At 70.3% G+C, this 114,388-nt stretch carries 104 protein-coding genes and 1 tRNA gene (2 of these 105 running past the window's edge); 60 read left to right on the forward strand and 45 right to left on the reverse strand.

What is annotated here, in order from left to right:
* Both HNR30_RS25815 and HNR30_RS25820 read right to left on the reverse strand, forming a co-directional pair.
* A protein-coding gene (locus HNR30_RS25815) for an MFS transporter (RefSeq protein ID WP_220133986.1) crosses the window boundary here: on the reverse strand, positions 1-440 show its 5' portion. It extends 796 nt beyond the left edge of the window; 440 of the gene's 1,236 nt are visible here — the first part of the coding sequence; it begins with the start codon at positions 438-440; its stop codon lies beyond the left edge, outside the window.
* 51 nt (positions 441-491) lie between these two features.
* Positions 492-1,745, reverse strand: a complete 1,254-nt coding sequence (locus HNR30_RS25820; RefSeq protein ID WP_181612591.1) for a YbfB/YjiJ family MFS transporter — start codon at positions 1,743-1,745, stop codon at positions 492-494.
* A gap of 119 nt (positions 1,746-1,864) precedes the next feature.
* Between HNR30_RS25820 and HNR30_RS25825 the strand changes: the two genes are divergently transcribed.
* Genes HNR30_RS25825 through HNR30_RS25835 form a run of 3 tightly spaced genes read left to right on the forward strand, consistent with a single transcriptional unit; the run spans position 1,865 to position 3,231 of the window.
* Positions 1,865-2,335 (forward strand): DUF5946 family protein, encoded by a 471-nt coding sequence (locus HNR30_RS25825; protein ID WP_181612592.1) that lies wholly within the window; start codon positions 1,865-1,867, stop codon positions 2,333-2,335.
* 51 nt (positions 2,336-2,386) lie between these two features.
* On the forward strand, positions 2,387-2,752 hold the full coding sequence (locus HNR30_RS25830; protein WP_181612593.1) for an ArsR/SmtB family transcription factor: 366 nt from the start codon (positions 2,387-2,389) through the stop codon (positions 2,750-2,752).
* Positions 2,749-3,231, forward strand: a complete 483-nt coding sequence (locus tag HNR30_RS25835) for an SRPBCC family protein (RefSeq protein WP_181612594.1) — start codon at positions 2,749-2,751, stop codon at positions 3,229-3,231. The genes HNR30_RS25830 and HNR30_RS25835 overlap by 4 nt, the downstream gene beginning before the upstream one ends.
* Before the next feature lie 122 nt (positions 3,232-3,353).
* Here HNR30_RS25835 and HNR30_RS25840 read toward each other — a convergent pair whose 3' ends face one another.
* Positions 3,354-4,169, reverse strand: coding sequence for an SAM-dependent methyltransferase (locus HNR30_RS25840; protein WP_181612595.1), 816 nt, complete (start codon positions 4,167-4,169; stop codon positions 3,354-3,356).
* Between the two features lie 261 nt (positions 4,170-4,430).
* On the opposite strand from HNR30_RS25840, the gene HNR30_RS25845 reads away from it, so the two are divergent.
* The 10 genes from HNR30_RS25845 (at position 4,431) to HNR30_RS25890 (ending at position 19,286) form a co-directional block, all read left to right on the forward strand.
* Positions 4,431-6,362 (forward strand): beta-galactosidase, encoded by a 1,932-nt coding sequence (locus tag HNR30_RS25845; protein ID WP_312894641.1) that lies wholly within the window; start codon positions 4,431-4,433, stop codon positions 6,360-6,362.
* Positions 6,359-7,018, forward strand: a complete 660-nt coding sequence (locus HNR30_RS25850) for a DUF1961 family protein (RefSeq protein WP_181612597.1) — start codon at positions 6,359-6,361, stop codon at positions 7,016-7,018. The genes HNR30_RS25845 and HNR30_RS25850 overlap by 4 nt, the downstream gene beginning before the upstream one ends.
* Entirely contained in the window at positions 7,012-7,599 is a 588-nt protein-coding gene (locus HNR30_RS25855) for a YesL family protein (protein WP_312894642.1), read from the forward strand. The genes HNR30_RS25850 and HNR30_RS25855 overlap by 7 nt, the downstream gene beginning before the upstream one ends.
* Positions 7,599-9,155 carry an extracellular solute-binding protein gene (locus HNR30_RS25860; protein WP_181612598.1) on the forward strand — a complete coding sequence of 519 codons (1,557 nt, stop codon included), beginning with the start codon at positions 7,599-7,601 and terminating at the stop codon, positions 9,153-9,155. The genes HNR30_RS25855 and HNR30_RS25860 overlap by 1 nt, the downstream gene beginning before the upstream one ends.
* Positions 9,156-9,215: 60 nt before the next feature.
* Positions 9,216-10,190, forward strand: a complete 975-nt coding sequence (locus HNR30_RS25865; protein ID WP_181612599.1) for an ABC transporter permease — start codon at positions 9,216-9,218, stop codon at positions 10,188-10,190.
* Positions 10,191-10,192: 2 nt separating this feature from the next.
* Complete coding sequence (locus HNR30_RS25870; RefSeq protein WP_181612600.1) at positions 10,193-11,059, forward strand: carbohydrate ABC transporter permease; 867 nt, start codon at positions 10,193-10,195, stop codon at positions 11,057-11,059.
* A gap of 67 nt (positions 11,060-11,126) precedes the next feature.
* The gene (locus tag HNR30_RS25875) at positions 11,127-13,535 is read left to right on the forward strand and encodes an exo-rhamnogalacturonan lyase family protein (protein ID WP_181612601.1); all 2,409 of its coding nucleotides are present in this window, start codon (positions 11,127-11,129) and stop codon (positions 13,533-13,535) included.
* 32 nt (positions 13,536-13,567) lie between these two features.
* Positions 13,568-16,219 carry an exo-rhamnogalacturonan lyase family protein gene (locus HNR30_RS25880; protein ID WP_220133987.1) on the forward strand — a complete coding sequence of 884 codons (2,652 nt, stop codon included), beginning with the start codon at positions 13,568-13,570 and terminating at the stop codon, positions 16,217-16,219.
* Entirely contained in the window at positions 16,216-17,094 is an 879-nt protein-coding gene (locus tag HNR30_RS25885; protein ID WP_181612603.1) for a rhamnogalacturonan acetylesterase, read from the forward strand. Before HNR30_RS25880 ends, HNR30_RS25885 begins: the two co-directional genes overlap by 4 nt.
* Positions 17,085-19,286, forward strand: coding sequence for a rhamnogalacturonan lyase family protein (locus tag HNR30_RS25890; RefSeq protein WP_281389816.1), 2,202 nt, complete (start codon positions 17,085-17,087; stop codon positions 19,284-19,286). Before HNR30_RS25885 ends, HNR30_RS25890 begins: the two co-directional genes overlap by 10 nt.
* On the opposite strand, the gene HNR30_RS25895 is transcribed toward HNR30_RS25890, so the two are convergent.
* From HNR30_RS25895 to HNR30_RS25915, 5 genes are all read right to left on the reverse strand, one after another.
* Positions 19,283-20,632, reverse strand: coding sequence for a pyridoxal phosphate-dependent decarboxylase family protein (locus HNR30_RS25895; protein WP_181612604.1), 1,350 nt, complete (start codon positions 20,630-20,632; stop codon positions 19,283-19,285). The two genes, HNR30_RS25890 and HNR30_RS25895, sit on opposite strands and share 4 nt — an antisense overlap.
* Positions 20,625-21,218, reverse strand: coding sequence for a helix-turn-helix domain-containing protein (locus HNR30_RS25900; protein WP_312894643.1), 594 nt, complete (start codon positions 21,216-21,218; stop codon positions 20,625-20,627). Before HNR30_RS25900 ends, HNR30_RS25895 begins: the two co-directional genes overlap by 8 nt.
* 37 nt (positions 21,219-21,255) lie before the next feature.
* Positions 21,256-25,407: a rhamnogalacturonan lyase family protein gene (locus tag HNR30_RS49460; RefSeq protein WP_181612605.1), complete on the reverse strand. Its 4,152-nt coding sequence runs from the start codon at positions 25,405-25,407 to the stop codon at positions 21,256-21,258.
* 12 nt (positions 25,408-25,419) lie between these two features.
* The gene (arfA, locus tag HNR30_RS25910; protein ID WP_181612606.1) at positions 25,420-26,895 is read right to left on the reverse strand and encodes an arabinosylfuranosidase ArfA; all 1,476 of its coding nucleotides are present in this window, start codon (positions 26,893-26,895) and stop codon (positions 25,420-25,422) included.
* 64 nt (positions 26,896-26,959) lie between these two features.
* Entirely contained in the window at positions 26,960-28,045 is a 1,086-nt protein-coding gene (locus HNR30_RS25915) for an acyltransferase family protein (protein ID WP_181612607.1), read from the reverse strand.
* A gap of 143 nt (positions 28,046-28,188) precedes the next feature.
* On the opposite strand from HNR30_RS25915, the gene HNR30_RS25920 reads away from it, so the two are divergent.
* The gene (locus HNR30_RS25920) at positions 28,189-28,557 is read left to right on the forward strand and encodes a PRC-barrel domain-containing protein (protein WP_181612608.1); all 369 of its coding nucleotides are present in this window, start codon (positions 28,189-28,191) and stop codon (positions 28,555-28,557) included.
* Positions 28,558-28,612: 55 nt separating this feature from the next.
* Here HNR30_RS25920 and HNR30_RS25925 read toward each other — a convergent pair whose 3' ends face one another.
* A complete protein-coding gene (locus HNR30_RS25925) occupies positions 28,613-29,209 on the reverse strand; it encodes a nucleotidyltransferase (RefSeq protein ID WP_181612609.1) in 597 nt (198 codons plus the stop codon).
* Between the two features lie 61 nt (positions 29,210-29,270).
* On the opposite strand from HNR30_RS25925, the gene HNR30_RS25930 reads away from it, so the two are divergent.
* The 4 genes from HNR30_RS25930 (at position 29,271) to HNR30_RS25945 (ending at position 32,065) form a co-directional block, all read left to right on the forward strand.
* Positions 29,271-29,738 carry a DUF1360 domain-containing protein gene (locus tag HNR30_RS25930; protein WP_181612610.1) on the forward strand — a complete coding sequence of 156 codons (468 nt, stop codon included), beginning with the start codon at positions 29,271-29,273 and terminating at the stop codon, positions 29,736-29,738.
* A complete protein-coding gene (locus HNR30_RS25935; protein WP_312894645.1) occupies positions 29,735-30,226 on the forward strand; it encodes a DUF6328 family protein in 492 nt (163 codons plus the stop codon). The genes HNR30_RS25930 and HNR30_RS25935 overlap by 4 nt, the downstream gene beginning before the upstream one ends.
* 108 nt (positions 30,227-30,334) lie before the next feature.
* On the forward strand, positions 30,335-31,279 hold the full coding sequence (locus HNR30_RS25940) for a D-2-hydroxyacid dehydrogenase family protein (RefSeq protein WP_181612611.1): 945 nt from the start codon (positions 30,335-30,337) through the stop codon (positions 31,277-31,279).
* A gap of 411 nt (positions 31,280-31,690) precedes the next feature.
* Positions 31,691-32,065 carry a hypothetical protein gene (locus tag HNR30_RS25945; protein WP_181612612.1) on the forward strand — a complete coding sequence of 125 codons (375 nt, stop codon included), beginning with the start codon at positions 31,691-31,693 and terminating at the stop codon, positions 32,063-32,065.
* Here the strand turns inward: HNR30_RS25945 and HNR30_RS48160 are convergent.
* Positions 32,062-33,876: an alpha/beta fold hydrolase gene (locus HNR30_RS48160; RefSeq protein ID WP_181612613.1), complete on the reverse strand. Its 1,815-nt coding sequence runs from the start codon at positions 33,874-33,876 to the stop codon at positions 32,062-32,064. The two genes, HNR30_RS25945 and HNR30_RS48160, sit on opposite strands and share 4 nt — an antisense overlap.
* 182 nt (positions 33,877-34,058) lie before the next feature.
* Between HNR30_RS48160 and HNR30_RS25955 the strand changes: the two genes are divergently transcribed.
* Complete coding sequence (locus HNR30_RS25955; RefSeq protein ID WP_181612614.1) at positions 34,059-35,054, forward strand: zinc-binding dehydrogenase; 996 nt, start codon at positions 34,059-34,061, stop codon at positions 35,052-35,054.
* A 37-nt stretch (positions 35,055-35,091) separates the two neighbouring features.
* Here the strand turns inward: HNR30_RS25955 and HNR30_RS25960 are convergent, their stop codons facing one another.
* Positions 35,092-35,430, reverse strand: a complete 339-nt coding sequence (locus tag HNR30_RS25960; RefSeq protein ID WP_181612615.1) for a DoxX family protein — start codon at positions 35,428-35,430, stop codon at positions 35,092-35,094.
* A 162-nt stretch (positions 35,431-35,592) separates the two neighbouring features.
* Between HNR30_RS25960 and HNR30_RS25965 the strand changes: the two genes are divergently transcribed.
* Both HNR30_RS25965 and HNR30_RS25970 read left to right on the forward strand, forming a co-directional pair.
* The gene (locus tag HNR30_RS25965; protein WP_181612616.1) at positions 35,593-35,961 is read left to right on the forward strand and encodes a hypothetical protein; all 369 of its coding nucleotides are present in this window, start codon (positions 35,593-35,595) and stop codon (positions 35,959-35,961) included.
* A gap of 76 nt (positions 35,962-36,037) precedes the next feature.
* Complete coding sequence (locus HNR30_RS25970) at positions 36,038-37,105, forward strand: ABC transporter substrate-binding protein (RefSeq protein ID WP_181612617.1); 1,068 nt, start codon at positions 36,038-36,040, stop codon at positions 37,103-37,105.
* Positions 37,106-37,116: 11 nt separating this feature from the next.
* On the opposite strand, the gene HNR30_RS25975 is transcribed toward HNR30_RS25970, so the two are convergent.
* The gene (locus tag HNR30_RS25975; RefSeq protein ID WP_181612618.1) at positions 37,117-38,061 is read right to left on the reverse strand and encodes a TIGR03557 family F420-dependent LLM class oxidoreductase; all 945 of its coding nucleotides are present in this window, start codon (positions 38,059-38,061) and stop codon (positions 37,117-37,119) included.
* 69 nt (positions 38,062-38,130) lie between these two features.
* On the opposite strand from HNR30_RS25975, the gene HNR30_RS46945 reads away from it, so the two are divergent.
* Positions 38,131-38,280: a GPGG-motif small membrane protein gene (locus HNR30_RS46945; protein ID WP_164903902.1), complete on the forward strand. Its 150-nt coding sequence runs from the start codon at positions 38,131-38,133 to the stop codon at positions 38,278-38,280.
* On the opposite strand, the gene HNR30_RS25980 is transcribed toward HNR30_RS46945, so the two are convergent.
* The 4 genes from HNR30_RS25980 to HNR30_RS25995 form a co-directional block, all read right to left on the reverse strand.
* Complete coding sequence (locus HNR30_RS25980) at positions 38,270-39,811, reverse strand: amidohydrolase family protein (RefSeq protein ID WP_181612619.1); 1,542 nt, start codon at positions 39,809-39,811, stop codon at positions 38,270-38,272. The two genes, HNR30_RS46945 and HNR30_RS25980, sit on opposite strands and share 11 nt — an antisense overlap.
* Before the next feature lie 79 nt (positions 39,812-39,890).
* Positions 39,891-40,625 (reverse strand): metallophosphoesterase family protein, encoded by a 735-nt coding sequence (locus tag HNR30_RS25985; protein ID WP_220133988.1) that lies wholly within the window; start codon positions 40,623-40,625, stop codon positions 39,891-39,893.
* Entirely contained in the window at positions 40,618-40,866 is a 249-nt protein-coding gene (locus HNR30_RS25990; protein ID WP_181612620.1) for a BON domain-containing protein, read from the reverse strand. Before HNR30_RS25990 ends, HNR30_RS25985 begins: the two co-directional genes overlap by 8 nt.
* 32 nt (positions 40,867-40,898) lie before the next feature.
* The gene (locus HNR30_RS25995) at positions 40,899-41,876 is read right to left on the reverse strand and encodes a DNA topoisomerase IB (protein WP_312894646.1); all 978 of its coding nucleotides are present in this window, start codon (positions 41,874-41,876) and stop codon (positions 40,899-40,901) included.
* 56 nt (positions 41,877-41,932) lie between these two features.
* Here HNR30_RS25995 and HNR30_RS26000 point away from each other — a divergent pair, with 56 nt between their 5' ends.
* Both HNR30_RS26000 and HNR30_RS26005 read left to right on the forward strand, forming a co-directional pair.
* The gene (locus HNR30_RS26000; RefSeq protein WP_181612621.1) at positions 41,933-42,202 is read left to right on the forward strand and encodes a hypothetical protein; all 270 of its coding nucleotides are present in this window, start codon (positions 41,933-41,935) and stop codon (positions 42,200-42,202) included.
* Positions 42,202-43,260, forward strand: a complete 1,059-nt coding sequence (locus HNR30_RS26005; protein WP_181612622.1) for an SDR family oxidoreductase — start codon at positions 42,202-42,204, stop codon at positions 43,258-43,260. The genes HNR30_RS26000 and HNR30_RS26005 overlap by 1 nt, the downstream gene beginning before the upstream one ends.
* Here the strand turns inward: HNR30_RS26005 and HNR30_RS26010 are convergent.
* Entirely contained in the window at positions 43,240-44,013 is a 774-nt protein-coding gene (locus HNR30_RS26010) for an IclR family transcriptional regulator (protein ID WP_312894647.1), read from the reverse strand. The genes HNR30_RS26005 and HNR30_RS26010 overlap by 21 nt on opposite strands.
* Positions 44,014-44,099: 86 nt before the next feature.
* Between HNR30_RS26010 and HNR30_RS26015 the strand changes: the two genes are divergently transcribed.
* Genes HNR30_RS26015 through HNR30_RS26030 form a run of 4 tightly spaced genes read left to right on the forward strand, consistent with a single transcriptional unit; the run spans position 44,100 to position 48,893 of the window.
* The gene (locus tag HNR30_RS26015) at positions 44,100-45,344 is read left to right on the forward strand and encodes an extracellular solute-binding protein (RefSeq protein ID WP_181612624.1); all 1,245 of its coding nucleotides are present in this window, start codon (positions 44,100-44,102) and stop codon (positions 45,342-45,344) included.
* Positions 45,341-46,216, forward strand: a complete 876-nt coding sequence (locus HNR30_RS26020) for a carbohydrate ABC transporter permease (RefSeq protein ID WP_181612625.1) — start codon at positions 45,341-45,343, stop codon at positions 46,214-46,216. Before HNR30_RS26015 ends, HNR30_RS26020 begins: the two co-directional genes overlap by 4 nt.
* Positions 46,213-47,031, forward strand: coding sequence for a carbohydrate ABC transporter permease (locus tag HNR30_RS26025; protein WP_312894648.1), 819 nt, complete (start codon positions 46,213-46,215; stop codon positions 47,029-47,031). Before HNR30_RS26020 ends, HNR30_RS26025 begins: the two co-directional genes overlap by 4 nt.
* A 38-nt stretch (positions 47,032-47,069) precedes the next feature.
* On the forward strand, positions 47,070-48,893 hold the full coding sequence (locus tag HNR30_RS26030) for a transketolase (RefSeq protein ID WP_181612626.1): 1,824 nt from the start codon (positions 47,070-47,072) through the stop codon (positions 48,891-48,893).
* Between the two features lie 42 nt (positions 48,894-48,935).
* On the opposite strand, the gene HNR30_RS26035 is transcribed toward HNR30_RS26030, so the two are convergent.
* Complete coding sequence (locus HNR30_RS26035; protein ID WP_181612627.1) at positions 48,936-49,181, reverse strand: hypothetical protein; 246 nt, start codon at positions 49,179-49,181, stop codon at positions 48,936-48,938.
* Positions 49,182-49,218: 37 nt separating this feature from the next.
* Here HNR30_RS26035 and HNR30_RS26040 point away from each other — a divergent pair, with 37 nt between their 5' ends.
* From HNR30_RS26040 to HNR30_RS26060, 5 genes are read left to right on the forward strand one after another with little or no spacing between them, the layout of a single operon-like run.
* Positions 49,219-49,695: a shikimate kinase gene (locus HNR30_RS26040; protein WP_220133990.1), complete on the forward strand. Its 477-nt coding sequence runs from the start codon at positions 49,219-49,221 to the stop codon at positions 49,693-49,695.
* A 5-nt stretch (positions 49,696-49,700) separates the two neighbouring features.
* Entirely contained in the window at positions 49,701-50,231 is a 531-nt protein-coding gene (locus HNR30_RS26045) for a GNAT family N-acetyltransferase (RefSeq protein WP_181612628.1), read from the forward strand.
* Positions 50,232-50,286: 55 nt separating this feature from the next.
* Positions 50,287-53,664 (forward strand): protein kinase domain-containing protein, encoded by a 3,378-nt coding sequence (locus tag HNR30_RS49465; RefSeq protein ID WP_181612629.1) that lies wholly within the window; start codon positions 50,287-50,289, stop codon positions 53,662-53,664.
* Between the two features lie 10 nt (positions 53,665-53,674).
* On the forward strand, positions 53,675-54,754 hold the full coding sequence (locus HNR30_RS26055; protein WP_181612630.1) for a winged helix DNA-binding domain-containing protein: 1,080 nt from the start codon (positions 53,675-53,677) through the stop codon (positions 54,752-54,754).
* A gap of 2 nt (positions 54,755-54,756) precedes the next feature.
* Positions 54,757-55,668: a sugar kinase gene (locus HNR30_RS26060; RefSeq protein WP_181612631.1), complete on the forward strand. Its 912-nt coding sequence runs from the start codon at positions 54,757-54,759 to the stop codon at positions 55,666-55,668.
* Here HNR30_RS26060 and HNR30_RS26065 read toward each other — a convergent pair.
* On the reverse strand, positions 55,658-56,668 hold the full coding sequence (locus HNR30_RS26065; protein WP_312894650.1) for a glycosyltransferase family 4 protein: 1,011 nt from the start codon (positions 56,666-56,668) through the stop codon (positions 55,658-55,660). The two genes, HNR30_RS26060 and HNR30_RS26065, sit on opposite strands and share 11 nt — an antisense overlap.
* A gap of 54 nt (positions 56,669-56,722) precedes the next feature.
* Between HNR30_RS26065 and HNR30_RS26070 the strand changes: the two genes are divergently transcribed.
* From HNR30_RS26070 to HNR30_RS50290, 5 genes are all read left to right on the forward strand, one after another.
* Complete coding sequence (locus tag HNR30_RS26070; RefSeq protein ID WP_312894651.1) at positions 56,723-58,666, forward strand: amylo-alpha-1,6-glucosidase; 1,944 nt, start codon at positions 56,723-56,725, stop codon at positions 58,664-58,666.
* A 3-nt stretch (positions 58,667-58,669) separates the two neighbouring features.
* Entirely contained in the window at positions 58,670-59,512 is an 843-nt protein-coding gene (locus tag HNR30_RS26075; protein WP_181612634.1) for a DUF4429 domain-containing protein, read from the forward strand.
* 64 nt (positions 59,513-59,576) lie between these two features.
* A complete protein-coding gene (locus tag HNR30_RS26080) occupies positions 59,577-60,272 on the forward strand; it encodes a VIT1/CCC1 transporter family protein (RefSeq protein ID WP_181612635.1) in 696 nt (231 codons plus the stop codon).
* A gap of 71 nt (positions 60,273-60,343) precedes the next feature.
* Positions 60,344-61,033, forward strand: a complete 690-nt coding sequence (locus HNR30_RS26085) for a DUF899 domain-containing protein (protein ID WP_181612636.1) — start codon at positions 60,344-60,346, stop codon at positions 61,031-61,033.
* Positions 61,034-61,188: 155 nt separating this feature from the next.
* Positions 61,189-62,553: a dihydrolipoyl dehydrogenase family protein gene (locus tag HNR30_RS50290; RefSeq protein ID WP_312894652.1), complete on the forward strand. Its 1,365-nt coding sequence runs from the start codon at positions 61,189-61,191 to the stop codon at positions 62,551-62,553.
* Here the strand turns inward: HNR30_RS50290 and HNR30_RS26095 are convergent.
* Positions 62,550-63,320: a phosphotransferase gene (locus tag HNR30_RS26095; protein WP_220133991.1), complete on the reverse strand. Its 771-nt coding sequence runs from the start codon at positions 63,318-63,320 to the stop codon at positions 62,550-62,552. The two genes, HNR30_RS50290 and HNR30_RS26095, sit on opposite strands and share 4 nt — an antisense overlap.
* Before the next feature lie 102 nt (positions 63,321-63,422).
* Here HNR30_RS26095 and HNR30_RS26100 point away from each other — a divergent pair, with 102 nt between their 5' ends.
* The 3 genes from HNR30_RS26100 (at position 63,423) to HNR30_RS26110 (ending at position 66,643) form a co-directional block, all read left to right on the forward strand.
* Positions 63,423-64,244 carry an SCO6745 family protein gene (locus HNR30_RS26100; protein WP_181612637.1) on the forward strand — a complete coding sequence of 274 codons (822 nt, stop codon included), beginning with the start codon at positions 63,423-63,425 and terminating at the stop codon, positions 64,242-64,244.
* A gap of 145 nt (positions 64,245-64,389) precedes the next feature.
* Positions 64,390-65,205, forward strand: coding sequence for a GNAT family N-acetyltransferase (locus HNR30_RS26105; RefSeq protein ID WP_181612638.1), 816 nt, complete (start codon positions 64,390-64,392; stop codon positions 65,203-65,205).
* A gap of 43 nt (positions 65,206-65,248) precedes the next feature.
* Positions 65,249-66,643: an arylsulfatase gene (locus HNR30_RS26110; RefSeq protein WP_181612639.1), complete on the forward strand. Its 1,395-nt coding sequence runs from the start codon at positions 65,249-65,251 to the stop codon at positions 66,641-66,643.
* A 57-nt stretch (positions 66,644-66,700) separates the two neighbouring features.
* Here HNR30_RS26110 and HNR30_RS26115 read toward each other — a convergent pair whose 3' ends face one another.
* The 9 genes from HNR30_RS26115 to HNR30_RS26155 all read right to left on the reverse strand — a co-directional run bounded on the left by HNR30_RS26115 (position 66,701) and on the right by HNR30_RS26155 (position 78,611).
* Positions 66,701-68,260, reverse strand: a complete 1,560-nt coding sequence (locus HNR30_RS26115) for a glycosyl hydrolase family 18 protein (RefSeq protein WP_181612640.1) — start codon at positions 68,258-68,260, stop codon at positions 66,701-66,703.
* 67 nt (positions 68,261-68,327) lie between these two features.
* Positions 68,328-69,581 (reverse strand): serine hydrolase domain-containing protein, encoded by a 1,254-nt coding sequence (locus HNR30_RS26120; protein WP_181612641.1) that lies wholly within the window; start codon positions 69,579-69,581, stop codon positions 68,328-68,330.
* Positions 69,582-69,602: 21 nt separating this feature from the next.
* A complete protein-coding gene (locus HNR30_RS26125) occupies positions 69,603-71,399 on the reverse strand; it encodes an ABC transporter ATP-binding protein (protein WP_220133992.1) in 1,797 nt (598 codons plus the stop codon).
* Between the two features lie 93 nt (positions 71,400-71,492).
* Positions 71,493-72,284, reverse strand: coding sequence for an Fpg/Nei family DNA glycosylase (locus tag HNR30_RS26130; protein ID WP_181612643.1), 792 nt, complete (start codon positions 72,282-72,284; stop codon positions 71,493-71,495).
* Between the two features lie 88 nt (positions 72,285-72,372).
* The gene (locus tag HNR30_RS26135) at positions 72,373-73,152 is read right to left on the reverse strand and encodes an alpha/beta hydrolase (protein WP_181612644.1); all 780 of its coding nucleotides are present in this window, start codon (positions 73,150-73,152) and stop codon (positions 72,373-72,375) included.
* Entirely contained in the window at positions 73,149-75,080 is a 1,932-nt protein-coding gene (locus tag HNR30_RS26140; protein WP_181612645.1) for a glycosyltransferase family A protein, read from the reverse strand. The genes HNR30_RS26135 and HNR30_RS26140 overlap by 4 nt, the downstream gene beginning before the upstream one ends.
* Positions 75,081-75,221: 141 nt before the next feature.
* The gene (locus HNR30_RS26145; RefSeq protein WP_181612646.1) at positions 75,222-76,325 is read right to left on the reverse strand and encodes an aminotransferase-like domain-containing protein; all 1,104 of its coding nucleotides are present in this window, start codon (positions 76,323-76,325) and stop codon (positions 75,222-75,224) included.
* Positions 76,322-77,488 carry an alpha-hydroxy acid oxidase gene (locus tag HNR30_RS26150; RefSeq protein WP_220133993.1) on the reverse strand — a complete coding sequence of 389 codons (1,167 nt, stop codon included), beginning with the start codon at positions 77,486-77,488 and terminating at the stop codon, positions 76,322-76,324. The genes HNR30_RS26145 and HNR30_RS26150 overlap by 4 nt, the downstream gene beginning before the upstream one ends.
* A 1-nt stretch (position 77,489) precedes the next feature.
* Positions 77,490-78,611, reverse strand: coding sequence for a serine/threonine protein kinase (locus tag HNR30_RS26155; RefSeq protein WP_246379180.1), 1,122 nt, complete (start codon positions 78,609-78,611; stop codon positions 77,490-77,492).
* Positions 78,612-79,080: 469 nt separating this feature from the next.
* Between HNR30_RS26155 and HNR30_RS26160 the strand changes: the two genes are divergently transcribed.
* The gene (locus HNR30_RS26160) at positions 79,081-80,877 is read left to right on the forward strand and encodes an endonuclease/exonuclease/phosphatase family protein (protein WP_181612647.1); all 1,797 of its coding nucleotides are present in this window, start codon (positions 79,081-79,083) and stop codon (positions 80,875-80,877) included.
* Between the two features lie 23 nt (positions 80,878-80,900).
* On the opposite strand, the gene HNR30_RS26165 is transcribed toward HNR30_RS26160, so the two are convergent.
* On the reverse strand, positions 80,901-82,067 hold the full coding sequence (locus HNR30_RS26165) for an ROK family transcriptional regulator (protein ID WP_181612648.1): 1,167 nt from the start codon (positions 82,065-82,067) through the stop codon (positions 80,901-80,903).
* A gap of 120 nt (positions 82,068-82,187) precedes the next feature.
* Here HNR30_RS26165 and HNR30_RS26170 point away from each other — a divergent pair, with 120 nt between their 5' ends.
* From HNR30_RS26170 to HNR30_RS26190, 5 genes are read left to right on the forward strand one after another with little or no spacing between them, the layout of a single operon-like run.
* Positions 82,188-83,432, forward strand: a complete 1,245-nt coding sequence (locus HNR30_RS26170) for a Gfo/Idh/MocA family protein (RefSeq protein WP_181612649.1) — start codon at positions 82,188-82,190, stop codon at positions 83,430-83,432.
* On the forward strand, positions 83,429-85,027 hold the full coding sequence (locus HNR30_RS26175; protein WP_181612650.1) for a beta-N-acetylhexosaminidase: 1,599 nt from the start codon (positions 83,429-83,431) through the stop codon (positions 85,025-85,027). Before HNR30_RS26170 ends, HNR30_RS26175 begins: the two co-directional genes overlap by 4 nt.
* Before the next feature lie 19 nt (positions 85,028-85,046).
* On the forward strand, positions 85,047-86,300 hold the full coding sequence (locus HNR30_RS26180) for an ABC transporter substrate-binding protein (protein ID WP_181612651.1): 1,254 nt from the start codon (positions 85,047-85,049) through the stop codon (positions 86,298-86,300).
* Between the two features lie 3 nt (positions 86,301-86,303).
* Positions 86,304-87,182, forward strand: a complete 879-nt coding sequence (locus HNR30_RS26185) for a carbohydrate ABC transporter permease (protein ID WP_181612652.1) — start codon at positions 86,304-86,306, stop codon at positions 87,180-87,182.
* On the forward strand, positions 87,175-87,990 hold the full coding sequence (locus HNR30_RS26190; RefSeq protein ID WP_181612653.1) for a carbohydrate ABC transporter permease: 816 nt from the start codon (positions 87,175-87,177) through the stop codon (positions 87,988-87,990). Before HNR30_RS26185 ends, HNR30_RS26190 begins: the two co-directional genes overlap by 8 nt.
* On the opposite strand, the gene HNR30_RS26195 is transcribed toward HNR30_RS26190, so the two are convergent.
* Entirely contained in the window at positions 87,971-89,206 is a 1,236-nt protein-coding gene (locus HNR30_RS26195) for an MFS transporter (protein ID WP_220133995.1), read from the reverse strand. The two genes, HNR30_RS26190 and HNR30_RS26195, sit on opposite strands and share 20 nt — an antisense overlap.
* 115 nt (positions 89,207-89,321) lie before the next feature.
* On the opposite strand from HNR30_RS26195, the gene HNR30_RS26200 reads away from it, so the two are divergent.
* Positions 89,322-90,530, forward strand: a complete 1,209-nt coding sequence (locus HNR30_RS26200) for a DUF2786 domain-containing protein (RefSeq protein ID WP_181612655.1) — start codon at positions 89,322-89,324, stop codon at positions 90,528-90,530.
* A gap of 22 nt (positions 90,531-90,552) precedes the next feature.
* Here HNR30_RS26200 and HNR30_RS26205 read toward each other — a convergent pair whose 3' ends face one another.
* Together HNR30_RS26205 and HNR30_RS26210 are read right to left on the reverse strand one after the other, a co-directional pair.
* A complete protein-coding gene (locus tag HNR30_RS26205) occupies positions 90,553-91,647 on the reverse strand; it encodes a winged helix DNA-binding domain-containing protein (RefSeq protein ID WP_181612656.1) in 1,095 nt (364 codons plus the stop codon).
* A 7-nt stretch (positions 91,648-91,654) separates the two neighbouring features.
* Complete coding sequence (locus tag HNR30_RS26210) at positions 91,655-92,047, reverse strand: VOC family protein (protein WP_181612657.1); 393 nt, start codon at positions 92,045-92,047, stop codon at positions 91,655-91,657.
* 75 nt (positions 92,048-92,122) lie between these two features.
* On the opposite strand from HNR30_RS26210, the gene HNR30_RS26215 reads away from it, so the two are divergent.
* The 5 genes from HNR30_RS26215 to HNR30_RS26235 all read left to right on the forward strand — a co-directional run bounded on the left by HNR30_RS26215 (position 92,123) and on the right by HNR30_RS26235 (position 99,135).
* Entirely contained in the window at positions 92,123-93,070 is a 948-nt protein-coding gene (locus tag HNR30_RS26215; protein WP_181612658.1) for a helix-turn-helix transcriptional regulator, read from the forward strand.
* 12 nt (positions 93,071-93,082) lie between these two features.
* A complete protein-coding gene (locus HNR30_RS26220; RefSeq protein ID WP_181612659.1) occupies positions 93,083-93,499 on the forward strand; it encodes a RidA family protein in 417 nt (138 codons plus the stop codon).
* A 145-nt stretch (positions 93,500-93,644) separates the two neighbouring features.
* Positions 93,645-95,501 carry a DNA/RNA helicase domain-containing protein gene (locus tag HNR30_RS26225; RefSeq protein ID WP_181612660.1) on the forward strand — a complete coding sequence of 619 codons (1,857 nt, stop codon included), beginning with the start codon at positions 93,645-93,647 and terminating at the stop codon, positions 95,499-95,501.
* A gap of 35 nt (positions 95,502-95,536) precedes the next feature.
* Positions 95,537-96,412: an aminoglycoside phosphotransferase family protein gene (locus HNR30_RS26230; RefSeq protein ID WP_181612661.1), complete on the forward strand. Its 876-nt coding sequence runs from the start codon at positions 95,537-95,539 to the stop codon at positions 96,410-96,412.
* Positions 96,413-96,480: 68 nt separating this feature from the next.
* Positions 96,481-99,135 carry a S8/S53 family peptidase gene (locus HNR30_RS26235; protein WP_220133996.1) on the forward strand — a complete coding sequence of 885 codons (2,655 nt, stop codon included), beginning with the start codon at positions 96,481-96,483 and terminating at the stop codon, positions 99,133-99,135.
* 18 nt (positions 99,136-99,153) lie between these two features.
* On the opposite strand, the gene HNR30_RS26240 is transcribed toward HNR30_RS26235, so the two are convergent.
* The 4 genes from HNR30_RS26240 to HNR30_RS26255 form a co-directional block, all read right to left on the reverse strand.
* Positions 99,154-101,031: a hypothetical protein gene (locus tag HNR30_RS26240; protein WP_181612663.1), complete on the reverse strand. Its 1,878-nt coding sequence runs from the start codon at positions 101,029-101,031 to the stop codon at positions 99,154-99,156.
* A 165-nt stretch (positions 101,032-101,196) separates the two neighbouring features.
* Positions 101,197-101,270: transfer RNA gene (locus HNR30_RS26245), tRNA-Lys, on the reverse strand.
* A 47-nt stretch (positions 101,271-101,317) separates the two neighbouring features.
* Positions 101,318-102,235: a nucleoside hydrolase gene (locus tag HNR30_RS26250; protein WP_181612664.1), complete on the reverse strand. Its 918-nt coding sequence runs from the start codon at positions 102,233-102,235 to the stop codon at positions 101,318-101,320.
* Between the two features lie 276 nt (positions 102,236-102,511).
* Positions 102,512-102,904, reverse strand: a complete 393-nt coding sequence (locus HNR30_RS26255) for an OsmC family protein (protein WP_181612665.1) — start codon at positions 102,902-102,904, stop codon at positions 102,512-102,514.
* 52 nt (positions 102,905-102,956) lie between these two features.
* Here HNR30_RS26255 and HNR30_RS26260 point away from each other — a divergent pair, with 52 nt between their 5' ends.
* Positions 102,957-103,277, forward strand: coding sequence for a ferredoxin reductase domain-containing protein (locus HNR30_RS26260; RefSeq protein WP_181612666.1), 321 nt, complete (start codon positions 102,957-102,959; stop codon positions 103,275-103,277).
* A 47-nt stretch (positions 103,278-103,324) separates the two neighbouring features.
* Positions 103,325-103,981: an FAD:protein FMN transferase gene (locus tag HNR30_RS26265; protein ID WP_181612667.1), complete on the forward strand. Its 657-nt coding sequence runs from the start codon at positions 103,325-103,327 to the stop codon at positions 103,979-103,981.
* Between the two features lie 11 nt (positions 103,982-103,992).
* Here the strand turns inward: HNR30_RS26265 and HNR30_RS26270 are convergent, their stop codons facing one another.
* Positions 103,993-104,268: a hypothetical protein gene (locus HNR30_RS26270; RefSeq protein ID WP_181612668.1), complete on the reverse strand. Its 276-nt coding sequence runs from the start codon at positions 104,266-104,268 to the stop codon at positions 103,993-103,995.
* A gap of 69 nt (positions 104,269-104,337) precedes the next feature.
* Here HNR30_RS26270 and HNR30_RS26275 point away from each other — a divergent pair, with 69 nt between their 5' ends.
* The 3 genes from HNR30_RS26275 to HNR30_RS26285 are packed head-to-tail and all read left to right on the forward strand — an operon-like array spanning position 104,338 to position 107,212.
* Positions 104,338-105,540 carry a cation:proton antiporter gene (locus tag HNR30_RS26275; RefSeq protein ID WP_246379183.1) on the forward strand — a complete coding sequence of 401 codons (1,203 nt, stop codon included), beginning with the start codon at positions 104,338-104,340 and terminating at the stop codon, positions 105,538-105,540.
* A complete protein-coding gene (locus tag HNR30_RS26280) occupies positions 105,537-105,911 on the forward strand; it encodes a phage holin family protein (protein ID WP_312894653.1) in 375 nt (124 codons plus the stop codon). The genes HNR30_RS26275 and HNR30_RS26280 overlap by 4 nt, the downstream gene beginning before the upstream one ends.
* A gap of 2 nt (positions 105,912-105,913) precedes the next feature.
* Positions 105,914-107,212 carry an aromatic amino acid ammonia-lyase gene (locus HNR30_RS26285; RefSeq protein ID WP_181612671.1) on the forward strand — a complete coding sequence of 433 codons (1,299 nt, stop codon included), beginning with the start codon at positions 105,914-105,916 and terminating at the stop codon, positions 107,210-107,212.
* Between the two features lie 59 nt (positions 107,213-107,271).
* Here HNR30_RS26285 and HNR30_RS26290 read toward each other — a convergent pair whose 3' ends face one another.
* Positions 107,272-108,258 (reverse strand): LacI family DNA-binding transcriptional regulator, encoded by a 987-nt coding sequence (locus HNR30_RS26290; protein WP_181612672.1) that lies wholly within the window; start codon positions 108,256-108,258, stop codon positions 107,272-107,274.
* A gap of 146 nt (positions 108,259-108,404) precedes the next feature.
* On the opposite strand from HNR30_RS26290, the gene HNR30_RS26295 reads away from it, so the two are divergent.
* Both HNR30_RS26295 and HNR30_RS26300 read left to right on the forward strand, forming a co-directional pair.
* Entirely contained in the window at positions 108,405-109,229 is an 825-nt protein-coding gene (locus HNR30_RS26295) for an amidohydrolase family protein (RefSeq protein WP_181612673.1), read from the forward strand.
* Positions 109,230-109,724, forward strand: a complete 495-nt coding sequence (locus HNR30_RS26300) for a cysteine dioxygenase (protein ID WP_181612674.1) — start codon at positions 109,230-109,232, stop codon at positions 109,722-109,724.
* Here the strand turns inward: HNR30_RS26300 and HNR30_RS26305 are convergent.
* The 6 genes in view from HNR30_RS26305 to HNR30_RS26330 are tightly spaced (at most 20 nt apart) and all read right to left on the reverse strand, a layout consistent with a single transcriptional unit that may run on beyond the window.
* Entirely contained in the window at positions 109,705-110,775 is a 1,071-nt protein-coding gene (locus HNR30_RS26305; RefSeq protein ID WP_181612675.1) for a glycerophosphodiester phosphodiesterase, read from the reverse strand. The two genes, HNR30_RS26300 and HNR30_RS26305, sit on opposite strands and share 20 nt — an antisense overlap.
* A gap of 20 nt (positions 110,776-110,795) precedes the next feature.
* On the reverse strand, positions 110,796-111,425 hold the full coding sequence (locus HNR30_RS26310; RefSeq protein ID WP_181612676.1) for a hypothetical protein: 630 nt from the start codon (positions 111,423-111,425) through the stop codon (positions 110,796-110,798).
* Positions 111,426-111,445: 20 nt separating this feature from the next.
* Entirely contained in the window at positions 111,446-112,588 is a 1,143-nt protein-coding gene (locus HNR30_RS26315; RefSeq protein ID WP_312894654.1) for a CynX/NimT family MFS transporter, read from the reverse strand.
* Between the two features lie 8 nt (positions 112,589-112,596).
* Complete coding sequence (locus HNR30_RS26320) at positions 112,597-113,358, reverse strand: ABC transporter ATP-binding protein (RefSeq protein WP_181612677.1); 762 nt, start codon at positions 113,356-113,358, stop codon at positions 112,597-112,599.
* Positions 113,351-114,073, reverse strand: coding sequence for an ABC transporter permease (locus tag HNR30_RS26325; protein ID WP_181612678.1), 723 nt, complete (start codon positions 114,071-114,073; stop codon positions 113,351-113,353). Before HNR30_RS26325 ends, HNR30_RS26320 begins: the two co-directional genes overlap by 8 nt.
* Positions 114,070-114,388: the 3' portion of an ABC transporter permease gene (locus HNR30_RS26330; RefSeq protein ID WP_181612679.1), read on the reverse strand. It continues 437 nt past the right edge of the window; 319 of the gene's 756 nt are visible here — the last part of the coding sequence; its start codon lies off the right edge, out of view; it ends in the stop codon at positions 114,070-114,072. The genes HNR30_RS26325 and HNR30_RS26330 overlap by 4 nt, the downstream gene beginning before the upstream one ends.

Raw genomic sequence — 114,388 nt, forward strand, 5'->3', positions numbered from 1 at the left:
AGGTTCTCGCGTCCGACGAGTTCGAGCACCATCGAGGCTCGGGCGGGCTGCGCGGGCGACTGGGCGAGCCCGAGCGCGAAGCCGCCCGCCACGATCGCCCAGTACGGCAGCAGGCCCACGGCGGCGAGCACGGCGACCGCGGCGGTGACGGCGAACGCCCAGGTGGAGGCAAGGATGAGGAGCCTGGAGCGGTCGTATCGGTCGGCGATGGCGCCGGCGATCGGCCCGAACAGGAGCGGGGACAGGCGGATCGCCGTGTAGGCGGCGACGAGGAACTCCGACCGCGTCGTCTCGTAGACCAGCCAGCCCATGACGAGGGTCTGGTTCCAGACGCCGCCGAAGAAGAACAGGTTCGAGAGCCAGAGCAGGGCGAAGCGGGGGTTCCTGAGCGAGGCCAGGGCCGCACCCGGGCCGCGTCGGGGTGGTTTCTGACGCAGCACCGGGGCTCCTTCTGGGGTACGGGACAGCGTTCGCGCCGTACCGGTATACCACTAATTGCCCCTCGGGCGTCGCCCGTGCCCGGGTGGGCGGGAGGTGGCGGAGATCGCCGCGGCCGCGGCGCACAGGATCGCGGTCCAGGCCAGGGTGGCCTCGGTCGAGGTGACGTCGGCCAGGACGCCCGCCAGCCACGGGCCCGCGGTCTGGCCCGCGGCGAACAGCACGGTGAACGCGGACAGGGTGGCGGTCCACGCCGTCGGCGGGGTGGTGGTCCTGATGAGGGTGGTGACGGCGGCGGGGACGCCCATGAACGTCGCACCGTAGATGATCGCCGAGGCGAGGATGATCGGCGGGGCGGGAGCGAGCAGGGCCAGGGCCGCGCCGGCGGCGAGGGTGGCGAGCAGCGCGGTCAGGGCGCGGGTGCCGGGCCAGCGGGCGGTGGGGCGGTTCCAGAGGAGAGGGGCCGCGATGACGGCCAGGCCCAGGGCCGTCCAGGTGAGGGCGACCTGGGCGAGCGGGGCACGCTGGTCGGCGAGGTAGGCGGAGAGGAAGGTGATGTAGGTGATGTAGCCGGTGGCGAAGAGCAGGTAGGCGGCGGTGACGCCGGCCAGCGGGCGCAGACGGGCGCGGCCGTGGCCGGAGGGCGCCGGGGCGGGGTCAGGGCGGGCGGGAGGCGTCTCGTGGGCAATGGCGATGGGCGGCGTCTCGTGGGCGATGGCGGTAGGAGGCGTCTCGTGGGCGATAGCGATAGGAGGCGTCTCGTGGGCGGCGGTCCAGGCGGCCAGGGCGGATGCGGCGGCGGCCAGGCCGAGGATCGCCCACGCGAGGCGCCATTGCGCCGCCATCGCCGGGAGGGCCGCGCCGGCGGCGACGATGCCCAGCCCGGCGCCGGCGAAGTACACCGTGATGGGCGCACCGGAGGCCGTACGGGTGGCGATGCGCGAGGCGATCACCCCTCCCGCGATGAACACGGCCGCCCCCGCCGCCCCGGCCGCCGCCCGTAAGGCCAGCAGGACCAGGTAGTCGCCCGTCGTCGCCGTCGCGGCCAGCGCCCCGGCCACCAGGACCATGCCCCAGCGGAAGGTCGCCGTGGCGCTCACCCGGCGCGTGACGACGGCGGTGGCCAGCGCTCCGAGCAGGTATCCGAGCCCGTTGGCGGTGTTCATGGCGCCCGCCTCCGCCAGGGTCCAGCGGAGGTCGTCACGCATGGCGGGCAGGAGCAGGCCGTAGGCGAAGCGTGCCAGGCCGAGGGCCGAGGCGGTGCCGAGCGCCAGCCGTACGGCCTGCCAGTGCGGCGGGTCGAGCACGGCACCTCCAGAGATAGAACCGAACGGTACGATCTCGGATGCTAGCAGGAGCCGGGCCGGAGGGCCGCGAGGCGGATAACCCGTCGCCGTCCGGGCGTCCGTCACCTAGGGTGCCGGGCATGACGGACAGCACCTGCGACTGCGGCGCCCCCGCCGGCGAGCTCGGCACGTGCGAGGACTACTACCACGGGATCCTCGCCGAGGAGCAGTCCGATCCGGAGATGTACCGGTGGCACGCGGTCGTGGTCACGGCGTACTTGCTGCAGCATCCGGCGAGAGGCCACGGCAAGTACCTTGACGGCCAGTTCCGCCTCCTGCAGTTCTACGTGGATCAAGGGCTCGACGCCCTGACGCGGCTGACGGCCCGCCGGGTGGCACGCAACAACCATCGGGCGCGGCAGGCCTTCGAGCCGGACCCCCTGACCGCGTACGCCCCGCTCCCCCAGGACGGGCCGCCCGCCCGCTTCGCCGCGTCCTTCAGCACGCTGCCGGTCCGCGACGGGAGCTTCGTGTTCGACGGACCCCTGCCGTACGGCGACCGCATCAAGGCCATCGCCGAGGCGACGATCGCGGGCTGGAGAGCCGTGTGAGTTGACCCGCCCGCTGGACATCCCCCCAGGTGCGAGCTAACGTACAACCAAATGGTTGTACATGAGGAGGCCGTGGACCAGTTGTTCCACGCCCTGGCCGACGCGACACGCCGCGACATCCTGCGTCGCTGCGGAAGGGGCGAGCTGTCGGTGTCACGCCTGGCCGAGGCCTACCCGATGAGCTTCGCCGCTGTGCAGAAGCACGTGGCGGTGCTCGAACGTGCCGGTCTGGTCAGCAAGGAGCGTCGCGGAAGGGAGCAACTCGTGCGTACCGATCCCGACGCCGTGAGCAGGGCCCGCGCCGCCCTCGACGAGCTCGAGGCGACCTGGCGCGGACGGGTGGACCGCATGGCCCGCCTGCTCGCCCTGGATTCCGGCCAGGAGACCGACAACCCGACGAGAGGACCAGCCAGATGAGCGTCACGAGCATCGACAAGGACTTCGAGAACCTGACCCTCACCCTGATCGCCGACTTCGACGCGCCGGTCGAGCGGGTGTGGCAGTTGTGGGCCGACCCCCGGCAACTGGAGCGCTGGTGGGGCCCGCCGGCCTACCCGGCGACGGTCGAGGAGCACGACCTGACGCCCGGGGGGAGCGTCACGTACTTCATGACCAGCCCCGAGGGCGAGAGGTACCGCGGCTGGTGGCGGATCTCGGCGGTCAACCCGCCGAAGTCGCTGGAGTTCGTCGACGGGTTCGCCGACCAGGACGGCACGCCCTCGGACATGCCGACCACGACGGCTCACATGCAGCTGTTCACGCACGACGGCGGCACCCGGATGGAGCTGCGCTCGGTCTTCGACTCGCGCGAGCAGATGGAGCAGCTCGCGGACATGGGCATGACCGAGGGGCTCAGGCTGGCGGTCGGGCAGATGGACGCGCTGCTGACCGACTGAACCACGACCGGCCGACCGACCGCGACCGGCCGACCGAAAACCGGCCGACCGCGACCGGCCGCAGGACGGCACCGGACACGGGTGGACACCCCGGGTCCGGTGCCTTCACGTTTTCGCCCGGCTCACGGCTTGCGCGCGACTCCTCCCAGGAGCACCTCTTCCCACGTCGCCAGCCCCCCGTCCCGGTGCTCGTCGGGCCGCCACTCGGCCAGGTTCACCACGCCCGGCTCCACCAGCTCCAACCCCTCGAAGTATCGTTCCACCGCCGCCCGCGACCTGAAGAACCCGGTCCCCATGGTGGCGTGCAGCATCGCCTCCAGCGCCTTGGCCTGCGGGTGCTGGGCGGTGTGGAAGTTGGTCGCCGCAAGGTAGCTCCCCGGCGGCACCGCCCCCATGTAGTCGGCGACCAGCCGCCACGGATCCTCGCTGTCGGGGAACAGGTGCAGCAGCCCGACCATCATGATCGCCACAGGCCGGGAGAAGTCGATGTGCCGCAGCAGCTCGGGATGGCCGAGCACCGCGTCGACGTCGCGCGCGTCGGCGGTGATCGCCGTCGCCCCGCCGTTCTCGCGCAGGATGGAGCGCGCGTGCGGCTCCACCATGGGGTCGTTGTCGACGTAGACGACCCGCACCGCCGGGTCGGCGAACTGGGCGACCTCGTGGGTGTTCTCGATGGTCGGCAGCCCGGCCCCGACGTCGATGATCTGGGTGACCCCGGCCTCGCGCACCAGGAAGTCGGTGACGCGGCCGATGAAGGCGCGGTTGCACCAGACCAGGTCCACGACCTCCGGCACGGCGGTCTTCAGCTTGGTGGCGACCGCCCGGTCGACGGCGAAGTTCTCCGTTCCGCCGAGGAGCGCGTCGTGGACCCTGGCGACACTGGGCGCTGACGCGTCGACACCGGGCGGCGACCACTCGTGACCTGCTTCGAGCGCCATGGCCACTCCGTAACTGCCGAAATGAGGGGACGAGTGGCTGGATCGTATCCCTGCACGGGACGGTAAGTCACACAGTGTGTGTAAGTCATGCAGCAGGTCGGACACGCCTCAGCGTTATTGAAACGTTCTTCATCGACTTACACGCCCAGGACCTGCGGAAAGTTCCAAAGAGGCAACGAGGTCTTGTGCAACATGGAGAAGAACGTTTTAATCCCCCGTAACACCGATGTAGCGAAGTGTGTCGACGAGAGGAGACTGGGCGTGCTTGCCTACGGCGGCGACTGGAACCCCGAGCAGTGGCCCGAGGAGATCTGGTCGCAGGACGTCCGGCTGATGCGCGAGGCCGGCGTCAACCGCGTCAGCCTGGGCATCTTCGCCTGGTCGAAGCTGGAGCCGGCCGAGGGCGTCTACGACTTCGCCTGGTTCGACCGCTGCATGGACCTGCTCGCCGAGAACGGCATCCGGGCCAACCTGGCCACGCCGACCGCCGCTCCCCCGCCGTGGTTCGCCGCGACCTACCCGCAGGCGCTGCCGGTGGACGCCGACGGCAGGGTGCTCAGCCACGGCAGCCGTCAGGCGTTCTGCCCCAGCTCGCCGATCTATCGCGAGAAGGCGCTGAACATCGCGGAGAAGGTCGCCAGGCGTTATGCCGGGCACGAGGCGCTCGCGCTCTGGCACATCCACAACGAATACGGCTGCCACAACTCCCGCTGTTTCTGTGACACTTCCGCGGAAGCGTTCCGTAGTTGGCTCTGTGAACGTTACCAGAGCGTTGACCAGGTAAATCAGGCCTGGGGATCGGCTTTCTGGTCACAGCTTTACAGCGACTGGAGCCAGATCCTGCCGCCCCGCGCCACCCCCACGTTCACCAATCCCGCGCAGCAGCTCGACTTCCGCCGTTTCAGCTCCGACGCGCTGATCGAGCTCTACCGCGCCGAGCGCGACCTGCTCGCGAGCATCACCCCCGGCGTCCCGTTCAGCACCAACCTGATGCCCGGCATGCACTGGGAGATGGACCAGTTCGCGTTCGCCAGGGAGCTCGACGTCGTCTCCGCCGACCACTACCTGGTCGTCACCGACCCGGAGCCGCACATCCACCTGGCCTTCTCCGCCGACCTGGCCCGCTCGCTGAACGGCGGCCGCCCGTGGCTGTTGATGGAGCACTCCACCAGCGGCGTGAACTGGCAGGGCCACAACCGCTCCAAGCAGCCGGGCGAGATGATCCGCAACTCCGTGCAGCACCTGGCGCGCGGAGCCGACGGCATCATGTTCTTCCAGTGGCGCGCCTCGGCCTCCGGCGCCGAGAAGTGGCACTCGGCGATGGTGCCGCACGCCGGCACCGAGACCAAGATCTGGCGCGAGGTGGTCGAGCTCGGCGGCCTGCTCCACGACAACGCCGCCGTCGAGGGCAGCACGGTCGCCGCCGACGTCGCGATCCTCATGGACTACGCCAGCATCTGGGCGCAGGAGCACCCCGCGCAGCCTACGACCAAGCACAAGCCGATCGACGTGATCCGCGAGTGGTACGGCCAGTTGTGGAAGCTGGGCGTCACCGCCGACGTCGTGCACCCGTCGGCCGATCTCACGGGCTACAAGGCCGTCATCGTCCCAGCTCTGTACTCTGTGAACGATCACAGTCAGGCCAACCTGGAGCGCTTCGTCGAGCAGGGCGGTGTCACGCTCGTCGGGCCGTACTCCGGGATCGTCGACGAGCACGACCGCGTGCGCCTCGGCGGCTACCCGGGCGCCTGGCGCGACTTGCTGGGCATCACGGTCGAGGAGTTCTTCCCGCTCGACGGCGACATCCTGCTCGCGAGCGGCGCCACCGGCACGGTCTGGTCGCAGCTCACCCACCCGAGGGGCGCCAAGGTCCTCGACAGCTACGCCACCGGCGAGCCCGCGTGGACCCGCAACGTGTACGGCGAGGGCGTCGCCCACAGCCTCACCACGCTGCTCACGGGCGACGACCTCAAGCACGTGATCGCCGAGGTCTGCGCCGACGCGGGCGTCGCGACGAGTGACCACCCGGGTGTGGAGATCGTCCGGCGCGGTCACTCGGACGGCGGCGTCCACGTCTTCGCGATCAATCACACCGCCGAGGACGCCACGGTCCAGGGGGTGGGCACGGTCCCCGCAGGACGCGTTGTCATCGCCCATCAGGCAAGCGCTTTCCTCCAGGAGGTGGCGCCATGAGCACCCACGACGCCGCGACCCCCGCCGTGCCGTACGCCAACCCGCTGGCGGCCCCCGACGACGTCAAGGGCTTCGTGCTGGAGGGCGACGGCGCGATCACCTTCCCCCGCGGCCGGATGCGCCTGGAGAGCCTGCGCCCGCCCGAGGACGGCCAGGACGCCAACATCGTGCTCTGGTCACCCCACGATTTCCCCGCGGACGTGACGATCGAGTGGAACTTCTGGCCGGTCAACGAGCCCGGCCTGGCGATCCTGTTCTTCCACGCCCGCGGCAGGAACGGCGAGGACCTGTTCGACCTGGCTCCCCGCACCGGCCCCTACGAGCAGTACCACCACGGCGACCTGGACGCCTACCACGTGTCCTACTACCGTCGCATGTGGCCCTCCGAGCGCAGGCTGCACACCTGCAACCTGCGCAAGAGCCACGGCTTCCACCTCGTCGCCCAGGGTCCCGACCCGCTCCCGGCGGCGCTGGACGCGCAGGGCCCCTACGCGATGCGCCTGACCGTCAAGGACGGCGAGGTCGCCTTCTCGATCGACGGCCTGGAGAGCTTCCGCTGGAAGGACGACCGCCCCCTGCGGGGCGGGAAGATCGGTTTCCGCCAGATGGCTCCCCTGATCGGCGAGTACGCGGATCTGCGGGTGACGCCGTGCTGAAGCTCTACCGGGCCTTCGACGAGGTCTTCTGGACGGCCCGCCTGAACCTGCTGTGGCTGGTCTTCACCCTCATGGGCGGCATCGTGCTGGGCATCGGCCCGGCCACGGTCGCCGCCTACGGCCTGGCCAGGCGGCACATCCAGGGCAAGTCGACCACGGTCGGCGACTTCGCCGCCCTCTTCCGCAAGGAGTTCAGGCCGGGCTCCGTCCTGGTCCTGCCGATCGTCGTGGTCGTCACGCTGCTGATCGGCTACTACGAGTACTTCACCGGCCCGATGCGAACGCTCACCGGCATCGGCCTGCTCCTGGTGGCCGCCACGGCGTCCTACCTGCTGCCCATGTACGTCCACTACGACCTGAGGCCACGCGCCTACGTTCCCACGGCATCGCTGTTCGCGCTCACAAGGCCCGCGGCCACGATCCTGCTGCTGTTCATCCTCACGGCGGTGGTCTTCGCGACCGCATCGCTCCCCCTCCTGGCACCCCTGTTCACCGTGGGCGCCTGGATTCACCTCAACACCTGGCTCTGCCTGCGCTTCTTCGCCGAGAACGAAGCGCGCCTGCTTGCGAAAGGCATCTGATGAACCACTCCCCCCGCCGGCTGCTGGCCGGAATGTTGGCGCTCACAACCGTGCTCACCGCCGCCGCCTGTGGCAGCGAGGGCGAGGGCGGCGGCGAGGCCGCGAGCAACTCGCTGACCATGATGGTCCCCCTGTTCGGCACGGCGCCGAGCCCGCAGGGCGAGATCCACCAGGCGGTCGAGAAGCTCACCGGCAAGAAGCTCCAGATCACCTGGGTGCCGAACGCCGAGTACCCGGACAAGACCAACGTCACGCTGGCGTCGGGCAACATCCCGGACGTCATGGTCATCCAGGACAACAAGGGTGCCCAGTTCGTCAAGACCGCCGAGGCAGGCGCCTTCTGGGACCTGACCGACAAGCTGGACAAGTACCCGAACCTGAAGCCCAAGACCGAGCAGGGCCGGATCAACTCCCAGACCAACGGCAAGAACTACGGCGTCTACCGCGTGCGCCCGCTGCTGCGCTCCGCCGTCATGATCCGCAAGGACTGGCTGGAGAAGCTCGGCCTGCAGCCGCCGAAGACCACCGAGGACCTGTACACCATCGCCAAGGCCTTCACCGAGAAGGACCCCGACGGCAACGGCAAGAAGGACACCTACGGCCTGATCCTGCCGAAGTGGCCCTCCCCCAGCTTCTCCGCCTCCAGCCCGTACAACGCGATCGACGTCTGGTTCGGCGCCCCGAACAACTACGGCATGCGTGACGGCAAGCTGATCACCGAGTTCGACGCCCCCGAGTTCTGGGAGGCGCAGAAGTACATCAAGCGCTTCATCGACGAGGGCCTGGTCAACCCGGACTGGGCGACCCTCGACACGGCCAAGTGGAACGACCCGTTCGTGCAGGGCAAGGGCGGCATCTCGATCGACGTCAACGTCCGCACCGGCCAGCTCTACGACCTGTTCAAGGAGGTCGACCCGCAGGGCTACCAGAACAAGGTCACCATGGTCGGCAACCTGGCCCGCCCCGACGGCCAGAAGACCTCCCTGCCCTTCACCGGCTTCAACGGCATCATCACCGTCTCCAAGGCGCGCATCAAGACCGAGCAGCAGCTCGACGACGTCCTGAAGTTCCTGGACAAGCTCGCCTCCAAGGAGGGCTCGGTCCTGCTGACCAACGGCATCGAGGGCCGCAACTTCAAGGTCGAGAACGGCTTCGCCGTCAAGATCGACGACCAGAAGCCCGAGATGAAGACCATCAAGAACGACGTCGAGTCGGCCTTCATCCAGCTCGGTATGACCTCCAGCGTCGGTGTCGCGGGCGGGGCCTACGAGTGGATGCGTCCCACTCCCGAGGAGCAGGCCTGGCAGAAGGAGCGCGACGTGATCGCCGAGGAGGACCTGAAGACCGCGGTGCACGACCCGTCGCTGCCGCACATCTCCAAGACCGCCGTGGAGAAGGGCGCCACGCTCAACCCGATCCCGACCGACGCCCGGATCAAGCACCTCGCGGGCCAGCTCACCGACGACGAGCTCAAGGCCGAGTTCCAGCGCTGGCACACCTCCGGCGGCGACCAGATCATCGCCGAGCTCACCGAACTGATCGGCAAGACCAGCTGACGTCCCCGACGTGAGGGGGCCCGGACGCGTTCCGGGCCCCTCCCCCGAAAGGAGGCCGCTATGGCCACCGACCTGGCGCCGCCTCCGACCGAGGCGTCACGCAAGGCCAAGAAGCAGAAGGCGCCCAGGGTGCCGCTGGGAGCGGCGATCCTCCGCTACCGCTGGCTCTACCTGATGCTGCTGCCCGGCCTGGCGTACTTCGTGATCTTCAAGTACCTGCCGATGTACGGGCTCACCATCGCCTTCCAGGACTTCGTGCCGTTCCTGGGCTACTCCGGCAGCGAGTGGGTGGGGCTCAAGCACTTCGAGACGCTGTTCGCCGGCGGCGACTTCGGCATGCTGTTCAGCAACACGATGATCCTGGCGATGCTGATCTTCCTGATCGCCTTCCCCATGCCGATCATCGTCGCGCTCATGCTCAACGAGCTGCGCATCAACGTCGTCAAGCGTTCCGTCCAGTCGCTGATCTACATCCCGCACTTCCTGAGCTGGACCATCGTCGCCGGGCTCACCTACATCCTGTTCTCCGTCGACTTCGGGGTGATCGCCAACTGGATCCACTCGGTCGTCGGCGGCGGCAAGGTCGACTACGTCGCCCAGGCGGACTGGTTCCGGCCGATCATCATCCTGCAGACGGTCTGGAAGGGCACCGGCTGGGGCACGATCATCTACCTGGCCGCTCTGGCCAGCGTCAACACCGAGCTCTACGAGGCCGCCCGCATGGACGGCGCGGGACGCTGGCGGCAGTTCTGGCACGTCACGCTGCCCGCCATCCGCCCGACGATCGTGCTCATGGCGATCCTGCACTCCGGCCATCTGCTGGACCAGAGCTTCGAGCAGCTGTGGCTGCTGACCAACTCGCTCAACCGCGAGGTCGCCAACGTCTTCGACACCTACACGTACTACGTCGGCATCACCCAGGGCGGCTACAGCTACGCCACCGCGGTCGGCCTCTTCAAGGGCACCGTCGGCGTACTTCTGATCTTCGGATGCAACTGGCTGGCCAAGCGCCTCGGGCAGAGAGGGCTCTTCTAGCCATGAAGCAAACGTTCGGCAGCCGCGTCTTCGACGTCGTCAACACCGCCCTGCTCGTCGGCATGGGCCTCATCACCGTGCTGCCCCTGCTCTACGTGCTGGCGGGTTCCTTCGCCACCGAGTCGGAGATCGCGACCCGGCCCTTCTTCCTGTGGCCGGAACGTTTCACCACCGGCGTCTACGAGTACATCTTCGCCACGCCGACCTTCGTCAGGGCGCTGATCACCACCATCTTCGTGACCGCCGTCGGCACGCTGGTGCAGCTGGCGCTCACCCTGGTCATGGCCTATCCGCTGGCCAAGAAGGGCCTGCCGGGCCGCGGGGTCGTACTGAACATGATCATCTTCGCGATGGTCTTCAGCGGCGGCATGATCCCCACCTACCTGGTGGTGCGCGACCTGGGCCTGCTGGACAGCTACTGGGCGCTGATCCTGCCGCTCGCGATCAACCCCTTCTACCTGATCATCGTCAAGAGCTTCTTCCAGGAGCTGCCCGAGGCGCTGGAGGAGGCCGCCCGCATCGACGGCGCCAGCGAGCTCATGGTCTTCTGGCGGATCGTGCTCCCGCTGTCGAAGCCGGTCATCGCGACCTTCGCGCTCTTCTACGCGGTGGCCATCTGGAACGACTACATGTCGCCCCTGCTCTACATCACCGACAACACCAAGTGGACCCTGCAGGTCCTGGTCCGCCAGCTGACCAGCCCGGAGGCGGCCAACGCGCTGGCGACGGTGGACTCGGCCAACTTCTTCCCCGTCGAGGGCATCAAGTTCGCGGTCGTCGTGATCGCCACCGTGCCCATCCTGTGCTTCTACCCGTTCCTGCAGAAGCACTTCGCCAAGGGCGTCATGATCGGGTCGGTGAAGGAGTGACCGAGCTTGTCGAGGTCGCCAATAAGCACAGTGGCCTTGTCGTTATGGGCCTGACGAAGGAAGGCACATGACGACTGTTCTTCACTGGCTGGACGGCTCGCGTGGCCAGGGCACCTCCTGGGGTGTGCCCTGGCCGCGCGGGGCCCACCACCCCGGCACGCCGTTCTCCCTCGGCGAGGTCCCCGTGCAGAGCTGGGTCACCGCGACCTGGCCCGACGGGTCGATCAAGTGGTCGGGCCACGCCATCGGCCCGCAGGACGAGCCGGCCGAGACCTACGCGCTGGCGCCCGGCGAACCCGCCCTGCCCGAGCACCCGGTCACCGTCGACGGCCTGACCGTCCGCAGCGGCCCGGTCACCTGGCGGCTGTCCCGCGACACGCTGATCGAGTCGATCACGTACGGCTCCCGCGAGATCGTCCGCGACGTGCGCCTGGTCAGCGTCAAGGACGAGGAGACGGTCGCCACGGTCGAGCGGGTGACGGTCGAGCAGGACGGCCCGGTCCGCGCCGTGGTCAGGGTCGAGGGGCGTCACGGCGACTGGCTGCCGTTCTCCGTGCGGCTGTACTTCTACGCCGGCGCCCGCGACGTGCGCATCGTGCACACCTTCGTCTGGGACGGCGACCCCGAGCGCGACTTCCTCAGGGGCCTGGGGCTCAAGGCCGACGTGGTGATGCGCGACGAGCTGCACGACCGCCACATCCGCCTGGCGGGGCCGTCGGGCTTCCTCACCGAGTCCGTGCGCGGCCTCACGGGCCTGCGCCGCGACCCCGGCCAGGCCGTACGGCAGGCGCAGCTGACCGGTCGCCCGGCCGGCGAGATCCCCAACCCCGAGGTGGCCGGCAGGCTGCACCTGATCCCCGCCTGGAACGACTACACGCTCGACCAGAACAGCGCCGACGGCTTCCTGCTGCGCAAGCGCACCACGCGGGGCCGCGGCTGGGTGACGATCCCGGCCGGCACCCGCTCCCAGGGCTACGGCTACGTGGGCGGCGTCAGCGGCGGGCTCGGCTTCGGGCTGCGCGACTTCTGGAAGCTGCACCCCACCAGGCTCGACATCCGCAACGCCGCCACCGAGCTGGCGACGGCGGCGGTCTGGCTCCACTCGCCCAGCGCCCCGCCGCTCGACGTGCGGTTCTGGCACGACGGCATGGGCCAGGACACGCATGCCGAGCAGCTCGAAGGCCTGGAGATCACCTACGAGGACCACGAGCCGGGCTTCGGCGACGCCCACGGCATCGCCCGCACCCACGAGCTGTCCTTGCGGGTCTTCGAGGGCACGCCGCGGGAGCTCCCGCTGGAGCTCGCCCCGAGCCTGCTGGTCTGCACGCCCGAGCGCTACCACGAGGCAGGCGTCTTCGGCTCCTGGGCGCCCAGGGGCGACGACCCGGCGGAGGAGCGCCTGGACTTCCTCTTCGACTTCTACCGCGACCAGCAGGAACAGCGCCGCTGGTACGGGTTCTGGGACTACGGCGACGTCATGCACGCCTACGACGCCGACCGCCACACCTGGCGTTACGACGTCGGCGGCTACGCCTGGGACAACTCGGAACTGTCGCCTGACCTGTGGCTGTGGTACCAGTTTTTGCGTACCGGTCGGGAAAGCGTTTTCCGTTTTGCTGAGGCGATGACCCGCCACACCGGCGAGGTCGACGTCTACCACCTGGGCCGATGGAAGGGCCTGGGCTCCCGGCACAACGTGCAGCACTGGGGCTGCTCCTGCAAGCAGCTGCGCATCTCCAGCGCGATCTACCGGCGCTTCTTCTACTACCTGACCACCGACGAGCGCACCGGCGACCTGATGGACGAGCTGAGCGAGGACGCGGTGGCCGTCCTTGACCCTCTCCGGAAATATCGCGACATCGAGGAGCCCAGGATCGGGCTCGGCACCGACTGGGGCGCGCTGGCGGCCATGTGGCTGACCCGGTGGGAGCGCCACGGCGACACCGAGGCCCGCGACAGGCTGCTCGGCACGATGGCCGACATCGCCGGCATCGGCTTCCTGGTCGGCGAGGCCGCGCTGAAGGACGGCCGCCTTCACCAGACCACGGACGAGATCTCCGTCTCCCACCTGTCGGCGGTCTTCGGCCTGCCCGAGGTCTGCGCCGAGCTGATCGACCTGGAGCTCGGCGTGCCCGGCTTCGAGCAGGCCTGGCTCGACTACTGCCGCCTCTACCTGACCGCCGGGTTCGAGACCGTCTCGCTGATCCAGGCCCACAGCCGCCTGGCCGCCTACTACGCCCACCGCACCGGCGACCGGGAACTGGCCGACGTGGCCTGGCGCGCCTTCGAGGTCGGCGACGGCGACCGGCTCAACACCAACCCGCTCCAGGCCGAAGCCGACTGGAAACGCACCCGCGTCGACGGCGCGAACGTGCTCATGCCGGTCGACGAGGCCCCGTACATCTCCACCAACGACGCCGCCCAGTACTCCCTGGCGGCGATCCAACTCCTCGCCCTCATCCCCCGGAGGCCTTGATGGAAGTTTCCCGCCGCCAGGTGTTAGCCGGTATGGCAGCGACGCCCTTGATCTCGGTGGTCGGCAACACGCAGTCCGCGCAGGCGGCAGCCGTACCGGAAGTGAACCTGACCTGGCTGGAGGGCAAGCCGGGCACGGCGGCCGTCTCCACCTGGGGCACGCCGTGGCCCAAGGCCACGGTCACCAAGGAGCAGACCTTCGCCCTGTCCGACGGCACGCCGGTGCAGAGCTGGCCGATCGCCTACTGGCCCGACGGCTCGGTGAAATGGACCGCGCACGCGATCGCGCCCACCACGCCCGCCGAGTCCTACACCCTGGTCGCGGGCGCGGCCGCCGCGCCGGCGACGCCGGTGACGGTCAAGGACGAGAAGAACCACGTCGACGTCGACACCGGCGTCATCCGGGCCCGCATCCGCAAGAGCGGCTCCGAGCTGGTCAGCCAGGTCTGGCGCGGCGACGTGGAGATCGCGCGCAAGGGCCAGCTGGTCAACATCAAGCAGAACAAGATCGAGCACGACACGGTCGAGCGCGACGAGTTCCTGAGCAACGTCCAGAAGGTCGTGGTCGAGCAGTCGGGCCCGATCCGCGCCGTCGTCCGCGTCGAGGGCAAGCACCAGGACAAGAAGGGCAAGGCCTGGCTGCCCTTCACGGTCCGGCTGTACTTCTACGCGGGCGCGGAGAACTTCCGCATGGCGCACACCTTCGTCTACGACCGCGACGGGCAGGAGGACTTCATCGCCGGGCTCGGCGTGCGCTTCCGCGTGCCGATGCGCGATGCCTCCTACGACCGTCACGTGCGCTTCGTCGGCGACGGCCACGGCATGCTCTCCGAGGCGATCAAGGGCGTCACCGGCCTGCGCCGCGACCCCGGCGCCGCCGTACGGGCAGCCCAGATCGCCGGGCAGAAGCTGCCCGACCCCGCCACCTGGGACCAGCGGGTCACCACCCGCCTGCAGTACATCCCCGAATGGGGCGACTACACCCTCAGCCAGCTCTCCTCCGAGGGCTTCACGATCAGGAAGCGCACCAAGAAGGGCCAGGGCTGGATCTCCGTCGACCAGGGCAAGCGCGCCTCCGGCTTCGGCTACGTCGGCGGCGTCACCGGAGGACTCGGTTTCGGGCTCAACGACTTCTGGCAGCGCCACCCGGCCCAGCTCGACGTCAAGAACGCGCACACCGAGGAGGCCGAGGTCACCGTCTGGTTGTGGTCGCCCGAGGCCCAGCCGATGGACCTGCGCTTCTACCACGACGGCATGGGCCAGGACACCTACGAGGAGCAGTACAAGGGCGGCCTGGAGATCACCTACGAGGACTACGAGCCGGGCTTCGGCACGCCGTACGGCATCGCCAGGACCAACGACCTGACCTTCTGGGCCCTGGCCGCCACGCCGTCGGCCCAGGTGCTGGGAGCGATGGCCGACCAGGTCCGCACCCGCCCGCAGGTGATCAACTCGGTCGAGCACCTGGTGTCGGCGAAGGTCTTCGGCGGGCTGTTCTCGCCGGTCGACCGCGCCCACCCGGTCAAGAAGGTCATCGAGGACCACCTGGACTTCCAGTTCGACTTCTACCGCAAGCAGGTGGAGGAGCGGCACTGGTACGGGTTCTGGGACTACGGCGACATCATGCACACCTTCGACGAGGACCGTAAGGTCTGGCGCTACGACATCGGCGGCTACGCCTGGGACAACTCCGAGCTCTCCCCCGACCTGTGGCTCTGGTACGCGTTCCTGCGCAGCGGCCGGGCCGACATCTTCCGCTTCGCCGAGGCCATGACCCGCCACACCGGCGAGGTCGACGTCTACCACCTCGGCCCGTGGGCGGGCCTGGGCACCCGGCACGGCGTGCAGCACTGGGCCGACAGCGCCAAGCAGCAGCGCATCTCGACGGCGAGCTACCGGCGCTTCTACTACTTCCTCACCGCCGACGAGCGCACCGGCGACCTGCTGTCGGAACTGGCCGAGTCGGAGAAGACCTTCCTGGTGCTCGACCCGATCCGCAAGATCCGCACCGAGCCGTACACGCCGAACCCCAACGCGCTGTCGATCGGCTTCGGCACCGACTGGTCGGGCCTGGCCGCCGCCTGGCTCGCCGAGTGGGAACGCCAGGGGCCCAAGGCCGAGGCCTGCCACACCAAGCTGCGCGGCACCATGGAGACCATCGGCGGCCAGCCGAACGGTTTCGTCCAGGGCAGCGGCCTGTACGACCTCGACACCGGCAGGTTCGCCATCGCCCCGGCGCCCGCCGTGAGCGTCTCGCACCTGTCGGCCATGTTCGGCCTGGTGGAGATGTGCGCCGAGCTCATCGACCTGATCGACGTGCCCGCGTTCAAGTCGGCCTGGCTCGACTACTGCAAGTACTACAACGGCACCAGGGCCGAGCAGACCGCCAGGTACGGCGCGCACTTCGGCAACGTCAGCCTCAAGCAGGGCCATGCCAGGCTCGACGCCTACGCGGCGGTCCACCTCAAGGACGACGCCCTGGCCGCGCGCGCCTGGCAGAAGTTCATGACGGTCGACAACGTCTGGGAGTACGCCCACAACGGCAACTGGACGACCACGAAGGTGGACAGCACACTCAACCCGTCCACGAGCGCGCCGTGGATCTCCACCAACTCCACCGCGCTGTTCGGCCTGTCGGCCATCCAGAACCTGGCCCTCGTCGGGGACAAGATCCCCAGCGCATGATCACCCGCTCGTTCGACCTGCCGCCCGGCCACTACGACGTCACCGTACGGCTGGGCGGCGGGTCGGCCGTCTTCGCCCAGGCCCGCCGCCTCATGGTCGCCCCGTGCCACGAGGCGGGCACGCACGCCTTCACGGTCAACGTGCGACATCCGGAGGGCCAGCAGAACGCCTTCCACGGGTACGGCAGGCACGGGTTGCACCTGGCCTTCAGCGGCTCCTTCTCGGAGCTGGAGGTCGCTCCGGCCGCCGAGCACGTGCGGCTGTTCCTGGCCGGCGACTCCACCGTCACCGACCAGGAGCACGCGCCCTTCACCGGCTGGGGCCAGCGCCTGACCCGCCACTTCGGCCGGGGCGTGTCGGTGGTCAACCACTCGGGCTCCGGCGAGAACGCGGCGAGCTTCCTGGCCAAGCCCGAACTGTGGGCGGCGATGGAGCCCCAGCTGCGGCCGGGCGACGTCGTGCTGGTGCAGTTCGGCCACAACGACAAGCGCACGACCGCCCAGAGCTTCCGCGCGAGCCTCACCGAGATCGTGCGGAACGTCCGGGACCGCGGCGCCACCCCGGTCCTAATCACCCCGATGGTCCGCCGCGGGCTGGGCCCCGCCGGCCTGCACGTCAACGAGGCCGGCGCCGACCTGCCCGCGGTCACGCGGGACGTCGGGGAACGCCTGATCGACCTCACCCGGCTCAGCCGCGAGCTGGTCGAGGAGCTCGGGCCCGACAAGTCTCAGGACCTGTATCTCACCCGAGAGGAGGCAGACGACACGCACACCTCCGACTACGGCGCGACGGTCTTCGCGGACCTGGTCGCGGCCGAGTTGCGCTCGCTCGACCTGATGGAAACCCCCCACTGGAAGGTCTCGCCTTGCGATTAGCAGCAGCTCTCATCCTGACCCTGGCCCTGGTGGCCGCACCCGCCTCGGCGGCCACCACCCGATACGAAGCCGAACAGGCCGCCTGCGACGGCACCATCGACTCCAACCACGCGGGCTTCTCCGGCACCGGCTTCTGCAACGCCGCCAACGCCGTCGGCTCCGGCGTGACGTTCACGGTGAACGCCGCCTCGGCCGGCGCCGCGACCCTCACCTTCCGCCACGCCAACGGCGGCACCGCCGGCCGCCCGGCCGACATCGTCGTCAACGGCTCCACCACGCAGGCGGCCGGCGCCTTCGACCCCACCGGCGCCTGGACCACCTGGGTCTCCAAGTCGGTGACCGCCAACCTCAACGCGGGCTCCAACACCGTCAGGCTCAGCCCCACCACCGCCAACGGCCTGGCCAACATCGACTACCTGGAGGTCACCGACGGCGGCTCGCCGCAGACCGGCCGCCAGGCGGAGGACCTCAACCGGGGCCTGGTCAGCGTGCGCTCGGGCAGCGCCAACCTGGTCTCCTGGCGCCTGCTCGGCACCGACCCGGTGGGCGTCACCTTCAACCTCTACCGGGGCTCCACCTTCGTCGCGGGCGTCTCCGGCTCGACCAACTACCTGGACTCGGGCGCCGCGTCCGACGCCTCCTACACCGTGCGCCCGGTGGTCAACGGGTCGGAGCAGGCCGCCTCCGAGTCCTCGCTGCGCTTCACCGGCGGCTCCTACCTGGACGTGCCGATCCAGGTGCCGTCAGGGGGCACCACCCCCGACGGCGTCGCCTACACCTACAGCGCCAACGACGCCAGCGTCGGCGACCTCGACGGCGACGGCCAGCTGGAGATCGTGCTGAAGTGGGATCCGTCCAACGCCAAGGACAACTCCCAGGCCGGCTACACCGGCAACGTCTACGTCGACGCCTACCGGCTCAACGGCACCCGCCTGTGGCGCATCGACCTGGGGCGCAACATCCGGGCGGGCGCGCACTACACCCAGTTCCAGGTCTACGACTACGACGGCGACGGCCGCGCCGAGGTGGCCATGAAGACCGCCGACGCCACCGTCTCCGGCACCGGTCAGGTCATCGGCAGCTCGTCGGCCGACCACCGCAACTCCTCCGGCTACGTCCTGGCCGGTCCCGAGTACCTGACCATGTTCAACGGCCTGACCGGCGCGGTCCTGTCGACGGTGAACTACGACCCGCCGCGCGGCACCGTCTCCTCCTGGGGCGACAACTACGGCAACCGCGTCGACCGTTTCCTGGCCGGGACCGCCTACCTCGACGGCGAGCGCCCGTCGCTGATCATGTCCCGCGGCTACTACACCCGCACCGTGATCGCCGCCTGGGACTTCCGCAACGGGACGCTGACCAAGCGCTGGACCTTCGACTCCAACTCCGCGGGCAGCGCCTACACCGGGCAGGGCGCCCACTCCCTGTCCATCGCCGACCTCGACCAGGACGGCAGGGACGAGATCGCCTTCGGCGCCATGGCCGTCAACGACAACGGCTCGGCGTTGTGGAACACCGGCAACGGCCACGGCGACGCCCTCCACGTCGGCGACTTCAACCCCGGCCGCTCCGGCCTGGAGTACTTCATGACGTCGGAGAACACCTCGGGCGTCGACTCCTGGATGGCCGACGCCCGCACCGGCTCGATCCTGTGGTCGGTCAGCGGCTGCGCCTGCGACAACGGCCGCGGCGTGGCGGGCGATGTCTGGGCGGGCAGCGCGGGCGGCGAGGCCTGGTCGGCGTCCGACACGGTGCTGCGCAGCGCCACCGGCGGCTCGCTCGGCCGCGAACCGTCGTCGATCAACTTCCTCGCCTGGTGGGACGGCGACCCGGTGCGCGAGCTCGTCGACCAGACCAGGATCGACAAGTACGGCACCGGCTCCGACGCCAGGCTCCTGACCGCCTCGGGGGTGCACTCCAACAACGGCACCAAGGCGACGCCGTCGTTGTCGGGCGACATCCTGGGCGACTGGCGCGAGGAGGTCGTGTGGCCGCTGAGCGACAACACGGCGTTGCGGATCCACGCGACGACGAACGTCACCGACCGCGCCATCCACACCCTGCTCCACGACACCCAGTACCGGGTTGCCCTGGCCTGGCAGAACACCGCCTACAACCAGCCGCCGCACCCGAGCTTCTTCCTGGGTGACGGCATGTCGGCCCCGCCGAGGCCCGCGATCTACGTGCGCTAGAGCTCCTTGGCGGCCAGGCGGATCTCGTCGAGCAGGATGGCGAGGTCCGCCTCGGTCGTCTCCGGGTGCAGGATGCACGCCCGCAGCGCCGCCAGCCCGCCCAGCCGGGTGCCGGTGATGAACGCCCGGCCCCTGCGCTGCACGGCGGCGGGAAGTCCTGGCAGGTCGGCCGGGGTGTAGCGGAAGGCGACGATGGAAGTCGTCACGGGGGCCATCAGCTCGAAGTCGCCGGACTCCTCGACCATCCCGGCCAGGGTCCTGGCCAGGCCGGTGGTGCGGCGCACCAGCTCGACCACGCCGGCGCGGCCGCGGTGGGCGATCGTGGCCCACACGCGCAGGGCCCTGAACGGGCGGGTCTGCTCGATGCCGTACTCCGAGAACCAGCCCAGCGGGTCGCCCTCGTCGTCGCGCAGGTACGGCGGGACGAGGCTGAAGGTGTCACGCACCAAGGCGGGGTCGCGGAAGAGCACGCAGCCGCAGTCGACCGGGACGCCGAGCCACTTGTGCGGGTCGAGGGCCAGGGAGTCGGCCTCGGCCATGCCCTCGAAGACCGGGTCGCCGGTCACGGCCGCCAGCGCTCCGTAGGCGCCGTCGACGTGGAACCACAGGCCGTGCTCGCGGGCGACGGCGGCGATCTCGGCGAGGGGGTCGACGGCGCCGGTGTTGACCGTGCCGGCGCTGGCCGCCACCAGGAAGGGACGGGCTCCGTCCGCCAGGTCGCGCTCGATCCGGGCGCGCAGGGCCGCCGGGTCCATGCGGTAGGCGGCGTCGACGGGGACCACGTGGAGGTTGGCGCTTCCCAGGCCCAGCAGCTCGGCGGCCTTGCGCAGGCAGCTGTGGCCCTCCTCCGACAGGTACATCACCAGGGGCGCCCGGCCGTACAGCCCGTTCTCGCGCACGTCCGGCAGGGCGCGGCGGCGGGCGGCGGACAGCGCGACGATGGTCGCCATGGACGCACCGCTGGTCAGCAGCCCTCCGCCGGGCGGGTGCGGGAAGCCGACGAGCTCGGCCAGCCAGCGTACGGCGGTGCGTTCCAGCAGCACGCCCGCCTGGTCACCACCGGCGGTGCTGGGGTTGAAGGCGGCGGCGAGGGGAGCCACGGCGACCCCGGCCTGGGAAGGCGGGGAGTTGACCCAGCCGAAGAAGCGGGGATGGCCGTTGCCCATGGGGTGCGGCAGCACGAACTCGCCGATGTCGTCGAGCAGGCGGGCCAGGGGCCGGCCGCGGTCGGGCATCTCCTGCTCGGTCAGCCAGGTGCGGTCGGGCACGGGCCGCCACACGGGCCGGTCGGGCACCCGCTCCAGGTAGGCCGAGGCCATGCGGGCCGCGCGCTCGAACTCATCCATCGTGTCGCACTCCCAGTTCCATGGCCAGGTAGAAGACGCAGTCGCCGGTCTCCAGGTCGTTGGCGAAGGCGTGCAGCCGGTCGCCCGGGAAGTAGGCGGCGTCGCCTTCCTCCAGCACGTGGGGGCGGCCGGCGTCGAGGGTCAGGCGCAGGCGGCCCCGCTCGACGGCGACGTACTCGCGCGAACCCGGGGCGTGCGGGTCGAACGTCCCGGCGTCGACGCCCGGTCCGAGGGTGGTGCGCATGAACTCGAACTCGACGCCGGGCAGCACGGGCGACAGGATGCGCCGCTCCCAGCCCGAGGGGTCGCGCACCACCCGCTGGCTGTCGCGGGTGAGCAGGACCACCTCGGGACGGGCGGGGTCGTCCAGCAGCCTGGCGATGGAGGTGCCGAGGGCGGTGGCCAGCCGGTCGAGCACGAGGACGCTCGGCGTCTTGGCTCCGCGCTCGATGTCGGAGACCATGCTCCGGCTGACGCCGCTCAGCTCGGCCAGCCGTTCGAGCGCCAGGCCGCGGGCCCGGCGCTCGGCACGGACCCGCGCTCCCAGCTCGGCCATTGACAGGCCGCTGGACAGGACGTTTTCCACAAAAGTCCACTATAGCGGCGCTGATTCCGCTATAGCGTCACCGGGTGTATTCGATCCGGGGCCCGGCCGGGGCGCTCATCCCCTCTCCGATGAAGAACCCGGTGTGCGGCGGCTGGTTGTAGCCCACGTTCTGCCACGCCACCCCGAGCCGGTAGACCGGGTCGTGCATCAGTGTGTGGATCCGCGTCGCGGTCGGGTCGACGGTGGTGAACAGCCGCAGGAAGGTGCTGTCGGCCCCGCGCCAGACGATCTCCTCGCGCCAGTCGCCGAACAGGTCGGCCTGGAGGGCGGGCGTGCCCTTGGTGCCGTTGTTCGACAGCGTGCCCTCCGCCCTGACCAGCGGCGTGGCCGTACCGGTGAGGTGGTCCCACTTGCTGATCGTGCCCACGCCCTTGGCGCCGTCCCAGTCGTGGTCGACGATCTCGCGCAGCGGGTCGCCGTCCCACCAGGCCAGGAAGTTGGCCGCCGGGATGGCGCTGCCGATGAGCTCGCCCGCGGCCGAGCGGAGCTGGCCTTCGCGGGAGTTCCACTCGCCGGTGGTGACGACCGCCCAGCCCTCGGCCCCCGCGTGGCGGGGGTCGATGTCGCCGGAGGCGGCGCGGCCGGTGTCCTTCGTCGCGGGCAGCGACCAGAGCACCTCGCCGGTCGCGGCGTCGCGGAAGGTGGCGCCGCGGTTGCCGCTGGAGCCCATGTCCTCGTGGGCGGCGAAGACCTCGAGGCCGGGACGTGCCGGGTCGAGGTCGCCGGCGTGGAGCGCGTCGCCATGGCCCAGCCCGGTGGTGTACAGGCCCTCGCCGTCGTCGTCGACGGTCATCGAGCCGAATACGATCTCGTCCTTCTGGTCGCCGTCCACGTCGGCCACCGAGAGGTTGTGGTTGCCCTGGCCCGCGTAACCGGGGACGTCGCTGGAGTCGAAGACCCATCGCCGCTTCAGCTCGGAGCCGTCGAAGTCCCAGGCGCCCAGGACCGTGCGGGTGTAGTAGCCGCGGCTGAAGATCGCCGTGGGGTGCTCGCCGTCGAGGTAGGCGACCCCGGCCAGGAAGCGGTCCACGCGGTTGCCGTAGGCGTCGCCCCAGGCCGCGACGTCGCCGCGGGCGGGCACGTAGTCGACGGTGTCGAGCACCTTGCCGGTCGTGCCCTCGAAGACGCTCAGGTGTTCGGGGCCGGACAGCACGTAGCCGGAGGAGTTGCGGTGGTCGCGGCTGGGGTTGCCGATGACCGTGCCCGCGCCGTCGACGGTGCCGTCGGCGGTCTTCAGCATGACCTCGGCCCGGCCGTCGCTGTTCAGGTCGTAGACGACGAGCTGGGTGTAGTGGGCGCCGGCCCTGATGTTCTTGCCCATCGAGATGCGCCACAGCCGCTCGCCGGTCAGCCGGTAGGCGTCGACGAAGACGTTGCCGGTATAGCCGGCCTGGGAGTTGTCCTTGGCGTTGGACGGGTCCCACTTCAGGATCAGCTCGTAGACGCCGTCGCCGTCGAGGTCGCCCACCGAGGCGTCGCCGGCCACGTAGGTGTGGGGCTGGCCGTCGCGGGTGTAGTCGTCGGCGGGTTTGTCGAGCGGGATGTCGAGATACGGGTGGCTCCAGACGCCGAACTCGCGCCCGTCGCCGATCCGGTACTTCGAGGCGGCCGTTCCCAGCGGGTCGACGTAGTTGGTGGCCCCGCGCACCTCGGCGACGCGCCGCCCGTCGCGGTAGATCGCGAACGTCTCGTCCTCGTCGTCCCTGCCGAGCAGCCGCCAGCCGAGGTAGACGCCCTGCGCGGTCCGGACGGCGACCGGGGCCCGGTCGAGGCGCTCCATCTGCCGCCTCAGGGTGGTCCGCGCCGGACTGGCCACGACGGCCGAGGCCGCCGACTCGCCGCCCCGGTTGACCGCGGCGACCTTGTAGTGGAAGGGCACCGTGGTCAGCACGCCGGAGTCGGTGAGCTCGGGCCCGGTCACCGACGCGATCTTCTCGTACGGCCCCGCCTGCTTCTCGGCGCGGAAGACGCGGTACAGCAGCGCGCCCTCCACCGGCCGCCAGCGCAGGTCGACGCTGGTCTTGGCGACCCTGCCCACTCTCACCCGCTCAGGAGTGGCAGGCGGCGTGACGGCCGGGTCGACGGCCGAGACGTTCACCGCGGGCGAGGGCACCGACTCGGCCCCGGTGGGGTCGACGCCGGTGACGGTGTAGGAGTAGACGGCGCCGATCTCGGCCTTGTCGTCGGTGTAGGAGGTCTGGGCGGTGCTGCCGACCTTCTCGCCGTCGCGGTAGACCGTGTAGGTCGCGGCGCCCTCGGTCGCGCTCCAGGACAGCGGCACCGTGACCGAGGTGCCGTCGAAGGTGAGCTCCCCGGCCGCCAGGCCCGCCGGCGCCGTAAGCACCGGGGTGATCTCCAGGCCGTTGAGGTGGCCGGTCTGGCCGGTGATGACCACGTTGAGCTGGCCGTCGAGCACCCTGACGCCGGTGAACGACCGGGTGGCGACGGCCCTGCTCGCGTTCACCGCGACGGCCGCGGCCCCCTCGACCGAGACGTTGGTGCGCGAGCTGCCGATCAGGTCGCCCGCGTGGACCTTCACCCCGTACAGGCCGTTGGGCAGGTCCTGGCGGAACTCGTAGGTGCCGCCGAAGTAGGCCACGAAGTCGCGGCCCAGGTCGTCGAGGCCGGCGCCGCGGTCACGGTCGATCATGTTGGCCGAGTCGACCAGGCCGTAGCCGAGCTCCTTGGTGTAGATCGTGGCCCTGGTCACCTGGGTGTAGCCCGCCATGACGGGGGCGGTGGCGGGGCCGAAGTCGTAGCGGTGCAGCGCCCTGCGCGTGGTGATCGCGAGCGGGTCCGAGGCCGCCGAGTCGCCCCTGCCGTTCACCGCGACGACGGTGAGCTGGTAGGTCGTGCCCTCCGCCAGGCCCGACAGCTCGGCCTGGGCGATGGTGGAGGTGGTGGCCAGGGCGCCGTCACGGTAGACCTTGTAGATGTCGGCGCCCTCGACGGCGGTCCACTTGAGCAGGGCTCCGGCGTTGGAGATGCCGCCCGCGACCAGTCCGGCGGGCTTGGCCGGCACCTCGGCGGGCACCTCGATCTCCTTGACCAGGGCCGACAGGCCGAGGCCGAGCTCCTTGACCCCGGTGGCGACCAGGCGGGCCATCTGGATGGCGCCGTACTCCTGGAAGTGGGTGTTGTCGGCCGCGCCGCCCCACCAGGCCGGATAGACGCCCGCCGGGACGTGCAGGAAGACGGACCTGGCCGTGTCGGGGCCGATGGAGTTCAGGTAGTCGCGGCTGCGCTTGGACAGGTCGACGAGGGCGACGTTCTCCTCGGCGGCCAGTTCCTTCATCTTGGCGACGTATTCGGGGAACGACTCGTTGAAGACCGTTCCCGTCACGTCCAGCCGGTTGACCGGGGTGACCAGGATCGGGGTCGCGCCGCGCTGGCGGGCTCCGTCGACGTAGAGGCGCAGGTACTCCTTGTAGTCGGCGGGAGAGGCGTAGCGGTCGGGCACGCCGGCCGTCGCGTCGTTGTGGCCGAACTGGACCATGAAGTAGTCGCCCGGCCTGATGGCGCGCAGGATCTCGTCCAGGCGGCCCTGGGTGAGGAAGTTCTTGGAGCTGCGCCCGCCGATCGCCCGGTTGTCGAAGGCGACGGCCGTGCCGAAGAAGCCGTCGATCATCTGGCCCCAGCCGGCCTCCGGCGCCCAGTACGGGTCGTAGGTCTGCACGGTGGAGTCGCCCGCGATGTAGACGGTCGGCAGGGTCCCGGCGGTGCGGGCGGGCTGCCTGGTGACGACCAGCGAGTCGATCTTGGGGGCGGTGCCGGAGAAGGCGAAGTCCATGCGGCCGTCGACGAGCGCGACGGAGAACGACATCTCCAGGAACTCTCCCGCGCCCTTGGCGGTCTGCTGGACCTTGGCCACGGACTCGACGCCGACCGCGATGTCGGTCGCGCCCGCCGCGTCGCCCGCCTTGAGGTCGACGGTGTAGTCGCCGTCGGGAAGCTCCAGGCTGAAGGTGGCGCCGGCGGCGTTGACGAAAGCCGAGCCCTCAGGGGTCGCCTCCGTCGGCAGGACGGTGAAGCCCACGCCGTCGGCGAAGGCGGTCGTGGGGGTGATCCGGCCGGTGGAGCCGAAGTCGTAGGTCTGGCCGTCGGCCTGGGCCGGAGCGGCGACCAGCGCTGTTAGCGTTAACAGCAGAGCGGCGAGTGCTCGTTTCACGGGGGTTACCTTCTAGGACAGGTGCAGGACGTTCCAGGACAGCGGGGGCAGCACGGCGGTCAGCCTGCCGCCGTCGATCGCCGCGCCGGTCACCTCGTAGGGACGGACGCGGTCGGGGTGCTCGCGGGTGTTGGTGGCGAACCGGTCGGCGTCGGCCAGCACCTCGTGGCTCACGACGCGGGCGGCCTCGATACCGCGCACGTCGATCTGGAGCTCCATCGGCTCGGTGAGCGAGCGGTTGACGGCGAACACGGTGGTGCGCTCGTCGTTACGGACGGCGGTGGCGTGGAGCAACGCCGCCTCGCCGTACCCCTTGGTCTCCGCGACGGGGCTGACCGGCTCCACGCGCAGCACCTCGCCGTGGCCGTACCTGGCGGCCTGGGCGAAGGGGTGGAAGATGGTCTGGCGCCAGGCGGGGCCGCCCGGCTCGGTGAAGATCGGGGCGATCACGTTGACGAGCTGCGCCTGGCTGGCGGCGCGCACCCGGTCGCTCTGGCGCAGCAGGCCGATCAGCATGCTGCCGACGGCCACCGCGTCGGTGACGTTGTAGACGTTCTCCAGGATGCGCGGCGCCTTCTCCCAGGTGTCGTTGCCGGGGCCGGCGTACCAGACGTTCCACTCGTCAAACGACAACATGATCCGCTTGCGGGCCTTGCGCCTGGCGCGCACGTGGTCGGCGGTGGCCACGACGTCCTGGACGAAGTCCTCCATGGCGCTGCCGGCGGCCAGGAAGGTCGCCGGGTCGCCGTGCTCCTCGCGGTAGTAGGCGTGCAGCGAGATGTAGTCGACCTCGTCGTAGGCCGCCTCCAGCACGGTCGACTCCCAGGCCGCGAACGTCGGCATCTCGTGGTTGGAACTGCCGCACAGCACGAGTTCGAGATTCGGGTCGATCATGCGCATCGCGTGCGCGGTCTGCTGCGCCAGCGATCCGTACTCCGCCGCGCTCTTGTGGCCGGTCTGCCACGGGCCGTCCATCTCGTTGCCCAGGCACCACATGCGGATGCCGTACGGCTCGGCGTCGCCGTGCTCGATCCGCAGGTCGCTCAGGGCGGTGCCGCCGGGGTGGTTGGCGTACTCCAGCAGGTCGCACGCCTCCTGGACCCCGCGGGTGCCGAGGTTGACGGCCATCATCGGCTCGACGCCCGCCTTTGTGGCCCAGGCGGCGAACTCGCCCAGGCCGAAGGCGTTGGTCTCGATGGAGCGCCAGGCGGGGTCCAGCCGGGCCGGCCGGTGCGGGCCCACCCCGTCCTCCCAGCGGTAACCGGAGACGAAGTTGCCGCCGGGATAGCGGACCGTCGTCACCCCCAGCTCGCGGGTCAGCTCCAGCACGTCGGTCCTGAAGCCGCGCGCGTCGGCCCGCGGGTGACCGGGCTCGTAGATGCCCGAGTAGACGCACCTGCCCAGGTGCTCGACGAACGAGCCGAACAGGCGGCGGTCGAGTTCCCCGATGGAGAAGGCGGGATCGAGGGTGAACGAGGCGCGCAGCATGCGGATGATTAAAACGTGTCAATCAAGGGTTCCGCTAGACCTATGTTTATGCCGCGTGACGTTGTTAAAACGATTTGGAGATTTGGGCGGGGATGACTCCAACCGCCGGCCGTGAGGGCGCGGGTCGCGACAGGGCACGCTTGAGGCGGGAGGCCAGGGGCTTCTCGACGAACCTGTGCATGCCGTACGCGGAAACCAGCATGAGCGTGGTGATCCCGGCGAGCAGGACGTAGGCGTTGACGTAGGCGTCGAACAGGTTGAACAGGATGAACCCGATGTGCGCGTGCAGCAGGTAGAGCGGGTAGGTCAGCGCGCCCGCCGTCGCCATGCCGGGACGGCCCAGCGGCTTGGTCACCCGCATGGCGACCAGCAGCATGATCACGAAGATCAGCACCACGACGGCGACGATCACGGCCTCGGAGTAACCGACCTGGTAGCGGCGGCCCACGGCCTCGGCGAAGCCCACGGCACGGAAGACCGCATTGCCCAGGCAGATCGGGACGATCAGCGCGATCTGCCGGCTCATACCGAACCGGTAGAGCATGAACATGGCCATGCCGGCGATGAAGTAGTGCGAGTACTCCGACTGCACCAGCAGGTCCAGCAGCCGCGGCGCCAGCCCCGCCTGCACGGCGAACGTCAGCGCCAGCCAGCCCCACAGCACCGCCATCATGCGGTTCTTCGTCATACCCACCAGGGTCAGGGCGAAGATGACGGCATAGAACCGCATCTCCGTCCACAACGTCCAGTAGACGACGTCCACGTTGGGGACGTCCGCGACCGACTGGAACATGGTCAGGTTGGCCAGGAACTGCACCGGCGTCACCTCGAACACGCCCGCGCCGAGGGTGGCGACGACCACGGCCGTCACCACGAGGCCGACCCAGTACGCCGGATACAGGCGCACGAAGCGCGAGACCACGAAGTCGCGCGGCGACCTGCCCCAGGCGCTCATCAGCACCACGAAGCCGCTGATCAGGAAGAAGAGATCGACGCCGAGGTAGCCGTACTTGCTGACCACGCTCTCGGCGGCGAAGACCACCGCGGTCTCCCCCTTGGCCCAGCCGGAGAAGGTGTAGTGGAAGAGCACCACGCACAACGCCGCGATCAGCCGCAACGCGTCCATCTCGTACAGTCTGTCTCTCTCCATGTCTGGAGGGTGAACCCGACCTCTTGACGGGCGGTTGCCACATACCTGGCATCGACCAGCCATTCGCTTGAATCCGCGTTTAGGTACCTCTGACCGGGTAGCCGGGGATCTACCGAGAAAGTCGGACGAAAGGAGCACTCCCGATGGAGCTCTGGGAGTATCGCGCTGACGTCTACGATCGAGGCAAGAGTCTCGACCTGGTCGGATACCACGTCCAGGCCACCGACGGCAAGATCGGTTCGGTGGACGAGGCCACCTACGAGGTCGGCGAGAGCTACATCATCGTCGACACCGGCCCGTGGATCTTCGGTAAGAAGGTCCTGCTTCCTGCTTCGGTCATCACGCAGATCGACCCGCAGGAACGCAATGTCCACGTCTCCCGCACCAAGGCGGAGATCAAGGCAGCGCCGGAGTTCGACGAGGCGACCTTCAAGGAGCCCGAGTACCGCAACCGGGTCGGCGACTACTACCGCCAGTTCCCGAGCGGTCCCGGTGCGGGCACCACGTTCTGACCCAATCGGGAACACAGGGGCCGCGTCCTTTCGGGGACGCGGCCCCGCCCGTCTTTTAAGGCCACTTCGAGTCGCCGTCGGGGTTCACCGGGTGGGAGATCACCCCCAGCCGCTCCAGCAGCGTCAGGAACGTGAACGCGTACGGCGAATCCTGCGTGACCGCCGCCACCCGATCCCAGTCGACCTGCTCCCTCAGCGCCCTGACCTGCGGCAGCATGCTCCCGTAATCGCAGGCGTGCTCCGACATCGGGATCAGCCACGAGATGACCAGATCGGTCGCCTCCAGCACCGGCAGCCGCACCGCGGAAGCCGTCATCTGCTCCGCCCGATCCAGCAACGCCTCGGTGACGTCGTTGTCGGCGATCCTGAAGATCAGATCGACCAGCCTGTCCTCGTCGAACGCCTTCACCAGCCACCCCTCCGGCGGCGTCACCGTGCGGAAGCCCTGCTCACGCAGGGCCTCCAGGGCCACCGGAGCATCCTTCTCCGTGAGCACGAAATCCACGTCGTGCAAGGACGGCGCCGCCCCTCTGGCATAGGCCGCACACCCTCCCGCCAGCGCGAACTTCAGGCCCGCATCCTTCAACGCGTAACTCGCGCGCTTGAGCGTCTCAAGAATCGCGTCCGTAACCTCATGACTGTGACTCCCCATGGAGTGACGGCTACCCTCACGATCGACGACTAGACGCGCTGAACAGGGGTAGCGCCCAGGGATGCTCGAGGAAACCGAACGCGAATACCAACACGGCCCGCTCGCCCCCTACCTGCGGATCCTGGCGGTGTACGGCGGAGCGGTCGCGGCCACCGCGGCCATCGCGGCCCTGACCCGGCGTCGCCCGCCCGACCGCCTCGGCCTCCTCGACCTGGCCGTCATGGGCGTGTGCACGCACAAGGTCTCCCGGCTGATCGCCAAGGACCCCGTCACCAGCCCCCTGCGCGCCCCCTTCACCCGCTTCAAAGGCGTCAGCGGCCCCGCCGAGCTGAAGGAAGAACCGCGCAGCCCCGTCGGCGAACTGCTCGCCTGCCCGTTCTGCCTGGCCCAGTGGACCGCCACCGGCTACGCGGCCGGGCTCGTCTTCGCCCCCCGCATCACCCGCCTCGTCGGATCCACCATGACCGCCGTGGCCATGTCCGACTGGCTGCAGCTGGCCTACGCCAAGCTGATGAAGGAGGCTTCGTGACGACCGAATCCAGAGCGGTCAGCGAACCCGGCGAACCGGGCGAGAGCCACAAGGAACGCGTCGACCGCGAGCTGCAGGAACTGCTCCAGGGCCTGCGCGTGGCGGTCACCGGCGTCCAGGTGCTCTTCGCCTTCCTCCTCACCGTGCCCTTCCAGCAGGGATTCACCAAGATCGACCAGGCGGGGTTGTGGTTGTTCTTCATCGCCCTGCTCGCCTCGGCGCTGGCCTCCGTCTGCTTCATCACCCCCGCCGCCCAGCACCGGCTCATCTTCCGCACCGGGCTCAAGGAACGCATGATCCACCGCGCCAACCGGCTGGGGATCGCGGGGGCGATCTTCCTGCTCATCGCCATGACGTCGGCCGTAGCACTCGTGGCCGAAGTCGTGCTGAACAACTGGCCCGCGGCCATCTTCGGCGGCATCGTGGCGCTCACCGGAACCTGGTTCTGGCTGCTTGAGCCGATCGTGGACCTGCGCCGCGAACGCTGACGTGCTGGCCGCTCGAGCCGATCGCGGACCTGCGCCTGCTGGCCCGCTTGAACCGACCGCGGACCTGCGCCTGCTGGCCCCCTTGAACCGACGACTAATGTCGTCCCCATGATGAGATGCGCCATCCTGGACGACTACCAGGGCGTCGCCCTGGACCTCGCCGACTGGTCCAGGGTCGACGCCCGTTCGTTCACCCGCCACTTCACCTCGGCCGACGACCTGGTGGCGGCCATCGGCGACTACGAGATCGTCGTCATCATGCGGGAACGCACCCCCTTCCCCGCCTCCCTCTTCCCCCGCCTGCCCAACCTGCGCCTCCTCATCACCACCGGCATGCGCAACGCCTCCATCGACCTGGCCGCAGCGGCGGCCCACGGCGTCACCGTGTGCGGCACCGGCAGCCGCTCCACCCCACCCGCCGAACTCACCTGGGCCCTCATCCTCGGCCTCACCCGCCACCTCCTCCCCGAGGCCACCAACCTCCGCGAAGCAGGACCCTGGCAGTCCACCCTCGGTCTCGACCTCCACGGAGCCACCCTCGGCCTCCTCGGCCTCGGCAAGATCGGCACCCAGGTCGCCTGGGTCGCGCACGCCTTCGGCATGAACGTCGTCGCGTGGTCGCAGAACCTCACCCAGGAGCGCGCCACCGAAGCGGGCGCCACCCTCGCGCCCTCCCTCGACGCCCTGCTCGGGCAGTCGGACATCGTCTCCGTCCACCTCGTCCTCAGCGACCGCACCCGCCACCTCATCGGCGCCAGGGAACTCGCCCTCCTGCGGCCGACGGCGTACGTAGTCAACACCTCACGGGCGGCCATCATCGACCAGGACGCCCTGGTGGACGCGCTGCGCGCCGGCGCCATCGCGGGCGCGGGGCTCGACGTCTTCGACCAGGAACCGCTTCCTGCGAGCCACCCGTTGCGGTCCCTGCCCAACGTCCTCGCGACGCCTCACCTGGGGTATGTGACGTCGGGGAACTACCGGACGTACTTCACCGAGGCGGTGGAGGACATTCACGCCTTCCTCGCGGGCTCCCCCCTCCGCCGCCTCCACTGACCAGCACCATCGGTCTGGGCCTCGCTCGTCGCCCGCCTCCGGCATGGGCCTCGCGGGTCAAGCGCCTTCGCCGCGAGGCAGACTCGGGTGGCCACACCCATTCCTGAACCCAGCGATCAACTGGCCACCCGCGCCCGTCGAGGTCACCGCCGCTGCGGCTTCAACCGCGACGTCTACAAGCGCACGCCCGCCTTGCGATCGATCGCAACAGCTCCGCCTTCCGTTCGCGAAGCCCTCACCCACCAGACCGGATATGGCGCCTGCCACCGAGCCTCGACAGGCGGGAGGTGAGCGGTGGTCGTCCGACATCACTGCGATACTCCGCGATGCGAACCTCAACTGGCAGCACGCCTCAGCGTCACTGATGACCTTGCCCTTGACGCTCCTTTCTGGGCTCGGCAGCATGCCCGCATGAGTGTCGGACTGATCATCTCGATGTCTCAGCGCCAGTGGGGGCTCATCGACGCGTCCATGGACAATGACGCCAGCGTCGAGACCGTGGGCGGCGATCTCCAGCGAGCCGATCTCGCACGCAGCATCCGCAGGGCCGGTTGGGATCAGATCGGCCGCTGGACGCCAGGGGTTCCAGGCTCCGGCTCGTGGCCGCCACCGGACGAGATCGTGAAACCCGAACTCACCATCGCCCAGTGGCTGCTTACGGTCGATGTCCTCCAACGCTGGGCCGCGACCGCCGATCACCTCGGGCATCACGAAGTCGCCACCCAGGATCTCGAACTGCGGGAGCTGATTCTCTCCCGGCTTCATGCGCACGGCGTCCACGTCTAACTGCGTCCGAGCCCCCGGAAGAAGGTGCTGATGTCCGCCGCGAGTGGGGCCGGGGCGGCCATGGCGAGCATGTGGCTGGCGTGGTGGAGGTCGTTCCAGTGGACGATGCGGTTCTTGGGCTCGGCGATGCGGCGGAAGGCGGCGGGGCCGCCGTGGGAGACGCCGGTGGGCACGCGGTCCTGGTCGATGGGCATGCCGGCGGCTCCCTCGTAGTACGTCCACGACGAGGAGCCGCCGGTGTCGGTCAGCCAGTAGAGGCTAGCGTTGGTGAGGATGAGGTCGCGTGAGATCGGCTCGGCGCCGGAACCCCAGCCGTCGAACTCCTTGAAGCGCTCGACCAGGTAGGCCAGTTGCGCCACCGGCGAGTCGGACCAGCCGTAGCTGAGCGTCTGGGGCCGGGCGGCGAGATACGGGGCGTACGCGCTGCCGCCCGCTCCGCTGAGCATTTCGGTGACCCAGGCGATGCCCTGGCGCTCCTCCTCCGACAGGTCTTCCATGTCCTCGGGGCCGGTGGGGATGCCGAGGCCGCCGGTGATGTGCACGCCGACCACGTGCTCGGGGAACAGGGCGCCGAGCTGCGGGGAGACCAGCGCTCCCGCGTCGTTGCCGTGCGCGCCGTACCGCTCGTAGCCGAGGCGGCTCATCAGCTCGGCCCAGGTGCGCGCGACGCGTTCGATGCTCCATGGCCGTTCGTCGGCCGGGTTGAACGGCGAGAAGCCGAAGCCGGGCAGCGACGGCGCGACGACGTGGAAGTCCTCCGACAGGGGGCCCAGAAGGCCGGTGAACTCGGCGATCGAGTTGGGCCAGCTGTGGGTGATGATCAACGGCAGCGCGTTCGGGTTGGTGGAGCGCACGTGGAAGAAGTGGATGGGCTGGCCGTCGATCTCGGTGGTGAACTGCGGGAAGAGGTTGATCTTCGCTTCCCAGGCCCGCCAGTCGTAGCCGTCGGCCCAGTAGGCGGTCAGGTCGCGCAGGTAGCCGACCGGGACGCCGCGGCTCCAATCGGCCCCGGGAAGCCTGGCGGGCCAGCGGGTGCGAGCCAGACGCTCGCGGAGGTCGTCAAGGTCGGCCTGCGGGACATCGATGGCGAACGGCTTCATCATGTCTTCAGCGTAGGAGGCAATGCGGAAGGTTTCGTTCCGCATTTCGCCAGGTCGGGTCAGGTGCTGGTCGGGGCCCTGCACGGTGAGGAACACGCCGTGGGCGCGGACGCCGTTGGGTTGGTCCCAGGCGCCGGTCACCTGCCCGATCGCCTTCGAGGGGAGTGGCGGATTCGTTGCGGGGGTGAGGGGCCGGTTCAGGTGGATCGTTGCGCCCTCCGGGGTGGTGAGACTTGTGCCTTCGGCGTCGTCTGCGGCACTCGCCGTTGATGACAGCGCTTCGCCCGTATACGAGCGCGTGACCTCGTGATCGGGGGCGTCGCTGACGCTTTGCTGCTGGGCCTGGGCCCGGCCCTCGATGAGGGCGAGCAGCTGCTCGACCAGCACCGGGTCGTGGCATCCGTCGTAGGCCCAGCGGCGGCCCAGGACGCCGTGCTCCATCGTGCCGATGAGGGCGTGGTCGGCGCCTTCGAGGGGGGCGCCGCGGTAGGTGAGGGGGATGAGGTAGGAGACCGGGGTGGGGGCTGAGGAGTCGGCGACGACCATGAACTCGATGCCGACCTCGCCTGCCGGGTCGTCCAGGCGGAAGCCGCCCGCCTTGGTGAGACGGGGTTCGTCTGAGGTGCCGGGATACCACGGGCGGGTGGGGAGCCAGGCGGTAAGGAGCTCCAGTTTGGTCGGCTTGAGGGTGGTGTTGTGGACGACGGCCATGCTGGGCTCGCTCTCTTTGCGCGGCGTACGGCGGGGCGGCGGGGCGGCGGGGTGGCGGGGGTGACCTTGGTCATCGTGTCAAAGGCCGCCGGGCCGCCGTGCGCCGGGAGGGCTGGGTTGACCTGAAGTCCGGTTGAGGTTGCAGCATGGGTTCCCCAACGCGGGCAGCGGCAGGAGTGAGTATGCGAGTGGTTCAGGTGGCGCGGTTCGGAGGTCCCGAGGTGCTGGTGCCTGGGGAGGCGCCGGATCCGGTGGCTGGGGCGGGGCAGGTGGTGGTCGAGGTGGCGGTCGCGGGGATCACGTTCGTCGAGACGCAGATCCGGCGCGGCGTTGACGAGTGGCATGCCAGGCCGCCGCTTCCCCACGTGCCGGGTGGGCTGGTGGCGGGACGGGTGGGGGCTGTCGGTCCTGGGGTGGATCCGGCTTGGCTCGGGCGGCGGGTCATCGCCGACCTCGGGGAGAGTGGCGGTTTCGCCGAGCTGGCGGTGGCCGGCGTGGAGGAATTGTTCCCCGTGCCGGACGGGCTGGGGCTGCCGGAGGCGGTCGCACTGCACAGCGACGGCAGTACGGCGCAGGGCCTGGTGGAGACGGTGAAGGTGGGTCCCGGCGATCAGGTTCTGGTCGAGGCGGCCGCTGGTGGGGTGGGGAGTCTGCTGGTGCAGCTCGCTCGGGCGGCGGGGGCGAGGGTCGTGGGGGCGGCTCGTGGGGCGCGGAAGCTGGGCGTGATCCGGGAGCTGGGAGCGGACGCGGCGGTCGACTACTCCGAGCCGGGGTGGACCGAGCGGGTGCTGGAGGCGACCGGCGGGGTGGGGGCGACCGTGGTGTTCGACGGTGTGGGTGGGCGGATCGGGCGGGAGGCGTTCGAGGTGACGGCTCGCGGGGGGCGGTTCTCCGTACATGGTGCGTCCAGCGGGGAGGTCACCGGCATCGATCCCGGACATGCCAGTGCCAAGGGTGTGGAGGTGATCGGGATCGAGCAGCTCTTCGGGTTCGGGCCGCATCTGGGGCGGTGGGCGGAGCAGGTCATGTCCCAGGCTGTGGCGGGGGTGGTGCGTCCGGTCATTGGGCAGACGTTTCCGCTGGAGCGCGCCGCGGAGGCGCACGCGGCGATCGAGAACCGCACGGCTGTGGGCAAGACGCTGTTGGTGGTGGGGCCGCCGCCGACGACCTGGGGCTAGGGGTACTGCGCCAACGCACCAGGCGGCGCCGGGCCTCTCAGGCCAGGGCCATGGCCACGACCACCGGGGCCAGGTAGAGGAGCGGGAAGGGGACGTGCTTGTACGACCGGGCGCGGAGCACCGTCGCCACGGCGCCCGTGAAGTACACCACCAGCCCGATCCCCGCCGCGAGGCCGATGGCGGGGACGAACAAGCCGGCCACCAGGCCGAGGGCGCCCGCCGTCTTGGCGGCGCCCAGCCAGGGCCACAACGCCTGCGGCACGCCGTACTCGGCGAGGGGTTCGACGACCCACGCGGCGCGGGCGAAGACCGAGACGGCCGAGAAGGCCACCCAGGCGGCCGCGAGGACGGTGACGACGACATGTGCGGTGAACATCTGAACTCTCCTGTCATGGGGCTTGCGAGGTGAGTTCAGCTTGGCGGGGGAGGTTGATACGTCCGCGATGGAGCGGCGATGCGCGGGACCGAAGCCGTTCGAACCTCTTGGGGTCATTTGTCATCCAATGAGCGACGGAAAAGGATCTCCTCGGGAGGATCGATGAAGAAGACTCTCGCCATACTCGTCGCCGGCGGCGCCGTCGCCACGATGGCGCTCGTGGCCGCCCCCGCGGCTCAGGCCGCCGCCCCGCCGCAGTGCCAGGCACCCAAGGTGGCCGACAGGGACAAGGGCAGGGCCACGATGCGCGGCACGTTCAACCTCAAGGCCGGGCCGTACGCCGGGCCGCGGTGTTCGACCGTCGGGAAGGCCAGGAAGGGGCAGGTGCTGGAGTTCTTCTGCTGGGTGACGAACGACTACGGCACCCACTGGGTGTTCGCGCACGTCAAGGGGACGAAGAAGTACGGCTGGATGTCGATCGACAACCTGAGGACGTTCCGCGACACCAACAACGTCCGGGAGGGGTGCTAGCCCCTGGCCGGGGCGGCCCGCGCTCGGCTACTCTCGGCGCCGTTAAGATCCACTGCGCGATTCGGAGTTGACCGCCATGACGATGTTGCCGCCCGAAACAGCTGTCCGGATCGGTGCCCTGGTGCCGTTGTCCCGGCCCGGATGGGTCGAGGCGGGACGGCATCTGCTCGCCGGGCTCGAACTGGCCGTGGACGAGGTCAACGACGCGGGCGGGATCGGCGGCAGGCCGCTTGAGCTGGTGGTCAGGGACACGGCGGCGGATCCGCTGAAGGCCGCCGCGGCCGTGGACGAGCTGGCCGAGCTGGGGGTCGCGGCGCTGGCGGGTGAGTATCACAGCGTCGTGGCCCGGGCCGTGGCCGCGCGGGCCGATGCCCTCGGCCTGCCGTACCTCTGCTCGTCGGCGGTGCTCGACGCGCTCACCGAGAAGCCGGCCGAGTGGGTGGCGCGCATCGCGCCCGCGCAGTCGCACGGGTGGCGGATCTATGCGGACTTCCTGCTCGGCGCGGGGCACGAGCGCGTCGTGGTGGCGGCGCAGGCGAGCGTCTACTGGGCGTCCGGGATCCGGATCCTGCGGGAGGCTCTGGGGGCGCGTGGCGGGTCGGTGGTCGAGGTCGACATGGGGGCGGTCGATCCCGCGAAGCTCTGCGACGAGATCGTCGGCCATCAGGCGACGGCTCTGCTGCTGCTCGTCGGGCATCCGGAACCGGCGCTGCCCATCGTCGAGGCGGTCCGGGGTGATCAGCGGCTGGCCGGGGTCATGATCGGCGCTCCGGCCGGGCAGCCGGAGTTCGCCGAGTGGGCGGCGTTGCCGGACGGCGAGGGGGCGGGGATCCCGTTCCTGCGGTATCTGCCCGAGCGGCTCGGACCGCTGGGCGAGCGGGTCGAGGGGGCCCTGCGGGAGCGGTTGGGGGTGGCGCCCTCGTTCGTGGCGTTCGAGGGGTATGACACGGTCGCCGTGCTGGCGGAGCTGCTGCGGTCGCCGGATCGGACCTGGGCGGGGGTGTCGGTCGAGGGCACGAGAGGGGTGATCGGGTTCTCGCGGGCGCCGGGGATCGGGGTGTGGCAGTGGGTGTGGGCGCCGGTTCAGGTGGCGGAGAGGGATCCGGCCGCTCCTGACCGGATCCGTATCCTGCACACCGAGTGAGAGGCCCCGGCTCACCTCAGGCGGGGCAGGACCTCGCGGCCGTAGAAGTCGAAGAACGCGTCCTGCTCCGTCCCGATCTGGCTGATGAACACCTCGTCGAACCCGGCCTCGACGTACTTCCCCACCGCCTCCACGTGTACCTCCGGGTCGGGCCCGCAGGCGCTCTTGCCCGAGGCGTCCTCCTCCGACACCATCTCCGCCAGTTGCTCGAAGTGCCGGGGCAGCGGCAGCAGCTGCGACGCCTCCCCCTTGATCCCCTGCGTCGGCCACAGCCGGTGGACGGTCTTGCGTGCCTCGCCCTCGTCGGCGGCGTAACATACCTTGATCCCGCCCTGGGTGCGCTTGCCCTCCTTGGTAAACACCTGCACCTTCTCGGCGTCGGGCCCGGTGGAGATGAAGCCGTCGGCGATGCGCAGGGCCAGCTCGACCGACTTGTCCCCGAAGGCGGACATGTACACGGGCGGCGGCTCGTCGGGCAGGGTGTAGAGGCGGGCGGTGTCCACGCTGTAGTGCTTGCCCCGGTGGGTGACGAGTTCGCCGGACCACAGGGCGCGCATGACCTCGATCGCCTCCTCCAGCATCTCCAGCCGTTCGGCGGCCGGGGGCCAGCGGGAGTCGAGGATGTGCTCGTTGAGCGCCTCGCCGGTTCCGACGCCGAGCTGGAACTTCCCGCCCGTGAGCACGGCGCTGGTGGCCGCGGCCTGGGCGATGATCGCCGGGTGGATGCGGACGAGGGGGCAGGTGACCGCGGTGGTGATGGGAAGCGAGGTCGCCTGCGCGATGGCTCCGATGGTCGACCAGACGAAGGGGCTCTGGCCCTGCTCGTCGAGCCACGGGTGGAAGTGATCGGAGATCCACAACGCCTCGAAGCCGGCGCGCTCGGCCAGGACGGCCTGCCGTACCAGCTCGTCGGGACGGTGTTCTTCGCTGCTCAGGAAGTATCCGAAGGTAGCCATGAGACCCATCTGCCCGGATGAAAGAACGAAATGCGTTAAGTCATCTCATCTGGGGGCAGTAGCGGTGTCATGGCTACCTTGCTTTGGATCATCGCAGTAATCCTCGTCATCGCTGGGATCTACGTGATCCTGGCTCGTCGGGACATCCTCTGGGGGATCGTCCTCATCGTCCTCGGATTCCTGGTCGGACCGGGTGGCGTCAGTATTTTCAACGTATAGCGCGGTTCATGGCGGCCTGCCAGGTCTGTAGGTAGGACTCGGCTCCGGCTGCCATGTCCCGCATGAAATCGTCACCGGCGATCGCCCGCATGTCCTCGATCCAGTCAGGAACGAGGCCGACGTGGGCGACGCCGTCGACGTTGTAGTCCCACGTGCGCTGGCCCGTGCTCGCGCGGTCCTGGCCTGTCGGAAGCGGATAGGTCACGGCACTGCCCGGGCGCGGCGCCGGTAGCACGTGCAAGCCGTTGGCGTCGAGGCCGTAGCCGTATCCGGTCTTGCCGAACTCGTCGCGCAGCGTCTTGGACGAGCGCCAGCTGTCGACGAAGTCGTCTGCGTCGTGGCTGATCGACGTGATCATGCCGCCGAGCTGGTAGATGCGACGGAAGTAGTTCGGGTCTGTCCAGCTGTGCGAGGAGATCACGCCTGGATACCCGCGTGCCTCCAGCAGGTCGAGGGTCTGGTCGGCGGCCTTGACGCTCATGTGGTCGATCTCGACCATCATGCCGCGTGAGATCATGCCTTCCAGCATGTAGCGGCCCAGAGAGGTCAGGCCCTTGGTGTTGCAGTGCGGCGCCGGCGGGTAGACCGGCAGGCCCACGCCCGGCGGCAGCAGGTCGTTGAGGACCGGCGGGAGCACGCCGTCCGGCGAGATGGTGTTGTCGCGCTCGGGCCCCGTACAGCGTTCGACGCGCCAGAAGCTGCCCGAGGAGAGCAGGTTGCCCAGGTTGACGATCGCGCCCTGGGCTCCGGAGTCGAAGCGCACGCCGCACAACGCGTTGTCGTACTTGTGGCACAGGAACATGCTGCGCACGCCGAGCGCGTGCATCTCGTTGAGCCCGCGGTCGATCTGCGCCCTGGTGCAGTGCGGGATGCCCAGCGTGGTGCGGCATCCGAACGGCTCGGAGGTCTCGATGCCCAGGACGACGGCGAGCTTGCCCGCCGCGATGACCTGACGGGCCTCGTCGGGGCTCTTGACGATGCGGAAGAAGCCGGTGCCGGGGCCGCCCGACTGGGAGTCGATGTGGTTCTGCAGGTCGTAGGTGCGCTGAGCTTCCAGCCTGATGGCCGTCATCTCGTCGCAGGAGCGGTTCTTCAGCGGGTAGATCTCGCAGAGCTGCCGGTTGGTCACCAGGTCGTTGACCATGATGCGCAGGCCGCCGCGCCAGGCTCGCTCGATCCACTCGTAGTAGTTCTGCTGGTGGGTCATCGAGTCGTTGGCGGGCCAGTCCTTGAAGGTCGGGTAGCCGACCGGGTCGTGGGTGCCGGCGGGCGAGCCGGTTCTGGTGAAGTTCTCGAACCAGGCGGCCTCGCCGTTGGGGTGGTGGTCGAGGCAGTCGACCAGGGCCCTGGCGATGCCGTCGGGATGGAAGGTCTTGCCGCAGAACAGGGCACCACCGAAGCCCTCGTTCGACATCAGGTGGTTGTGGGTGTCGACGTAGCCGGTGACCGGCTGTGCGGTGCGGGAGGCGGCCGGGGCGGCGGCCACGGCGATCCACACGACGGCGAGCAGGATGACAAGACGTCTGACCATGGGCACCTCGGGAGGTTACTGGCGCGGGTGCCCCCAGCGTGTGGGCTTGGTCACATGTCGTCAAGGCCCAATGTGAGCCCTACTCGCCATTATCGGCGTCGCCCAGGCAGTAGACGCCGAAGGCCCGTCCCAGCACGGGAAGCGCGACGTTGCGCACCCTGATCCCGCCGGGCGTCATGCCCTTCTCCGAGCCCTTGTGCGCGTGACCGTGCAGGATCAGGTCCGCCCCGACGCTGTCGACGGCCTCGGCCAGCAGATAGCTGCCCAGGAACGGGAAGATCTCCGGCGGCTCGCCCTCCAGGGTCTCCTTGACGGGCGAGTAGTGCGAGAGCACCACGACGCGGTCCGCCTCGACCTCCTTCAGCGCCAGGGTCCACGCCTCGGCGATGTGGCGGGTGTGGGCGACGAAGTTCTTCATCTCCCGCTCGCCGAACTCGCTGGCGCACTTGCCCGCGAAGCCTCCCCCGAAGCCCTTGCCGCCGACCACGCCCAGGCGCGCCGGACCGCACTCCAGCACGTGGCTGTCGTCGTCGAGCACCACGATCCCGTGGTCGCGCAGCTCGGCGGCGATCTCGTACTGCTGGTCGGAGTGGTAGTCGTGGTTGCCCAGCACGGCGACGACCGGGATCGGCAGGTCGCGGAACTCCTGCGCCACCAGCCTGCCTTCCTCCGCCGTCCCGTGCCTGGTCAGGTCTCCGGCGAGCATGAGCACGTCGGCGCACTCCTCGATGCCCCCGAGGCGCGCGCGATACCGGCCCTTGACGTCCTCCCCCAGGTGGACGTCGCCGACCGCGGCGATCCTGATCTCAGTCAAGATGTTCAGCCTCCCCCGGCTCCGTCACTTCGACCACGTTGATCTCGTTGTGGACCGTCATGGCAGGCGCGGCCTCCTGCGCCACCACCCCGATCTTCCTGCGGTGCTCCTCCCCGGAGACCTGGCCGCGCAGGAAGAGCTGGTCGCCTCTGACGTCGACGCGAATGCCCAGCTCGTGGGTCCGGTCGTCCTCGGCGAGTTGCTGTTGCACTCTCGCCGCCACGTACTGCGGAGCCTCCATCGTGTCCTCCTCGCTCAGAAGGCCCGCATTCCCTACTGCTCCCGGATCAAACGAATGACCTCCTGCTCGGCCGCGCCGTGGGTGGCCGGAGTCCCGAGATCGGTGTCCGCCCCGAGGCCGGCGACGGAGATCGTACGGCCGGCCTCGAAGGCCTCGACCACCCGCGGATCCACGTACGACGCCCTGGCCACGGCCGGGGTGTTGCCGAGGTACTCGGCGACCTCCTTCATCACCCTGGCCACCGCCCGCCGGGTGCCCGAGGGCGAGATGGCCAGGCCCACCGCGGCCAGCACCGTGGCGTGCCAGGTGCGGAAGTCCTTGGCGGAGACCTCGCAGCCCAGGAGCTCGCGCAGGTAGTCGTTGATCTCGTGGCTGCGCACGTCGGACCAGCCGTCGGGGGTGCGGTACCTCAGCAGCTCCCCCTCCGCGCCCAGGGCCTTCAGCGACCGGATCACCGCGCAGGCGCCGGGATCGGTGACCAGCACCTCGCGCGGGATGTCGCCCTTGCTCTGGTAGGAGCAGGTGACGGCGCCGTTGGAGCAGGTCACGTGCTCCATGCGCAGGGTTGCCAGCCCGAAGGTGTCGTAGCTCTCGGTGCCGATGCGGAAGAAGCCGATGTCGAGCAGCCTGGCGGCCGTCGCGAGAACACGTTGCCTGGTCAGGCCCTTGCCTCCCAGGTGCTCGTCGATCTGGGCGCGGAAGGCGGGCAGCCGCTCGGCCACCTCCAGGACGTGGTCGAACTTGGCCTCGTCCTGCTGCTCGCGCCACAGGTCGTGGTAGCGGTACTGCCTGCGTCCCGCCGCGTCGGTGCCGACCGCCTGCAGGTGGCCGTACGGCGACGGGCAGATCCACACGTCGGTCCACGCCGGCGGGATGGCCAGGTCCTTGATGCGGCGCAGGGTCGACGAGGAACGTACGGGCTTGCCGTCCCGGTGGTAGGAGAACCCCCGCCCCCTGCGGCGCCGTACGATCCCCGGCTCGTTCTGGTCACTGGGGTGCAGTTCTGGCACGCCGCCACCGCTACCCGGCACGTTAACCGGCAAACGGCCAGGGTAGCTGGTGCGACATGACTCAACACGAACGCCCGGAGGACATCCGGCACGAGGAATTCGACGAGCGGGGCAAGCCCATGGTGCCCGCCACGCCGCGTGACGTGGTGCACATCCGGGTGGGCTCGTTCGTCCTGATCTTCTGCTTCGCGATCGCGGTGCTGGGCCTCATCGCCCACGCGCCGGTGATCACCTGGATCGCCGGCATCGCGGCCGTGATCACCGTGGTCGACATGGTGCTCGCCATTCGCAGGCAGAAGAACCGAGGAGCAGGAGAGGCGGGCTGATGGCGCCGAACGACGCCACTGCAGGAAACCACAACTCGCTCAGGGAGAAAGTCGTCGTCGTGACCGGCGCCAGCGGTGGCGTGGGTCGCGCGGTGGTGCGCGAGCTCGGCGCGCAGGGCGCCAAGGTCGCGCTGGTCGCGCGCGGGACGACCGGCCTCGGCGCCGCTGCCGTGGACGTGGGCGCCGCCGGGGGCCAGGCGCGCGTGTTCGAGGCCGACCTGGCCCACTACGAGCAGGTACGGCAGGCGGCCGAGCGCATCGAGGCGGAGATGGGTCCGATCGATGTCTGGATCAACGTCGCTTTTTCTTCAGTTTTCGCCAAATTTCAGGATATTGAGCCTGAAGAGTTCGAGCGCACCACCAAGGTCACCTACCTCGGCTACGTCTGGGGCACCAAGGTCGCCCTGGACCTCATGCGCTCCCGCAACCGCGGCACAATCGTCCAGGCCGGCTCGGCCCTGACCTACCGGGCCATCCCGCTCCAGTCCGCCTACTGCGGCGCCAAGCACGCCATCAAGGGTTTCACCGAGTCGGTGCGGGTCGAGCTGATGTCGGAGGGCAGCGGCATCGAGATCACCACCGTCCAGTTGCCCGCGGTCAACACCCCACAGTTCGACTGGGTGCGCTCCAAGCTGCGCGGGCGCCCGCAGCCCGTGCCGCCGATCTACCAGCCCGAGGTGGCCGCGCGAGCGATCGTGTTCGCGGCGGCGCACCCGGAACGCAAGGAGTACTGGGTGGGCATCACCACCGCCCTGACCATTCTGGCCAACCGCGTGGCGCCTGCCTTACTGGATCGGTACCTGGCCAGGACCGGGGTGAAGTCGCAGCAGGCCGAGCAGGGCAAGCAGCCCGACACCGTCGACCGGGGCTCGGGCAACCTGTGGGAGCCGAAGGACGAGTGGAACGACTACGGCGCGCACGGGGCCTTCGACGATCGTGCGCACGGTCGCAGCCCGCAGGTCTGGCTCTCGCAACACCGCATGCAGGCGCTGCTGGCCGGTGCGGGGGTCGCGGCCACCGCCGTGCTGGCCCGCACGCTACGCCGCCGGTCCAGGTGACCGGGTCGAGCCCAGGCGGCCGGAGATGCGCCCGGCGGCCTCGGCCACGATGGGGCCCAGCTCTCGCACGCGCGCGGGCGTGAGCCTGGAGGCCAGCCCCGACACCGAGATGGCCGACGCCACGACCTCCTGGTGATTGAAGATGGGCGCCGCCACGCACCGCACCTCGGGCTCGTTCTCCCGGTCGTCGACGGCGAAGCCGCGCCTGCGCACCCGCGCCAGCTCCGCGCGCAGCCGTACGGGGTCGGTGATCGTGTGCCGCGTCACCGCCGGCAGCCCGCCCTGGATCGCCTCCTCGACGCCGGCCTCGGGCTGCCAGGCGAGGATGGCCTTGCCGACCGCCGTGGAGTGCACGGGCCCGCGGCTGCCGATGCGCGAGGCCATGCGCACGGTGGCCTGGTTCTCGACCTTGTCGACGTAGACGACGTGCGGCGGCTCGTAGACCACCAGGTGCACGGTCTCCCTGGCCTGCGTCATCAGCCGGTGCGACTCCTCCGCCGCGACCGTGCGCAGGTCGAGCGCGGCCAGGTAGGCCTGGCCGAGCCGGAGTGAGCCGGATCCCAGCCGGAAGGCCCCGCTCTTGCGGTCGCGCTCCAGCAGCCGTTCCTCCAGCATGGGCGCGGCCAGGCGCAGCACGGTGCTCTTCGACAGGCCCGTCAGCTCCGCGAGCCGGGTGAGCGTCAGCCCCGGGCGCTCGCGCACGTGGTCGAGCACGGCCAGGGCACGGCGTAAGGACGAGGAGTTGTTGCGCACCACGCCATTGTGCATTGCACAACAACCAAGCACAGGGTCTTCCCGCCCGCGATCCGTTTTCCTACGGTGCCGGTCAGGAGGCAATAGTGAAGTTTCTTTCCTATACAGCCGCGTTACTCGCGGCCGCCCTGGTCACGGCCTGCGCGCCGAGCACCGCCCCCACGACGGGCGGCGGTGACGAACGCACCGGCACCCTCCAGGTGTGGCTCTACGACGAGCCCAACCGCGCACCCAAGGAGAAGGTGGTCGGCGAGGCGATCGCCGAGTTCACCGCCAAGCACCCGGACGTCAAGATCCAGGTGACCTACATCCCGACCACTCCCGCCCGGCACGAGAAGTTCAAGGGCGCCTTCAACGACCCGGCCAGCTCCCCCGACGTGGCGGAGTACGGCAACACCGACCTGGCGGAGTACGCCGCCGCGGGCGGCTTCTCCGAGCTCGACCTGTCGGGCCTCGACCTCTCCCCCGACCTGGTGAAGTCGGCCACCGTCGACGGCAAGGCCTACGGCCTGCCCTGGTTCATCGGCATCCGCGCCCTGTTCTACCGCACCGACGTCTTCACCGAGCTGGGGCTCAAGCCGCCCGCGTCGCTGGAGGAGCTCGCGACCACCGCGCGCACGATCCGCCAGAAGAAGCCCGACCTGTACGGCATAGCGGTCGGCGGCGAGTACACCTTCGGCGCCCTGCCCTTCGTCTGGGCGCACGGCGGCGACATCACCTCGCTCGACTCCGAGGGCGCGCGCAAGGGCGTGACCGCCTACACGGGCCTGCTCACCGACGAGGTCTGCCCGCCCCAGGCCTGCGCCTCGCTCACCGGCGGCAAGACCGTCGAGCTGTTCGCCAGCGGCAAGGCCGCCATGGGCATCCTGGGCAACTTCAGCCGCTCGGCCGTCGACGCGGGCGCCGCGGCGGGCAAGTACGCGGTGGTGCCGCTGCCCGGCGTCTCTCCCGGCTCGGTCGCCCCGGCCTTCTCCGGCGGCAACAACCTGGGCGTGCTGAAGAACGCCAAGCACTCCAGCCTGGCCAAGGAGTTCGTCCGGCTCCTGGGCGGCAAGCCGTACCAGATCAAGATGTTCGAGGCGATGGGCAACCTGCCGACGCTCACCTCCGCGCGCGACGAGCTGGCGGCCAAGGAGCCCTTCCTCAAGCCGTTCCTGGAGACGGTGACGTCGGGCACGAGGTTCGTCCCGATCGACCCGGCCTGGGTGAAGATCGACAACCAGAAGGTCATCCCGACCCTGCTGCAGAAGGTCGCCACCGGGCAGGCGACGGTCGAGGTGGCCACCACCGAGGCGGCCGCGGCGGTCAAGGGAGCCTTCGGCGGCTCATGAGGCGGCTCGTGAGGCCCTGGCTGTATCTGCTGCCCGCCGCGGCGGTGCTGCTGCCGCTGTTCGGCTATCCGATGTACATGCTGGGCCTGCTGTCGGTCTTCGACTACCGGCAGGCCCAGGTCAGCGGCGGGCAGCCGACGACCTTCGTGGGCCTGGGCAACTACGCCAGGCTCCTGTCCGACGAGCGGTTCTGGCAGGTGCTCGCCCAGACCGTGGGCTTCGCGGCGGCGCTGGTCGTCGCGACGCTCGCGGTGGGCGCCTTCCTCGCCGTGGTGATGTCCAGGGCGGGCCGGCTGCCGCGCCTGCTGCTGGGCCTGGCCGCGACGGCGGCGTGGGCGGCCCCGGCGATGACCGGCTCGACGGTGTGGATGTTCCTGTTCGACACCGACCTTGGCCTGGTCAACCAGGTGCTCGGCGTCGAGGGCTACAACTGGTTCTACGACCGGTGGGTGACCTTCGGCGTGGTCGGGGCGACGGTGGTGTGGCACTCCTTCCCGTTCGTCATGGTGACCCTCTACGCGGGCATGCAGGCGATCCCCCGCGAGATCTTCGAGGCGGCGGCGCTCGACGGCGCCGGGCAGTGGAACACCTTCCGCCGCGTCGTGCTGCCGATGTTGCGGCCGCTGGTCACCATCGTCGTGATCCAGTCGATCATCTGGGACTTCAAGATCTTCACCCAGATCTACGTGATGACGAACGGCGGCGGCATCGCCGGGCAGAACACCGTGCTCAACGTCTACGCCTACCAGAGCGCCTTCGGCTCCTCCGAATACGGCCTGGGCTCGGCGATCGGCGTGGTGATGACGCTGATCCTGCTTGTCGTCACCCTCTTCTACATCAGGGCGCTGTACCGATCGGGGGAACGACTGTGAGGCCCTCCCGCGCGGCGAGCACCATCGCGGTGGTCGTGGCCGTGCTCACCGCCTTCCCCATCTACTGGATGGTCCTGTCGGCGCTCAAGCCCGACGGCGAGATCCAGTCGCTGGAGGTGCGCCCGTGGACACTCCACCCCACGCTCGAGAACTTCACCAGGGTGCTGACCGGCGAGAACTTCGGCCGCTACTTCCTCAACAGCGTGCTCGTGGCGGGCTCGGTGGTGATCCTCTCCGGGCTCGTGGCGTTCCTGGCCGCCGTCGCCGTCACCCGCTTCACCTTCCGGCTGCGCACCACGATCCTGATCATGTTCCTGGTCGCCCAGATGGTGCCCATCGAGGCGCTGACCATCCCGATGTTCTTCGTCGTGCGCGACCTGGGCCTGCTCAACACGCTGGCCTCGCTGGTGCTGGTGCACCTCGCCTTCACGCTGCCGTTCGCGATCTGGATGATGCGCGGCTTCGTCGCCGCGGTGCCGGAGTCGCTGGAGGAGGCCGCGATGATCGACGGCGCGAGCCGGGCGACGGTGTTGTGGCGCATCCTGTTCCCGCTGGTGGCGCCGGGCCTGGTGGCCACCAGCGTGTTCTCCTTCATCACCGCCTGGAACGACTTCGTCTTCGCCCGCACCTTCATCATCTCGGCCAAGGACAGCCAGACCCTGCCCGCGGCCCTGCTGGTCTTCTTCAAGCCCGACGAGAACGACTGGGGCGGCATCATGGCCGCCTCCACCCTGATGACGCTGCCGGTGCTCGTCTTCTTCGTGGCCGTGCAGCGCAGGCTGGTGTCGGGGCTGGGCGGAGCGGTTAAGGGCTGAGCTGGGGGTAGGCCTCCGATGAGGCGTTAGGAGGCCCCATGCCAGAACGAGACATCCAGTTCCTCTGCGACCTGGCCGCCCAGTTGCGGGTGGACTCGATCCGCTGCTCGACGGCGGCCGGTTCTGGCCACCCGACGTCGTCGATGTCGGCCGCCGACCTGATGACCGTGCTGTTCGCGCGCCACCTGAAATACGACTTCGACCAGCCGGACGCGCCGCTCAACGACCATCTGATCTTCTCCAAGGGGCACGCGTCGCCGCTGCTGTACTCCCTCTACAAGGCCGCCGGCGCGATCTCGGACGACGAACTGCTCACCTTCCGCAAACGCGGCAGCAGGATGGAAGGGCATCCGACACCCAGGCTGCCGTGGGTGGACGTGGCGACAGGCTCGCTCGGGCAGGGGCTGCCGGTGGGCGTCGGGGTGGCGCTGGCCGGGCGGCTGGAACGCCTGCCGTACAGGGTGTGGGTCCTGTGCGGCGACAGCGAGCTCGCGGAGGGCTCGATCTGGGAGGCGGTCGAGCACGCGGGCCAGGAGGGGCTGGCGAACGTGACGCTGATCGTCGACGTCAACCGCCTCGGGCAGCGTGGCCCGACCAGGCACGGCTGGGACACCGGCGCCTACGCCCGCAGGTTCGGGGCCTTCGGCTGGCACACCATCGAGATCGACGGTCACGACCCCGGCGAGATCGACTTCGCCTACTCGGACGCCGGCAACACCCGGCGCAGGCCCACGGTCATCCTGGCCAGGACCCGCAAGGGCGAGGGCGTCAACGAGGTGGAGAACCGCGAGGGCAAGCACGGCAAGCCGGTCAAGGACGCCGAACGGGCCATCTCCGAGCTCGGCGGCCCCAGGGACGTCACCGTGACGGTGGCCAGGCCTGGCGACGGGCGCGGCCCGCGCAGCTTCGAGGGCGGTTCGCTGAAGCTGCCCGAGTTCGAGCTGGGCGGCCAGGCGGCGACCAGGAGCGCGTACGGCGAGGCGCTCACGGCCGTCGGCGCGGCCATGGGCCAGGTCGTCGCCCTCGACGGCGAGGTGGCCGACTCGACCAAGGCCGAGGAGTTCGCCAAGGCCTTCCCCGAGCGTTTCTTCGAGTGCTACATCGCCGAGCAGCAGATGGTGGCCGCGGCGATGGGGTTGCAGACCCGCGGCTGGGCGCCGTTCGCCGCGACCTTCGCCGCCTTCCTGACCAGGGCGCACGACTTCATCCGCATGGCCGGGGTGAGCGGCAGCGACATCCGGCTGGTGGGCTCGCACGCGGGCGTGGCGATCGGCGAGGACGGACCTTCCCAGATGGGACTGGAGGATCTGGCCATGATGCGCGCCGTGTACGGCAGCACGGTGCTCTACCCCTGCGACGCCAACCAGACGGCGGCGCTGGTCGCGGAGCTGGCCTCCGCCAAGGGCGTGTGCTACCTGCGCACCACGCGCGGCGACACCCCGGTGATCTACCCGCCGGGTGAGAACTTCGCCATCGGCGGTTCGCGGGTGCTGCGGCGCTCGCCCGAGGACCGAGCCACGATCGTCGCCGCCGGGGTGACCGTCCACGAGGCGCTGGCGGCGGCCGACCGGCTCGCCGACGAGGGCGTCGCGGTCGGCGTCATCGACCTGTACTCCGTCAAGCCCGTGGACGAGGCGGCCCTGCGCGAGGCGGCGGCCACCACCGGCACGCTCGTCACCGTCGAGGACCACCGTCCGGAGGGCGGGCTGGGCGACGCCGTCCAGGAGGCCGTCAGCGACCTGGGTCCCAGGGTGGTCAGGCTGGCCGTACGGAACCTGCCGGGCTCGGCCGAGCCCGCCGAACAGCTCGCCGACGCGGGCATCGACCGCGACGCCATCGTCGCGGTCGTCAAGGAGCTGTAGCCATAGGGAAAGGCCCCCGGGGGAGGGGGCCTTTCGTTCCTGTCACACCTCGGGGTCGACGTAACGGCGTTCCTCGTAGACCGTCTCGCGAGCGCGCTCAGGGCTGGCCGGGTGCACGATCTCCCGGGTCACCCGTACTCGGTACAGCCCGAAGAGCAACATCGCGATTCCGCCGATCATGAGAATGACGCCGACGATGTTGATGTCAAGACCGGCCAGATCGAACTCGACGGCCCAAGTGAGGATCGCGCCGAGCATGATGAGGACGATACTTCCGGCGATCGTCATCGGATTACCTCCTTAGCACCGAGGAACTTCTATCCCCATGTCGAAAAACAAACCCGTCGTTGTGATCGGCCTGATGGGCTCGGGCAAGACCACCGTCGCCCTCCTCCTGGCCCAGGCCCTTGACCTGCCCATGAGCGACAGTGATCCGTGGCTGCGCGAGCACTGCGGCGCCAGCGCGGCCGAGCTCGCCGCGCAGGACGTCGGGAACCTGCACGCCCTGGAGTCCCGGCACGTGCTCGAGGCGCTGCGCACCCCCCAGGTGATCGCCGCCGCCGCCAGCGTGGTGGAGAACCCCGAGGTACGGCAGGCGCTGAAGGGCGCCCTGGTCGTCTGGCTCGACGCCCCCGACGAGGTGCTCAAGGCCAGGATGAAGAGCGGCACCCACCGTCCGCTCTTCGACCCCGCGGCGATGCGGGCCAGGCGGGAGCCGTACTTCCGCGAGATCGCCGACGTGCGGGTGGACGTGGCGGAGAACAAACCGGAAGAGGTGGTGGCACGGATCCTGGCACTCTAGACGGCATGTTCGCGAAGAAACCCACCCTGATCGGCGAGCTCGTGACGCTCGTCCCCGTCGGTCCCGAGCACGCCGACGGCCTGGCGGAGCTGGTCCACGATCCCGAGGTCAAGCGGCTGACCGGCTCGCACGGCCAGGTCCCCGACGCCGAGGCGGGGCTGCGGTGGTATTCGACGCGCAAGGACCACGCCGACCGGCTGGACCTGGCGATCATGGCCGGTGGGAGGTACGTGGGCGAGATCGTCCTCAACGAGCTCGACGACGACAACCTGTCGTGCAACCTGCGCATCGCGCTCGTCAGGCCGGGCCGAGGCTACGGCAGCGAGGCGATCCGCCTGGTCCTCGACCACGCTTTCGCCACCACCCCGCTGCACCGGATCAGCCTGGGCGTGTATGCCTTCAACGAGCGCGCGGTGCACGTCTACGAGAAGTGCGGCTTCCGGCGCGAGGGCGTCTCGCGCGACGCCCTGCTGTGGGAGGGAAGCTTCCATGACGAGATCAGGATGGCCGTCCTGCGCCCGGATCACGGGGCCTGACCGGCGAACCGGACAGAACCAATCCGGTTCGCCGGGCATCTAAGCTGCAGTGACGATGCGCTTGCTACCCGGCGACCCGGAGCGTCTTGACGGCTACTGGCCGGCGAGACGGCTCGGCACGGGCGGGCAGGGCATCGTCTACGAGGCCTACGACGAGCAGGGCGCGCGCTACGCGATCAAGGTCCTCCACACCGGCGTGCCCGAGCAGGTCGCCAAGGAGGTCAGGGCCACCCGCCAGGTGGCCTCCTTCTGCACCGCACGCGTGGTCGACGTGCGGCTCGACGGCCCGCGGCCCTATCTGGTCAGCGAGTTCGTCGACGGCCCCAACCTGCGCCAGGCCGTCGAGCGCGACGGGCCCTACCGCGGCGACGCGCTCACCCGCCTGGCGGCGGCGCTGGCGACCGCGCTCACCGCGGTCCACCGGGCGGGCGTGGTGCACCGCGACTTCAAGCCCGAGAACGTCCTGCTCGGCCCCGACGGGCCCCGGGTGATCGACTTCGGCGTGGCGGGCTCGGGGCAGACCTCCTCCACCGGCTTCGTGGCGGGCACCCCGACCTACATGGCGCCCGAGGTCTTCACCGGCGCCAGGGCCACCGCCAAGGCCGATGTCTTCGCCTGGGGCGGCGTGGTCCTGTACGCCGCCACCGGCTGCGACCCCTTCCAGGCCGAGAGCCTGGGCGGAGTGATGCACCGGGTGCTCACCCTCGACCCCGACCTGAGCGCGCTCGACGAGCCGGTGCGCGGCCTGGTCGCCCGCGCCCTGGCCAAGGAGCCGTCGCAGCGGCCGGAGGCGGCCGAGCTCCTGCTCGGCCTCCTCGACGGGGCTCCGGCCGGGGAACAGACCCCCGATGGGGCCGCCTCCGAGGACTTTGCCGACCTGGCGGGCCCGCCCGGCGCCAAGTCGCTGGGCCAGATCGCCGAGGAGCTCTACCAGAGCCTGCCGCCGGGCCGCCAGGAGGCGCTGCCCGGGCTCCTGCTACGCATGCTCGACGGTCCCGTCCCGCTCGCCGAGGTCGACGACCCCGACCTGGTCTCCCGGCTCTCGAGCGCGGGGCTGGTCGTACGGCGCAGCATCCCGGTGCCTCCCGTCGACACCGAGACCGGCCGCCTGGTCGCCGTGAGCGACGACTCGGTGGCCCCGGCCGCCGCCGCCCTGTTCCACGCCTGGCCGAGGCTGCGTGCCTGGATCGACGACGACCGTGCGGGCCTCGACACGCATCGCACACTGCGCTCCGCCGCCCGGCGATGGGAGGCGCGCTCCCGGCGCAAGGGCGACCTGCTGCACGGCTCCGCCCTGGACGAGGCGCTCGGCTGGGCCGCCACCGGCCGCCGCCACCTGGCGCCCAACCGGCTGGAGAGCGACTTCCTGCGCGCCGCCTCCGGCCAGGCCAGGCGGCGACGGCGGGCGCGCGGCCTGGTGACCGCCGCCATGGCCGTGCTGCTGGCCGTCTCGGTGGGCGCCTCGGTCGTGGCCGTCCAGCAGCGCGACCAGATCAACGACCGGCTGACCGAGGCCAACGCCCGCGCGGTGGCCGCGCGCGCCGACGGGCTGCGCGGCACCGACCCGAGAGCCGCGATGCGGCTGAGCGTGGCCGCGTGGAAGATGTCGCCGGTCTTCGAGGCCCGCAGCGCCCTGCAGCGTTCGCTGGCCCAGCCCGAGCTGTCGGTCCTCACCGTCCCCGAGGCGGGCTCGTCCAGGCACCGGCTGGCGGCCGACGGCGAGAGCCTGCTGAAGTGGAGCGGCGACCAGATCACCCGCTGGGACGTGCGCACCGGCGGGCGCACCGGCGCCTCCACCGTCCCGGCCGGGCTGACGGTCACCTCCGAGCTGAGCGACGACGGCGCCCGCCTGGCCGGGGTGCGCGACCGCAGCACCCGCGTCTTCGACCTGGCCAGCGGCCGCCAGGTCAGCGCCGACCTGCCGCCGGGCACCAACGTCTCCCTGTACGGCAACGGCACGCTGGCCGGGGTGTGGGAGCTGAACAGGCTGCGCCTCTACTCGATCGACGGCCGCGAGCTGCTCGACCTGACCGACCGCGAGCTGACCGTCTCCCGCGACGGCCGCTGGGCGTGCGTCGCCGACCACGCGGGACGTGTGGAGCTGTGGCAACTGCCCCGGCTCAAGAAGGTCTTCTCCGGCAAGGTCGACCCGCCCGTCACCGAGGACGCGGGCGCGCCCCCCGCCGTCTTCAGCGCCGACGGGAGCAAGCTCGCCCTGGTCGGCAGCCAGGGCACCACGCTGGTCGACACCGCCTCCGGCAAGGCCGCCTACGAGGCGATCGCGGCGACGGCACTCGTGGCCCCGGCCTTCAGTCCCGACGCCAGATTCCTGGCGATCGACGGACGCGAGGGGGTCGATCTGTGGCGGCTGGCCGACGGCCACCTGCTGGCGACCTACCCGGCGGAGGCGCCGCAGGGGCTCACCTTCTCGGCCGACGGGCGCGAACTGCGCTACCTGCGCGGCGACGGCGGGGTGGTCTCGCTCGACGTGTCCGGCTCGGTCGACCGGCCCGACCCCAAGACTCCCGTCCACGACAGCAACGTCGCCACGCTCTCGGCCGACGGCACCGTGGCCGCCGCCGAGACCGGCACCGCCGTCGAGCTGACCGACGTCGAGCAGCGCACGTCGCTGGGGCGCATCGAGGCCAGGGGCGCCCCGGCGGTCGACGCCGACGGCGGCGTCATGGCGATCTCCGGCGACCCCGTCACCGTGTGGCAGGTCTCCACCCGCACCAGGATCGCCTCGCTCAAGGCCGGGCCCGACCGCCAGGCCATCGCGTTGTCGCCCGACGGCCGGCTGCTGGCCGCGGGAGGCGCGAACGACGTGCAGGTGTGGGACGTGCGCACCGGCGAGCGCACCCGGTCGGTCGACGACGTCGAGGCACTGGTACTGGCCTTCTCCCCCGACGGGCGCACGCTGGCCGCGGGCGCGGACCTCATCGACCTGGCCACCGGCCGGATCAGCCGCGACGAGGCAGGGGTGCGGCGCATGTCGCCGAGCTCGATCGCCTTCTCGCCCGACGGGCGCTCGCTCGCCTACGCCCTCGACGACGGCAGCATCCGGCTGTGGGACCTGGGCAGGCGCGAGAAGCTCGGAACGGTCGCCGTCGGGCAGGCGGGCATGGGCACGGTGCGCTACTCCCCCGACGGCTCGCTGCTGGCGGTCAACGGCGCGAACGTGCGCCTGTGGGAGGTGGCCACCCTGCGCGAGCTGGGCCGGGTGCCCCTCGGGCAGAACTCCAGGGAGCTGGCCTTCAGCCCCGACGGCAAGCGGCTGCGCGGGCTGCTGCCCGACGGCACCGTCCAGGAGGCGCCGGTGGACCCGGGGCTGGCCGTACGAGCCGTGTGCGCCCGGGCGGGCGGCGCGCTCAGCCCCACCGAGTGGCGGCAGTGGATCCCGGAGGCGGATTACATCTCCGACCAGTGTGCGTAAGGTGCTCGCCATGGACATCCGCGCCCTCAACCGCGCCACCCTCGAGCGACAGCACCTCGTCCGCCGCTCCGCCCTCTCGCCGCTCGAGATGGTCGAGCACCTGGCCGGGCTGCAGGCGCAGACCCCGCACACCTGGTACACGGGCCTGTGGAACCGCATCGAGGGATTCCGCGCCGAGGAGGCCGCGCGGCTGCTGGAGCAGCGGCAGGTCGTCCGCATCGCGTTGCAGCGCAGCACCATCCACCTGGTCACCGCCGACGACTGCCTGGCGATGAGGCCGCTGCTCGAGCCGCCGACCGGGCGCATGACGCGCACCACGTTCGGCAAGAAGGTCGCCGGCGTCGACCTGGCCGAGCTGGAGGCGGTGGGCAGGGCGCTGGTGGAGGAACGCCCGATGACCTTCGCCGAGCTCGGCAGGGCGCTGGCCGGACACTGGCCGTCCGCCGACCCGCACGCCCTGAGCCAGCACGTGCGCTGGCTGGTGCCGCTGGTCCAGGTGCCGCCGCGCGGCGTGTGGGGCAGGAGCGGCCCGATCGCGCACACCAGCGCCGAGTCGTGGATCGGGCGCGAGGTGGAGCCCATGACCCCCGCCGAGCTGATCCGCCGCTACCTGGCCGCCTTCGGCCCCGCGACTGTCAAGGACGTGCAGACGTGGTCGGGGCTGACCCGGCTGCGCGAGGTCGTCGCCACGATGGACCTCAAGCGTCACGGCGACCTCTACGACCTGCCCGACGCTTCCCTGCCCGACCCCGAGACGCCGGTGCCGGTCCGGCTCATGTACGACTTCGACAACCTGTTCCTCTCCCACGCCGACCGCACCCGCTTCATCACGCCCAAGGCCCTGGAGGTCTCGGCCGCGTTCGTGAAGGCGAACGTGATGTGGCGGCTGATCCTGGTCGACGGGTTCACCGCGGGCGACTGGACCCTCGACCAGGCCAAGGGGAAGGCGACGCTCACCATCCATCAGTGGGAGCCGTTCGCCGACGACGATCTCCAGGCCGCTATGGTCGAGGCGGCAGAGCTCCTGGCGTTCCTCGCGCCGGGCGACGAGCACGAGATCATCACCACCCTCGGACCCTCAAAGGCCTGATCATGCTCCTTACCTTCGGCGAGACCATGGCGTTGTTCGTCGCCCGCCGCACCGGCCCGCTGCGCTTCGCCCGCGATTTCGATCTGGGCGTGGGCGGCGCGGAGTCGAACGTGGCCATCGGCGTGACCCGGCTGGGCGGCCGGGCGACCTGGATCGGGCGCGTCGGCGCCGACGAGTTCGGCGACCTGGTCAGGACGACCCTGCTCGGCGAGGGTGTCGAGACGGTCGCCATCCCCGACGAGGAAGCGCCGACCGGGCTGATGATCAAGGGGCGCCGCACCGCCGACCTCATCGACGTGCGCTACTACCGCTCCGGCAGCGCGGGCTCGCGGATCGGGCCCGGCGACCTCGACGCCGAGCTCATCCGCTCCGCGAAGGTGCTGCACGTCTCGGCGATCACCCCGGCGCTGTCGCCGAGCGCGCGCGAAGCCGTACGGCACGCCGTCGCGCTCGCCCGGTCGGCGGGCGTGATGGTCTCGCTCGACGTGAACTACCGGCGCAAGCTGTGGTCGCCTTCGCAGGCCGGTGAGTGGCTGCGCGGGATCGTCGACCAGGTCGACGTGATCTTCGCCACCGAGGAGGAGGCCGCGCTGATCACCGACGAGCCGGAGAAGCTGCCGGTGCCGCACGTGGTGCTGAAGTTCGGCGCCAAGGGCGCGCTGGAGCGCTCGGGAGGCGTCACCCGCTTCGCCGAGCCGTACAGGGTGACCGAGGTCGACCCGGTCGGCGCGGGCGACGCCTTCGCGGCGGGCTGGCTGGCCGAGTGGATGGCCGGCGGCGACGCCGACCGGCGGCTGCGTACGGCATGCGCCGCCGGGGCGTTCGCGGTCACCTCGCAGGGAGACTGGGAGAGCCTGCCGCGCCGGGCCGACCTGGCCCTGCTGGAGCCCGGCGCGGGCGACGTCAGCCGATGACCTCGCGGTAGAGCTGCTCGTAGCCGCGGGCCATCGCCGGAACGCTGAACAGGCTCTCCACCCGTTCCCGGCACGCCCGCGGATCGAGCCCGCCCGCCGCCTCCACGGCCTCGGCCAGCCCGTCCTCCGACTCCAGCACGAACCCCGTCACCCCGTCCTCCACGACCTCGGGCGCCGCGCCCCTGCGCAGCGTCACCACGGGCGTGCCGCAGGCCATCGCCTCCACCATGACCAGGCCGAACGGCTCCTCCCACTGGATCGGGAAGAGCAGGCAGCGGGCGCGGGCGAGCAGGTCGCGCTTACGTTCCGCGTCGGCCTCACCGATGTACTCGGCGCCATCACCCAGCAGCGGCTCGACCTCCTGCTCGAAGTAGTCGCGCTCGAACTGCTCGGTCAGCTTCCCGGCCAGCACGATCTTCCTGCCGGCCCGCCTGGCCGCCTCGACCGCCTGGTGGGCGCCCTTCTCCGGGCTGAAGCGGCCCAGCCAGAGCACCCAGTCCTCCTTCTTGTCCGCCAGCGGGAAGGTGTCGACGTGGATGCCGTTGTGGACGACTCCCGCCCAGTTCAGCTCCGGCATGCGGGCACGCTGGGCGTGGGAGATGGCCGCCAGGCTGACGCTCTCGCCCAGGCCCCGGTAGTACTCACCCAGCTCGCCCTCGGTCGGCCCGTGCACGGTCAGGAGCGTCGGCGCCTCGCGGCCCTCCGCGGTGAGCGGCCCCGCGAGGGTGTTGTCGTGGACGATGTCGGGGCGGAGGTCGGCGATCAGTTGTGCGGCGGTGGCGGCGTGCAGCACCTCGGGCATCGGCTCGCCGATCCGTTCGGAGGGCGCCCGCGGATAGGTCGCCTCGAAGCGGGCGGGCGTGTCCGCCTCTCCGGCGCCGATCAGAGTGACGTGGTGGCCGAGCCGTACCAGCTCACCCGCCAGGTCGGTGACCATGGCCTCGATGCCGCCGTAGCCGTCGGGGGGCAGTTCGTACCAGGGCGGTGCGAGTATCGCCACACGGAGCGGGGGTAGTGATTGCATTTCCGCCCACTACCCGAGGGAGCTCGAAAAGTGTCTACGTTCGTGACGTTGGTGGAAGGGGACTCCTTCGCGGTCTCGGAACGCAACGGCGACATCGTCCCGGGTGCCGCCCAGGGAGTCTTCCACGCCGACACCCGGCTGATCTCCCGATGGGAACTGCGCGTCGACGACGCGCCCGTCGAGCCGCTGCGGGTCGTCGAGGACGAGCCGTACCACGCCACCTTCCTGGGGCGCAGCAGTCCCAGGCCGGGCATGGCCGAGAGTACGGTGCTCGTGGTGCGCGACAGGTACGTGGGCGGTGGGCTCCGCGAGGACCTGGCCCTGCGCAACCTGTCGGATGAGCCGGTCGGCTGCCTGGTCAGCGTGCACGTCGGCTCGGACATGGCCGACCTGTTCGAGGTCAAGGGCGCGGGCCCGGTCACCCATGTGGCCGACGTCGAGACAGCGGCCACCGGCGACGGGATCCGCATCTTCGCCGCCAGCCGCGCCCGTGGCACACGCGTGGTCTGCGAGGGGCCGGTGCTGGCCGTACCGGGTCTGCTGACCTTCCGTGTCGCCATCCCCGCCCGGTCCAGCTGGGAGGTCACCCTGCAGGTCAACCCGATCGTGGGAGGCGAGGAGACCAGCGCCTGGTTCGCCGCGCACCAACCGGTCGAGCAGGCTCCCCCCTCGGTGCGGCGGGCCGACTGGGCCAGGCTCAGCCCGGTCGTGATCACACCGCACCCGGTGCTCGCGCGCACGCTGAGGCGCTCGGTGGACGACATCGGAGCTCTGCGCCTGACCGACGGCTCGATCGCCGCGGGCGCGCCCTGGTTCATGACCCTCTTCGGCCGCGACTCGCTGCTGACCTCGTGGATGACGTTGCCGCTGGACCAGTCGCTCGCCGTGGCCACGTTGCGCCGGCTGGCCGAGTTGCAGGGCGTGGAGGACGACCCGCTCACCGAGGAAGAGCCCGGAAAGATCCTGCACGAGCTGCGTCATGGTGTGTTGTCACTGGGCGGCAACTCGGGGGCCTACTACGGCTCGGTCGACGCCACGCCACTGTTCGTCATGCTCGTCGGCGAGTTGGCCCGCTGGGGTGTGCCGGTCGAGGAGTTCCTGCCCGCCGCCGACCGGGCGCTGGAGTGGATCGTCAAGCACGCCGACCCGTTCCTGTCGTACCGCCGCCGCACCGACCAGGGCCTGGCCAACCAGGGCTGGAAGGACTCCCACGACGGGCTCAACCACGCGGACGGCGCCCTCGCCCGGCCGCCGATCGCGCTGGCAGAGGTGCAGGGCTACGTCTACGCCGCCTACCGGGCGCGGGCGCGGTTCGGCGACGCGTCGGAGTGGAACGAGCGTGCCGAGCAGATCCGCACCGCCTTCGAGGAACGCTTCTGGCTGCCCGAGCGCGGTTACTACGCCGTCGCCCTGGACCGCGACGGGCGTCCGGTCGACTCGCTGGCCTCAAACATGGGCCACTGCCTGTGGACGGGGATTGTCTCGCGTGAGCGTGCCCCCTCAGTGGCCGAGCACCTGCTCTCCCCCGCGATGTTCAGCGGCTACGGGGTGCGCACCCTGGCCTCGGGCATGGGCGCCTACAACCCGATGAGCTACCACAACGGCTCGATCTGGCCGCACGACAACGCCCTCGTCGCGGCGGGTCTCATGAGGTACGGCTTCGCCGCGGAGGCCCAGCGGGTGGCCGTCGGGCTGCTGGAGGCGGCCGAGGCGTTCGACGGCCGGCTGCCCGAGCTGTTCTGCGGCTTCGACCGCGAGGAGTTCGGGGTGCCGGTGCCCTATCCCACCTCGTGCTCGCCCCAGGCGTGGGCGGCCGCCGCCCCGATCCAGCTGCTCAGGTCGCTCCTGCGGATGGAGCCGGCGCCTCCGGGCGTCGAGATCGACCCGGCGCTGCCCGAAGGGTTCGCGCCGCTGCGGATGACGGGATTGCCGGTCGGGACTTACCGCGCCGACGTCGACGTCCCCGATAATTAGGGCATGGCGGAGATCACCGGCACGGACGGCGCGTGGACCTTCAACGGGGAGATCCTGCGGATCGTGCCGGGGAGCGACTCCAAGGTGCACGAGATCCGCAGGGCGCTCGGCGACCGCGCGATCCCGCTGGAGGCGATCGCCGGTGCCTCCTTCGAGGCCGGGCGCAAGGGCGGCCACCTGCGGCTGCGGCTGCGCAAGGGCGCCGATCCCGTCTACGACGCCTCCGCCGGAGGGCTGGCCGCTCCCGCCGACCCCTACCGGCTGACGGTGCCCAAGGACCGGGTCGGCGCGGCGGAGTACTTCGCCGACGAGCTGCGCGACCTGCTGCAGGTCTACCAGGTGCCGGCCGGGCCGTGCGAGAGCTGGTTGCTGCCCGCGCCTGACGTGCCCGTCTCCGCGACCGCGGGCGACGCCACGGTCAGCTTCGACGGCGAGCGGATCAGGCTGGAGTGGACCTGGCTGGCCGCCTCCGGCAAGGAGGCGGCGGGCAACCAGGAGTTCCGGCTGGCCGACGTGGTCGGGGTCGAGTGGAAGCCGCTGTCGGGCGTGGGCTACGGCAGCCTGCGCTTCCGGCTGAAGGACGAGGGCCCGCCCAAGCGGCCCGACAAGGACCTGCATTGCGTCTCGTGGGGCGTGCAGCGGTTCGGCGGCACGACCGTGCTGGTGGCGGCGGCGGTGCTGCCCATGCTGAGCCGGCCGTCGGCCGAGCTGCCGGCGGCGCCGTCGGAGGCCGACCAGGACGCCCTGCTGCGCCGCCTGGCCGAGCTGGGCGAGCTGCACAAGGCGGGCGTGCTCACCGAGGAGGAGTTCTCGGCGGCGAAGCAGGCGCTCTTGAAGCGCCTCTGACCTGCTTTGGGAAGCCTTTCCTTCGTTGCGGATCATGCTTTAATCGACATAGTGTCATAAAACTATGAGCGAATGGCACCACCACCATCGAGACGTGACCGGCGGCTGGCTCCGCCCCGCCGTGTTCGGCGCCATGGACGGCCTCGTCTCCAACTTCGCCCTCATCAGCGGCGTCGTCGGAGGCGGGGCGTCGCCGACCGTGGTGATCGTGACAGGCCTGGCAGGACTCGTCGCCGGAGCCTGCTCGATGGCCGTGGGCGAATACACCTCCGTCGCCTCCCAGACCGAACTGACGCGCGCCGAGATCGAGGTGGAGAAGGCCGAGCTGATCCGCAACCCCGAGGGCGAGCTGGCCGAGCTGACCGCGCTCTACCGCACCCGCGGAGTCGACGCGGAGACCTCCGAGAAGGTCGCCAGGCAGATCACCGCCCAACCCGAACTGGCGTGGCGGGTGCACGTCCGCGAGGAACTCGGCGTCGACCCCGACGACCTGCCCTCGCCGTACGTGGCCGCGCTGTCGTCGTTCGCCGCCTTCTCGGTCGGCGCCGCCGTACCCGTCCTGCCGTTCCTGCTCGGCGCGTCCGGCCTGATCGCCGCCGCGGTGATCAGCGTGATCGGGCTGCTCGTGCTGGGCGGCGTGGTCGCCAGGCTCACCGCGCGGCCCTGGTGGACCGGAGCGCTGCGCCAGCTCCTCCTCGGAGCGTTCGCGGCGGCCGTCACCTTCGGCATCGGCAGCCTCGTGGGAAGTACCTTGACGTGACGCGATGAGTTTCGCGCTCCGGTCCGGTCTGCATCAGAGTACGGCCATCGCCAACTCATCAGTGAGGAACCATGAGCGCCAACGCACTCCCGCCCGTCGTCGACGCCGGCACCTGGCAGCGCGAGCTCGACGCCCTGCGCGTCCGCGAGAAGGCCGCGACCAGGGAACTCGACGCCATCGCCGCCCAGCGCCGCCGCCTGCCGATGGTGCGGATGCCCGACTACGTCCTCGAAGGCGAGAAGGGGCCCGTCAAGCTGGCCGACGTCTTCGAGGGCAGGCGGCAGCTGATCGTCTACAACCACATGTGGTTCCCGGGCAAGGAGTGGCAGTGCCCGGGATGCACCGGGTTCACCTCGCAGTACACGCGGCTGGAGTTCCTCGACAACTACGACGCGCGGTTCGTCATCGTCACCCAGGGGCCGATCGACGAGGCACTCGCCTACAAGCGGCGGGTGGGGAACCGCATGACGTGGTACTCCACCGCGAACAGCCCCTTCGGCGCCGACGTCGACGCACCGCCGGACGCCGGGTTCGCGGTCAACGTGTTCCTGCGCGACGGCGACGACGTCTACCGGACGTGGCACACCAACGGGAGGGGGACGGAGCAGCTCAGCCACTCCTTCCCGCTCATCGACCTGCTGCCCTACGGGCGGCAGGAGGAGTGGCAGGACTCGCCCGAGGGCTGGCCCAAGTCGCCGACGTACAGCGGGTGGGCGGACTCCAAGGACATCGCCGCGCTGTACGGGGAGGGTGCGGGCTAGGCACCAGGCACCCGCGCCTGGTGCCTGGCCACCCGCCGGCCCCGGGCCACACCCTCCGCCCGCCCACCCCGCCCGCCTACCCCGCCCACCCGGCCGCCCTTCAGGCGTGGCTCGGCCGTTAGAGTCGCTCTGAGGGAAGAACCGGGGAGGCTGACGTGGACGTAGACGTGATTGTGATCGGCGCGGGCCCGGCGGGCGAGAACGTCGCCGGCCGGGTGGTGCGAGGCGGCCTCACCTGCGCGGTCGTCGAGGACCACCTGGCGGGCGGCGAGTGCTCCTACTACGCCTGCATCCCCAGCAAGGCCCTGCTGCGCCCGATGGAGCTGGCCGACGAGGTCGGCCGGGTGCCCGGCCTGCCCGCGACCGAGCCCGTCGACGTCGCCGCCGTCCTGGCGCGCCGCGACGAGGCGGTCTCCCACCTCGACGACTCCGGCCAGGTCGAGTGGATCACCAAGCTGCCCGCCGAGTTCGTCCGCGGTCGCGGCACGGTCGTCGAACCCAAGGTCGTGGAGGTGACGGGCCAGGACGGCCGGGTCACCAGGCTCACCGCCCGTCACGCCGTCGTCGTGGCGACCGGCAGCGTCCCCGTCGTCCCGCCGGTGCCCGGCCTGGCCGAGGCGCGCCCCTGGGGCAGCCGCGAGGCGACCACCGTCAAGCAGGTGCCGCGCCGTCTGGTCGTGATCGGCGGCGGCGTGGTCGCCTGCGAGATGGCCCAGGCGCTGCACTTCCTGGGCGCGAGCGAGGTCACCATGCTGGTGCGCGACGACCGGCTGCTGGGCCGCGTCGAGCCGTTCGCGGGCGAGCTCCTGGCGGAGTCGCTGCGCTCGGCCGGCATCGACGTGCGTTTCGGCGCCTCCGCGGAACGGGTCGAGCGTACGGCGGAGCACGTCGTGGCGCACCTGGCCGGCGGCGGCACGATCGAGGCCGACGAGATCCTCGTCGCGACCGGCCGTCACCCCGCTCTCGAAGGCCTGGGCGTCGACAGCGCCGAGGTCGACGACAGCATGCGGGTCAAGGGCAGCGACTGGCTGTACGCCGTGGGCGACGTCAACGGCCGCAGCCTGCTCACCCACATGGGCAAGTACCAGGCCAGGGTGTGCGGTGACGTCATCGTCGCCCGCGCGAAGGGCGAGCCGGACGACGGACCGGCGCTGCGGGCCACCGCCCCGGTCCCGCAGGTGGTCTTCACCGACCCGCAGATCTGCTCGGTCGGCCGCACCGAGGAGGCCGCGCGCGCCGAGGGCTTCGACATCCGCGTGGTCGAGTACGACCTCGGCAACGTCTCCGGCGCCTATCTGCTGGGCGACGGCTACACGGGCAGGGCCAAGGCGATCGTCGACGAGCGGCGCAAGGTGCTGCTCGGCGTCACGTTCGCCGGTCCCGGCGTGGCGGAGCTGCTGCACGCCGCCACGATCGCGGTGACGGCCGAGGTGCCGCTCGAGGTGCTGTGGCACGCCGTTCCCGCCTTCCCCACGGTGAGCGAGGTGTGGCTGCGGCTGCTGGAGGAGTACGGGCTCTAGAAGAAGTCCTCCAGCTCGCGGGCGGCCAACGCCATGTCGCCCGCGACGCCGCAGTCGAGGAGGCGGACGAACAGGTCCTCCCCTGTGGCGGCGCGCTGGCGGATGATCTCCGCCCTGGCCAGCATGCGGGCGCGCACCTCCTGCACGATCGCCTCCGGCCGGCCGCGGTAGCCGTACTCCCGCAGGAACAGGCGCAGGCGGCGGGGCCGGCCCGCGAAGTCGTCGAAGCCCTCGCCCGCGGCCACGTGCCTGGCGTGCATGGGCACCCAGCACATGGCGGTCCAGGCCAGGTCGGAGAAGACGGTGGCGGGTCCGGCGAAGTCCCAGTCGAAGAAGCCGGTCAGCCGCCCTTCGTCCCAGGCGGCGTTGTACGGGCTCGCGTCGTTGTGGCCGATGATCAGCCCGGGCGACCACTGGTCGCCGCAGCGCCAGAAGGCGTCGCCGGGCGGAACGAAGTCGCGCACCGCGAGATGGTAGTCGCGCAGCCACCACGCCACCTGGCGCAGGATGTCGTCGGTGCGCGTCCACTCCGGCCACACCTGGCGGCTGCCCATGGTCTCGCCGTCGAGGAAGGTGAGCTGCTCGCGGCCCTCGCCGTCGAAGCCCAGCACGCGGGGCGCTCCGGGGAACCGTTTGCGTTCCAGGTGCCGCAACAACGCGTGGACCGCCGGGGTCCAGGGTCCGGGTCTGCGCACGACCGCCGTGCCCACGCGCATCGCGCCCCGATCGTTGCCGCCGTCCAGGAGGATCCCCACGCCGTTGCTCACTCACGCCAGCATGAGATCGGGTAAGCGTAATGTCCAGAGACAGTGATGTGACCCCTGGGCCTGGCTTGCACACGGCCCAGGACCAGAACTATGTTCGGTCTCATGGAGTCAGCACGACAGGCCTGGCGACGCCTGGAACCCGTACACGGCATGATCTACTTCGTCCCCGAAGCCGGCCTGCGCTGGGCCGAGCTCGGGCTGAAGGGCATGGCGGGCTACTTCGCCTCGCGCGGCGCCGCCTTCGGACGCGCCTCGGCCGACCTGGTCATCGCCACGTTCTACAACTTCTGCCCCGACCTCGTACGGCAGGCGCTGCCGCAGGCCTGGGAGGTGGTCACCCCCGAGCAGATGCTGGCCGCCCGGGTCGAGGCCGCGGGCGCCGCGCTGCGCCGGGCGGGACTCCACGAGCTGCCGGGGCTCGACGAGACCCTGGACCTGGCCAGACGGGCGGCACTCGCGGCCTGCGAGCACCCCCAGGGACGGCCGCTGTTCGCCGCCCACGCCGCGCTGCCCTGGCCCGACGAGCCGATCGAACGGCTGTGGCACGCCCAGACCCTGCTGCGGGAGTTCCGGGGTGACGGGCACGTCGCCATGCTGCTGGCCGAGGGCGTCGGCGGGCTGGAGGCGCTGGTGCTCCACGCGGCCAGCGGCGACGTGCCGACCGCCTTCCTCAAGATCAGCCGGGCCTGGCCGGAGGAGGAGTGGGCGGCCGCCGAGGAGCGGCTGCGCTCGCGAGGGCTGCTCGACGGCGACGGGCTGAGCACCGAGGGCGCCGCCCTGCGGCAGCACATCGAGGCCCGCACCGACGCGCTGGCACTGCCCGCCTACGCGGCGCTCGGGGAGGACGGGTGCGCGCGGCTGGCGGAACTCGCCCGCCCCTTCGGCCGCGGCGTGGTCAGCGCGGGACTCCTCAACCTGGGCTGAGCACCCACGAATGACGGGCGGCCCGCCTGGGGGCCGGCCGCCCCGGGTCGCCTGTCCGTGAGGGCCGCCTGCCCTGGTGCCCGTTGTCCACAGGCGGCCCGCCCCTCTTCATCCGCCCCGCCGTCCTGCCGTATGTTCGGGTCCCGTGACTGCCATCCGCCGCCTCGACCCGTCCGAGCTCCTCGCCTGCAAGCGCCTCGAAGAGGACCGCGGGTGGGACACCGACCCCGCCAAGTGGGCGCTGATGTTCGCCAGTGGCGAGGTCCACGCCATCGACGCCGACGACGGCGACGGCCTGGCGGGCTGCGTGGTCCTCACCCACTACGCCGACGACCTGACCGCCGTCGGCATGATGCTGGTCGCCGACCGCTACGGCAGGCAGGGCCTGGGCAGCACCCTGATGCGCCATGCCCTGGAGCAGGCGGGCAAGCGGTCGGTCGAGCTGACCGCCACCCGCTTCGGCCGCCCCGTCTACGAGCGCCTCGGTTTCCGCCCCACCGGCACGCTCACGGTCCACCACGGCACCCTCCCCGACCTGCCCACGCCGTCGGCCCGCCCCGCCACCCCCGACGACCACGCGCGCATCCTGCGCCTCGACCACCGCACCACCGGCGCCGACCGTGGCGCCGTCCTCACCCACCTGCTGTCGATCGCCGAGCGGGCGGTGGTCGCCGACGACGGTTTCGCGATCGCCTGGAACGCCGGAAGCCACCGCGTGATCGGCCCGGTGGTCGCGCCCTCGGAGGAGGTGGCGCGTGACCTGGTCGTGGCCGCCGCCCGGGGCGCCGACCGCCCGCTGCGTCTCGACGTGCTCGGCGGCTTCCCCGGCCTGCGCGCCTGGATCGCCGGCCACGGCATGCCGGGCGGCGAGAACGAGCTGCCCACAATGGTCCACGGCGCCGACGCGCCCGGGGGCGACAGAGCGCGCTACGCCGCCCCTATCCTGATCTCCATGGGGTAGCCGGGGCGGCTCCCCAGACTTCCCATCGGGGAACAGGAGTACGTTGACCCACCCCCTTTCACGGCGCACGTTCCTCGGTGCGACCGGCGGTCTGGCGACCGCGCTCGCGACACCCGCCTCGGTGTCCGCGTCCGCGTTACGCAGGCCGAACATCGTGATCATCCTGGCCGACGACCTCGGCCACGGCCAGCTCGGCGCGTACGGCCAGCGGACGGTCCGCACCCCGTCCCTCGACCGGCTGGCCGCCGAGGGGGTGCGCTTCACCAGCGCCTACGGCGGCGCGCCCGTCTGCGCGCCCTCGCGGGCGGCGATGCTGACCGGCAGGCACACCGGCCACGGCATGGTCCGCGAGAACCCGGCCCCCGGCCTGCCCCAGTCGTCGCTCACCGACCTCACGTTCGCGGAGCTGGCCCGCTCGGCCGGTTACCGTACGGCCTGCATCGGCAAGTGGGGCTTCGGCCCCGACAGGCCGGGACAGGAGTCCCACCCCCTCCAGCGCGGTTTCGACCGGTTCGACGGCTACCTGACCCACCGCAAGGCCCATCGCTACTGGCCCGCCCACCTGTGGAGCGGCACCCGGCGGGTGCCGATGAACAAGGTCTACGCGCCCGACCTGTTCGCCGAGCAGGCGGTGGAGTTCATCAGGTCCGCACGAAACTCGCCCTTCCTCCTCTACTTCGCCACCAACCTGCCGCACGCCCCCAGCACCGTGCCCGACCTGGGCCGATATCGCGACCACCCGTGGAGCGAGGCCAACCGCGGCCACGCCGCCCAGATCACCCGCCTCGACCGCCACGTCAAGGCGATCATGGCTGCCCTGCACGAGAGCGGTGTGGCCGACCACACGCTGGTGCTGTTCGCCTCCGACAACGGCGCCCACGAGGAGAAGGGCGTCGACCCCGATCTCTTCCGCGCCGGTGGCGGCCTGAGGGGATACAAGCGCAACCTGTACGAAGGCGGCATCAGGGTGCCGCTGATCGCCTGGTCGCCGTCGATCGTCGCCCGTCCCGGCACGACGGTCGGCGAGCCGGTCGCGCTCTGGGACCTGCCCGCCACCGTCGCCGACCTGACGGGCTCGGCGCTGCCCGCCGACACCGACAGCCGGTCCCTGCTGCCCGCCCTCACGGGTTCCGGCAAGGTGGGACACGACTACCTGTACTGGTACCGGCGGGAGTGGTACACCACCCGCCGGGCCAATGCCGCCGAGCACGGCCGCGGCAAGCGGGTCGCCGAGGCCGTACGGCGGGGCAGGTGGAAGGCGGTGCGGTTCGCGCCGGGCGTCGACCGTGAGGCGCCCGACTCCGACTGGGAGGTCGAGCTCTACAACCTGGCCTCCGACCCGGGCGAGCGGCACGACCTGGCCTACGAGCGCGCCGATCTCGCGGACGAGCTGGTCGGCCTGATGCGGGAGTCGTGGACCTCTCATCCGTCCGTCTAGGCCCGGCGGCATCACGGGCAGGCCGGCCCCGGCCGTGCGGCCGGGGCTGGCTGGGAGCTATCTCCCTTGCAGCGCCTTCACGTTGTCGCCGAAGGTCCAGTTCTTGGAACCGTCCCAGTTGATCGACCACGTCATCAGGCCCTTGAGCTGCCCCCCGAAGGAGTTCCACGCCTGACTCACCAGCGACGGCGACATGTGGCCCCCGCCCGCTCCCGGCTGGGCGGGAAGACCGGGAACCTGCTTGTCGTACGGCACGCGGATCGTGGTGCCCTGGATGACGAGCCCGGTGTTGAGGCAGGTGGTCTGCGCCACGAAGCCCTGGACGGTGCCCGCGGAGTAGGAGTCACCGCTGCAGCCGTACATCGAGCCGTTGTAGTACTGCATGTTCAGCCACCACAACCGCCCGTTGTCGGCGTACTTCTTGATGATCGGCAGGTAGGCGCCCCAGATCGAGCCGTAGACGACGCTGCCGCCGGTGACGTAGGCGGTTTCGGGCGCCATGGTCAGGCCGAAGTTCGACGGCATCTGCGCCAGCACGCCGTCGATGATGCGGATCAGGTTCGACTGCGACGCCGACAGCGTGTTGATGTTGCCGCTGCCGGTCAGGCCGGTCTCGATGTCGATGTCGATGCCGTCGAAGTTGTAACGCTTGAGGATCGGCACGACGGTGGCGATGAAGCGGTCGGCGACGGTGCTGGAGCTGAGGTCGATGCCCGCGGTGGCGCCGCCGATCGACATGAGGATGGTCGCGCCGGCGGCCTTGGCCGCGCACATCTCGGCCGGGGTGGAGACCTTGACGGTGGCGTCCATGCCGTCTTCCCACAGCACGGTGCCGTCGGAGCGGATGACGGGGAAGGCGGCGTTGATCACGTTGTAGCCGTGCTGCTTGATGCGGGCGTCGGTGATCGGGGTCCAGCCGAACGGCGGGTGCACGCCGTTGATGGCGCCGTCCCAGTTCTCCCAGTAGCCCTGCAGGACCTTGCCCGCCGGCCTGCCCTTGACGGCGCAGGTGTCGGGGCCGGTCGGGGTGATGGTCGGCGTGGGGCTCACGGTGGGGCTGATCGTGGGGCTGGCGGTCGGGCTGGCCGTCACGGTGGGGCTGGCGGTCGGGCTGGAGGTGACCGTGGGGCTCGGGCTGGGGCCGCCGGGGCCGTCGAGGCTGACGTCGTCGGCGTGGTAGGTGCCCTGGCCGTACCAGCCGTGCAGGTAGACCTCGGCGGTGTTCTGGCTCGCTCCGGTGGTGAAGGTGAAGCTGAGCTGGCTGTAGGTGGCCGAGCTGGTCCAGCGGGAGGTGGCGCCGGTGACGCCCAGGTAGACGTAGTTGCCGCGCACCCAGGCCGACACCGTGTAGGTGGTGCTGGGGCGCACGCTGACGGTCTGGGCGCACCGGGCGTTGTCGGAGCCGCTGGCCGCCCCGGCCAGCGCCCCGGTGCCCGAGCGCACCGGGGTGGTGACGACCGAGCCGAGGCCGCAGGACCAGGGCGAGAGGCTTCCGGTCTCGAAGCCGGGGTTGGACAGGAGGTTCGCCGCCTGGGCGGAGTTCTGGGCCAGGACCACGGCGGTCAGGGCCAGTAACACCGAGATGGCCAGGGCCAGCGGACGGAATGGTCGTTTCATGGGGGGTGGACCCTTCCTTGTTTATTTACAAGAAAGTTTCCTAACCATTCCCCTGTTTGTCCATGGCTCAGAAGTACGTGGGATACAGGTCCGTGGTGGGCCAGCTCGTCACCTTGCGGTAGGCCTCCCAGAGCACGGGGTCGAGGACGTCGAAGTCGGGTGAGCCCTCCTCCTCGCGCCGGTTGAACAACGCGCACCACGTGACGCCCGCCGACTGGCGCACCAGCAGCGTGAAGGTGCCGGGCATGGAACCGTCGTGCCAGGTGTTGATCCCCGAACCCGCCGGGCGGACCGACCAGCCGCAGCCGAACCAGGAGCCGTAGGAGTTGACCCCTGTCTCCGGCTTGGCGAACGCCCGCGTGCGCGAGGTCGCGTTGAGCACCGGACTGGTGGAGTCGAAGGCGCCCGCCCAGCGCACCATGTCGACGGCCGAGGCGATCCAGCCGCCGTTGGCGTCGTGGTTGGGCATGTTGAACCCGCCGTACGGGTAGGGCACGCTGGCCCCCGAGCCACTGAGCACGGTCTTGGCGGTCAGCGCCGACTTGTAGACGACCTCGGTCCTGGGCATCTCCTCCCGCAGGGTGGCGCCCAGGCGCATGCGGGTGATGCCGAGCGGCTCCAGCAGCTTCGACTGCACGTACGACTCGTAGCTCTGCCCCGTGACCTTCTCGATGATCCGGCCGAGCAGGAGGTAGCCGTAGTTGCTGTAGGCGACCTTGGTGCCGGGGTCGAAGTCGAGCGGCCGGGCGGTGACGTACTTGATGATGTCGGCGTGGCCGACCGGCAGCCCGGTGCCGAGCGAGGCGGCGATGGTGTGGTCGTTCCACACCGGATCGCGGGTGACGGCGCGGTCCCAGCCGCCGGTGTGCTGCATGAGCCGCCACAACGTCACCTTCTCCAGGCGCGGGTCGGCGGCTGACGACAGGCCCAGCAGGGTCGTCACGGGGGCGGTGAGGCTGAGCTTGCCGTCCTGCGCCAGGCGCAGGATCGCCGCGGCGGTGATGCTCTTGGACAGGCTGGCGACGCGGAACAGGGAGGTGGGCTGGACGCGGGCGTACCACCGGTAGGGACGGGTGAAGGAGTACATGCCGTAACCCCTGGCGAGCAGGAGCTTGCCGTTCCTGGCGACGGCGAGCTGCCCGCAGGTGATGCCGCGCTCGCTCATGTAGGCCTGGACGGCCTGGTCGAAGGGGGCGAGCTGCGAGGGAAGGGTCCCGGTCGCCGGTAGAGCGGCGGCTGCGGCGGGACGGGCACCGAGCGCGACGGCGGGGACCGCCGCCGCGCCGGCCATCAGCAGGCTCCTGCGACTCACGTTGATCATGACCGTGAATCTTACGGACTTTTACCGACTAACGGGATTTTGCTCGCGTTCGTCCTCTTCGACCAGGAACCCACCGGACTGGTGGTGCCACAACCGTGCGTACGAGCCGTCCGCCTCCAGAAGCTCGGCATGCGTGCCCTGCTCGACGATGCGCCCCTGGTCGAGCACGACCAGCCGGTCCATGCTGACCACCGTGCTCAGCCGGTGGGCCACCACGAGCGCGGTCCTGTCGCGCATCAGCCGCCACAGGGCCTCCTGCACGAGGATCTCGCTCTCGGAGTCGAGCGCGCTCGTCGCCTCGTCGAGCAGCAGGATCGGGGCGTCACGCAGGATGGCGCGGGCCAGGGCGACCCGCTGGCGCTGGCCGCCGGAGAGCTTGACGCCACGCTCGCCGACCAGGGTGTCGAAGCCGTCGGGCAACGCCTGGGCGAACTCGGTGACGTGCGCCGCCTCCGCCGCCTGCCGTACCTCGGCGTCGGTCGCGCCGGGCCTGGCGAAGGCGATGTTCTCGCGCAGCGTGCGGTGGAACATCGCCGGATCCTGCGGCACGTAGGCGATCAGGCTGCGCAGATCGGCCTGGCGCAGCCGGGCGATGTCCTGGCCGCCGACGAGGATCCGGCCGCCGTCCACGTCCATCAGCCGCAGCAGCAGCCGGGTCAGCGTGCTCTTGCCGCCGCCGGACCGGCCCACCAGCCCGATCCTGGTCCCGCCGGGGATGTCGAGGTCCAGCCCCTCGAACAGGGGCCGGTTGCCCCGGTGCGCGAAGGTCACGTTCTCGAAGCGCACCCCGCTGCCGGCCGGGCGCAGCGGCACCGGGCTGGGCGGGTCCACCACGACGGGCGGCACCAGCAGCAGCTCGGTGAACTGGGCGCCCTCGGTGAGCACGCTCTCCAGCCGGCGGTAGATCTGGTTGAACTCGAACATGATGCCGGTCGCGTTCGTGTAGTACGTGAACGTGACCACGATCGCCTCGATGCCCAGCCCGCCGCGCAGCATCACCGCGAGCAGCAGGCCGATCGTGCTGGTCAGCACGGACAGCGGGGCGACGGCCATGTCGACCCGCAGGTTGCTGTAGTCCCACGAGCGCAGCGTCAGCTTCTGCTGCTCGGCCAGGCGCACCCGGTGCTCGGCCAGCTCGCGCCGCTCGGCCGCGAAGGCCCGCACGGTGTCCATGTTCGACAGCACGTCGGCCACGTGCCCCGACACCCGCACCTTGGCCGCCTCCCGCGCGTCGACCAGCGCCTGCCGGCGTCGGATCAGCGGAGCGGCGATGAAGGCGGTGAAGGCGATCAGCCCGAGCAGCACGAAGACGAGGATCGGGTCGTACTGCCACAACACCACCGAGGCGAAGGCCAGCGGCACCACCTTGGCGATGATCTGGAAGGCGAGCAGGTCGCCGAACTCCTCGAATCCCGAGGAGAAGTTCAGCACCCGCTTGGTCAGCGACCCGGCGAAGTTGTCGTGGAAGAACGCGGCGTCCTTGGTGAGCAGTTCGTCCATGCCCTGCGCGCCGAGCCGCTCGATGCCACGGGAGTCGAGGCGGTTGAGGAAGTGCAGCCCGACCCGCCACAACGCCTCTCCGGCGAGCATCAGCCCGCCGAAGGCCAGAACGTACGGCAGAAGCGTGCCGACGGTGCTGTCACCGTCTCCGGCGACATGCCCCACGAGCGCGGCCACGGCCAGCGGCGGCAGGTAGAAAAGACAGATGTTGCCCAGCGCGGGCGAGACCAGCGCGGCCGCTCCCACGCGCCACTGCCTGCGCAGTTCGTGACTGTAGTAGCGGAGCGTCAGAAGTACGGCGGATCTTCGGTTCTCCATCCCACCCCCTTGGATCGGCGAAACCAACCTCGCCATCGTGACCTCGGGGGTACGGCGGGAGCGAACGGTTTTCCGTCCAGCGGTATCCGGCGCTCAGCCGCTCTGGCAGCGCGGGCACCAGAACAGGTTGCGCGTCGCCAGCACGGCGGTGCGGATCTCGGTGCCGCACACGTGACACGGCATCCCGGCCCGGCGGTAGACGTACACCTCGCCGCCGTGGTCGTCGACCCGCGGCGGGCGCCCCATCGCCTCGGGCGTGTGCTCGGGCCGCACGGTGTCGATGCGGTTGAGCCGCACTCCCTCGGCCATCAGCTCGACCAGGTCGCGCCAGATCGAGTCCCACTCGGCGGGCGAGACCCGCTCCCCTGGCTTGCCGGGGTCGATGCCGTGACGGAACAGCACCTCGGCGCGGTAGACGTTGCCCACGCCCGCGATCACCTTCTGGTCCAGGAGCAGCACCGCGATGGGCAGCTTGCTGCGCCGTACGCGGCGGAAGGCGAGCGCGGGATCGGCGTCGTCGCGCAGCGGGTCGGGCCCGAGCCTGGCCAGGAGCGCGGCGCGGTCGTCGAGCAGCTCGCACGCCGTCGCCCCGCGCAGGTCGGCGATCCGGGTGCGGTGCGTGATGCGCAGGCGGACGGTGTCGTCGTTGGGCGCCCGCGTGAAGTCGAGCCTGCCGAACAGGCCGAGGTGCACGTGGATGTAGCGGGGTCCGAAGTGCAGGAACAGGTGCTTGCCGTAGGCGTCGGCGTCGGTCATCACCGAGCGGTCGAGCAGGGCGGCGCCGTCGCTGAACTTGCCCTGCGGGCTGCTGACCCGCACGCCCCTGCCGACGAACCGGGCACGGAACTCGGCCGCCAGCCGGTGGATCGTGTGCCCCTCTGGCAAAGCCTCTCCCAACGCCGCGCTGTCTCCTCTCGGTTATAGCCGATGGCGGCGGCACCTTCGTCCCGGTGCCGCCGCCGCTGGGGCGGGCTCAGTAGCCGTGCCCGCGCAACCACCGCAGGCAGTCGTCGGTCCAGTGCAGGCCGGTGCCGCGGGCCAGGCCGAGCGCGTGCGGTCCCTCCTGGTAGAGGTGGAGCTCGTAGGGAAGGCCGCGCTCGTGGAGCACCCGCGCGTAGGCGAGCGTGTTGCCCGCCGACACCTCGGGGTCGTCGAGGGTGTGCCACAGGAAGCACGGCGGCGTCGAGTCGTCCACCAGCAGCTCGCCCGAGAACCTGGCCTGCGCCTCCTTGTCGTCGGCCTGCTCTCCGAGGAAGTTGCCCCTGGTCTCGTGGTGGGCGAGCGGATCGCTCAGGGAGATGACCGGATAGCAGAGCACGCCGAGGCCCGGCCGGGTCTCGCGCCGCTCGTCGCCGGGGCCGGTGACGCCCGCGAGCATCATCGCGGCCAGGTGCCCGCCGGCCGAGGTGCCGATCACGCCGATGCGGGTGGGGTCGATCCCCCAGGCGCCGGCGTGGTGGAGGGTCAGGTCCAGGGCGCGCCAGGCGTCGGCGAGGACGGCAGGGTGACGGTAGCCCGCCGAGCCGAGCCGGAAGTGCACGACGATGCCGGCGATGCCGGCCTCGGCGAGCCACTCCGCGTACTGGATGCCGGATTTGTCGGACAGGAAGGTGTAGGCACCGCCCGGCAGCAACAACATGGCCGCGCCGCCGGCACGCTCGGGCGCCGGCAGATGCACGTCGAGGAAGGGGATGTCCTCGGCGCCGTCCCCGTGCGCGTGCGGCGGACGGCCCAGCCACAGGTTCACCTTCATTCCGCCTGCCCCCTCACGTGCACGGCCTGGCCGCGCTCGACGTCGATCACGAACTCGCCCTCGCCCCAGACGACCGCGGGGTCGACGGCCGGCAGCCGCTCCCGCAGGGCGTTCCTGGTACGTTCCAACCCCTCCAGGAGCCAGTCGTACCGGTCGGCGGGAACCGCCTGGCGGGTGAGGAAGTCGGCGAGCGTACGGCGGTAGCAGCCCATGATCTCCTCGTGGTGTTCCGCGATCAGCTCCTCCGCCAGCCGTTCCGCGAGGTCGAGCCGCTCGTCGTGACCGGCACGGCGGATGCGCACCACCATGGCCTCCGAGAACCACCTGGCCTCCACCTGAGCCGCCCGGCCGGGGAAGAACACCTCCAGCAGCCCTTCGCGGACGATTCGCCGCGCCCTCGGGTCCTCGTGGGCGTAGAAACGCAGGGCGTTCTGGAAGATCCAGCGCAGGGGGAACAGCAGGCGCTCAGGAAAGATCGTCCGTTCGAAGGCGGCGTCGTCGTAGCCGCGCACCTCGGCCTCGATGTCGGTCTGGATGCGCGTCATGTGCACGTACAGGCCGCTGGCCCGCTCGATGGCCGAGTCGCGGGTCTGGCCGTAGAACACCGGCTGGCCCTTCATCAGGTTCCTGGCCATCTTGATCAGCCGGTCGATCTCCGTCTCCGCGTAGGCACTCGCCGGGCCGAGCCGTACGGTGCAGCCCGTGGCCTGCAGGACACGGCCGGTCTGGTAGTCGCTGCCTGTCACGATGCGCAGGCCCGGCCGGCGTAGCTGGTGCTGGCCCCCGATGGCGAACGCCCAGGTCCTGATGGCCTTGAGAGCGTCGCTGGTGTCGGGGTAGACCATCGCCTCCGGCACGCCCATGCCGTCGAACAGCCAGGTCAGGAAGATGTCGTGGCCCACGACGGCGTGCCAGCGCCATTTCTCGTCGCGGCGCACGCCGCCGTTCTCGAGGAAGACCAGCGCGGCGTCCCATCCGGAGACAGGAGCCTCCGCCAGCACGATCGTGCGGTCTTCGAGCACGTAGGCGAGCCTGCCCGCCGGGTCGCGCACCGTCCCGAAGCGGCGGCCGTGCTTGTCGGTAGCGGGCATCGGCACCCGCACCACCGCGCCGGCGGCCGTGGTCAGCTCCATCTCGTCGCCCTCGGCCCTGCGCCGCCACCGCGGCAGCCGGTCGAAGGCCAGCAGGCCGGACAGGTCGACGTCGATCTCCGCGATCGTGCTCCTGTCGGCCAGGCAGGCCAGCTCGTCGGGCGTGGCGGCCCGGTAGCCGTCGAACAGGCGCAGCGCGGCCGTGGCCTTGTAGGCGAGGAAGGGCATGACGGCGTCCACGTCCTGGTCGTCGTGGAAGACGCGCAGCACTTCGCGCAGAACGTGGGGGTGGTAGACCGTGTCGCCGTCCGACAGCGCGATCACGGCGTCCTGCAGCCGGCTCCAGTCGCCGTCGCTCTCGCACATGCGCAGCACGGTCGCGATGGAGGTGTCGACGCCCAGCCTGGCGGCGTGTCCGGCGCCGGGACGGGTCTGGTTCAGGTAGACGACGCGGGCCGGGCCCTTGTTGAGGTCGATGATGCCCTTGACGATCTGGTCGGAGCCGTCGGTGGAGTTGTTGTCGACGGCGACGATCACCATCCTTCCCAGGTCCACGCCCTGCTGGTTGAGCAGCGAGCGGAAGGTGTCGGCGATGTGCGGCGCCTCGTCCATGAACTTGACCACGACGAACACGTCGCGGCCTTCGCGGGCCAGGATCTCCGCGTCGGGGAGCGGAGTGCACTCCTCCGGGCCGAAGTGGGCCTCCCGGCCGTCGAGGAAGCCCTCGACGACCCGGCGCTGGAGGTCGAGGGTCTTGTCGCCCTCCTCGCGGGCGCGCAGGACCTCCCGGGCGAGCAGGATCTGCTCGGCACGCAGATCGTCCACGTCCGAACTCATGTGCAGAGCCAGCAGAGGACTGCCCAGGGTGACCTCCGCCGGCTCGGATCTCCTGCGGTGGGTCCACTCGTGATGGAACAGCGTCGATCGTGCATCTGGGGTCACGGATTCTCCCAACGGCGGTGCGGGGCGGTCTGCCGCTCACACACGGGGTCGAAGGAACGCTGCGAGCCGTCGGCATCCCTCGGTCAGGGTCGGCTCGTCGTAGTGCACGAAACACAGCCGCATGCAGTGGGCCGAGCCACCGTTCATGGAGAAGAGGCTGCCCGGCCGGTAGGCCAGGCCCGCCTTCTCGGCCTCGGGAAGCAGTGCGGCGCAGTCGAGGTGCTCGGGCAGCGGCAGCCAGATGTAGTAGCCGCCGTCTGGCGGGGTGAAGCGCAGGCCGGGGGGAAGGGTGTCGGACAGCGCCCGGATCATGTGCCTGCGAAGCGCGTGGTAGTGGTCGCTCAGCTCGTCGAGGAAGCGATCCTGCAGACCCAGAGCGAGTGCGCTCTCCATGATCGCTCCGGTGACCGGGGAGGCGCCGCCCGCGCTGTGCAGCTCGCCGTCCTGGAGCAGGCGGGTCAGCAGGCGGGGATCCGCGTGCACCCAGCCGAGCCGTACACCCGGGGCGAAGATCTTCGAGAAGGATCCGAGCGAGAGCACCCTGTCGCCCCCGGCCGCGCGCAGCGGGGGCGTGACGTCGCCGAGCAGCTGGTAGACCTCGTCGGCGACGATCAGGAAGTCGTGCCGTTCCGCGAGCTCGACCAGCCGCCGCCGGCGCTCCGGCGACAGCGTCGTGCCCATCGGGTTGTTGAAGACCGGGACGGAGTACAGCAGCCGCGGGTGCTCGGTGGCCAGCAACGACTCCAGGGCGTCGACGTCGAGCCCGTCGTCGTCCATCGGCACGGGCAGCACGCGCACGCCCCGGTCGCGGATGATGTCGAGGGCGAAGAAGTACGTCGGGTCCTCGACCACGATCGTGTCGCCCGGCCTGGTGAAGTGGCTGAGGATCAGGTCGAGCCCGTGCGAGGCGCCGGAGGTCACCAGCAGCTCGCCCGGATCGACGTCGAGACCGGAGCGGGCGGTCAGGAACCGTGCCATCTCGACGCGCAGCGATTCCCAGCCCTGTTCCGGCGCGTATCCGAAGGCCGTGCGGTCCTGCAGCGCCAGGCGATGCTCCGCGGCCTTGCGGAAGTACTCCAGAGGCAGCACCGAGTTCTGCGGCTCGCCCTTGCCCAGATCGATGAGACGGGTGATGGTCACGTGTCCCCTTCCGCGGGCGCGAGCGTGTCCAGGCCGAGCCGTGCGAGGCTCGGCCGGCCCGACAGGGCCATGGCCAGATCGAGCTCCTCCTTCAGCAGCCGCAGCACCTCGCGTGCCCCGTGCTCGCCCGCCACGGCCAGCCCCCACAACACCGGCCGGCCGGTGAGGACCAGCCGGGCGCCGAGCGCCACCGCCTTCAGCACGTCGAGGCCGCGGCGCACGCCTCCGTCGAGGTAGACCTCGATGTCGCCGGCGGCGCCGTCGCACACCTCGGCGAGGGCGTCGAGCGTGGCGGGCGCGCCGTCGAGCTGGCGGCCGCCGTGGTTGGACACGATCACCGCGGCGGCGCCCGCCTCGCGGGCGAGCACGGCGTCCTCGGCGGTCATCACGCCCTTGATGACCAGGGGCAGCGGGCTCGACTCGGCCAGCCACCCGACCGCGTCCCAGGTCAGGGCCGGGTCGAGCAGTTCACGGGTGGCCGCCGCCAGGTCGCGCCCGCCCGGAAGCCCACCGGCCGCAAGACCACCACCCGCAAGACCACCACCCGCAAGACCGCTGCCCGGAAGCCCGCGCAGGTTCGCCGGTTCGATGTCGCCGGGCAGGACGAAGCCGCGACGGATGTCGCGCTCGCGCCGCCCCATGAGCGGGGCGTCACCGGTCAGGACCAGGGCCGTGCATCCGGCCGCCTGGGCCCGTCCGACGAGGTCGGCGGTCAGGCCCCGGTCGCGGAAGCAGTAGAGCTGGAACCACACCCTGCCGGGCGCGGCCGCCGCGATCTCCTCGACGGTCTGGCTGGCGAACGTGCTCGCCACGGTGAGCAGGCCTTCGGCTGCCGCCGCGCGTGCCGTACCGCTCTCGCCGTCGGGGTGGACGAGGCGGTGGTAGGCCATCGGGGCGACGGCGAGCGGAGCGGCCAGGTCGGTGCCGAGCACGCGGGTGCGGGTGTCGCGGTGGGCGACGTCCACGAGCACGCGGGGGCGTACGGCCCGGCGGCGGAAGGCGGCGAGGTTGGCGGCCAGGGTCAGCTCGTCGCCCGCGCCGCCGTCGACGTAGTCCCAGACGTCGGGAGGCAGGGCGGCACGGGCCGCGGCGGCGTAGTCGGCGGCGCAGGCGAGCGGGCGGGCGGTGGCCGCGACCCCGCGCGGGCCCTGCTCCCGCAGCACGTCAGAACCTGCCGTAACGCTTGGGGAAGTAATCCTGCAGTTCGCCTTCCCGGTGGATGTCGACGGTCGAGCAGTGCAGCCCTCCGCCGAACGGCGCCACGTCCCAGAACGGCACGGGGACGACCTCGAAGCCGAGGCTGTCGAGCAGCTCCATCTGGGCCGTCTCGCCCGCTTCGACGCAGACCGTGTCGGGTGACAGGCTCAGGACGTTCATCGACAGCCAGGGGCTGCAGAAGCAGAGTTTGGGCAGCTCGTCCCAGGTCTTCGCGGGCCGCGCCGCCGACACGATCTCCCAGTCGTTGATCTTGAAGTACTGGACGAGGTCCTCCTCCGCCTCGCGCTCGCCGCAGTGCAGGACGAGCCCGGGACGTAACGGCACCCACGTGGCGTCGATGTGCACCGGGTGGGTGTTGCCGAACGTCACGGGGTGCACCCGGTGCTCGGGGAAGTGTCTCCTCAGCCAGTCGACGCCGCTGCGGTTGGTCACCATCGACAGCTGGACGAACAGGTCCTTGCCGCACCTGGCGATGTCGGCCGCGTCGAAGAGGGGCTCGATCTCGGTGAGGGCCAGGTCGTTCTCGCGCACCCTGGCGATCTGCTCGTCGAAGCCGAGCGCTTCGTACTCGGGCCAGAACCCCGGCTTGTAGGCGTCGTCGGTGAGCCGCGGCTTGGGTGCCGCCTCCCAGCGCATGTCCGGGTCGTCGCGGAAGTAGGAGTCGAGCAGCGGCCGGTAGCAGAGGTACTCGAACCACCTGCTGCGGTAGCTCATCGTGGCTTCGAGGATCTCGCTGCCGACGGTGACGAGCACGTCTCTGGGCGGCATGCAGCCGAACATGGAGCCCTGTTCCCAGTCGGGCGTCGACACCGGGCGCCCGAAGTCGATGACGTCGGGCCTGTCGACCCGGATGCCCCGGCTGCGCAGCAGATCGGCGAAGGCGTCGAGCTGGGCGTTGGCGGCCTGGACCATGTCGTCGGGAAGCGGCCCGTAGGCGCCGGCCGGGAAGCCGTCGTCCGGCCAGTCTCTGACCACGGTCGGCTCGGGCGCCTGCACCATGGTGCCGTCGGCGCGGCCGACGATGACGTGTGTGAGCGGATCCCAGCCATTCCATGAATTGACTCTCACTGAGCGTCCCCCATTAACGATGGGTGAAAGTGTGATTGACGGAGGAGCCGAAATCACCGGGCTCCCAGAGATCACGTCCTCGGCAAAGCTAAATTGGGCCTTTGGCTCTGTCAACAGCACAGAAGCACATGAAAACCCTCTTGATAAATGCCGGGGAGTCATCTATCGCACGCGCGATCCGTGACTTTGTTCGGCTCGCGTCATTGGCGAGAAATAAGATCCATAACCGGCTTTCTGACATCACCGAAACCGGCGCAGAATACTCTCCCGTAAATGTCGGCGGCGGACCGGGCGCCCGGACCCCACCGTGGACGCCCTTTATTGCACAGTCCATAAAAATTCACCGCTGAGCCCTTGCAGCGCCACCCGGAGACCGCGATGATCTCGGTAGAAGAGGCCTCACAGGGAGAAACTTCCTCTGGAGTGTATCGATAGTGAGCTGTCATCCCCCGACCCCCAAGGAACGCCCATGCGCCGCTTGATCCCACCCCTGGCCGCCGCCGTGGCCCTGACCGGAGTCCTCACCGCGACCAGCACCACCGCCGCCACCGCCGACCCGGCGAACAAGCCGGCCTACCGGCTCGAGTGCGACGGCACCGGCGGTCCCGGCAGCACCTGCACGGTGGTCGCCACCGGCAAGGCGCGCAACCACCGCGTCGAGGAGTTCGTCACCACGGTCAGGACCGGCGAGCAGGTCTGGGCTCGCGACACCATGTACACCCGTGACGGCCAGGTCCGCAGCCGTCCCTTCACGCTCCCCGACGGGCAGGTGACGGTCGACGTCTCCCTCACCTCCCTGCCGGAGAAGCACGTGGGCACGCAGCTGAGGCTGATGGCCTTCAATCTCTTCGTGGGCGGCACGTTCGACCGCAAGGAGACCACCGGCGAGAACCTCGCCCACATGATCGACTACATCAACGAGGTCAACCCCGACGTCTTCTTCGTGGTCGAGGGCTACGGCTCGGGCGAGAAGATCCTCGACGGCCTCAACGCGGGGCGGGCCGAGGGCGACCGGTACACCGGTGTCCGGCTCACCCATCCCGAGGACAACAGCCACAACGGCGACAACCTGTGGCTGTACACCAAGCTCGAGGTCCAGAAGGTCTACCCGCGCTACGCCGACGCCGACATCGACTCCTTCAACATCGGCGGCGCCCGTCTCGGCCTGCCCAACGGCCAGCACGTCCACGCCTTCAGCCTGTGGACCTGGCACGACGGCTGGGCCTACGGCGACACGCACAACGCGGCCGTGGAGAACACCCACGGCCTGCCCCGCTCCAAGACCGACGCGCAGATCCTGGAGGGCGATTACCTGCGCCGCATGGCCATGGGCAAGGCCATCCTGGAGAAGGCCATCCCGCAGTTCACCGAGAACGACGGCGCCCCCGTGCTCATGGGCGGCGACCTCAACGCCCAGTCACACCTGGACTGGAGCGAGCAGTTCGCCAACTCGCCCGGCCACGGCGGGCTGGTGCTGCCCTGGCCGTACACCAAGCAGTACACCGACCACGGCTTCATGGACACCTTCCGCTACGCCAACGCCGACGCGGGACTGTACCCGGGCCGTACGTGGAGCCCCTTCCACGGCATGGGCGCCATCCCCGGCCGCATCGACTACGTCTTCGCCCGAGGCGAGGACGTGCGCGTCCTGGGCTCGCGCGCCGACATCCGGCGCCTGCCCCGCCACCAGCAGACGCCGCTCGACCCGCAGTACCCCTGGTACTCCGACCACGGCTCGGTGGTCACCGACATCCTGATCCGCGGCAAGGGCACGGGACCCAACCGTGAGATCGTCTTCGAGGAGCCGGGCAAGGGACGCCACATCTGGCCGCCGGCGCCCGCGGGCCGCCGCATCCCGCCCGCCGAGCTCAAGGCCACGGCCAGCACCTTCAAGCCCGGCATCGGCGATCCCAAGCGGGCGATCGACGGCGACCTGACCACCGACTTCCACTCCGACTATCCCGTGGTCGCCCCCCAGCCGCACACCATCACCGTCGACCTCGGCAGGGTCAGGGAGCTGTCCGCAGTGCGGTTCCAGCCCAAGCTGCGCACCAACATGAACGGCACCATCCTCAAGGGCATGGTGCAGGTCAGCGACGACGGCGTCACGTTCAGGGACGTCAAGGCGGTCGAGTGGGGCCGCCTGACGGCGCCCAACGACGTCAGCCTCGAGGGCGTCTCGGCCCGCTACCTGAGGCTGCGCTCCGATTACGGCATCGGCGGCGCGTCCGCCCTCGCCGAGATCCTCCCCTACGAGAAGGCCTGACCCCCCGGCGGCCCGTTCGCCCCTCAGCCGAGACGCTGGGGGGCGACCGGGCTGGCGAGGCTGCCCTCGGAGGAGAAGAACCGCTCGGCGACCTGGTCGAGAGCCAGGCAGGCGCCGCCCAGGGCCACGCACTCCTCCCCGAGGGTCGAGGGCCGGATGGCGGGCACGCGCAGGCAGTGGGGTTCGAGTGCCCGCTGGAGCGCCGGCAGCAGCACGTCGGCCGAGCGGGAGAACCCGCCTCCCAGGATGACCAGTTCGGGGTCGAGGGTGAGGACCATGGCGGCGGTGCCCAGCGCCAGGCGGCGGGCGTAGACGTCGACGGCCTCCTGGGCCACGGCGTCCCCGGCGCGGGCGGCGCCGAAGACGAGCCTGGCGGCCTCCTCCGGCGGCGCGCCGTCGGCCACGGGGCAGCCCTCCAGCTCGACCGCCATGGTGCGCCAGCCGGTGATGTCCATCAGGCCGACCTCGCCCGTGGCACCGCTGAAGCCGTGGTGGAGGCGGCCGCTGAGGATGAGCGCCGCGCCCGGTCTGCGGCCGACGTGCAGGTAGACGAGGTCCTGGACGCCGGCGGCGACGCCGAGCCGCTGCTCGGCGAGGGCTGCGAGCTTGCTGTCGTTCTCGATGGTGATCGGGCACGACAGGCGCTCGCCCAGATGGCCGGCGAGGTCGACCCCCGGCCAGTCGGGAAGGGCCTCGACCCGGGTGACCACCCCTTCCCTGCTGACGACGCCGACGCTTCCGGCGGTGACGCCCCACAGGTCGGCCGCGGCCAGCCCGGAGGCGACCAGCGCGGCCTCGACGGCCCGCCACACGGCCTCCAGGCGCTCGGGCCTGGTGGTGTTCCTGTCGACGGCGACGCGTCCGCTGGCCACGATGCGGCCCGTGAGGTCGGTGACGACGGCCAGGACCTTGTGCACTCCTATGTCGATGCCGAGCACGTGCCCGGCGTCGGCGCGGAAGCGGTAGCGCTTGGCGGGCCGGCCCATCGTGCCGGGCGTGGGCTCGACCTCGGTGATCCAGCCGCGCTGGTGGAGGTCGGTGACCACGTCGCCGACCGAGGCCCGCGACAGCCCCGTCTGGGCCGACAGCTCGGTGAGCGTCAGTGGTGCGCGTGACTCGCGCAGGGCGCGGATGCTGCTGAGGGAGTTCAGCTGACGCAGGCGCTGAAGATCCCCACCACTGACCTGCACAGGTTCGCTCCTCGTCATCAATGGTCTCCGGGCATTAATGAGATCATCCGGCAAAGCGGGTCTTGACTGCAAGGCGGGATCCATGACTATTTATGGAGTCCGCAATAAGGGGGTCCGCGAATGACAGTGACTATAGCCGTAGCCGGGGCGGGAGCCCGCGGCATGATCTACGCCCGGGCGGCCGCCGCCGACGGCCGGGCGCGGATCGTGGCCGTGGCCGACCCGGATCCGGCCAGACGGGCCGCGATGGCCGCGGAACACGGCGTTCCCGAGGAAGCCTGCTTCACGGGATGGGCCGAGCTGGCCGCCGTGCCGAAGCTGGCCGACGCCGTGATCATCGCGACCCAGGACACGATGCACGCCGACCCGGCCGTCGCCTTCGCCGACCTGGGCTACGCCATCCTGCTGGAGAAGCCGCTGGCCCCCACCGAGCCGGAGGCCCGCCGCATCGTGGAGGCCGTCGAGCGCAACGGGGTCGTCTTCGCCGTCTGCCACGTGCTCCGCTACACCGCCTACACCAGGGCGTTCAAGCAGCTCCTGGGCAGCGGCCGGTTAGGGCCGATCTCCAGCGTGCAGCACCTGGAACCGGTGGGCTGGTGGCACATGGCCCACTCGTTCGTGCGCGGCTCCTGGCGCAACACCGCCGAATCCGGGCCGATGTTGCTGACCAAGTCGTGCCACGACATCGACTGGCTGCTCCACATCGTCGACGAGAAGCCTGTCGCCGTGTCGTCCTTCGGCTCCCTGACCCATTTCCGTCCGGAGAACCGGCCGGAGGGCGCGGGCACACGATGCGTCAGCTGCCCCGTCGAGCCGGCCTGCCCCTATTCGGCCTCCCGCCTGTACCTGGGCTGCCTCGGCGACCCCGTCCGCGAGTTCTGGCCGCTCGGCGCGGTGACGTCGGACGCCAGTACGGCAGGCGTCATGCACGCGCTGGAGACCGGCCCCTACGGACGGTGCGTCTACGACTGCGACAACGACGTGGTCGACCAGCAGGTCGTCACGATGGAGTTCGAGCGGGGCACGACCGTGTCGTTCACGATGACGGCGTTCACGCCGCTGGAGCACCGCAAGACGCGCGTCTTCGGCAGCCACGGCTTCGCCGAGGGAGACGGGCACACCATCAGGGTCGTCGACTTCGTGACCGGCTCCGAGGAGACGATCGACACCGGCACGAGCGCCGGCGCGTCGTTGTCCGACGGCCACGGCGGCGGCGACACCGGGCTCATCAGGGCGTTCGTCGAGGCCGTGGAGAAGGGTGACCAGGGGCCGCTCGGCGCGGGTCCCGACGACGCCCTCGCGGGTCACCTCGTCGTCTGGGCCGCCGAGCGCGCCCGCGCGAACCGGACGGTGGAGGCCCTGTGACCACGATCCCGGCCCCTGCCTCCGCGACCATCGGCGACGGGTGCTTCACCTTCACCGATACGACCCCGCTGACCGCCGACCCGGCGCTGGACCGGGCGGCCGGGTGGCTGCGCCAGGCCCTCGCCCCGGCCACCGGGCTGCAGCTGCCCGAAGGTCCAGGCGGCGTCGAGATCCGCCTGGTCGAGGGCCTCGACCCCGAGGCGTACCGGCTCAGCGCCACCACCCGATCCGTGGTGATCGAGGCCACCGGCCAGGCAGGGGCGTTCTACGGCGCGCAGACGCTGCGCCAGCTGCTCGACCCTGCCGCCTTCCGCGCCGGCCGTACGGCGGACAGGACCTGGAGCATCCCCGAGATCACCGTCTCCGACGCCCCCGCGTACGGCTGGCGCGGCTGCCTCATCGACGTGGCCCGCCACTTCCTGCCCAAGAACGACCTCCTGCGCTACATCGACCTGCTGGCCGCCCACAAGCTCAACGTCCTGCACCTGCACCTGACCGACGACCAGGGCTGGCGGCTGGAGATCAGGAAGTATCCGAAACTCACCAAGGTCGGCTCATGGCGGCGCGAGTCGCCGCTGGGCGCCAGGCGGCACCGCATGTACGACGGCCGCCCGCACGGCGGCTACTACACGCAGGACGACATCAGGGAGATCGTCTCCTACGCCGCCGACCGGTTCGTCACCGTCGTCCCGGAGATCGACCTGCCCGGCCACACCCAGGCCGCCATCGCCGCCTACCCCGAGCTGGGCAACCTCGGCACACCCCTGGACGTGCGCACCGACTGGGGCGTCGGCGAGAACGTGCTCAACGTCGCCGACGAGACGATCGCCTTCTTCACCGACGTCCTCGACGAGGTCATCGAGCTCTTCCCCGGCGAATACATCTGCGTCGGCGGCGACGAGACGCCCAAGACCCAGTGGAACGCGAGCGTCCCCGCCAAGGAGCGCATGCGCGAGCTGGGCCTGCGCGACGCCGACGAGCTGCAGACCTGGCTCATGCGGCACTTCACCGACTACCTGCTGGCCCGCGGGCGCAAACCGGTCGGCTGGGACGAGCTCCTGGAAGGCGGCCTGCCGCCGGGCGTCACCGTCGGCGCCTGGCGCGGCCCCACATGCGCGGCGATGGCGGCCAGAGCCGGCCACGACGTGGTCGTCTCCCCCTTCGCCGAGACCTACCTGGACTTCCGCCAGGCGGAGGGCGAGCAGGAGCCGGTGCCGATCGGCAGCGTGACCTCGCTGCGCTCCATCTACGCGTTCGACCCGGTCCCACCAGGACTGGCGGAACGGGACCGGATCCTGGGCGCGCAGGCGGCGCTGTGGACCGAGCACATCGACTCGCCCCGGCTCCTCGACTACATGGCCTTCCCCCGCCTGGCCGCCTTCGCCGAGGCGATGTGGAGCGAAGAACGCGACTTCGACGACTTCCTCGTACGGCTGGCCGTACACGAGAAGCGGCTCGACGCGCTGGGCGTGGAATATCGCCCGGCCGGCGGCCCGCACCCCTGGCAGCAACGTCCCGACGCCCCCGGACACCCCCGGACCAGGGCCGAGATCGACGCCCAGCTCGCCACCTGGACCTCCAACCTCCACCCCTGACCCCCCAATGGAGACAACCATGCGTTTCCGTCTGACCCTCGCGGTCCTCACCGCGCTGACGGCCGCCTGCGGCTCGTCGGGCACCGCCGGCTCGTCCGGCGACCCCTCGGGCTCGGGCAAGGCCACGATCAGCTACGCCATCTGGGACAAGAACGACCAGGCGAGCGCGGAGAAGATCATCGCGGCCTTCCAGCAGGCCAACCCGAACGTCACGGTGAAGCTCGAGATCACCCCGTGGGACCAGTACTGGACCAAGCTCCAGACGGCCGCCTCCGGCGGCGCCGCCCCCGACGTGTTCTGGATGAACAGCCTCAACGTCCGCATGTACGCCAAGGGCGGCATCCTCGCCCCGCTCGACGAGTCCAAGACCCAGGGGCTCACTCCTGCGGTCGTCGACGGCTACCGCTACGACGGCAAGCTGTACGGCCTGCCGCACAACGTCGGCATCCCGGCGCTCTGGTACGACAAGAAGATCTTCGACGACGCCGGCGTGGCCTACCCGACCGCCGACTGGACCTGGGACGACGTCAAGACGGCCGCCAAGAAGCTCACCGACCCGTCCAAGAAGCAGTTCGGCATCCTGGCCCACATGTGGGACCAGGGCGCCTTCTACCCGACGATGTACCAGGCCGGCGGCGAGGTGATCTCCGCCGACGGCAAGAAGAGCGGCTTCGACAACCCCGCCTCGATCCAGGGCCTGGAGTTCTGGACCAGCATGATCCAGGAGAAGGTCGCCCCGGTCGCCGAGGTCTACGCCGACACCGACTCCATCACGCTCTTCCAGTCGGGCAAGTACGGCATGTTCTACGGCGGCGCCTGGCTCGCCGCCACGTTCGCGGCCAACCCCGAGGTCGCCGAGCGCATCGACCTGGTCGCGCTGCCCAAGGGCCCGGCCAAGGAGGCCGTGATCCTGCTCGGCCTGGCCAACGCGGTCTCGGCCAAGAGCGAGCACCCCAAGGAGGCCGCGGCCTTCGCCGAGTTCGTCGCCTCCGAGCCGGCGCAGAAGATCCTCGCCGACGCCGGCGGCGGCGCCCTGTCGCTGCGTGAGGGCACGCAGGACGGCTGGTTCAAGGCCTTCCCGAACTTCCACCTCAAGGAGACCTACGACGCGTCGCTGCCGTACGGCGTGCCGTACCCGGTGTCACTCAACACCGCGCAGTGGCAGGACGTGCAGAACAAACTGCTGGCCGAGGCCTGGGCGGGCAAGCGGCCGGTGGCCGACGTCGCCAAGGAGATCGCGGCGCAGATGAACGAGATCCTGGCCAAGGAGTAATCGATGCACTCCAAGCGCGAGTGGGCGTGGGGCTACCTGCTCATCGCCCCGATGGCGCTGGGATTGGCCGTCTTCTACCTGTGGCCGATCGCCCAGACCCTGTACCTCAGCATGACCGAGTCGGGCGTCTTCGGCGGTTACACCTGGGTGGGGACGGCCAACTTCGCCGAGCTCTTCGGCGACGAGGAGATGTACGGCACGCTCGGCAACACCATGCTCTACTCGGTGCTGGTGCTGGCGGGCGTGCCGCTGTCCATCGTCGTCGCGGCGCTGCTCAACGTGCCGGGCCTGCGCGGCCTGAGCGTCTACCGCACGCTGTACTTCCTGCCCGTGGTGACCATGCCGGCGGCCATCGGCCTGACCTGGAGCTACCTGTTCAACGGCGAGTTCGGGGCGATCAACCACCTGCTCGGCACGATCGGGATCGACGGGCCGTACTGGCTCGGCGACGAGAGGTTCGCGATCTACGCCATCGCGATCGTCGGCATCTGGAGCTCGATCGGCTACAACGCCGTGCTGTTCCTGGCCGGGCTGCAGGGAATCCCTCGTCACTTCTACGAGGCCGCCGAGATCGACGGCGCGGGGCGGATGCGGCAGTTCTTCAGCATCACCCTGCCGTTGCTCACGCCGACCACGTTCTTCGTCATCGTCATCACGATGATCAACGCGTTGCAGGTGTTCGACCTGGTCTACCTCATGGTCGACGCGGGCAGCCCCGCTCTGGCGGGCAGCCGGACGATCGTCTACCTCTTCTACCAGACCGGTTTCGTGCAGAACCAGCGCGGCATGGCCGCGGCGATCGCCGTCATCCTGCTCGCGCTGATCCTGGTCCTGACCGCGATCCAGTTCAGGCTCCAGAAGAAGTGGGTGCACTATGAGTAAGCCTCGGACCTGGCCCGCGCACGTCATCCTGGCGGCGGGCGCCCTGGTGATGCTCGCCCCGTTCGCCTGGCAGCTCATCGTCTCGCTGCAGACGCTGCCCGACTCGCTGCGCGTGCCGCCGAAGTTCACCCCGTCGTGGCAGTGGTCCAACTTCGTCGACGTCTTCCGCTCGGTGCCCCTGGGCAGGCAGTTCCTCAACACCGTCGTGGTGACGGCGGCGGTGACGGCGGGCCAGCTCCTGCTGTGCTCGCTGGCCGCCTTCGCCTTCGCCCGGCTGCGCTTCCCCGGCCGCGGCATCCTGTTCATGGCCTTCCTGGCCGTGCTGATGGTGCCGGGCGAGCTCTTCCTCATCCCCCGCTACGAGATCATGACGGGGCTGGGCTGGCTCAACACGCTGCAGGCCCTGATCGCCCCCGGCGTCTTCGGCGCCTTCGGCACGTTCCTGCTGCGGCAGTTCTTCATGTCGCTGCCGAAGGAGCTCGACGAGGCCGCCTCGATCGACGGGGCCAACCCGTGGCAGATCTACTGGCACATCCTGCTGCCGCTGGTGCGGCCCGGACTGCTCGCTCTGGGACTGCTCACGGTGATGTGGTCGTGGAGCAGCCTGCTGTGGCCGCTGGTGGTCAACACCGATCCGGAGATGATGACGCTGTCGGCCGGACTCGCCTCGCTGCGCGGGCAGTTCCTGACGAACTACCCCATCCTGTTCGCGGGGTCGATCGTGGCGTCGCTGCCGGTGATCGTGCTCTTCGTCGTCATGCAACGCCAGCTGATCGCGGGGATCGCGTTCACGGGGTCGAAGGGGTGACCTCCGCCGGGACCTCGTCGTCGTGGGCGATGTGCAGGAGCTGCCGCCACAGCGCCACCACGAAGACGGCGGAACCGGCGAAGGCGAACCAGAAGGGAGCCGTCACGCCGTAGTGCGAGGCGAGGGCGCCGCCGATCAGCGAGCCGACGACCATGCCGCCGAAGACGCAGATGGTGTTCACGCTGCCCACCCGGCCCTGCAGCTCGGCCGGTACGGCACGCTGGCGGACGGTGACCGAGGTGGCGCCCCAGATGAAGGCGTGCGCGCCGAACACCAGGAAGATCGGGAAGGCCACCCAGGCGGAGGTCGCCAGGGCCAGGCCCAGATGGGTGAGCGTCTCGATGATCAGGCCGGCGCGCATGACGACGCCGAGGCTGAACCGGCGGGTGATCGCCCCGTACAACGCGGTGCCGATCAGCCCGCCGACCGCCATGATCGTGGTAAGCAGGCCGAAGCCGACCGAGCCGAGGCCGAGCCGCTCCAGGCTGTAGAGCACCAGCACCGACCAGGCGGCGCCGAAGGTGAAGTTGAAGATCAGGATGGTGAGCACCAGGGTGCGCACGGCGGCGTGCCGTACCGTCCAGAGGAAACCCTCGCGCAGGTCGTGCAGGACACTCTTGCCCGTCGAGCCGTTCTCGCGGCCGTGCGGCGGGAGCACGATGCGGGTGATCATGAGGAGCCCGGCCGCGGCCAGCAGGAACTGACCGGCGAACGGCCATGCCGCCCCCGCGGTGAACAGCAGCGCGCCGAGCGGCGGCCCGGCGAGCTGGTTGAGCGTGAGGAAGCCGGTCTGCAGCCGCGAGTTGGCCAGGGCCAGGTCGTCGCGGGGCACGAGCATCGGGGCGAGGGTCGATGCGGTGTTGTCGGCGAACACCTCGGCGACGCCCATCAGCGCCAGCGCGACCAGCGCGGAAGCCACCGTGATCGTCCCGGTGGCGATCATCGTGATCAGGCCCGCCAGGACGACCAGCCGCGCCGCGTTGGCCACCAGCATGATCCGCCGCCGGTTGAGCCGGTCCGACAACACCCCGGCGTAGAGGCTGAACACCATCGGCGGCGCCCAGCCGATCAGCGCGCCCAGCGAGATCAGGAAGGGGTCCTTGGTCAGCGAGGCGATGAGCAGCGGTGCGGCCGCCATGGCGACGCCGTCGCCGAAGTTGGTCGACCAGCTCGATCCCAGGAGCCAGCGAAACGATGAACCCCACCGTTTGGGCATAAAACGCCCCATAATCCCGCGCACAAATCACCAACCCTACGGGCCGTCGTGAGCGGCGGCAACGCAATTACCGACCGCCCGTATCCTGGGACAACGCTCGTCCGAGGAGAGAAGCATGCAGGGGGACGCCGAACACGCCCGCGAACTGATCGGCAGGGCGGTCGGCCTGCTCCACCACGACGACCAGGCGGGATTCGACACCTGCGTCGCCATCCTGGCCGACGGCGACGGACCGGCGCCCGGCTGGAGCCGGGTCGTCGACGGCGAACTGAACGCCACCATCGCACGGTCCATCGCGACCCTGTGGCGCAACGGCTGGCAACCCGCCGACCTGATCCGCGTGGCCGCGCGGCGCCTCGGCCCGCCGCACGCCGAACTGGCCGCCGAGCAGATCACCTCGGAACTACGGACCTACGCCCACGACACCGTGCCGGAACGCTGGCTGGACCAGGTCACCGCCGTCACCGGCCGCAAGGAGCCGCGCCTGGTCGCCATCGGCCAGGCGCTCGAACTGCTCCAGCTCCTGACCACCCTCCCCCGCCTCGAACAACTCGGCCCCATCCCCGGCCAGGCCCGCCGTACCTCGCCCACCCGCACGTCGCCCACCCGCACGTCGCCCACCCGCACGTCGACCGCCGACGACAAGACGCTCACCAGAGTCCGCGCCCTCCTCGCCAAGGCCGAGTCGACCTCCTACGAGGCCGAGGCGCAGACCTTCACCGCGGCGGCGCAGCGGCTGATGGCCAAACACAGCATCGACGTCGCCATGCTGGAGACCGGGCCCCACTCCGGACCCTCCGGCATCAGGGTGGGCATCGACGCGCCCTACGAGCAGGCCAAGGCGTCACTCCTGTCCGTCGTCGCCGACGCCAACCGCTGCCGCGCCGTCTGGAGCGACGACCTCGGGTTCTCCACCGTGCTCGGATTCGAGGCCGACCTCGACGCCGTCGAACTGCTCTTCACCTCGCTGCTGGTACAGGCGACCACCTCGATCGTCCAGGCGGGCACCAAGAAGCACGGGTCAGGGCGATCACGCAGCCGCTCGTTCCGCGAGTCGTTCCTGCAGGCGTTCACGGTGAGGGTCGGGGAACGGCTCGACGAGGCGACCGCCGAGACGGTGCGGGAGGAGGGTGAGGCACGCGGCACCGACCTCGTCCCCCTGCTCGCGGCCCGCACGGCCGAGGTGGAGTCGGCGGTGGAGGCGATGTTCCCGGCGCTGACGCGGTCGCGGGTGCGCGGCGCCTACGACCACGAGGGCTGGACGGCCGGCCGCGCGGCAGCCGACCAGGCCCGGCTGGGGGTGCGGGGACAGGTCGGCTCGTGAATTTCAACGTCCGGGGCGGCGGTCAGTCGACGCGCACCTGATCATTGTCACCATCGGACAGGAAACGCGCCAGCGCCCGCCCCTCCTCGGCGACGGCATCACGATCGGCCGCCGGCAGGCTCCCCAATGGCGTGACCACCACCCCAGAACCCCCCTCGACGGTCCAGGTCGCGGCGACCCTGCCATCGACCAGCACCACCCGAGCCCCCGCCACCGACAACCCCCGATGCTCGTCGTCGATGATCCGGCTCCGATCATCGAAACCCAGAATCACGTTGTCGAAAGCAGGCAGGAACCGCACCGGCGCCGGCGTGTCCGGATCCGGGCGCGGCGCATCGGGCAGATCCAGCAACTCCCGCCCCCGCTGATCCCGGAACGACACGAGCTCAGGCCGTACCGCCTTCACCGCCGCCGGCAGACCGGCCAGACCGCACCAGGCGCGCAGGTCGGCCGAAGCCGCCGGGCCGTACGCGGCCAGATACCGCCGCACCAGCGCCTCCCCCACCGCGTCCGGCCCGTCGGCGGCGAGCGGATCGGCCTCGCGCCCGAGCCACGACGACAGCAGCACGTTGCGCACCCCCGCCTTCGCCCGCCACACCCCGCGCGGCGGCAACTGCACCATCGGGATGAGGGCGGCGACGACCATCTCCCCCAGCACCCGGGCCCCCGCCGACGGCCACCGGTCGGCGAGCGCCCGCCCGATCTCCCCCATCGACCGCGGCTCGCCGTCGGCCATCAGCTCCCGGCCCGCCGCGAGCAGCTCGTCGAGGTCCACCCCGGCGAGCTCAGCGCGATAGACCCCGAGCATGCGCTGGCGCAGCATCGCATCGTGGCGGGCACGCCACGCCAGCGTGTCCTCCGCGGTCAGCAGGTGGACGGTGCGCCGCATCAGGATGGTCCGCACCACCCTCCGCTCCACGAGCAGCTCCGACAGCTCCTTCGGATCGAAGTCACGCAACCGCGACCACAACCCCACGAAGGGCTCCTGCGGTTCCTGCGCCTGCAGCCCGCCCAGATGCGCGACGGCGTCACGAACCGAGTGGTCGGCCCGCTCAAGCAGGAACTGCCTCGCCAGCGTCGCGCGGTTGAGCGTGCGGTTGTCGAGCACGGTCGTCATACGATCATCATCCCGCAACGCTCGCATCGATCACCCAGGTGACGCCGAACCGGTCGGTCAGCATGCCGTACACCGGCGCCCACGGCGACGGCCCCAGCGGCTGATGGACACGCGCGCCGTCGGAGAGCCCCTCCCAGTAAGGGACGACCTCCTCCGCCGTCTCCCCGCGCACAGAAACGAAGAACGCGTTCTCTCCCCGGCTGTACGGCATGCCGGACGGCACGTCGTACGCCATGACGCGGAACCCGTTCGCGGCGGCCACCTGCCCCCACATCACCAGGTTCTCATCGTCCGCGTGGGGCACCGAAACCAGTTCCCCACCGAACACGGACTGGTAGAAGGCGAGCGCCTCACGAGCGTCCCCACGGAAGTTCAGATGAGTCACCGAAGCCACAGCCATGACATCTCTCCTTTGTTCGAGTGGCTCCACACTCGCACCAGAAGAGGACAACTTCTGACCGCTACTCTCCTCCGTATGCGGACAACCTCGGCCCGGCTCCTGGCACTGCTGTCACTGCTGCAGGCACGACGCGACTGGCCAGGGGCGCTGCTGGCCGAGCGCCTCGACGTCAGCCCCCGCACCGTCCGCCGCGACGTCGACCGCCTCCGCGACCTCGGCTACCCCATCGCCGCCGTCAAGGGCCCCGACGGCGGCTACCGCCTGGACGCAGGAGCCCAGCTCCCACCCCTCCTCTTCGACGACGACCAGGCCGTGGCCCTGGCCATCGCGCTCCAGGCCGCCCCCACGACGGGCGCCGCCATCAACAAAACCGCCGCCAGAGCGCTGGCCACCGTACGGCAGGTCATGCCAGCCCGCCTGCGCCACCGCATCGACGCCCTCCACCTGACCGCCGTCGCCGGACCGCAGGTCGACGGCGACGTCCTGCTCTCCCTCGGCACCACCGTCCGAGCGCGGGAGCAGCTCCGCTTCGACTACACCGGCCAGGACCCGCCGCGCCGGGTCGAACCCCACCATCTCGTCACCTGGGCGGGCCGCTGGTACCTGGTGGCGTGGGACCTCGACCGCGACGACTGGCGCATCTTCCGAGCCGACCGCATCACCCCGCGCATCCCCACCGGCCCCCGCTTCACCCCGCGCGAGCTTCCGGGCGGCGACGTGGCCGCCTTCGTGGCCGCCCGCTTCCGCGGCTCCTCCCCCGGCGGCCCGGGCGGCTGGCCGTGCCGCGGCGAGGTCATCCTCGCCCTGCCCGCCGCCGCCGTCTCGCCGTACATCCGTGACGGCGTCGTGGAGGAACTCGGTCCTGAACGGTGCCGCCTGGTCGCGGGCTCGTGGTCGTGGATCGGCCTGGCCGCCGACCTCGGCCGCTTCGACGCCGACCTGGAGGTCGTGGGACCGGAGGAGCTCAGGGAGGCCTTCACCCGCCTGGCCGGGCGATACGCGCGGGCAACCGCCCCCTCGTGAACACTGGGGCACATGACCATCACCAGACTCAACCCCCAGGACCTGCACGCCACGCCCGGATACAGCCACATCACGATCGCCGAGGCGGGACGCCTGGCCTTCCTCGCCGGGCAGTGCCCCCTCGACCCCAGCGGCACCCTGGTCGGCCCCGGAGACGTGGACGCGCAGGTCGACCAGGTCGTCGCCAACGCGCTGACCGCGCTCGCCGCGGTCGATGCGCGCCCGGAGCACGTCGTGCGTTCCGTCATCTACGTGGTCAGCCAGGACTCGCCCGCACTCGGCACGGTCTGGCGGCGGCTCCTCGCCTCGCCGCTGGCCCCGGCCTTCACCTCCGCCAGCACGCTGCTCGGCGTCGCACAGCTCGGGTTCGCGGGGCAACTCGTCGAACTCGACCTCACCGCCGCACTCCCCCGAGGTGAGATCGAGTGACCTCCGTGACCTTTCCCTGACCCACCGCTACCCTCTTGATGACCATGTGATGCGGCCCGACGGGCTTCCGTGTTCGTACGGCTGACGCCGGAGCGGATAGGCCCCCACCCGCACGAGTCCTTCTCGTGCTGCCTGGGGGAAGTCCGTGACGGCGCTGCGGCTGTCTGTCGAGAACCTGCTCGCCTCGCCGAACGAGGCCGCGCTGGTGGAGGTGATCGCCGAGCACGTGCGCAGGACGACCGGGCGCGGTGTTTCGCCGGCCGAGATCACCTCGTGGCGCCGGAGCCTGCCCGTGCTGGCGCGCGACCTGGCCGACGCCGGGCTCGGGCAGGTCGAGATGCTCGTCGAGTACAGGCTGCCGCTGACCAGCAAGCGCGCGGACGTGGTGCTGGCCGGCGTGCATCCGCGGACCGGCCGCGACTCCTACGTCGTGGTCGAGCTCAAGCAGTGGAGCCGGGCCGAGCCGTCCGAGCTGGGCGAGCACCTGGTGCTGGTCGACGGCGTGGGCGGCGCGGAGCGGCTGAACCCGGCCGAGCAGGTGCGGCGCTACTGCGAGTACATGGGTGACTTCCTGGGAGTCTTCGCCGGGAACCCGGACGGGCTGCACGGCGTCGCCTACCTGCACAACGCGATGGACCTGGACGTCGACGGCGTCGCCGACCAGGTCGGCGACGAGCGGGGCCGGCTGTTCACCAAGCAGCGGCGTGGCGAGTTCCTGCGCTACCTGGGCGAGCGCCTGGCCGACCGGTCCGGCGCGGAGGCGGCCGACCGGCTGCTGGGCAGCCCGGTCGCGCCGAGCAAGCAGCTGATGACCTACGCGGCCAAGGAGATCCGCGACCGGGAGCAGTTCGTCCTGCTCGATGAGCAACAGGTCGCCTACGAGCTGGTGATGCGCGCCGTGGAGCGGGCGAGGCGGGCCGACCACAAGCAGGTCGTCCTGGTGACCGGCGGGCCGGGCAGCGGCAAGAGCGTCATCGCGCTGTCCCTGCTGGGTGAGCTGTTCCGGCAGGGACGTTCCGCGTTGCACGCCACAGGCTCGCAGTCGTTCACCCAGACCATGCGCCGCTTTCCCGGCCGGGGCAGTACGCGGGTCAAGAACCTGTTCGCCTACTTCAACAGCTTCACCGACGCCGAGCCGAACGCCCTCGACGTCCTGATCTGCGACGAGGCGCATCGGATCCGTGAGACCTCCACCAACCGGTTCACGCCCGCCGCCAGGCGGACCGGCCGCAGCCAGCTCGACGAGCTGCTGTCGGCCGCGCGGGTCCCGGTCTTCCTGCTCGACCAGCACCAGGTGGTACGGCCAGGCGAACTGGGCACCGCCGACGGCATCGAGCGCTACGCCGCCACCAAGGGTTTCGACGTGCGCCGGGTCGACCTGGACGAGCAGTTCCGGTGCGGCGGCAGCCGGGCTTACGAGCAGTGGGTGCTGCGCCTGCTCGGCCTGGCAGAAGGCGGTCCCGTCGCGTGGGAAGACGATGACTTCGAGCTGCGCCTCGTCGGCAGCCCTCACGAACTGGAAGCCGCGCTGCTGGCGCGATCCGGTACGGCCCGCATGACCGCGGGGTTCTGCTGGCCGTGGAGCGAGCCGCGGCCCGACGACACCTTGGTGGACGACGTGGTCATCGGCGAATGGGCACGTCCGTGGAACGTCAAGAAAGACCGGGCGGTGGGCGACGCCCCGCCCAGCATGTTGTGGGCCAGCGAACCCACCGGATTCGGGCAGGTCGGCTGCGTGTACACCGCGCAGGGCTTCGAGTACGACTGGAACGGCGTCATCCTCGGCCCCGATCTGTCGGTCCGCGATGGCAGGCTGGTGACCGTCCGCAAGGAGAACAGGGACCCGGCGTTCAAGAGCCACAAGACCGTCCCCGACGCCGAGTTCGACACGCTGGTCCGCAATGCCTACAAGGTCCTGCTCACCAGGGGCATGCGCGGGACCGTGATCTATGCTGTGGATCCGGCCCTCCGTAACCTGCTGGCCCAGCTCATCCGGCGCTGACTCGAAAAGTTCCGCTACCGCCTGGAGACACCGCCTTGTCGCTCCGACCCCCCGTCGATCCCACGCTGGCCCGGCGGCTGGTGGACACCCAGTTCCCGCAGTGGTCAAGGCTACCGCTCACCCTCGTGGAGCCCGGCGGCTCCGACCACATGATCTTCCGCCTCGGCGACGAGCTGGCCGTACGGCTGCCGCGTCACGCGGGCGCGATCGAGCAGGCCGCCAAGGAGCTGGAGTGGTTGCCCCGGATCGCCCCGCATCTCCCGCTGGCCATCCCCGTCCCGGTCGCCGTGGGAGAGCCCGATTTCGGCTACCCGTGGAGATGGGCGGTGTCACGCTGGCTGGACGGAGAGGTGGCGACCGTCGAGCTGCTGGGCGACTCCGACGAGGCGGCCGTCGCGCTGGCCGCCTTCCTGAAAGCGCTCCAGGAGCTGCCGCCGAGCGACAAGGAACTGCTCGACGCGCCGCTGTCCGTGCGCGACCGGGCGACGCGGGCCGCGATCGCGCGGGTGGACGGCGTCTTCGACGGCAAGGCCATGACCGCGTTGTGGGACGCCGCTCTGGAGGCGCCCGCGTGGGACCGGCCGCCGGTGTGGTTCCACGGCGACTTCCACACCGGCAACCTGCTGACCACCGGCGGCGTGCTGAGCGCGGTCATCGACTTCGGAGGCCTGGGTGTCGGCGACCCGGCCTGCGACATGATCATCGCCTACACGCTCATGTCGGCGCGCAGCCGTACGGCCTTCCGCGAGCGGCTGGAGGTGGACGAGGCGACGTGGCTGCGCGGACGCGGCTGGGCTCTCGCGACCGGGCTGAACGCCTACACCGCCTACGCCGCCGAGAACCCCCGCGTCGCCGAGCAGACCACCCGGCAGATCAGGCAGGCGCTCACCCCGGAGAATTCTCCTTTGTGACATGAGATGGAACGTCATGCCACGCCCGTGAGGGCATGCGTTCCTTATCTCTCAGGTCACTAGTGGCCGTGGCGCTGATCGGCGCGTTCGTGGGCGTTCCCGCCCCGGCCCAGGCCGCATCTCCCATCGAAACCGAGATCTCCGTGCTCAAGGAAGAGCTGAACCGGGTGATCGAGGTGCAACAGCAGGGTCCTGCTCCCATGGATGACCAGGTCGCCGCCTCCATGAAGAAGAGCGTGGAGAAGGCCCAGTCCGCAGAGCCGTGTGAGTCAGCCGACGGGCTGCTGTCTTTCGCACAGCTCGCCCGTGAGCAGGTGCGGGTCCTGCAGGAGGTGATCGGCAAGGGGGGCTGGAATGCCGATCAGCTCGCCCAGCTCAACGCCGCCCGCAACGGCCTGGACAAGCTCGGACGGCAGGCGGGGGCCATCCGCGCGCGGGTCTTCACCGAGCTGAAGGAGTGCGAGGGCCCGCTCGACTTCTACGTGGATCCCGACCGCGCCAAGCCTCCGATGGACAAACTCCCCGATGATCGTCCTCTGGCCAGCCTCACCGGCTCCGACGGCACCCCGATGGACTTCGTCGCCGACGAACTGGTCGTCACCACGTCGAACCAGTCCGAGCTGGACGCCGTCGTCGCCAGGTGGAACGGCAAGGTCGTGAACAAGGTGGAACAGGGCGACCTCAACCACTACCTGGTCAAGATCGAAACCAGTGCCGCCCGGCCCGACCAGCTGAGCGACGCGCTGAAGGCGCTCAATCCGGACAAGAGCAAGGCCGAGTCCGTGGCGGTGTCCAGCCGCGAGGGCCTGGAACTGCTCGCGGCCGCCGCCACGACAGAGAAGGCCGCCGTCAACTGGGTGAGCAAGGACGACGACATCCCCAACGGCAGCACGCCGGAGGCTCAGCAGGGGCCGCCCGGCCACAGCTCGGGGAGTTACAACCGGAACTCCTTCAGCTGGCGATACCTCCAGTCAGGCAGCACGCAGGACATCGGCGTGCCCGCCGCGTGGCAGTTGCTCGGCTCGGTCGGCAAGCTGAACAACAAGGTCAAGATGGCCGTACTCGACCGCGCCTTCACCACCAGCGTCGATCATCCGTCCTCGACCACCTTCACCACCTCGGTGCCAGGTGTGAGCCCGAGCTTTCAATTCCCCGGATCGACACCGTGGCACGGCGTCAAGATCCTTGACTCGATGGCCGCCGTTCCCGGCAACTCCGTCGGTACGGCAGGCACGGCAGGCCCGGTGGCCCGCCCGACCGGCATATGGACCACCGGCGACTTCTTCTACATGATGGTCGCGCTCGGCCAGGCGGCCGCCGGCGGCAACAAGATCGTCAGCATCAGCCAGCGAACCGAGGTGCCGTGGTTCCTGTCGTGGAGCGTCCTGCCCTTCGACCGCTTCACCGCGTGGATCACGAACATCAACAACATCCTGATCTTCGCGTCAGCGGGCAATGAGGGAAACGACGTCGACGCCACCACCGGCGTGTTCGTCAAGTGGGAGAAGACCTGGCACACCCCGTGCGAGAACGCCGGAGTGATCTGCGTCGGCGGCCTCGCCCACAACTCGCTGAACCGTCACGCGAACTCCAACTACGGAAGCGAGGACGTCAACATCTACGCTCCGTACACCGTGCTGGCCGGTCCGAACCCGGACAGTCCCAACCCGAATGTCGCGACCGAGATCCACGGGACCAGCTACGCCACGCCGTACACCGCGGGGGTCGCAGCGCTGCTCATTTCGGCGGACCCGGCCCAGAACATCGACACGATCGAGAACATCCTGCTCGACACCATGCGCCTGAGCCCCGACGGCAAGGTCAAGAGAAAGGTCGTCCACGCGCTGGGCGCGGTCCAGGAGGCTCTACCGCCCACGGTCAAGATCAACACTCCGCTGAACGGTGAGACGCTGTCGGCGCACATTCCCGCCTCGTTCACGGCATCCGTGTTCGGCGACGGCAACGGGCAGCCCACGATCACCTGGCGGCGAGGCGGTGTGGTCATCGGCACGGGCCCGCAGATCCAGGCGACGGTTCCGGCCGGAACCCATACGATCACCGCGACCGCCGCCTTCACCAACGGGGTCACGGCCGTGGACCAGGTCACGGCGACCTGGGCGGACCACGTGCCGGACGTGAAGGTCACCGGCCCCAAGTCGCCGACCACGACACCCACCTTCGACCAGTCCGAACTGATCCCGTTCCACTCCACCAGCCTGGACGACCTGGGACCGCTGGCTGAAAGCTCGATGAAGTGGTATCTCGACAACGCCACCACACCCTTCGCGACCGGACACAACCCGACCGTCAACACCGGCGCCGCCGTGGGCGCCCACACGGTGACCCTCAAGGGCTGCGACCCGGTCAACCAGTGCGATCAGGAGACCATCCCCATCGCCATCCAGCCGGACGGCGCCAACAAACCACCGGTGGTCAAGGTGACCAGCCCGGCGAACGGCGCGCTCCTCTGGGTCAACGGAAATGACGCCACAGGCTGGTACCACGAGCTGACACTCAACGGCACCGCCACCGACCCCGAAGGCAACCCGGTCACCGTGAAGTGGTTCGACAACGGTGTCCAGATCTCCGACACGCTCCAGCCGACCGTCAGGCTCAAGGGCGGCTGTGGCTCCTCCACCCACAACCTCACCCTGCGAGCGACCGACAACGCGGGCATCTCCCGCCAGGACCAGGTGACTGTCACGGTCTCCCTGATCTGCTGAAACCCGGCCCTCGCATGATCACCGAGGCAGATAGGAGCAGCGGACACCCGTTCGCACGGTGGCGCGCAGCTCCGCGCCGATCACCTCGTCTGCCTCGGCGATATGCGTCAACGCCCGCCTGATGGCCTTGGCCACCGCCACCCTGGCCCGTTCGTGGTCGTCGGTGAAGTTCCGCGCCCGGCCGCCCAGACCGGTGCTCGCCGTCAGCTCCGAGATCAGCCAGTCGCGCTCGGAGCGCAGCACCGCGGCGCGCTCCAGGTCGTGGGCGGCCTCCAGCTCGCCGATCTCCTCTTCGAGCTCGGCCATCCGCACCACGTAGGTGCGTTCCGCGTACTCGTCCAGAAGGGGTTGAGCGGAGTGCGACGGCGTGTCCTCACCGCCGGCCACGAGGTCGATGGCGCGGATCTCCCGCCGGGGATTGGCGATCAGGACAGCGAGGTGGCGCATGCCCACGCTCGACTTGACCAGCGCCGTCCGGCCGGCCAGCTCCACCCGCCACCAGCGCCCGCCGTTCGAGCACACCGCCACCGACGGCCCCGCTGCTCGTACCTGCGTGCCCCGCACCTCGGGAAGCGACATGCCCAGCTCCGCGGCCTCCTTCTCCGCCGTCACCAGCTCATCGCGTGGCCCGCCGAGCCGTACGAGCACATGGCCCAGCCGCCAGCGGCTCAGGGCCGCCGCGGGCCAGTGGCCGAGCGCGCGGTTGGCCCGCAAGGCCTCGCCGAAGTGCTCGGCGGCCCGCTCGACCTGCCCCATCGTCAGTGCGGCCAACCCGAGAGACTGGTGAGCGGAGCCGAAGCAGGCCACCCCTCGGCTGGCGATCATCGGCAACCGGGCGTACGGCTGGAGCAGATCGTAGGCCCGCGCGGCCATCGCCTCGTCGTCCAGCAGGTGAGCGGCCTCCACCAGCCCGTACATCGCCGCCAGCCAGTTCTTCGCCGGCGGGAGCGTGATGTCGCGCAGCCGGGCCACCATCGTCTCGGCCAGACGCCGGTCGCCGGCTTCTGCGGCGGCCACCGCCAGCGCGGGGAAGTAGGCGTAGTCCGCGTGGCACAACGCCGAGGAGTTCACCAGGTCCGACAACAAAGGGAGCAGCTCCGCGACACGTCCCTGATACCAGCGGATCGTCACCAGCTGCGCGCCGTACCAGCCGATGGCGTTGACGTCACCCGCGGCCGTGCCGCGCTCCGAGCAGGCCGCCGCCGCCCGCTCGGCCTCCTCGAACCGGCCCGCCCGGATGAGCAGCATGACCTCGATGGCGTCGATGACGAATCCGATCGCCGGGTGGTCTCGGACGGCGAGCCGCTCGCGTAACTCGCGCAGAGACCGCTCGGCATGCGGATCGGCGGCCAGGAACAGGTCGACCGTCCACCACAGCAGCCCCATCAGCAGATCGCCACGGCGCCGTGTACGGCTGGCCACCCCGACCAGCTCCTGCGCCAGCTCGAACCTGAGCTCCTGGTGCTCGGGGCTCATCAGGCAGTGATGGGCCAGGCTCAGCGCCTCGGCCAGAGCCACCGGGTCGCCGGTGGTCCTGGCGTGGACCAGCGCGCGCATGACCGCGGCGTGCTCCCCCATACGGTTGTCCCGCTCGGCCGCCAACCGCACGCACAGCCGTACGGCGAGCACGGAGTCCGGCCTGATGGCGGCCAGGGCATGCTCCTGGCGCGAGTTGATCATCACCGACTCGGCGGTGGTGCGGTGCTCGTTCAGCCAGATCCCGCCCAGCCCCAGCGCCGCACGCGCCAGCGCCCCGGAGTCGTCCGAGCGCTCGGCCTCCTGGTAGGCCTCCTCGAACCAGCGGCGGCTGTCATGCAGGATGCCGTCCTCGTGGAGGGCATGATCAGCCCGGCGAAGATGGTCGTCAGCCCTGCTCCGCTGTCCCCCGTCACGCACAGATGCCCCCTGGACATTCGGAACGCGGCCCCGCGCCCGAATCGTACGAAGGCGTTGCGGGTCTGTCCAGCGCGTATCAACGGGGGAAGCGCCGGGCAGGCCGATCCAGCGGGGCGCCAAACAAAGAAACCCCAGCTCGGCTAACCGAACTGGGGTTTCGCGCTGTGCGCCGCCAGGGACTCGAACCCCGGACCCGCTGATTAAGAGTCAGCTGCTCTAACCAACTGAGCTAGCGGCGCTTGCGACAGAAAGAACTCTACCAGCCCCCAAGCACCGCTCGCACACATCACCCCAGCCTCTCCCCCAGCCGCCCGTAAGCCCCGAGCAGCACCTCCCAGAACCCGGGCACGTCAAAGGACGTGGCCACGCGGGTGTTCGGGGCGTCGGAGCGGAAGTCCGTCACCGTCATCCCCGTCGTGAACCTCCCGACCGTCTCGACCTCCACCCGCGCGTCGGTGAACCCCATCAGCTCGGGCGAGATCGCGTAGGCCACCGCGCAGGCGTCGTGCAGGGCCGGGCCGCCGTCGGCCGTCACCTGGCCGTAGAAGGAGGCGGCCGGGACGACGAGGGAGGACAGCCGGCCCAGGGCTCCCATCTTCTCCAGGAGCCCGGCGTTGACCTGGGCGGTGAGCGTGACGTCGAGGCCGATCTGGGTGACGGTCCATCCGGCCCCGAACACGATGGCCGCCGCCTCCGGGTCGGTGAGGATGTTGAACTCCGCGGCCGGGTTGGAGTTGCCCCGCGTGTACGACCCGCCCATGACGACCATCTCCTTGACGGCCTGCACGATGCGCGGTTCCCGGCGGACGGCGAGGGCGATGTTGGTGAGCGGTCCGACGGCGACGAGGGTGATCTCGCCGGGCCGGTCGAGGATGGTGGAGACGATGAAGTCGACGGCGTGTCCGTCGGAGGCGCCCAGCACGGGCGCGGGCAGGACGGCGTCGCCCAGGCCCGAGGTGCCGTGCACGTGGGCCGCGTGGATCTGGTCGCGGACGAGGGCGCGGTCGGCGCCGGCGTGGACGGGCAGGTCGCCCAGCTGCAGGAACTCTCTCAGGGCGAGGGCGTTCAGGGTGGTCAGGGAGAGGCCCACGTTGCCCGCGACGGTGGTGATGCCGACGAGGTCGATGTCGGTCGAGCCGGCCGCGAGGGCGATGGCGAGGGCGTCGTCGATGCCCGGGTCGCAGTCCAGGAGAACAGGTTTCACCCGTCAACGGTTTCACACCGGGCAGAAGGCTGATCCACTGGGCATAAGAAGAGGCCGGGTGGTCTCCCCCAAGAACCACCCGGCCTCTGTTTGCGGTCCAGGCCGGCTCTTTCCCCCAAAGAGCCGGCGGTCCCGCATAGCAGACAGCGGTCCCCCTCCGCGTCCGCATCGGCAAAAGCCTGCAAGTCAGTCGCAGCACCCTTGACCTGCTTCGACACTACCGAGCCGAACACCACGGAGAAGTCATAACGCGGTCGAAATCGGACAACAAGCCCTCTACGGAAGTTCCAACTCCACCTTGGTTCCCTCTTGGAGCGTGCGGCTGACGGTGCAGTACTTGTCGTGCACACGCTGCGCCACCGCCCGGTAGACCTCGTCGGCCGCCTCGGAGGGGAGCTCCACGTCGTAGGTGACGGTGATCGGCCCCAGGAGGTTCGACTCGGCCTTCTCGGCGGAGATCTCCATCGCCAGCCGTACGAGCTTGTGCCCGCGCTTGGCGGTCAGGGGCTCGACGGTCACGATGTTGCACCCGCCCACGGCGGCCAGCAGGAGCTCGACGGGGCTGAAGACCCCCTGCTCGTCGCTGCTGCCCATGCGCACCTCGGCGCCGCGGGCGTTCACGGCGCGGAAGCCGCCGTCGTCAGTACGTTCGACTCGAACATTAGCCATGCCCATAGAAACTACTCAGTTCCCTCTCATCTTCCTGGAACACCTTGGAGTCATGACGAGCCCTGTACTGATCGCCGCCGACATCGATACGGCCCGGCTGGAGCGACTGCTGGCGCGTTTGCCGCAAGGTGCTCCGACCGTCGTGCGCACGCAGCGCGTCACAGCCGAGCTCCGCGAGATCCAGCGCAGGCGCGGCCTGGTGCTGGTGGTCGGCGACGAGCACGATCCGCGGGTCAAGGAGCAGGTCAGCGCCTCGGGCCTGGCCCGCCTGCTGCCCGACATCGGCGAGCGTGAGGTACGGCTGGCGGGGCCCCGGCCGTTCCGCAAGTACGTGCGGGGAGCGCTCAAGCGGATCAGGGCGCGAAGCGCTTAGGCGGGCCTTACGGCTGTTATGAAAGCGTGACCTCTGGAGGTGGCAGAATGACGTTCCCCGGATCGGCCCGTATGGAAGTGGTCATGGGCATCCCGGTCATGGTTGACATCCGCACCGCGTTGCCGCAGCGAGAGCTGACGCCGCTGCTCGACGACGCCTTCGGCTGGCTGACGTGGGTCGGCGAGACCCTTGCTCCCGAGATGGAGCGTTTCTCCGGTGGGCAGACCATCGAGCAGATCCCGGAACTCATCGAGATCCAGCACCGCTGCAACGAGCTCTTCGAGAACACCGGCGGCTGGTTCGACCGCGACGACCACGAGGCGTACATAAGGGGATGGGCCGTCGAGCGCCTGTCGCGCGCGCTGACGAACGCGGGTGCAGTCGACCACCGGATCGACGCGGGGGGCGACGTCCGGGTGCGGGGCAGCGCGGCGCCGGGGCGCCAGTGGCGCATCGGCGTGCGCGATCCGCAGCAGGGCACGATGCGCACCGTGCTGATCGCCCGCGACCTCGCGGTCGCGACCGTGGGCCACGTCACGGTCTCCAGCGCCGACCTGGGCGTCGCCGGAGCCTACGCGTCCGCCATGCACCGCATGGACCTGGCCAGGGCCAGGCGCTTCGCCGACCGCCTGCCGTACCGGACGGTGATCGTCACACCGGACGGCACGCAGGAGTACGGCGGCGCGCTCCAGCTCGCCGGATAAATACGGATAAATCAGGCGTCGGGGTGCTTGGCGAGGTAATCGACGTACACCGGTTTCAACGCCTCGCCGAGCTCGCCTTCCCCGGCCGCCATCGCGTCGCTGAGCAGCGCCGACACCCGGCTGAGGTCGTTGGCGCTCTCGTTCGAATGCCCGCTGGCGGCCTCGGCGGCGGGGATGACCTTCAGCAGCTCCCACAGGAATCCGAAGTCGCCATGCCGTACGGCATAGCGGACAGCGCGGTCGTGCAGCTCGCTCGCGGGCAGGGTTTCCAGCTCCTCGACGTCCATGTCTCCGCTTTTCCCGTGAATGGCTCTCCATAACGACTACGCGGTGTAATGGATGGGCACATAGCGTGCATGTCCAGTCTCGACATGACCGGCGTGCTGGTCATCTCGCTCGCCGCGGTGCTGGCGCCCATCGCGGCGGCGAGCGTGGCCCGCGTGATCCGGGTGCCCAACGTGGTGCTCGAGATCCTGCTGGGCGTGCTGGTCGGCCCGGTGGTCCTGGGCTGGGTGCAGGTCGACGAACTGGTGAACGCGGTCTCCGAGTTCGGCCTGGCGATGCTGATGTTCATGGCCGGCTTCGAGATCAACTTCCAGCGGGTCAAGGGCCGCCCGATCAGGACGGCCGCACTCGGCTGGTTCATCTCCTTCGGCGTCGGCATGGCCATCGGACTGGCGCTCTTCGGCTTCACGACGCTCGCCCAGGTCGTGGGCCTGTGCATGACCACCACCGCGCTCGGCACCATCCTGCCGATGCTGCGCGACTCCGGCGCGCTGGCCACGCCCTTCGGCGGCCGGGTGCTGGCCATCGGGGCGCTGGGAGAGTTCGGCCCGATCGTGGCGATGGCCTTCATCTTCTCCGAGGACGAGAAGTGGCACACGATCGTGGTGATCGCCCTGTTCACCGTGATCGCCCTCACCGCCGCCGCGATGGCCGCCCGGCCCCGGCACCCGCGCCTGGCGCAGCTGGTCACCGCCACCATGACCACCAGCGGGCAGCTGGGCATCCGCATCGTCATGTTCGTGCTGATGCTGATGTTGTGGCTGGCCGCCTCGTTCCGGCTGGACGTGCTCCTCGGCGCCTTCACCGCCGGCATCGTGATCCGCCTGGCGGTCAAGTCGGGGCCGGAGGAGGAGCAGGAGCTGGTCACCTCCAAGCTCGACGCCATCGGCTTCGGCTTCCTCATCCCGTTCTTCTTCGTGGTCAGCGGCGTCAAGCTCGACCTGAAGGCGATGTTCGCCGACCCGGGCTCCCTGCTGCTGATCCCGCTGTTCCTGCTGCTGTTCCTCCTCGTCCGCGGCCTGCCCAGCCTCCTGCTGGCCCGCCGCGATCCTGACGTGCGTCCCGGCGAGGACCGGGCGGTGGCGCTGTTCGCCGCCGCGGCGCTACCGCTGATCGTCGTCATCACGAACACGGGCGTGGAAGCCGGGGTCATGTCCACGGCGACCGCGGCCGCGATCGTCACCGCGGGCGTGTTCAGCGTGATGATCTATCCACTGGTGGCGCTGCGCCTCTATCGCGCGGCGGAGCGGAAATGCGAGGATCTTCCAGCGTGAGATTCATTCTGAACATCCTGGCGGTGATGGTCGCCTTCTGGGTGACGACGAAGTTCGTCGACGGAGTCACCGTCCAAGGTGATCCCAGCACCGCCCAGTACTGGGGAACCCTGCTGGTGGTGGCGCTGATCTTCGGCGTCATCAACGCCATCGTCAAGCCCATCGTCCAAGCGCTCGGGTGCGCGCTGATCGTGCTCACGCTGGGCCTGTTCCTGATCGTCATCAACGCCGGCATGCTCATGCTGACGAGCTGGATCGCCGCCCAGCTCGACATCCCCTTCCACGTCGACGGCTTCTGGCCGGCGGCGGTGGTCGGATCCATCGTGATCAGCGTCGTCACCTGGATCATCGGGCTCGTCATCCCCGACTAGGCATGGAGCTCACCGGTTCGGGCCTGACCTGCGCGCGGGTCCACACGATCGCGTACGGCGGAGCCGAGGTCACCCTCGGCTCCCTCGACGCGGCCTGGCTCGCCTACGAAGTCGCGCAGGACCTGCTCGGACCCGTGTACGGCCAGACCACGGGGGTGGGCGCCAACAAGTCCGTCGAGGTCGCCGAGGGCGGCCACGACCTGCTGCGCAGCCACGCCACCGGAGCGGGGCCGCTCGTCGGGCCGGAGCGCACGCGCGCGATGCTGGCCGTACGGCTGAACCAGTTGCTCGCCGGAGGCTCCGGCGTCGATCCCAGGCTGCTGCCGGTCCTCGCCGAGGCGGTCAACGGGGGCGCCGTTCCCCCGGTCCGGACCTACGGCGCCATCGGCACCGGCGACCTGACCGCACTGTCGGTCACCGCGTTGTGCCTGCTCGGCGAGATCCCGTGGGACGGGCCGCGCTTCCCGCTGGCCTCCTCCGACGCCCTGCCCTTCATCAGTTCGGGCGCCGCCACCCTGGCCGACGCCGCCCTGGCCTGCCACCGGCTCACCGCCCTGCTCGACGCCGCCGTCGTCGTGGCGGCGCGATCCTTCCGCGCCGTCAACGCCTCGGCCGAACCCCTGGCCCTGGTGGTGCAGGAGGCGCGCCGCCAGCCGGGGCAGGCGATCGTCGCCGCGCGCCTGCGCGACATGCTCGCCGCCGAGCCGGTGCGCATCCAGGACCCGTACGGCTTCCGCGCCTTCGCCCAGGTGCACGGCACCGCCGTCGCCGCCGCCTCGCAGGCGTCCAGGACGGTGGAGATCGACCTCGACTCCGCCACCGAGAACCCGCTCATCGCCGACGACCTGGCCTGGCACAACGGCAACTTCCACGCCGCCGCCGTGGCCCACGCCCTCGACGGCCTGCGTACGGCTGTCGCCACCGCCGCCCAGCTGAGCACCGCCAGGCTGGCGGCCATGATGGATCCGGCGCTCACCGGCAGGTTGCCGTTCCTGGCGGCGGAGCCGGGTGGCAACGGGGCGCTGATCCTGGAGTACGTCGCCCAGGACGCCCTGGCCGAGCTCCGGCACCTGGCGGGACCGGTCAGCGTCGGCACCGCGGTGATCTCGCGCGGGACCGAGGACCACGCGTCGTTCGCCACCCAGGCGGCCCGGCTGGCGCTGCGGTGTGTGGAGCCGCTGGAGGTGGTCTTCGCGTGCGAGGCGGTGGCCGCGGACCTCGCCCTCGGCGAACCCGGGCCCGACCGGCCCCTCGACCACGAGCTCGACACCGCCCGCGAAAACCTGCGCACCTCGTATTGAGAGCGCGACTCTGACAGGGCGCGACTCTGACGGGGCGCGACTCTGACAGGGCGCGACTCTCAGCGGGCGCGGACCGAGCCTCGTTCGACCAGCGTCGGCTGCTGCAGCACCCGCCGGCGGCGCGTGGCGCCGTCTGCGGCGGCCACCCCGAGACGGACCGACGCGCGCACGATGCCGTCGATGTCCCAGTCGACCGTGGTGAGCCCCGGGCTCAGCAGCGACGACACCGGATGGTTGTCGTATCCCATGACGGAGATGTCGCCCGGGATCGACAGCCCCAGCGACTCCGCCGCCGCGTACACCCCGTAGGCGATGGAGTCGGCGAAGCAGAACACCGCCGTGACCGCACCCTCGGCGAGCACCTCGCGCGCGGCCTCGGTGGCCCCTGCCAGGTCGTGGGGTGCGGTCGACACCGAGATCGACAGCCCCAGCCGCTCCCCCTCGGCCAGCACGTGCACGTCGGCCGGGCGGTCGGGGGTGCTGGTCATGGTCGAGGTGAGCAGGGCGATGGCGCGGTGTCCCTGCGAGCGCAGGTGCTCCAGGGCCAGCGTGACGCCGCGCCGGTTGTCGAAGACGACCTCTCCGGTGGTGCCGGGCAGGGAGTCGCCGATGGCCACCACGGGCACCGACTCGGCCAGTTGTGCCCAGAAGGGCGCCGCGGGGTCGACGGGCTGCACGATCATCGCGTCGACCCGCTGGTCACGAAGTTGCTGGGCGAGCGAGCGCTGGCGCTCGGGGTCGCCGGCGGCGTCGAGGATGAGGGCGTAGCGGTCCTGGCCCAGCAGGCCCCGCCCGATGCCCACCGCGAGGGCCTGCTGCCACAGGTCTTCGAGCGAGCCGGACAACATCCCGATCGTGCCGGTCTTCCCGCTGGCCAGGGCTCTGGCGATGGGGTCGGCTTCGTAGCCGAGTTCGGCGGCGGCGGCTTTGACACGCTCCATCGTCTCTTCTGAGACCTGCATACCGCGCAGCGCGTAGGACACGGCTGCCGGTGACAGACCCGTCGCCTGCGCCACCTCACGGATCGTCGCTCGTTTCCGCGGCATCCCGCAAGCCTAGCCCCCCATTGACACGAAAGGGGGTGAAGCGGTTCACTGAACCGTATCACTGAATCGCTTCACATGGACGTCTTCCCAGAGTGAGGCGTTTGCCTATAAAGTCAGTAGGAAATACATGGGATGGAGGTGGCCCGATGGACGTGCACCAGCACTTGTGGACCCCCGCGTTCGTCGCGGCCCTGCGCGCTCGCACGCGCCCGCCCTACCTCGACGGGTGGACCCTCCTGCTCGACGGCGAACCGCCGTACGAGGTCGACCCCGCCGATCACGACCCGGCCAAGCGCGAGACCCCGGCGATCCTGTCGTTGTCGAGCCCGCTCGGCATCGAGGCGCTGCCGCCGGAGGAGGCCTGGCCGCTCATCGACGCCTACCACGCCGACGTGCCGTACGGCTTCGAGCAGTGGGCGTCCACGTGCGTCAGCGAGCCCGACCCCGGCCGCCTGGCCGCCGACCTCGACGGCAAGGCCGGCCTGCAGCTTCCCGCGACGACGCTCCCCGACGACGCCCTGCTCGACGTGCTCACCGCCCACGACAAGCCGCTCTTCGTGCACCCCGGTCCCGCCTCCGGCCACGCGCCGGCACCCTGGTGGCCCGCGCTGGTGCCGTACGTCCAGCAGATGCACGCGTCCTGGCACTTCTTCCACGCCGTCGTCCGCCCCCGCCACCCCCGCCTGCGCGTCTGCTTCGCCCTGCTGGCGGGGCTCGCGCCCCTGCACTCGGAACGGCTGATCACCCGCGGCGGACCGTCACGGGGCCGCCTGGACCGCGACTTCTTCGTGGAGACCTCCAGCTACGGCCCCAAGGCGATCGACGCGATCGTGCGCGAGCTGGGCGTCGACGTCGTCGTCAACGGCTCCGACGCGCCGTACGCGAGCGCACCGGAAACGGGCCTCGGCGCCGCGGCCGACCACGCCATCCGAGAGACCAACCCCCTGCGATTGATGAGAGGAGACAGGTAAGTGAACACGCTCCCCGAGCGCAACCTCGACCGGAGGGAGCTGCGGGACCTGGTCGACGAGCTGGCAGCCGACCCGGCGCAGTGGCAGGACCAGGTGGAGTTCCCTGAAGGCGGCGGCCGGCACTACGCCTCGCTCTACCGCGACGCCTATGTGGACGTGTGGCTGCTGTGCTGGCGCCCGGAAGACGACACCGGCTGGCACGACCACGACATCTCCTCGGGCGCCGTGACCGTCGTGCAGGGGGCGCTGCTGGAGTGCAACCCGCGCATCGGCGGCGAGCACCTGGAGACGGTGGTGTCCGAAGGTCAGTCGTTCTCCTTCGGACCCGATCACATCCACCGCCTGACCGGCGCGATCGACAAGAGCGTCTCGATCCACGCCTACTCGCCGCCGTTGTGGCGCCTGGGTCAGTACTCCATCGACGACACCGGCCTGATGCGCCGGGTGTCGGTGAGCTACGCCGACGAGCTGCGGCCTATCGACGCCGTTGCGTGATCACGGCCCTGCCCATCGACGGGTCGTCGCAGAACGCTCCGTCGATGCCGAGGTCGAGCAGCCTGCCGAGCCAGCCCATCACGTCTCCGGTGGCGCGGGGGTAGACCGGGCTGGCCGGATTGCCCAGCCGGTGGTCTGCGGGTAGCTGGGAGTTCTCGTTGCGGATGGTCCACACGTGCACGGCGAGCCGCCGCCGGTGGGCGTCCTGGACCAGCGTGGTCGGAGGCAGGAGGCGGCCGTCGGCCCCGACGGGGATCACCCGGCGGGTGTCGACGCCGATGCCGTCTGCGTAGGCGGCGACCTCGCGCAGCCCGTCGGGGGTGACGAGGTCGTCGTAGCCGCGCGGGTCCCCCGAGACCACCCAGTCGTACGGCCTTCCGCCGAAGGTCATGAGCTGGATGAGCGGGTAGCGGGTTTTGCCGTGCAGGTCGCGCAGGTTGGCGGTCTCGAAGGACTGGATGAAGGCCTTGCGCACCCGGTGGCGGCCGAGCACCTCGAGCAGCGGCTCCTCCAGCGACAGGTTGATCGAGTCGAAGTAGGTCGGGTGCTTGGTCTCGGGGTAGACGCCGACCCCGTGGCGTTCGGCCAGCTGCACGACCTCCTCGAAGGTCGGGATCTCGGCCAGGCCGTCGAAGGCGGTGTTGCCGGGCCGCAGGTCAGGCACCCGCTCCTTGGCCCGCAGGGTCTTCAGCTCGGCGAGGGTGAAGTCCTCGGTGAACCAGCCGGTGACGGGGCGGCCGTCGATCGTCTTGGTGGTACGGCGGGCGGCGAACTCGGGGCGCGCGGCCACGTCGGTGGTGCCCGAGATCTCGTTCTCGTGCCTGGCGACCAGGACGTGGTCCTTGGTCGAGACGAGGTCGGGCTCGATGTAGTCGGCGCCCATGGCGATGGCCGCCTCGTACGACAGCAGCGTGTGCTCCGGGCGGTGGGCGCTGGCGCCCCGGTGCGCGATGACGATGGGATCGCCGCTGCGGCGATCGGCGACGGCGGGCTCGGGTTGGATCAGCACGACCGCGACGGTAACACCGGCGATCAACCTGCGCAGGATCATGCGCGGGAGGTTAGGGCGGCTCAGTGACGGCTGAGCACACAGCAGGTGGAGCAGGGCTCAACATCCGGCAGCGTGACCCACAGGCAGCAGGTGCGGCGCAGGTAGCGGGTGCCGTCGCTCTGGATCAGCCCGTCGACGGGCGGCCCGATCCGCTCCAGCAGGCTCATGTAGTCGCCCGGCACCTGGTCGCGCAGCGGGTGGGCGAAGGCCTCGGCGGTGGAGCCCCACAGGGTGCGCTCCCCCACCCTGGCCAGCGTGGAGATGCGCTTGATCAGCGGTTCCTGCGATTCCAGCAGGGCGGGCCGGATGCCGTCGACGTCGGTCCAGGTGACGGCGGTGGCGCCGACGGTGACGCCGGCGGGCGAGACCTTGAACCAGGTGTCGTCGAAGCGCATGACGGGGACCTGGCCGTCGAGGGCCCAGCCGACGGCCATGGGCATGGTGTGCCAGTAGGAGTAGGTCTTCCAGAACAGCGCCGCCCCGACGTGGCGCGGCGCGCCCCAGCGGTCGGCGGTCTGCTGGATCAGGTCGTCGAGGGGCATCGCCGAGACAGGGGTCCAGGTCTCGTCGGGTTCGATGACGAGGCTCGGCACGACGCCGAGCACGCCCTGGCGGGCCTCCGCGAACTTCTCGAGCACACCGGTGAGCATGAAGCCATGGTAAGCCTTACCTAAGCTCGTGCGGCCAGCCACCCCACCACTGCCTGCACGCCGCAGAAGACCAGGCCGGTCAGCAGCGGCACCGTCCAGGCTCCGCTCGACTCGCGCAGCGCTCCGACGAGCACCGGGCCGATGGCGGCGAGCACGTAACCCACCGACTGCGCCACGGCCGACAACGCGGTGACGGAGGTGGGATCGGAACCCCGGTTGGTGATGATGAGCAGGGCCAGCGCGAGCGTCGCCCCCTGCCCGATCCCGAGCACGATCATCCACAACCACGGCAGGGTCGTGGGTGCGAGGAGCACGCCGAGGTAGCCCGTGGCGGTGAGCGCGGTGGCGCCCAGCACGTGCGGCACCTGTGAGGCGCGTCCTCCGGCGTGCATGGGCGCGCCGAAGGTGCCGACGACCTGCGCCAGGGCTGACAGGCTGAGCAGGTATCCGGCGTGTTCTGGGGTGACGCCCGACTCCAGGAAGATGGTGGGCAGCCAGGCGAGCGTCACGTAGAAGGTCAGCGACTGCACGCCCATGAAGGCGGTGATGTACCAGGTGGTGCGGTTGCGCAGGATGGCGCGGAAGGGCCGGGTCGCGACCTGGGGATCGGGGCGCCTGCGCAACGTCTGGGGCAGCCACAGCAGCGCGCCGAGCAGCGCGGGCACCGCCGCGAGCGCCGAGACGCCGCGCCAGTCGAGGCCCGTCCACCGCTCCATGGGGATCGCCAGGCCGCTGGCGATGGCCGCGCCGATGACGAGGGCCGAGACGTAGACGCTGGTGAACAGGCCGACGCGGTCGGGGAAGTGGTGCTTGACCACGCCGGGCATGACCACGTTCATGATCGCGATGGCGGTGCCGGCCACGGCGGCTCCGCCGTACAGGAGCACGGGACCGTCGAGGCTGCGCACGATCACGCCGGCGGCCAGGAGCAGCAGGCCGAACAGCAGCGTGCGGTCGACGCCGAGGCGGCGGGCCAGCACGGGCGTGGCCACGCCGCACACGCCGAGGCAGACCACCATCACCGTGGTGATCGCGCCTCCGCCCGCGGGGCTGAGGCCGACGTCGGTCATGATCTCGTCGAGCAGGGGGGAAATGCCCGCCAGTGCGGGCCGCAGGTTGAGCGCGGCCAGGACCAGCCCGGCCACCAGAAGCACGAATCTCACAATGGCGGTTATTGTTTCGTGCGCTGGATCTGCGCGTAGACGTGCCCCCTCAGTTCGGCGAACCTGGGCAGCGAGCGGGTGGTCAGCTGGTCGCGCTCGGCGGGCAGGTCGATCTTGAGGTCCTCCAGCACGGTGGTGGGCGAGGCCGAGAGCACGATCACGCGACGGCCCAGGTAGACCGCCTCGTCGATGTCGTGGGTGATGAACAGCACGGTCATCTCCAGTCGCTGCCAGAGCCGCAGGATCAGGTCCTCGAGGTCGGCGCGGGTCTGGGCGTCGACGGCGGCGAACGGCTCGTCCATGAGCAGCAGGCTCGGCTCGTAGGCGACGGCGCGGGCGATCGCCACCCGCTGCTGCATGCCGCCCGACAGCTGCCAGGGGTGCGCGTCGTGCGCGCCGGCGAGGCCGACGGCCTCCAGCGACTCCGTCACCAGCTCGGTGCGTCTGGCCCGGTCGAGGCCCTTCTCCTTGAGCGGCAGCTCGACGTTCTGCCGCACGGTGAGCCAGGGGAACAGGCTCCTGCCGTACTCCTGGAAGACGACCGCCGTGTGCTCGGGAGGCCCGGTCACCGGCCGTCCGGCGACCCTGACCTGTCCTTCGTACGGCAGCAGCCCGGCGACGCAGCGCAGCAGCGTGGTCTTGCCGCAGCCGGAGGGCCCGACGACGCAGACCAGCTCGCCCGCGTCGACCTGGAGCGAGAGGCGGTCCAGCGCCGTGACGGTGCGGCCGCGGCCCTGGTAGGTCTTGGTCAGATCGATGAGCTCAAGCACGGTGATACCAGGCCAGGACTCGCTTTTCGACCATACGGAACACCAGCGACAACCCCCATCCGATGAGGCCCAGCAGCACGATTCCGCTCCACATCTCGGCGATCTGGAAGCCCCGCTGGAACAGCACGATCGTGAAGCCCAGGCCGCTGCTGCTGGCGAACATCTCGCTGATCACCATGAGGATGATCCCGATCGACAACGCCTGCCGCAGGCCGGCCATGATCTGCGGGCTGGCCGAGCGCAGCACCAGGTGGCGCAGGCGCACGCCGTACAACTTGCAGGTGTCGGCCAGCACCTCGTCGATGGCCCTGACGCCCTCGACGGTGTTGAGCAGGATCGGCCAGACACATCCCGAGACGATCACCGCGACCTTCATCGCGTTGTCGATGCCCGCGAACAGCATGATCAGCGGCACCAGCACCGGCGGCGGGACCGCGCGGAAGAACTCCAGCACCGGCTCGGCCGCCGCGCGCAGCCCGCTCGACAGGCCGATCGCCACGCCGAGCCCGACGCCGATCACCCCGGCCAGCGTGTAGCCGGCCGCCAGCCTGGCCAGGCTCGGCAGCACGTCGGTCAGGACGCGCTCGGAGAACCAGGTCTCGGCGAAGGCCGCCGCCACCCGTCCGGGACTCGGCAGGTAGAACGAACCGCCGCTGACCAGCCACCACACGCCCACGAGCAGCAGCGGCACCGCGAGGGCGTTGACGACTCTCATGCCGCCACCTCCCTGCGCACCGACTGGTGCCACGACAGCACCCGCCGCTCCAGCGTCCGCACGCCCACGTTGACCGCGATGCCGATCAGCCCTGCCAGCACGATCAGCGCGTAGACCTGCGCCACCGCCCCGCTGGACTGGGCGATCTGGATCTCCAGCCCGAGCCCCGGGCTGCCGATGACCAGCTCGGCGGTGATCGCCAGGATGAACGCCACCGCCGCGGCCAGCCGCAGCCCGGTCATGATGTACGGCAGAGCGGACGGCCACACCAGCCGCCGCATCCGCGTCCACGAGGAGAAGCCGTAGGAACGCGCC

Source organism: Nonomuraea soli (assembly GCF_013761175.1).
In the GTDB taxonomy this organism is placed as follows: Bacteria; Actinomycetota; Actinomycetes; order Streptosporangiales; family Streptosporangiaceae; genus Nonomuraea; species Nonomuraea soli.

Coding starts and splice junctions, on each gene's coding strand:
- HNR30_RS25825 (WP_181612592.1), top strand. CDS start 1,865: ATGACGGACAGCACCTGCGACTGCGGCGCCCCCGCCGGCGAGCTCGGC.
- HNR30_RS25830 (WP_181612593.1), top strand. CDS start 2,387: ATGGTTGTACATGAGGAGGCCGTGGACCAGTTGTTCCACGCCCTGGCC.
- HNR30_RS25835 (WP_181612594.1), top strand. CDS start 2,749: ATGAGCGTCACGAGCATCGACAAGGACTTCGAGAACCTGACCCTCACC.
- HNR30_RS25840 (WP_181612595.1), bottom strand. CDS start 4,169: ATGGCGCTCGAAGCAGGTCACGAGTGGTCGCCGCCCGGTGTCGACGCG.
- HNR30_RS25850 (WP_181612597.1), top strand. CDS start 6,359: ATGAGCACCCACGACGCCGCGACCCCCGCCGTGCCGTACGCCAACCCG.
- HNR30_RS25860 (WP_181612598.1), top strand. CDS start 7,599: ATGAACCACTCCCCCCGCCGGCTGCTGGCCGGAATGTTGGCGCTCACA.
- HNR30_RS25865 (WP_181612599.1), top strand. CDS start 9,216: ATGGCCACCGACCTGGCGCCGCCTCCGACCGAGGCGTCACGCAAGGCC.
- HNR30_RS25870 (WP_181612600.1), top strand. CDS start 10,193: ATGAAGCAAACGTTCGGCAGCCGCGTCTTCGACGTCGTCAACACCGCC.
- HNR30_RS25875 (WP_181612601.1), top strand. CDS start 11,127: ATGACGACTGTTCTTCACTGGCTGGACGGCTCGCGTGGCCAGGGCACC.
- HNR30_RS25880 (WP_220133987.1), top strand. CDS start 13,568: ATGGCAGCGACGCCCTTGATCTCGGTGGTCGGCAACACGCAGTCCGCG.
- HNR30_RS25885 (WP_181612603.1), top strand. CDS start 16,216: ATGATCACCCGCTCGTTCGACCTGCCGCCCGGCCACTACGACGTCACC.
- HNR30_RS25895 (WP_181612604.1), bottom strand. CDS start 20,632: ATGGATGAGTTCGAGCGCGCGGCCCGCATGGCCTCGGCCTACCTGGAG.
- arfA (WP_181612606.1), bottom strand. CDS start 26,895: ATGCTGCGCGCCTCGTTCACCCTCGATCCCGCCTTCTCCATCGGGGAA.
- HNR30_RS25915 (WP_181612607.1), bottom strand. CDS start 28,045: ATGGAGAGAGACAGACTGTACGAGATGGACGCGTTGCGGCTGATCGCG.
- HNR30_RS25920 (WP_181612608.1), top strand. CDS start 28,189: ATGGAGCTCTGGGAGTATCGCGCTGACGTCTACGATCGAGGCAAGAGT.
- HNR30_RS25925 (WP_181612609.1), bottom strand. CDS start 29,209: ATGGGGAGTCACAGTCATGAGGTTACGGACGCGATTCTTGAGACGCTC.
- HNR30_RS25930 (WP_181612610.1), top strand. CDS start 29,271: ATGCTCGAGGAAACCGAACGCGAATACCAACACGGCCCGCTCGCCCCC.
- HNR30_RS25940 (WP_181612611.1), top strand. CDS start 30,335: ATGATGAGATGCGCCATCCTGGACGACTACCAGGGCGTCGCCCTGGAC.
- HNR30_RS25945 (WP_181612612.1), top strand. CDS start 31,691: ATGAGTGTCGGACTGATCATCTCGATGTCTCAGCGCCAGTGGGGGCTC.
- HNR30_RS48160 (WP_181612613.1), bottom strand. CDS start 33,876: ATGGCCGTCGTCCACAACACCACCCTCAAGCCGACCAAACTGGAGCTC.
- HNR30_RS25955 (WP_181612614.1), top strand. CDS start 34,059: ATGCGAGTGGTTCAGGTGGCGCGGTTCGGAGGTCCCGAGGTGCTGGTG.
- HNR30_RS25960 (WP_181612615.1), bottom strand. CDS start 35,430: ATGTTCACCGCACATGTCGTCGTCACCGTCCTCGCGGCCGCCTGGGTG.
- HNR30_RS25965 (WP_181612616.1), top strand. CDS start 35,593: ATGAAGAAGACTCTCGCCATACTCGTCGCCGGCGGCGCCGTCGCCACG.
- HNR30_RS25970 (WP_181612617.1), top strand. CDS start 36,038: ATGACGATGTTGCCGCCCGAAACAGCTGTCCGGATCGGTGCCCTGGTG.
- HNR30_RS25975 (WP_181612618.1), bottom strand. CDS start 38,061: ATGGCTACCTTCGGATACTTCCTGAGCAGCGAAGAACACCGTCCCGAC.
- HNR30_RS46945 (WP_164903902.1), top strand. CDS start 38,131: ATGGCTACCTTGCTTTGGATCATCGCAGTAATCCTCGTCATCGCTGGG.
- HNR30_RS25980 (WP_181612619.1), bottom strand. CDS start 39,811: ATGGTCAGACGTCTTGTCATCCTGCTCGCCGTCGTGTGGATCGCCGTG.
- HNR30_RS25990 (WP_181612620.1), bottom strand. CDS start 40,866: ATGGAGGCTCCGCAGTACGTGGCGGCGAGAGTGCAACAGCAACTCGCC.
- HNR30_RS26000 (WP_181612621.1), top strand. CDS start 41,933: ATGACTCAACACGAACGCCCGGAGGACATCCGGCACGAGGAATTCGAC.
- HNR30_RS26005 (WP_181612622.1), top strand. CDS start 42,202: ATGGCGCCGAACGACGCCACTGCAGGAAACCACAACTCGCTCAGGGAG.
- HNR30_RS26020 (WP_181612625.1), top strand. CDS start 45,341: ATGAGGCGGCTCGTGAGGCCCTGGCTGTATCTGCTGCCCGCCGCGGCG.
- HNR30_RS26030 (WP_181612626.1), top strand. CDS start 47,070: ATGCCAGAACGAGACATCCAGTTCCTCTGCGACCTGGCCGCCCAGTTG.
- HNR30_RS26035 (WP_181612627.1), bottom strand. CDS start 49,181: ATGACGATCGCCGGAAGTATCGTCCTCATCATGCTCGGCGCGATCCTC.
- HNR30_RS26040 (WP_220133990.1), top strand. CDS start 49,219: ATGTCGAAAAACAAACCCGTCGTTGTGATCGGCCTGATGGGCTCGGGC.
- HNR30_RS26045 (WP_181612628.1), top strand. CDS start 49,701: ATGTTCGCGAAGAAACCCACCCTGATCGGCGAGCTCGTGACGCTCGTC.
- HNR30_RS49465 (WP_181612629.1), top strand. CDS start 50,287: ATGCGCTTGCTACCCGGCGACCCGGAGCGTCTTGACGGCTACTGGCCG.
- HNR30_RS26055 (WP_181612630.1), top strand. CDS start 53,675: ATGGACATCCGCGCCCTCAACCGCGCCACCCTCGAGCGACAGCACCTC.
- HNR30_RS26060 (WP_181612631.1), top strand. CDS start 54,757: ATGCTCCTTACCTTCGGCGAGACCATGGCGTTGTTCGTCGCCCGCCGC.
- HNR30_RS26075 (WP_181612634.1), top strand. CDS start 58,670: ATGGCGGAGATCACCGGCACGGACGGCGCGTGGACCTTCAACGGGGAG.
- HNR30_RS26080 (WP_181612635.1), top strand. CDS start 59,577: ATGAGCGAATGGCACCACCACCATCGAGACGTGACCGGCGGCTGGCTC.
- HNR30_RS26085 (WP_181612636.1), top strand. CDS start 60,344: ATGAGCGCCAACGCACTCCCGCCCGTCGTCGACGCCGGCACCTGGCAG.
- HNR30_RS26100 (WP_181612637.1), top strand. CDS start 63,423: ATGGAGTCAGCACGACAGGCCTGGCGACGCCTGGAACCCGTACACGGC.
- HNR30_RS26115 (WP_181612640.1), bottom strand. CDS start 68,260: ATGAAACGACCATTCCGTCCGCTGGCCCTGGCCATCTCGGTGTTACTG.
- HNR30_RS26120 (WP_181612641.1), bottom strand. CDS start 69,581: ATGATCAACGTGAGTCGCAGGAGCCTGCTGATGGCCGGCGCGGCGGCG.
- HNR30_RS26125 (WP_220133992.1), bottom strand. CDS start 71,399: ATGGAGAACCGAAGATCCGCCGTACTTCTGACGCTCCGCTACTACAGT.
- HNR30_RS26135 (WP_181612644.1), bottom strand. CDS start 73,152: ATGAAGGTGAACCTGTGGCTGGGCCGTCCGCCGCACGCGCACGGGGAC.
- HNR30_RS26140 (WP_181612645.1), bottom strand. CDS start 75,080: ATGAGTTCGGACGTGGACGATCTGCGTGCCGAGCAGATCCTGCTCGCC.
- HNR30_RS26160 (WP_181612647.1), top strand. CDS start 79,081: ATGCGCCGCTTGATCCCACCCCTGGCCGCCGCCGTGGCCCTGACCGGA.
- HNR30_RS26170 (WP_181612649.1), top strand. CDS start 82,188: ATGACAGTGACTATAGCCGTAGCCGGGGCGGGAGCCCGCGGCATGATC.
- HNR30_RS26180 (WP_181612651.1), top strand. CDS start 85,047: ATGCGTTTCCGTCTGACCCTCGCGGTCCTCACCGCGCTGACGGCCGCC.
- HNR30_RS26185 (WP_181612652.1), top strand. CDS start 86,304: ATGCACTCCAAGCGCGAGTGGGCGTGGGGCTACCTGCTCATCGCCCCG.
- HNR30_RS26190 (WP_181612653.1), top strand. CDS start 87,175: ATGAGTAAGCCTCGGACCTGGCCCGCGCACGTCATCCTGGCGGCGGGC.
- HNR30_RS26195 (WP_220133995.1), bottom strand. CDS start 89,206: ATGCCCAAACGGTGGGGTTCATCGTTTCGCTGGCTCCTGGGATCGAGC.
- HNR30_RS26200 (WP_181612655.1), top strand. CDS start 89,322: ATGCAGGGGGACGCCGAACACGCCCGCGAACTGATCGGCAGGGCGGTC.
- HNR30_RS26205 (WP_181612656.1), bottom strand. CDS start 91,647: ATGACGACCGTGCTCGACAACCGCACGCTCAACCGCGCGACGCTGGCG.
- HNR30_RS26210 (WP_181612657.1), bottom strand. CDS start 92,047: ATGGCTGTGGCTTCGGTGACTCATCTGAACTTCCGTGGGGACGCTCGT.
- HNR30_RS26215 (WP_181612658.1), top strand. CDS start 92,123: ATGCGGACAACCTCGGCCCGGCTCCTGGCACTGCTGTCACTGCTGCAG.
- HNR30_RS26220 (WP_181612659.1), top strand. CDS start 93,083: ATGACCATCACCAGACTCAACCCCCAGGACCTGCACGCCACGCCCGGA.
- HNR30_RS26255 (WP_181612665.1), bottom strand. CDS start 102,904: ATGGCTAATGTTCGAGTCGAACGTACTGACGACGGCGGCTTCCGCGCC.
- HNR30_RS26260 (WP_181612666.1), top strand. CDS start 102,957: ATGACGAGCCCTGTACTGATCGCCGCCGACATCGATACGGCCCGGCTG.
- HNR30_RS26265 (WP_181612667.1), top strand. CDS start 103,325: ATGACGTTCCCCGGATCGGCCCGTATGGAAGTGGTCATGGGCATCCCG.
- HNR30_RS26270 (WP_181612668.1), bottom strand. CDS start 104,268: ATGGACGTCGAGGAGCTGGAAACCCTGCCCGCGAGCGAGCTGCACGAC.
- HNR30_RS26275 (WP_246379183.1), top strand. CDS start 104,338: ATGTCCAGTCTCGACATGACCGGCGTGCTGGTCATCTCGCTCGCCGCG.
- HNR30_RS26285 (WP_181612671.1), top strand. CDS start 105,914: ATGGAGCTCACCGGTTCGGGCCTGACCTGCGCGCGGGTCCACACGATC.
- HNR30_RS26290 (WP_181612672.1), bottom strand. CDS start 108,258: ATGCCGCGGAAACGAGCGACGATCCGTGAGGTGGCGCAGGCGACGGGT.
- HNR30_RS26295 (WP_181612673.1), top strand. CDS start 108,405: ATGGACGTGCACCAGCACTTGTGGACCCCCGCGTTCGTCGCGGCCCTG.
- HNR30_RS26305 (WP_181612675.1), bottom strand. CDS start 110,775: ATGATCCTGCGCAGGTTGATCGCCGGTGTTACCGTCGCGGTCGTGCTG.
- HNR30_RS26310 (WP_181612676.1), bottom strand. CDS start 111,425: ATGCTCACCGGTGTGCTCGAGAAGTTCGCGGAGGCCCGCCAGGGCGTG.
- HNR30_RS26325 (WP_181612678.1), bottom strand. CDS start 114,073: ATGAGAGTCGTCAACGCCCTCGCGGTGCCGCTGCTGCTCGTGGGCGTG.